The organism is Marichromatium sp. PS1 (assembly GCF_041155115.1).
Lineage (GTDB): Bacteria > Pseudomonadota > Gammaproteobacteria > Chromatiales > Chromatiaceae > Marichromatium > Marichromatium gracile.
Genome location: NZ_BAAFHB010000002.1, coordinates 1,303,447 through 1,416,238, shown reverse-complemented (window position 1 = coordinate 1,416,238; position 112,792 = coordinate 1,303,447). Strand labels below are relative to the sequence as shown.

General features: G+C 67.2%; 111 protein-coding genes, 1 tRNA gene and 1 riboswitch (2 of these 113 running past the window's edge). Of the genes, 37 read left to right on the top strand and 75 right to left on the bottom strand.

Features of this window, described 5'->3' with window-relative positions:
• The 7 genes from fmt to ACAM26_RS07760 all read left to right on the top strand — a co-directional run.
• Positions 1-648, top strand: partial view of a methionyl-tRNA formyltransferase gene (gene fmt, locus ACAM26_RS07790; protein ID WP_123142348.1) — the 3' portion only. Its footprint begins 291 nt before the window's first position; 648 of the gene's 939 nt are visible here — the last part of the coding sequence; its start codon lies beyond the left edge, outside the window; the stop codon is at positions 646-648.
• Positions 641-1,984, top strand: coding sequence for a 16S rRNA (cytosine(967)-C(5))-methyltransferase RsmB (gene rsmB, locus ACAM26_RS07785; RefSeq protein ID WP_369613382.1), 1,344 nt, complete (start codon positions 641-643; stop codon positions 1,982-1,984). The genes fmt and rsmB overlap by 8 nt, the downstream gene beginning before the upstream one ends.
• Positions 1,981-2,556, top strand: a complete 576-nt coding sequence (locus ACAM26_RS07780; RefSeq protein WP_062273961.1) for a DUF4390 domain-containing protein — start codon at positions 1,981-1,983, stop codon at positions 2,554-2,556. The genes rsmB and ACAM26_RS07780 overlap by 4 nt, the downstream gene beginning before the upstream one ends.
• Positions 2,538-4,745 (top strand): ATP-binding protein, encoded by a 2,208-nt coding sequence (locus ACAM26_RS07775; RefSeq protein ID WP_123139859.1) that lies wholly within the window; start codon positions 2,538-2,540, stop codon positions 4,743-4,745. The genes ACAM26_RS07780 and ACAM26_RS07775 overlap by 19 nt, the downstream gene beginning before the upstream one ends.
• On the top strand, positions 4,742-6,109 hold the full coding sequence (locus tag ACAM26_RS07770) for a sigma-54 dependent transcriptional regulator (protein WP_062273965.1): 1,368 nt from the start codon (positions 4,742-4,744) through the stop codon (positions 6,107-6,109). Before ACAM26_RS07775 ends, ACAM26_RS07770 begins: the two co-directional genes overlap by 4 nt.
• Before the next feature lie 211 nt (positions 6,110-6,320).
• Positions 6,321-7,694, top strand: coding sequence for a Trk system potassium transporter TrkA (gene trkA / locus ACAM26_RS07765; RefSeq protein ID WP_123139860.1), 1,374 nt, complete (start codon positions 6,321-6,323; stop codon positions 7,692-7,694).
• 7 nt (positions 7,695-7,701) lie between these two features.
• Entirely contained in the window at positions 7,702-9,153 is a 1,452-nt protein-coding gene (locus tag ACAM26_RS07760) for a TrkH family potassium uptake protein (RefSeq protein WP_369613484.1), read from the top strand.
• Between the two features lie 3 nt (positions 9,154-9,156).
• Here the strand turns inward: ACAM26_RS07760 and ACAM26_RS07755 are convergent, their stop codons facing one another.
• On the bottom strand, positions 9,157-11,739 hold the full coding sequence (locus ACAM26_RS07755; RefSeq protein ID WP_369613381.1) for a PAS domain S-box protein: 2,583 nt from the start codon (positions 11,737-11,739) through the stop codon (positions 9,157-9,159).
• A 338-nt stretch (positions 11,740-12,077) separates the two neighbouring features.
• Between ACAM26_RS07755 and ACAM26_RS07750 the strand changes: the two genes are divergently transcribed.
• The 3 genes from ACAM26_RS07750 to ACAM26_RS07740 are packed head-to-tail and all read left to right on the top strand — an operon-like array spanning position 12,078 to position 17,098.
• The gene (locus ACAM26_RS07750) at positions 12,078-13,724 is read left to right on the top strand and encodes a methyl-accepting chemotaxis protein (protein ID WP_369613380.1); all 1,647 of its coding nucleotides are present in this window, start codon (positions 12,078-12,080) and stop codon (positions 13,722-13,724) included.
• A gap of 53 nt (positions 13,725-13,777) precedes the next feature.
• A complete protein-coding gene (locus ACAM26_RS07745) occupies positions 13,778-14,218 on the top strand; it encodes a response regulator (protein WP_123142351.1) in 441 nt (146 codons plus the stop codon).
• A gap of 6 nt (positions 14,219-14,224) precedes the next feature.
• Positions 14,225-17,098, top strand: coding sequence for an EAL domain-containing protein (locus ACAM26_RS07740; RefSeq protein WP_369613379.1), 2,874 nt, complete (start codon positions 14,225-14,227; stop codon positions 17,096-17,098).
• 15 nt (positions 17,099-17,113) lie between these two features.
• Here the strand turns inward: ACAM26_RS07740 and mobB are convergent, their stop codons facing one another.
• On the bottom strand, positions 17,114-17,647 hold the full coding sequence (gene mobB / locus ACAM26_RS07735; protein WP_369613378.1) for a molybdopterin-guanine dinucleotide biosynthesis protein B: 534 nt from the start codon (positions 17,645-17,647) through the stop codon (positions 17,114-17,116).
• 165 nt (positions 17,648-17,812) lie between these two features.
• On the opposite strand from mobB, the gene ettA reads away from it, so the two are divergent.
• The 3 genes from ettA to ACAM26_RS07720 all read left to right on the top strand — a co-directional run bounded on the left by ettA (position 17,813) and on the right by ACAM26_RS07720 (position 21,137).
• Positions 17,813-19,480, top strand: a complete 1,668-nt coding sequence (ettA, locus tag ACAM26_RS07730) for an energy-dependent translational throttle protein EttA (protein ID WP_369613377.1) — start codon at positions 17,813-17,815, stop codon at positions 19,478-19,480.
• Between the two features lie 98 nt (positions 19,481-19,578).
• Positions 19,579-20,457, top strand: coding sequence for an ATP-binding protein (locus ACAM26_RS07725; RefSeq protein WP_369613376.1), 879 nt, complete (start codon positions 19,579-19,581; stop codon positions 20,455-20,457).
• A gap of 68 nt (positions 20,458-20,525) precedes the next feature.
• The gene (locus tag ACAM26_RS07720) at positions 20,526-21,137 is read left to right on the top strand and encodes a hypothetical protein (RefSeq protein ID WP_123142382.1); all 612 of its coding nucleotides are present in this window, start codon (positions 20,526-20,528) and stop codon (positions 21,135-21,137) included.
• A gap of 46 nt (positions 21,138-21,183) precedes the next feature.
• Here ACAM26_RS07720 and ACAM26_RS07715 read toward each other — a convergent pair whose 3' ends face one another.
• The 3 genes from ACAM26_RS07715 to ACAM26_RS07705 are packed head-to-tail and all read right to left on the bottom strand — an operon-like array spanning position 21,184 to position 23,879.
• A complete protein-coding gene (locus ACAM26_RS07715) occupies positions 21,184-22,194 on the bottom strand; it encodes a S49 family peptidase (RefSeq protein WP_123142381.1) in 1,011 nt (336 codons plus the stop codon).
• A gap of 21 nt (positions 22,195-22,215) precedes the next feature.
• The gene (locus ACAM26_RS07710) at positions 22,216-22,881 is read right to left on the bottom strand and encodes an HAD-IA family hydrolase (protein WP_132230379.1); all 666 of its coding nucleotides are present in this window, start codon (positions 22,879-22,881) and stop codon (positions 22,216-22,218) included.
• Positions 22,878-23,879, bottom strand: a complete 1,002-nt coding sequence (locus tag ACAM26_RS07705; RefSeq protein ID WP_190288044.1) for an RluA family pseudouridine synthase — start codon at positions 23,877-23,879, stop codon at positions 22,878-22,880. Before ACAM26_RS07705 ends, ACAM26_RS07710 begins: the two co-directional genes overlap by 4 nt.
• A 582-nt stretch (positions 23,880-24,461) precedes the next feature.
• Here ACAM26_RS07705 and rne point away from each other — a divergent pair.
• From rne to ACAM26_RS07685, 4 genes are all read left to right on the top strand, one after another.
• Positions 24,462-27,587 (top strand): ribonuclease E, encoded by a 3,126-nt coding sequence (rne, locus tag ACAM26_RS07700; RefSeq protein WP_369613375.1) that lies wholly within the window; start codon positions 24,462-24,464, stop codon positions 27,585-27,587.
• A 145-nt stretch (positions 27,588-27,732) separates the two neighbouring features.
• On the top strand, positions 27,733-28,962 hold the full coding sequence (locus ACAM26_RS07695; RefSeq protein ID WP_369613374.1) for a sulfotransferase: 1,230 nt from the start codon (positions 27,733-27,735) through the stop codon (positions 28,960-28,962).
• A complete protein-coding gene (locus tag ACAM26_RS07690) occupies positions 28,956-30,122 on the top strand; it encodes a glycosyltransferase (protein WP_369613373.1) in 1,167 nt (388 codons plus the stop codon). The genes ACAM26_RS07695 and ACAM26_RS07690 overlap by 7 nt, the downstream gene beginning before the upstream one ends.
• The gene (locus tag ACAM26_RS07685; RefSeq protein ID WP_255419376.1) at positions 30,094-30,879 is read left to right on the top strand and encodes a DUF2334 domain-containing protein; all 786 of its coding nucleotides are present in this window, start codon (positions 30,094-30,096) and stop codon (positions 30,877-30,879) included. Before ACAM26_RS07690 ends, ACAM26_RS07685 begins: the two co-directional genes overlap by 29 nt.
• On the opposite strand, the gene ACAM26_RS07680 is transcribed toward ACAM26_RS07685, so the two are convergent.
• Both ACAM26_RS07680 and ACAM26_RS07675 read right to left on the bottom strand, forming a co-directional pair.
• Complete coding sequence (locus ACAM26_RS07680; RefSeq protein WP_123139875.1) at positions 30,860-31,348, bottom strand: low molecular weight protein-tyrosine-phosphatase; 489 nt, start codon at positions 31,346-31,348, stop codon at positions 30,860-30,862. The genes ACAM26_RS07685 and ACAM26_RS07680 overlap by 20 nt on opposite strands.
• A 62-nt stretch (positions 31,349-31,410) precedes the next feature.
• Positions 31,411-31,794 (bottom strand): hypothetical protein, encoded by a 384-nt coding sequence (locus tag ACAM26_RS07675; RefSeq protein ID WP_369613372.1) that lies wholly within the window; start codon positions 31,792-31,794, stop codon positions 31,411-31,413.
• A 164-nt stretch (positions 31,795-31,958) separates the two neighbouring features.
• On the opposite strand from ACAM26_RS07675, the gene ACAM26_RS07670 reads away from it, so the two are divergent.
• The gene (locus ACAM26_RS07670; protein ID WP_005224395.1) at positions 31,959-32,279 is read left to right on the top strand and encodes a hypothetical protein; all 321 of its coding nucleotides are present in this window, start codon (positions 31,959-31,961) and stop codon (positions 32,277-32,279) included.
• Between the two features lie 10 nt (positions 32,280-32,289).
• On the opposite strand, the gene kdsB is transcribed toward ACAM26_RS07670, so the two are convergent.
• From kdsB to ACAM26_RS07640, 6 genes are all read right to left on the bottom strand, one after another.
• Positions 32,290-33,060, bottom strand: coding sequence for a 3-deoxy-manno-octulosonate cytidylyltransferase (gene kdsB, locus ACAM26_RS07665; RefSeq protein WP_123139877.1), 771 nt, complete (start codon positions 33,058-33,060; stop codon positions 32,290-32,292).
• Positions 33,053-34,045 carry a tetraacyldisaccharide 4'-kinase gene (gene lpxK, locus ACAM26_RS07660; RefSeq protein WP_369613371.1) on the bottom strand — a complete coding sequence of 331 codons (993 nt, stop codon included), beginning with the start codon at positions 34,043-34,045 and terminating at the stop codon, positions 33,053-33,055. The genes kdsB and lpxK overlap by 8 nt, the downstream gene beginning before the upstream one ends.
• Entirely contained in the window at positions 34,045-35,826 is a 1,782-nt protein-coding gene (msbA, locus tag ACAM26_RS07655; RefSeq protein WP_123139879.1) for a lipid A export permease/ATP-binding protein MsbA, read from the bottom strand. Before msbA ends, lpxK begins: the two co-directional genes overlap by 1 nt.
• Complete coding sequence (locus ACAM26_RS07650; RefSeq protein ID WP_369613370.1) at positions 35,823-36,251, bottom strand: ExbD/TolR family protein; 429 nt, start codon at positions 36,249-36,251, stop codon at positions 35,823-35,825. The genes msbA and ACAM26_RS07650 overlap by 4 nt, the downstream gene beginning before the upstream one ends.
• Positions 36,248-36,877, bottom strand: coding sequence for a MotA/TolQ/ExbB proton channel family protein (locus ACAM26_RS07645; RefSeq protein ID WP_123139881.1), 630 nt, complete (start codon positions 36,875-36,877; stop codon positions 36,248-36,250). The genes ACAM26_RS07650 and ACAM26_RS07645 overlap by 4 nt, the downstream gene beginning before the upstream one ends.
• A gap of 229 nt (positions 36,878-37,106) precedes the next feature.
• The gene (locus ACAM26_RS07640; protein WP_369613369.1) at positions 37,107-39,527 is read right to left on the bottom strand and encodes a DNA internalization-related competence protein ComEC/Rec2; all 2,421 of its coding nucleotides are present in this window, start codon (positions 39,525-39,527) and stop codon (positions 37,107-37,109) included.
• 123 nt (positions 39,528-39,650) lie between these two features.
• Here ACAM26_RS07640 and ACAM26_RS07635 point away from each other — a divergent pair, with 123 nt between their 5' ends.
• Complete coding sequence (locus ACAM26_RS07635) at positions 39,651-40,187, top strand: DUF2062 domain-containing protein (protein ID WP_123139882.1); 537 nt, start codon at positions 39,651-39,653, stop codon at positions 40,185-40,187.
• Here the strand turns inward: ACAM26_RS07635 and lolD are convergent.
• Both lolD and ACAM26_RS07625 read right to left on the bottom strand, forming a co-directional pair.
• Positions 40,124-40,840 carry a lipoprotein-releasing ABC transporter ATP-binding protein LolD gene (lolD, locus tag ACAM26_RS07630; RefSeq protein WP_123139883.1) on the bottom strand — a complete coding sequence of 239 codons (717 nt, stop codon included), beginning with the start codon at positions 40,838-40,840 and terminating at the stop codon, positions 40,124-40,126. The two genes, ACAM26_RS07635 and lolD, sit on opposite strands and share 64 nt — an antisense overlap.
• On the bottom strand, positions 40,833-42,083 hold the full coding sequence (locus ACAM26_RS07625) for a lipoprotein-releasing ABC transporter permease subunit (RefSeq protein WP_123142372.1): 1,251 nt from the start codon (positions 42,081-42,083) through the stop codon (positions 40,833-40,835). The genes lolD and ACAM26_RS07625 overlap by 8 nt, the downstream gene beginning before the upstream one ends.
• Before the next feature lie 489 nt (positions 42,084-42,572).
• Here ACAM26_RS07625 and ACAM26_RS07620 point away from each other — a divergent pair, with 489 nt between their 5' ends.
• Positions 42,573-43,631 (top strand): agmatine/peptidylarginine deiminase, encoded by a 1,059-nt coding sequence (locus ACAM26_RS07620; RefSeq protein WP_123139906.1) that lies wholly within the window; start codon positions 42,573-42,575, stop codon positions 43,629-43,631.
• 10 nt (positions 43,632-43,641) lie between these two features.
• On the opposite strand, the gene ACAM26_RS07615 is transcribed toward ACAM26_RS07620, so the two are convergent.
• Complete coding sequence (locus ACAM26_RS07615; protein ID WP_223806068.1) at positions 43,642-44,265, bottom strand: putative molybdenum carrier protein; 624 nt, start codon at positions 44,263-44,265, stop codon at positions 43,642-43,644.
• A 93-nt stretch (positions 44,266-44,358) separates the two neighbouring features.
• Here ACAM26_RS07615 and ACAM26_RS07610 point away from each other — a divergent pair, with 93 nt between their 5' ends.
• A complete protein-coding gene (locus ACAM26_RS07610; protein WP_369613368.1) occupies positions 44,359-44,748 on the top strand; it encodes a VOC family protein in 390 nt (129 codons plus the stop codon).
• Here ACAM26_RS07610 and ACAM26_RS07605 read toward each other — a convergent pair.
• From ACAM26_RS07605 to cmoA, 3 genes are read right to left on the bottom strand one after another with little or no spacing between them, the layout of a single operon-like run.
• On the bottom strand, positions 44,706-45,395 hold the full coding sequence (locus tag ACAM26_RS07605) for a helix-turn-helix domain-containing protein (RefSeq protein ID WP_369613367.1): 690 nt from the start codon (positions 45,393-45,395) through the stop codon (positions 44,706-44,708). The genes ACAM26_RS07610 and ACAM26_RS07605 overlap by 43 nt on opposite strands.
• Positions 45,396-45,445: 50 nt before the next feature.
• Complete coding sequence (gene cmoB, locus ACAM26_RS07600; RefSeq protein WP_132230363.1) at positions 45,446-46,426, bottom strand: tRNA 5-methoxyuridine(34)/uridine 5-oxyacetic acid(34) synthase CmoB; 981 nt, start codon at positions 46,424-46,426, stop codon at positions 45,446-45,448.
• Complete coding sequence (gene cmoA / locus ACAM26_RS07595; protein WP_062277039.1) at positions 46,417-47,148, bottom strand: carboxy-S-adenosyl-L-methionine synthase CmoA; 732 nt, start codon at positions 47,146-47,148, stop codon at positions 46,417-46,419. The genes cmoB and cmoA overlap by 10 nt, the downstream gene beginning before the upstream one ends.
• A gap of 118 nt (positions 47,149-47,266) precedes the next feature.
• On the opposite strand from cmoA, the gene ppk1 reads away from it, so the two are divergent.
• Both ppk1 and ACAM26_RS07585 read left to right on the top strand, forming a co-directional pair.
• Positions 47,267-49,498, top strand: coding sequence for a polyphosphate kinase 1 (gene ppk1, locus ACAM26_RS07590; RefSeq protein WP_369613366.1), 2,232 nt, complete (start codon positions 47,267-47,269; stop codon positions 49,496-49,498).
• Between the two features lie 135 nt (positions 49,499-49,633).
• Positions 49,634-51,337: an FAD-dependent oxidoreductase gene (locus ACAM26_RS07585; protein ID WP_369613365.1), complete on the top strand. Its 1,704-nt coding sequence runs from the start codon at positions 49,634-49,636 to the stop codon at positions 51,335-51,337.
• A gap of 273 nt (positions 51,338-51,610) precedes the next feature.
• Here ACAM26_RS07585 and ACAM26_RS07580 read toward each other — a convergent pair whose 3' ends face one another.
• From ACAM26_RS07580 to ACAM26_RS07550, 7 genes are all read right to left on the bottom strand, one after another.
• On the bottom strand, positions 51,611-51,898 hold the full coding sequence (locus ACAM26_RS07580; protein ID WP_062274160.1) for an encapsulin-associated ferritin-like protein: 288 nt from the start codon (positions 51,896-51,898) through the stop codon (positions 51,611-51,613).
• 165 nt (positions 51,899-52,063) lie between these two features.
• On the bottom strand, positions 52,064-52,819 hold the full coding sequence (gene phoU / locus ACAM26_RS07575) for a phosphate signaling complex protein PhoU (RefSeq protein WP_369613364.1): 756 nt from the start codon (positions 52,817-52,819) through the stop codon (positions 52,064-52,066).
• Between the two features lie 97 nt (positions 52,820-52,916).
• On the bottom strand, positions 52,917-53,780 hold the full coding sequence (gene pstB / locus ACAM26_RS07570; protein ID WP_062274156.1) for a phosphate ABC transporter ATP-binding protein PstB: 864 nt from the start codon (positions 53,778-53,780) through the stop codon (positions 52,917-52,919).
• Positions 53,781-53,822: 42 nt separating this feature from the next.
• Positions 53,823-55,130 carry a phosphate ABC transporter permease PstA gene (gene pstA, locus ACAM26_RS07565; protein ID WP_123139893.1) on the bottom strand — a complete coding sequence of 436 codons (1,308 nt, stop codon included), beginning with the start codon at positions 55,128-55,130 and terminating at the stop codon, positions 53,823-53,825.
• On the bottom strand, positions 55,123-56,514 hold the full coding sequence (pstC, locus tag ACAM26_RS07560) for a phosphate ABC transporter permease subunit PstC (protein WP_132230351.1): 1,392 nt from the start codon (positions 56,512-56,514) through the stop codon (positions 55,123-55,125). Before pstC ends, pstA begins: the two co-directional genes overlap by 8 nt.
• 97 nt (positions 56,515-56,611) lie before the next feature.
• Positions 56,612-57,649 carry a PstS family phosphate ABC transporter substrate-binding protein gene (locus ACAM26_RS07555; protein WP_132230349.1) on the bottom strand — a complete coding sequence of 346 codons (1,038 nt, stop codon included), beginning with the start codon at positions 57,647-57,649 and terminating at the stop codon, positions 56,612-56,614.
• Between the two features lie 98 nt (positions 57,650-57,747).
• Positions 57,748-58,140 (bottom strand): hypothetical protein, encoded by a 393-nt coding sequence (locus ACAM26_RS07550; protein WP_123142364.1) that lies wholly within the window; start codon positions 58,138-58,140, stop codon positions 57,748-57,750.
• 547 nt (positions 58,141-58,687) lie between these two features.
• On the opposite strand from ACAM26_RS07550, the gene ACAM26_RS07545 reads away from it, so the two are divergent.
• Positions 58,688-59,923 (top strand): glycosyltransferase, encoded by a 1,236-nt coding sequence (locus ACAM26_RS07545; protein ID WP_123139897.1) that lies wholly within the window; start codon positions 58,688-58,690, stop codon positions 59,921-59,923.
• Positions 59,924-59,925: 2 nt separating this feature from the next.
• Here the strand turns inward: ACAM26_RS07545 and ACAM26_RS07540 are convergent, their stop codons facing one another.
• From ACAM26_RS07540 to apbC, 4 genes are all read right to left on the bottom strand, one after another.
• The gene (locus ACAM26_RS07540; RefSeq protein ID WP_062274146.1) at positions 59,926-60,159 is read right to left on the bottom strand and encodes a hypothetical protein; all 234 of its coding nucleotides are present in this window, start codon (positions 60,157-60,159) and stop codon (positions 59,926-59,928) included.
• A 133-nt stretch (positions 60,160-60,292) separates the two neighbouring features.
• Positions 60,293-61,060: a queuosine precursor transporter gene (locus ACAM26_RS07535; RefSeq protein WP_062274144.1), complete on the bottom strand. Its 768-nt coding sequence runs from the start codon at positions 61,058-61,060 to the stop codon at positions 60,293-60,295.
• Between the two features lie 43 nt (positions 61,061-61,103).
• The gene (gene dcd / locus ACAM26_RS07530) at positions 61,104-61,670 is read right to left on the bottom strand and encodes a dCTP deaminase (RefSeq protein ID WP_062274142.1); all 567 of its coding nucleotides are present in this window, start codon (positions 61,668-61,670) and stop codon (positions 61,104-61,106) included.
• A gap of 432 nt (positions 61,671-62,102) precedes the next feature.
• Entirely contained in the window at positions 62,103-63,194 is a 1,092-nt protein-coding gene (gene apbC / locus ACAM26_RS07525; RefSeq protein WP_123141642.1) for an iron-sulfur cluster carrier protein ApbC, read from the bottom strand.
• A 586-nt stretch (positions 63,195-63,780) separates the two neighbouring features.
• On the opposite strand from apbC, the gene metG reads away from it, so the two are divergent.
• The 11 genes from metG (at position 63,781) to ACAM26_RS07470 (ending at position 76,597) form a co-directional block, all read left to right on the top strand.
• Positions 63,781-65,832: a methionine--tRNA ligase gene (gene metG, locus ACAM26_RS07520; RefSeq protein WP_123141643.1), complete on the top strand. Its 2,052-nt coding sequence runs from the start codon at positions 63,781-63,783 to the stop codon at positions 65,830-65,832.
• 296 nt (positions 65,833-66,128) lie between these two features.
• Positions 66,129-66,710, top strand: coding sequence for an electron transport complex subunit RsxA (gene rsxA / locus ACAM26_RS07515; protein ID WP_062274135.1), 582 nt, complete (start codon positions 66,129-66,131; stop codon positions 66,708-66,710).
• An 18-nt stretch (positions 66,711-66,728) separates the two neighbouring features.
• Positions 66,729-67,280, top strand: coding sequence for an electron transport complex subunit RsxB (gene rsxB / locus ACAM26_RS07510; protein WP_005224363.1), 552 nt, complete (start codon positions 66,729-66,731; stop codon positions 67,278-67,280).
• A 16-nt stretch (positions 67,281-67,296) separates the two neighbouring features.
• Complete coding sequence (rsxC, locus tag ACAM26_RS07505) at positions 67,297-68,892, top strand: electron transport complex subunit RsxC (RefSeq protein WP_369613363.1); 1,596 nt, start codon at positions 67,297-67,299, stop codon at positions 68,890-68,892.
• Positions 68,893-68,949: 57 nt separating this feature from the next.
• Positions 68,950-69,996 carry an electron transport complex subunit RsxD gene (gene rsxD / locus ACAM26_RS07500; protein WP_123141645.1) on the top strand — a complete coding sequence of 349 codons (1,047 nt, stop codon included), beginning with the start codon at positions 68,950-68,952 and terminating at the stop codon, positions 69,994-69,996.
• Complete coding sequence (gene rsxG, locus ACAM26_RS07495) at positions 69,993-70,664, top strand: electron transport complex subunit RsxG (RefSeq protein WP_369613362.1); 672 nt, start codon at positions 69,993-69,995, stop codon at positions 70,662-70,664. The genes rsxD and rsxG overlap by 4 nt, the downstream gene beginning before the upstream one ends.
• Positions 70,664-71,368, top strand: coding sequence for an electron transport complex subunit E (locus ACAM26_RS07490; protein WP_369613361.1), 705 nt, complete (start codon positions 70,664-70,666; stop codon positions 71,366-71,368). The genes rsxG and ACAM26_RS07490 overlap by 1 nt, the downstream gene beginning before the upstream one ends.
• Positions 71,369-71,737: 369 nt before the next feature.
• A riboswitch (FMN riboswitch) is annotated at positions 71,738-71,886 on the top strand.
• Positions 71,887-71,985: 99 nt separating this feature from the next.
• Entirely contained in the window at positions 71,986-72,690 is a 705-nt protein-coding gene (ribB, locus tag ACAM26_RS07485; protein ID WP_123141648.1) for a 3,4-dihydroxy-2-butanone-4-phosphate synthase, read from the top strand.
• Positions 72,691-72,907: 217 nt separating this feature from the next.
• Positions 72,908-74,098: an LbtU family siderophore porin gene (locus tag ACAM26_RS07480; protein WP_123141649.1), complete on the top strand. Its 1,191-nt coding sequence runs from the start codon at positions 72,908-72,910 to the stop codon at positions 74,096-74,098.
• Between the two features lie 112 nt (positions 74,099-74,210).
• Positions 74,211-75,188, top strand: a complete 978-nt coding sequence (dmeF, locus tag ACAM26_RS07475) for a CDF family Co(II)/Ni(II) efflux transporter DmeF (protein WP_369613360.1) — start codon at positions 74,211-74,213, stop codon at positions 75,186-75,188.
• A gap of 149 nt (positions 75,189-75,337) precedes the next feature.
• Entirely contained in the window at positions 75,338-76,597 is a 1,260-nt protein-coding gene (locus ACAM26_RS07470; protein WP_369613359.1) for an NAD(P)/FAD-dependent oxidoreductase, read from the top strand.
• Between the two features lie 13 nt (positions 76,598-76,610).
• Here the strand turns inward: ACAM26_RS07470 and ACAM26_RS07465 are convergent, their stop codons facing one another.
• Positions 76,611-77,198, bottom strand: coding sequence for a YfbR-like 5'-deoxynucleotidase (locus tag ACAM26_RS07465; protein WP_123141652.1), 588 nt, complete (start codon positions 77,196-77,198; stop codon positions 76,611-76,613).
• A 405-nt stretch (positions 77,199-77,603) separates the two neighbouring features.
• Between ACAM26_RS07465 and ACAM26_RS07460 the strand changes: the two genes are divergently transcribed.
• Positions 77,604-77,849: a DUF2835 domain-containing protein gene (locus tag ACAM26_RS07460; RefSeq protein WP_123142357.1), complete on the top strand. Its 246-nt coding sequence runs from the start codon at positions 77,604-77,606 to the stop codon at positions 77,847-77,849.
• A gap of 57 nt (positions 77,850-77,906) precedes the next feature.
• Positions 77,907-79,268 (top strand): DEAD/DEAH box helicase, encoded by a 1,362-nt coding sequence (locus ACAM26_RS07455; protein ID WP_123141654.1) that lies wholly within the window; start codon positions 77,907-77,909, stop codon positions 79,266-79,268.
• An 18-nt stretch (positions 79,269-79,286) separates the two neighbouring features.
• On the opposite strand, the gene ACAM26_RS07450 is transcribed toward ACAM26_RS07455, so the two are convergent.
• From ACAM26_RS07450 to tuf (ACAM26_RS07235), 44 genes are all read right to left on the bottom strand, one after another.
• Entirely contained in the window at positions 79,287-80,033 is a 747-nt protein-coding gene (locus ACAM26_RS07450; RefSeq protein ID WP_123142356.1) for a tellurite resistance TerB family protein, read from the bottom strand.
• An 80-nt stretch (positions 80,034-80,113) separates the two neighbouring features.
• On the bottom strand, positions 80,114-80,854 hold the full coding sequence (locus tag ACAM26_RS07445) for an S-adenosyl-l-methionine hydroxide adenosyltransferase family protein (RefSeq protein ID WP_369613358.1): 741 nt from the start codon (positions 80,852-80,854) through the stop codon (positions 80,114-80,116).
• A 91-nt stretch (positions 80,855-80,945) separates the two neighbouring features.
• Positions 80,946-81,332, bottom strand: a complete 387-nt coding sequence (gene rplQ, locus ACAM26_RS07440) for a 50S ribosomal protein L17 (RefSeq protein WP_005224349.1) — start codon at positions 81,330-81,332, stop codon at positions 80,946-80,948.
• Positions 81,333-81,388: 56 nt separating this feature from the next.
• Positions 81,389-82,399, bottom strand: coding sequence for a DNA-directed RNA polymerase subunit alpha (gene rpoA, locus ACAM26_RS07435; protein ID WP_062274109.1), 1,011 nt, complete (start codon positions 82,397-82,399; stop codon positions 81,389-81,391).
• A gap of 21 nt (positions 82,400-82,420) precedes the next feature.
• The gene (rpsD, locus tag ACAM26_RS07430) at positions 82,421-83,041 is read right to left on the bottom strand and encodes a 30S ribosomal protein S4 (RefSeq protein ID WP_005224347.1); all 621 of its coding nucleotides are present in this window, start codon (positions 83,039-83,041) and stop codon (positions 82,421-82,423) included.
• A 19-nt stretch (positions 83,042-83,060) separates the two neighbouring features.
• Positions 83,061-83,450 (bottom strand): 30S ribosomal protein S11, encoded by a 390-nt coding sequence (gene rpsK, locus ACAM26_RS07425; RefSeq protein ID WP_005224346.1) that lies wholly within the window; start codon positions 83,448-83,450, stop codon positions 83,061-83,063.
• 36 nt (positions 83,451-83,486) lie between these two features.
• A complete protein-coding gene (rpsM, locus tag ACAM26_RS07420) occupies positions 83,487-83,843 on the bottom strand; it encodes a 30S ribosomal protein S13 (RefSeq protein ID WP_062274107.1) in 357 nt (118 codons plus the stop codon).
• 83 nt (positions 83,844-83,926) lie between these two features.
• A complete protein-coding gene (rpmJ, locus tag ACAM26_RS07415) occupies positions 83,927-84,040 on the bottom strand; it encodes a 50S ribosomal protein L36 (protein ID WP_005224344.1) in 114 nt (37 codons plus the stop codon).
• A 28-nt stretch (positions 84,041-84,068) separates the two neighbouring features.
• Positions 84,069-85,421 carry a preprotein translocase subunit SecY gene (secY, locus tag ACAM26_RS07410; RefSeq protein ID WP_123141656.1) on the bottom strand — a complete coding sequence of 451 codons (1,353 nt, stop codon included), beginning with the start codon at positions 85,419-85,421 and terminating at the stop codon, positions 84,069-84,071.
• 19 nt (positions 85,422-85,440) lie between these two features.
• Entirely contained in the window at positions 85,441-85,875 is a 435-nt protein-coding gene (gene rplO / locus ACAM26_RS07405) for a 50S ribosomal protein L15 (RefSeq protein ID WP_123141657.1), read from the bottom strand.
• Between the two features lies 1 nt (position 85,876).
• Positions 85,877-86,068 carry a 50S ribosomal protein L30 gene (rpmD, locus tag ACAM26_RS07400; RefSeq protein WP_005224341.1) on the bottom strand — a complete coding sequence of 64 codons (192 nt, stop codon included), beginning with the start codon at positions 86,066-86,068 and terminating at the stop codon, positions 85,877-85,879.
• A gap of 3 nt (positions 86,069-86,071) precedes the next feature.
• The gene (rpsE, locus tag ACAM26_RS07395; RefSeq protein WP_005224340.1) at positions 86,072-86,578 is read right to left on the bottom strand and encodes a 30S ribosomal protein S5; all 507 of its coding nucleotides are present in this window, start codon (positions 86,576-86,578) and stop codon (positions 86,072-86,074) included.
• Positions 86,579-86,588: 10 nt separating this feature from the next.
• A complete protein-coding gene (rplR, locus tag ACAM26_RS07390) occupies positions 86,589-86,945 on the bottom strand; it encodes a 50S ribosomal protein L18 (RefSeq protein WP_123141658.1) in 357 nt (118 codons plus the stop codon).
• 12 nt (positions 86,946-86,957) lie between these two features.
• Entirely contained in the window at positions 86,958-87,491 is a 534-nt protein-coding gene (gene rplF, locus ACAM26_RS07385; protein WP_123141659.1) for a 50S ribosomal protein L6, read from the bottom strand.
• Positions 87,492-87,505: 14 nt separating this feature from the next.
• Positions 87,506-87,901 (bottom strand): 30S ribosomal protein S8, encoded by a 396-nt coding sequence (gene rpsH, locus ACAM26_RS07380; protein WP_062274101.1) that lies wholly within the window; start codon positions 87,899-87,901, stop codon positions 87,506-87,508.
• A 98-nt stretch (positions 87,902-87,999) separates the two neighbouring features.
• A complete protein-coding gene (rpsN, locus tag ACAM26_RS07375) occupies positions 88,000-88,305 on the bottom strand; it encodes a 30S ribosomal protein S14 (protein WP_005224336.1) in 306 nt (101 codons plus the stop codon).
• A 10-nt stretch (positions 88,306-88,315) separates the two neighbouring features.
• On the bottom strand, positions 88,316-88,858 hold the full coding sequence (rplE, locus tag ACAM26_RS07370) for a 50S ribosomal protein L5 (protein WP_062274099.1): 543 nt from the start codon (positions 88,856-88,858) through the stop codon (positions 88,316-88,318).
• Positions 88,859-88,872: 14 nt separating this feature from the next.
• The gene (gene rplX, locus ACAM26_RS07365) at positions 88,873-89,190 is read right to left on the bottom strand and encodes a 50S ribosomal protein L24 (protein WP_062274096.1); all 318 of its coding nucleotides are present in this window, start codon (positions 89,188-89,190) and stop codon (positions 88,873-88,875) included.
• A gap of 12 nt (positions 89,191-89,202) precedes the next feature.
• Positions 89,203-89,571, bottom strand: coding sequence for a 50S ribosomal protein L14 (gene rplN, locus ACAM26_RS07360; RefSeq protein WP_005224333.1), 369 nt, complete (start codon positions 89,569-89,571; stop codon positions 89,203-89,205).
• A gap of 114 nt (positions 89,572-89,685) precedes the next feature.
• Entirely contained in the window at positions 89,686-89,946 is a 261-nt protein-coding gene (gene rpsQ / locus ACAM26_RS07355; protein WP_062274094.1) for a 30S ribosomal protein S17, read from the bottom strand.
• Positions 89,943-90,140, bottom strand: a complete 198-nt coding sequence (gene rpmC, locus ACAM26_RS07350; RefSeq protein WP_005224331.1) for a 50S ribosomal protein L29 — start codon at positions 90,138-90,140, stop codon at positions 89,943-89,945. Before rpmC ends, rpsQ begins: the two co-directional genes overlap by 4 nt.
• A complete protein-coding gene (rplP, locus tag ACAM26_RS07345; protein ID WP_123141660.1) occupies positions 90,140-90,553 on the bottom strand; it encodes a 50S ribosomal protein L16 in 414 nt (137 codons plus the stop codon). Before rplP ends, rpmC begins: the two co-directional genes overlap by 1 nt.
• A gap of 3 nt (positions 90,554-90,556) precedes the next feature.
• A complete protein-coding gene (gene rpsC / locus ACAM26_RS07340; protein WP_005224329.1) occupies positions 90,557-91,234 on the bottom strand; it encodes a 30S ribosomal protein S3 in 678 nt (225 codons plus the stop codon).
• A 19-nt stretch (positions 91,235-91,253) separates the two neighbouring features.
• Positions 91,254-91,586: a 50S ribosomal protein L22 gene (gene rplV / locus ACAM26_RS07335; RefSeq protein WP_005224328.1), complete on the bottom strand. Its 333-nt coding sequence runs from the start codon at positions 91,584-91,586 to the stop codon at positions 91,254-91,256.
• A 13-nt stretch (positions 91,587-91,599) separates the two neighbouring features.
• Positions 91,600-91,878 (bottom strand): 30S ribosomal protein S19, encoded by a 279-nt coding sequence (gene rpsS / locus ACAM26_RS07330; protein ID WP_025275092.1) that lies wholly within the window; start codon positions 91,876-91,878, stop codon positions 91,600-91,602.
• A 19-nt stretch (positions 91,879-91,897) separates the two neighbouring features.
• Positions 91,898-92,725 (bottom strand): 50S ribosomal protein L2, encoded by an 828-nt coding sequence (rplB, locus tag ACAM26_RS07325; RefSeq protein WP_062274092.1) that lies wholly within the window; start codon positions 92,723-92,725, stop codon positions 91,898-91,900.
• Between the two features lie 32 nt (positions 92,726-92,757).
• Positions 92,758-93,051, bottom strand: coding sequence for a 50S ribosomal protein L23 (gene rplW, locus ACAM26_RS07320; RefSeq protein WP_062274090.1), 294 nt, complete (start codon positions 93,049-93,051; stop codon positions 92,758-92,760).
• Positions 93,048-93,659: a 50S ribosomal protein L4 gene (gene rplD, locus ACAM26_RS07315; RefSeq protein WP_062274088.1), complete on the bottom strand. Its 612-nt coding sequence runs from the start codon at positions 93,657-93,659 to the stop codon at positions 93,048-93,050. Before rplD ends, rplW begins: the two co-directional genes overlap by 4 nt.
• A gap of 4 nt (positions 93,660-93,663) precedes the next feature.
• Positions 93,664-94,314: a 50S ribosomal protein L3 gene (gene rplC, locus ACAM26_RS07310; RefSeq protein ID WP_005224323.1), complete on the bottom strand. Its 651-nt coding sequence runs from the start codon at positions 94,312-94,314 to the stop codon at positions 93,664-93,666.
• Positions 94,315-94,324: 10 nt separating this feature from the next.
• Entirely contained in the window at positions 94,325-94,636 is a 312-nt protein-coding gene (gene rpsJ, locus ACAM26_RS07305; RefSeq protein WP_005224322.1) for a 30S ribosomal protein S10, read from the bottom strand.
• A gap of 4 nt (positions 94,637-94,640) precedes the next feature.
• A complete protein-coding gene (gene tuf, locus ACAM26_RS07300; RefSeq protein WP_369613357.1) occupies positions 94,641-95,831 on the bottom strand; it encodes an elongation factor Tu in 1,191 nt (396 codons plus the stop codon).
• Positions 95,832-95,856: 25 nt separating this feature from the next.
• Positions 95,857-97,950, bottom strand: coding sequence for an elongation factor G (gene fusA, locus ACAM26_RS07295; protein ID WP_123141716.1), 2,094 nt, complete (start codon positions 97,948-97,950; stop codon positions 95,857-95,859).
• Positions 97,951-97,991: 41 nt separating this feature from the next.
• Positions 97,992-98,462, bottom strand: coding sequence for a 30S ribosomal protein S7 (rpsG, locus tag ACAM26_RS07290; RefSeq protein WP_062276815.1), 471 nt, complete (start codon positions 98,460-98,462; stop codon positions 97,992-97,994).
• 30 nt (positions 98,463-98,492) lie between these two features.
• Entirely contained in the window at positions 98,493-98,867 is a 375-nt protein-coding gene (gene rpsL / locus ACAM26_RS07285) for a 30S ribosomal protein S12 (RefSeq protein ID WP_005224646.1), read from the bottom strand.
• A 284-nt stretch (positions 98,868-99,151) separates the two neighbouring features.
• Entirely contained in the window at positions 99,152-103,672 is a 4,521-nt protein-coding gene (rpoC, locus tag ACAM26_RS07280) for a DNA-directed RNA polymerase subunit beta' (protein WP_123141717.1), read from the bottom strand.
• Positions 103,673-103,835: 163 nt separating this feature from the next.
• Positions 103,836-108,008, bottom strand: a complete 4,173-nt coding sequence (rpoB, locus tag ACAM26_RS07275; RefSeq protein ID WP_123141718.1) for a DNA-directed RNA polymerase subunit beta — start codon at positions 108,006-108,008, stop codon at positions 103,836-103,838.
• A gap of 231 nt (positions 108,009-108,239) precedes the next feature.
• Positions 108,240-108,617 (bottom strand): 50S ribosomal protein L7/L12, encoded by a 378-nt coding sequence (rplL, locus tag ACAM26_RS07270; protein ID WP_005224649.1) that lies wholly within the window; start codon positions 108,615-108,617, stop codon positions 108,240-108,242.
• A 58-nt stretch (positions 108,618-108,675) separates the two neighbouring features.
• A complete protein-coding gene (gene rplJ, locus ACAM26_RS07265; protein ID WP_123141719.1) occupies positions 108,676-109,203 on the bottom strand; it encodes a 50S ribosomal protein L10 in 528 nt (175 codons plus the stop codon).
• Between the two features lie 301 nt (positions 109,204-109,504).
• Complete coding sequence (rplA, locus tag ACAM26_RS07260) at positions 109,505-110,197, bottom strand: 50S ribosomal protein L1 (RefSeq protein ID WP_123141720.1); 693 nt, start codon at positions 110,195-110,197, stop codon at positions 109,505-109,507.
• Complete coding sequence (gene rplK, locus ACAM26_RS07255) at positions 110,197-110,631, bottom strand: 50S ribosomal protein L11 (protein ID WP_062276829.1); 435 nt, start codon at positions 110,629-110,631, stop codon at positions 110,197-110,199. Before rplK ends, rplA begins: the two co-directional genes overlap by 1 nt.
• A 151-nt stretch (positions 110,632-110,782) precedes the next feature.
• On the bottom strand, positions 110,783-111,316 hold the full coding sequence (gene nusG / locus ACAM26_RS07250) for a transcription termination/antitermination protein NusG (protein WP_062276832.1): 534 nt from the start codon (positions 111,314-111,316) through the stop codon (positions 110,783-110,785).
• 2 nt (positions 111,317-111,318) lie between these two features.
• Positions 111,319-111,696: a preprotein translocase subunit SecE gene (gene secE / locus ACAM26_RS07245; protein ID WP_123141721.1), complete on the bottom strand. Its 378-nt coding sequence runs from the start codon at positions 111,694-111,696 to the stop codon at positions 111,319-111,321.
• 32 nt (positions 111,697-111,728) lie between these two features.
• A tRNA-Trp gene (locus ACAM26_RS07240) sits at positions 111,729-111,804 on the bottom strand.
• Positions 111,805-111,861: 57 nt separating this feature from the next.
• Positions 111,862-112,792 carry the 3' portion of an elongation factor Tu gene (tuf, locus tag ACAM26_RS07235; RefSeq protein WP_200189273.1) on the bottom strand. 260 nt of this gene lie beyond the right edge of the window, so 931 of the gene's 1,191 nt are visible here — the last part of the coding sequence; its start codon lies beyond the right edge, outside the window; it ends in the stop codon at positions 111,862-111,864.

Here is a 112,792-nt window from a genome sequence, read left to right as displayed (position 1 = left end):
GCGGTGCTCGATGCGCCGCGCCTGGGCTGCGTCAATGTCCACGCCTCGCTGCTGCCGCGCTGGCGCGGCGCAGCGCCGATCCAGCGCGCGGTGCTCGCCGGCGACCCCACCAGTGGGGTCTGCATCATGCAGATGGAAGCCGGACTCGACACCGGCCCGGTCTACCATCGGCTCGAGACCACGCTCGCCGCCGACGAGACCGGCGGCAGCCTCCACGACCGGCTCGCCGAACTCGGCGCGCGCGCCCTGGTCGAGGCCCTGCCCGGGATCGCCGACGGCAGCCGCCCGGCGGAGACCCAGGACGATGCCGCCGCGACCTATGCCCACAAGCTCACCAAGGACGAGGCGCTGATCGACTGGAGCGCCCCGGCCGTGGCGATCGAGCGTCAGGTCCGCGCCTTCGATCCCTGGCCGGTCGCCCATACCCGGCTCGATGACGAGCAGCTCAGGGTCTGGGGCGCCCGCGCGCTGGATGAGGCCACCACCGCCGAACCCGGTCGCGTCGTCGGCGCCGACAAGCACGGCATCCGTGTCGCCACCGGCGAGGGTCTGCTCTGCATCACCCGGCTCCAGCCCTCCGGCAAGCGCCCGATGGAGGCCGCCGCCTTCATCAACGCCCGCAATCTCGAGGGTGTCCTGCTTGGCTGATCCCCGCTCCGCCCCCCGTCCCGACGGCAGCGGCGCCGCCGCGCGCGCCACCGCAGCGCGCGCGCTGCACCAGGTCCGTGATCGCGGTCAGTCGCTCACCCGGGTGCTGCAACGGCTGCGACTGCCGGACCAGGCCGCCGATCGCGCCCTGGTCCAGGAGATGACCTATGGCGCACTGCGCACCCTGCCACGGCTCGAGGCACTCGCCGGGCAGCTGCTGCATCGTCCGCTGCCCAAGCGCGAGGCCGAGCTCCAGGCGCTGATCCTGATCGGGCTCTATCAGCTCACCGCGATGAAGACCCCGCCGCACGCCGCGGTCGCGGCCACGGTCGAGGCCACCCGCCAACTCTCGCGACCGGGCAAGGCCGGGCTGGTCAACGCCCTGCTGCGCCGCTTCCTGCGCGAACGCGAGAGCCTGCTCGCGGCGATCGAGCACGACCCCCGGGTGCGCTGGCCGGTGCCCGAGTGGCTACGCGAGCAGCTGCGCCGCGATTGGCCCGACGACTGGGAGCAAATCATCACCGCCAGCGACACCCGCGCGCCGATGACCCTGCGGGTCAACCCGCTGCGCGGCACCCGCGCCGACTATCTCGCCGAACTCGCCGCCGAAGGGGTCGATGCCGCACCCGTCGCCGGCTGTCCACACGGCCTGACCCTCGCCCACGCGCGCCCGACCGAACGTCTGCCGGGCTTCGCCGAGGGGCGGGTGTCGGTACAGGACGCCGGCGCCCAGCTCGCCGCCGAGCTGCTCGAGGCCGCGCCCGGGATGCGGGTGCTCGACGCCTGCACCGCGCCCGGGGGCAAGAGCGCAGCGATCCTCGAGCGCGCCGGCGGCGAACTGACGCTGACCGCGCTCGACGTCGACGGCGAGCGGCTGCAGTCGGTCGCCACGCTGCTCGACCGACTCGGACTGCGCGCGACCCTGGTCGAGGCCGACGCCGCCCGCCCCGAGGGCGACTGGGCCGCGACCGGCTTCGAGCGCATCCTGCTCGACGTGCCCTGCTCGGCCACCGGGGTGATCCGCCGCCATCCCGACATCAAGTGGCTGCGGCGCGCCGAGGACATCGCCGCGCTCTGCGACCAGCAGCGCGCCATCCTCGAGGCGATCTGGCCGCTGCTCGCCCCCGGCGGCCGGCTGCTCTACGCCACCTGCTCGCTGCTCGGCGACGAGAACCATCGCCAGATCGCCGCCTTCCTCGAGCGTCACCCCGAGGTCCGCGAGTGTCCGCTGCCCGGTGCCCCCGGCGTCGCCCGACCCCATGGTCGACAGCTGCTGCCCAGCAGCGGCGGCAGTGACGGCTTCTATTACGCCCTGCTCGAGAAACCGGCCTCATGAGGGCACGGCGCCTGCGTACCCCATCGACGGCTCTGGTCCTCGGTCTCCTGCTCGCCTGGGTCTCGCTGGCGATCGCCGGCGATGACTTCCGGGTACAGCGTCTCGACACCCGACTCGACGACGACCGCGGCTACCGTCTCAGCGCCGAGATCGACTACGGCTTCAGCGCCGAGGCGCTCGAGGCGCTCGACAACGGCGTACCGCTGACGGTGTTGATCCACATCCAGGTCCGCCGCAGCGGCGCCTGGCTGTGGGAGGACAGCCTCGCCGACCTCCAGCTGCGCCGCGTCATCCGCTACAAGCCGCTCTCCGAGCGCTATCAGGTCTACACCCTGCCCGACACCGAGGGGCGCAGCTTCGTCTCGCGCGAGGCGGCGCTGCGCGCGCTCGGCGAACTCATCGACCTGCGGCTGCTCGGCGCCGCGCGACTCGCTCCCGACAGCGACTACGAGGTGCAGCTGCGCACCACCCTGGAGATCGAGGCGTTACCGCTGCCGCTGCGCCCGATGGCCTACCTCAAACCGGCCTGGAAACTCTCGAGCGGGTGGACCAAATGGCCACTGCAACCGTGAGTCGACTGCGCGGACTCGGGCTCGGCACCCTGCCGGTGGCGATCCTGATCGCCGCGCTGTTCGTGGTGCTGGTGCTGATGCGCGACTCGGTGGCCAACTCCGAGGCGCTCAGCCGGGCCTTCGTACCGCTGCTCTTCGTGGTGCTCGCCGGGCTCGGGATGCTGGCGCTGCTGGTCGGCTTCAACGTCGTCCGCCTGGTCCGGCGCTATCGCCAGCAGGCCGCCGGGTCGCGGCTGACGGCACGGATCGTGGCGCTGTTCGCGGTGCTCTCGCTGCTGCCGGTGGGCACCGTCTACTACTTCTCCCTGGGCTTCCTGCTGCGCGGCATCGACAGCTGGTTCGACGTCGAGATCGGCCAGGCGATGGAAGACGCCCTGGTGCTCAACCAGGCCTCGCTCGACCTCAACCAGCGGGTACTGAGCAAATACACCGAACAGCTGCTGGTGAGCATCGAGGATCGCTCCTCGACGGCGATCGCGCTGAGCCTCGACAGCCTGCGCCGCCAGGCCGGGGCGATCGAGCTGACCGTCTACGGCGGCAACGGCCAGGTGCTGGCCAACGCCAGCGAGGACCCGACCAAGCTGGTGCCCAACCACGCCGAGCGCGAGATCCAGCAGAGCGTGCGCGCGGGCAACAACTACGTCGGACTCGACTCGGTGCCGGGCGCCGATCTGGTGGTGCGGGTGCTGGTCAACGACCCGCTCGGGCGACCGATGCAGATGCAGGCGATCTTCCCCACCTCGGCGCGTATCGGTGAGCTCTCCGATCAGCTCGAGGCGGCCTACAACCGCTATACCGAGCTGGCCTATCTGCGCAACTCGCTCAAGTTGAGCTTCTCGCTGACGCTCTCGCTGGTGCTGCTGTTCAGCCTGATGGCGGCGCTGATCGTCGCCTTCCACACCGCGCGGCGACTGGTCGCCCCGGTGGCCGACATCGCCCGCGCCAGCCGCGCCATCGCCGAGGGCGACTACGGCCAGCAGATCCCGCTGCCACGTCACGACGACGAGCTGGCCTTCCTGGTCGCCTCGTTCAACGCCATGTCGCGGCGCATCGCCCGCGCCCGCGACGCGGCCGAGCGCAGCCAGCAGGCCGTCGAGACCCAGCGCAACTATCTCGAGACGGTGCTCGGTCGGCTCTCCTCCGGGGTCGCGGCGCTCGATGCCGAGCACCGCCTGCGCACCGCCAACCCGGCCGCACGCGCGATCCTCGACCTCGAGATCGCCGAGGCCTCGGCGGTAGATCTCGACCAGATCGCCGCATACCATCCCTGGCTCAGCCCCTGGACCGAGACCGTGCGCCAACAGGTCGCGAGCGGCCAGGCCTGGCGCGCCGAGGTACAGCTGCAGCGCCAGGAGGGCAGCCAGACGTTGATGTGTCGCGGCAGCCCACTGCCCGGCGGCGACGACGAGGCCCCCGGGCACGTGGTGGTGTTCGACGACATCACCTCGCTGATCACCGCCCAGCGCGAGGCGGCCTGGGGCGAGGTGGCGCGGCGTCTGGCGCACGAGATCAAGAACCCGCTGACCCCGATCCAGCTCTCCGCCGAGCGGCTGCGCCACAAGCTGCTGCGCAAGGCCGAGGAGGCCGACGCCCGGGTCATCGACCGCGCCACCCACACCATCATCCAGCAGGTCGAGGCGATGAAGGCGATGGTCAACGACTTCTCGGACTACGCCCGCTCGCCGCAGCTGCGCCCCGAGCCGCTGGTGTTCGACCGTCTGGTGCGCGAGGTGCTGGACCTCTATCGCAGCGCCGGGGCCGGCGCACTGCAGGTCGCGCTCGGCGCCGACGAGCACCAGATCAACGGTGATGCGCTGCGCCTGCGCCAGGTACTGCACAACCTGATCAAGAACGCCCAGGAGGCGCTCGAAGGCAACCCCGATGGCCGCATCCGCGTCGCCACCGGGGTGCGCGAGACGGGCGAGCAGCATGGCGTCTGGCTCGAGATCAGCGACAACGGTCCCGGCTTCGAGCCTCACCTGATGGAGCGGCTGTTCGAGCCCTATGTCACCACCAAGGCCAAGGGCACCGGCCTGGGGCTGGCGATCGTCAAGAGGATAATCGAGGAACACGGCGGTATCATCGTCGTCGAAAACACCGGTTCCGGCGCTCGGATCGAGATCCGACTGCCCGTCTGGCAGCCCCCCGGCCGGGACGCTCAAGCGCGAGGAACACACACAGAGACATGAGTGCAACCCATATCTTGGTCGTGGACGACGAGCCCGACATCCGCGGCCTGGTCCAGGACATTCTCGAGGACGAGGGCTACACCGTGGCCGGCGCCGAGAATGGCGAGGCGGCCCGGCATGCGCTGCGCGACCGTCGTCCCGACCTGATCCTGCTCGACATCTGGATGCCCGACCTCGACGGCATCACCCTGCTCAAGGAGTGGGCCGAGGAGGACAGCCTGCCCTGCCCGGTGATCATGATGTCCGGGCACGGCACCGTCGAGACCGCCGTCGAGGCCACCCGGCTCGGCGCCTACGACTTCCTCGAGAAGCCGCTGTCGATGGCCAAGCTGCTGCTCACCGTCGAGCGCGCGCTCGAGGCCGACAAGCTCCATCAGGAGAACATCGGGCTCAAGCGCCGCACCCCGCTGGTCCACGAGCCGGTCGGGCGCAGCGCGGCGATGCTGCGGCTGCGCGAACAGGTCAAGCGCATCGCCCAGCACGACACCTGGGTGCTGATCACCGGCGACGCCGGCAGCGGTCGCGAGACCTTCGCCCGCTATCTGCACTCGCAGAGCGCGCGACGCGAGCGCCCCTTCGTCGACCTCAGCGTCTCCACCCTGGCCGGCGGCAACGCCGCACGCGAGCTGTTCGGCACCGAGGAGGGCGAGCACATCCACTACGGCAGCCTGGAGAAGGCCGCCGGCGGCACCCTGTTGCTCGACGAGGTCGCCGACATGGAGCTCGACGCCCAGGCCAAGCTCCTCGGCGCGCTCGACAGCGGCTCCTTCCTGCGCATCGGCGGCAGCGAACCGGTGCGCATCGACGTGCGCATCATCGCCGTCACCCAGCGCAACCTCGAGGAAGAGGTCCAGGCCGGGCGCTTCCGCGAGGACCTCTTCTATCATCTCAACGTGGTGCCGCTGCACGTCCCGCCGCTGCGCGAGCACGCCGAGGACGTCCCCGACCTGCTCAACTTCTATCTCGACTACTTCGCCACCCACGAGAAACTGCCCTATCGGCGCTTCAGCGTCGGCGCGCAGAACTTCCTGCGCAACTACACCTGGCCGGGCAACGTGCGCGAGCTGAAGAATCTGGTGCAGCGGGTGCTGATCCTCGGCGCCGGCGACGAGATCAGCCAGAAGGAGGTCGAGAGCGCGCTCGGCGCGCCGCCACCGGTACAGGCCCAGGCGCTCGAGGGGCTGGTCTCCTTCGACCAGCCGCTGCGTCAGGCGCGCGAGCAGTTCGAGAAGGCCTATCTCGACTACCAGCTCGAGAAGCACGGCGGCAACGTCAGCAAGATGGCCAAGGAGGCGGGGATGGAGCGCACCCATCTCTATCGCAAGCTGCGCTCGCTCGGCATCGAGATCAAGGAACGGCGATGAGGATCGAGCAGCCAGCGGCCAGCGACCAGCCACCAGCTGCCAGCCACCAGTGCTCGGCCACCAGCCGCGGGGCGGCGGCGCGCGCGCCACGGCGCCCGGGACCGACAGACCGCTGGAAGCTGGCGACGGGAGGCTGGCCACTGGCGACTGACCGCTGGTGGCTGGCAGCTGGCCGCTGGCCGCTGGCGCCCGACCGAGGGCCGAGCGCGGCATGAAGATCATCATCCTCGGCGCCGGCCAGGTCGGCACCTCGGTGGCGGCGAACCTGGTCAGCGAGGCCAACGACATCACCGTGGTCGATCACAACCCGGCGCTGCTGCGCGAGCTGCAGGACCGCTTCGACCTGCGTACCGTCTACGGTCACGGCGCCCACCCCGACGTGCTCGCACGCGCCGGCGCCGAGGACGCCGACATGATCATCGCGGTGACCAACAGCGACGAGACCAACATGGTCGCCTGTCAGGTCGCCTACACCCTGTTCCACACCCCGACCAAGATCGCCCGGGTGCGCGCCCAGAGCTTCCTCGACCAGCCGCGACTGTTCGGCACCGACGCGCTGCCGATCGATGTCGCGATCAGCCCCGAGGCGCTGGTCACCGACTACATCATCCGTCTGATCGAGAACCCCGGCACCCTGCAGGTGCTCGACTTCGCCGGCGGGCGCATCCGTCTGGTGGCGGTCAAGGCCTATTACGGCGGCCCGCTGGTCGGTCAGGAGCTGCGCACCCTGCACCAGCGCATGCCCAACATCGAGGCGCGGGTGGCGGCGATCTATCGCCAGGACCGCGCCATCCAGCCCGAGGGCGACACCGTCATCGAGGTCGACGACGAGGTCTTCTTCGTCGCCGCCCCCGAACACATCCGCGCGGTGATGGGCGAGCTGCGCCGGCTCGACAAGACCTACCGACGGATGATCATCGCCGGCGGCGGCAACATCGGCACGCGGCTGGCCGGCGCGCTCGAGCGCAGCTTCCGGGTGAAGATCATCGAGCGTGACCTGAAGCGCTGCAAGCACATCGCCGAGGACCTGGAGAAGACCATCGTGCTCCACGGCGACGCCGCCGACCAGGACCTGCTGCTCGAGGAGAACATCGAGAGCACCGACGTGTTCTGCGCGGTGACCGACGACGACGAGGCCAACATCCTCTCGGCGATGCTCGCCAAGCGCCTCGGCGCGCGCAAGGTGATGGCGCTGATCAACCGCCCCTCCTATGTCGACCTGGTGCAGTCGGGAGCGATCGATGTCGCCATCTCGCCGCAGCAGGCGACCATCGGCAGCCTGCTCAAGCACGTGCGCCGCGGCGACGTGGTGATGGTGCACTCGCTGCGCCGCGGGGCGGCCGAGGCGATCGAGGCCATCGCCCACGGCGACGAGACCTCGAGCAAGGTGATCGGACGCTCCATCGCCGAGATCCGTCTGCCCAAGGGGGCGAGCATCGGCGCACTGGTGCGCGGCGACCAGGTGCTGATCGCCCACCACGACACCCGGATCCAGTCCGAGGACCACGTCATCCTCTTCCTCCAGGACAAGCGCCGCATCCCCGAGGTCGAGCGTCTGTTCCAGGTCGGCGTCACCTTCCTCTAGCGCCATGATGAAGTTCGCTGCGGTACAGAAGGTGCTGGGCCTGCTGCTGGCGGTGTTCAGCTTCGCCATGCTGCCACCGGTGGTCGTGGAGCTGATCTATGCCGACGGTGAGGCCTGGCCCTTCCTGGTCGCCTTCGCCATCCTGCTCAGCGCCGGACTGCTGATCTTCCTCCCGGTGATGCGGTATCAGGCGGTGCTGCGGCTGCGCGACGGCTTCCTGGTGGTGGTGCTGTTCTGGACCACCCTGGGGCTGGCCGGTGCCCTGCCCTTCCTGCTCGCCCCCGACCCGGTACTGTCGCCGACCGATGCGGTGTTCGAGTCGATCTCGGGGCTGACCACCACCGGCGCAACCGTGATCGTCGGACTCGACGACCTGCCCAAGTCGATCCTCTTCTATCGCCAGCAGCTGCAGTGGCTCGGCGGTATGGGGATCATCGTGCTCGCCGTCGCGGTGCTGCCGATGCTCGGCATCGGCGGCATGCAGCTCTATCGCGCCGAGATGCCGGGACCGATGAAGGACTCCAAGCTCACCCCGCGCATCACCGAGACGGCCAAGGCGCTGTGGTACATCTATCTGTGGATGACGGTGGCCTGCGCACTGGCCTACTGGAGCGCGGGCATGACCCTGTTCGATGCCATCGGTCACGCCTTCTCGACTGTGGCCATCGGCGGCTTCTCGACCCATGACCTCAGCATGGGTCACTTCGACAGCACCCTGATCGAGATGATCGCGGTGGTGTTCATGCTGCTGGCGGGGATGAACTTCGCGCTGCACTTCGTGGCGGTACACCGCCACAGCCTCGGGGTCTATCTCCACGACAGCGAGTGGCGCTTCTATCTGCTGATCATGGTGACGGTGACCGCCATCGCCACGGTCGCACTCTATCGCACCGACACCTTCATCACCTGGGACGACGCCTTCACCAAGGGGTTGTTCCAGGCCGTCTCGATCGGCACCACCACCGGCTTCGCCACCGCCGAGTTCTATTTCTGGCCGCCCTTCCTGCAGATCCTGCTGCTGTTCACCAGCTTCGTCGGCGGCTGCGCCGGCTCCACCGGCGGCGGCATCAAGGTCATCCGCTTCCTGCTGCTGATCAAGCAGGGCGTGCGCGAGATCGGTCGCCTGATCCACCCCAACGCGCAGATCCCGGTGCGCATCGGCGGCAAGAGCATCGATCACCGGGTGGTCGATGCCGTATGGGGCTTCTTCTCGCTCTATGTCGCCTGCTTCGTGCTGATGTATCTGATGCTGGCGGCCACCGGACTCGACCTGTTGACCTCCTTCTCGGCGGTCGCCGCCTGTATCAACAACCTCGGTCCAGGGCTGGCCATGGTCGGCCCGCACTTCGCCGACATCTACGACCCGGCCAAGTGGATCCTCTGCTTTGCCATGCTGCTCGGCCGGCTCGAGATCTTCACCCTGCTGGTGCTGCTCACCCCCACCTTCTGGCAGCGCTGAGGCTCAACCGGCGGTGCGCAGCTCGAGTCCGGCGAGGGTGAAGCAGAAGCGCGCCCCCTGCCCGGGCCCCGGTGATTCGGCCCAGATCCGCCCGCCGTGGACCTCGACGATGCGCTGCACCAGGGCCAGACCGATGCCGGTGCCGTCGCCCTCGAGGTCGAGGCGCTCGAACAGCCCGAAGACCTTGTGCAGATGGCGCGGATCGATCCCCTTGCCGTTGTCGGCAACGACCACCACCAGCGCGTCGTCCAATCTCTCGAGTCCGATCTCGATACGCGGCGCCGACTGATCGCCCATGAACTTGACCGCATTGTCGATCAGGTTGAGGAAGACCTCGGTCAGGCGTGGGCGATCCCCCAGGATCCATGCCGGCGCATCGCTCACCGTCACCTCGACGCCGCGCTCGACGATGCGTCCGGCGACCAGCTCGAGCACCTCATCGACCACATCGCGCAGACTGAACTCGGTCGGGTCGTTGACCAGCCGACCGATGCGCGACAACTCCAGCAACTCATCGAGCAAGCGCGTCATCCGCTCCGAGGCATTGCGCACGAACCCCAGGTCCTTGGCGATGCGCGCCTCGTCGCCGGCGGCGATGTCGCGCTCGAGAAAGCCGAGGAAGGTGCGGATGGTCACCAGCGGGCTCTTGAGGTCGTGCGAGACGGTATAGGTGAAGCGGGTCAACTCGTCGGTGCGCTGACGCAGCTCGGCCTCGCGCTCGGTGCGCTCGGTGACATCGACCGCAACCCCGATCACCGACACCCCGCTGTCGGTACCGGGATCGCGCACCGGGTTGAAGTAGGTCTCGAACACCTGTCGACCGAGTGCGGCGGTGAACTGTACCTTGTCGCCGCCGATCGCCTGGGCGATGTGCGTCTCGACCCCGGTGTCGGCACCGAGAAAACCGGCCACCGACTGCCCGACCAGGGCGCCGGGCTCGAGCCCCAGCGACTCCAGGCCGCTGCCCTCGCAGAGCCGGAAGACGCCGTCGGCGTCGAACTCGAAGATCATCACCGGGGTATTGCTCACCACCGAGCGGAAGCGCGCCTCGCTCAGGCGCAGCGCCCGCTCGGCCTCCTTGAGTTCGGTGATGTCACGGATGATCTCGAGCGCGCCGAACACCCGTCCCTCGGCATCGCGCAGTGGCGCCGCCTTACCCCAGACATGGGCCCCGCGTCCGCCGAAGACCCGCGGCAGATAGACCTGGGTCAGCAGTACGTCGCCGTCACGATGGACATAGTCGTAGCAACGCAGGATGTCCTCGCGCGCCTCGGGCGGGGCGAAGACCAGATCGATCAGCATCGGTCGCGACTCACCATAGAAGGCCGTCGCATAGGCGCGCCCTCCCTTGCCCAGCACCTGCTCCCTGGGTACCCCCGACATCTGCTCGATGGCCCGGTTCCAGATGGTCACCACGCCTTCGGCATCGATCGCGAAGAGCGCATCGGGCAAGGTGTCGATCAGGGTGTCGAGATATTCCTGCGACTCCTCGAGTGCGCGCCTCGCGGCCACCCGCTCGGTGATATCGCGCCCGATGCAGCTGTAGTAAGGCTCGCCATCGACGACGAAATGACTGGCGAGGATCTCCACCGGGAAGCGAGAACCATCACCACGCTGATGGATGGTCTCGAGTCGAATCGACGACTCCTCGAGCAATCGAGCGAACACCTCCTGCAGTCGCTGCGGCGGGAACAGCGGATCGATGTCCGGCACCGACATGGTCAACAGCCGCTCGCGGCTCAGGCCGAGCGTCTCATGCATGCTTTCATTGACATAGACGAAGCGCGCCTCGGCATCGAGCAGGAAGACCTCATCCCCCGAGCGCTCCAGGGCGAAGTGCGCCAGTCGCCGCTGACGCTCCGCCTGCTGACGCGCACTGAGATCGCGCAGCATACCGGCCACCAGTTCGGGCGCCCCGATCGGGCTGGGCAGGGCGAAGATGGTCGCGTCGGCGAGGAACTCGCTGCCATCGAGTCGGCGCTGGCGCAGCTCGCCACGCCAGCCACCGGCGAGCGCCTCGGGCAGCAGTGCCTCGAGCACCGCGAGGCCGTCCTCCGGCCAGAACTGCCCCCCGGCGCGACCGATCATGTCGCGCGACTCCGGGTCACAGCCGAACAGTAGATGGGCGGCGCGATTGGCATAGATCACCTCCAGCCGCTCGAGTCTGGCGACCACGATGGCATCGGAGGCCGAGTCTGCGACCGACTCGAGCAGCTGAGACCGGCTGACACCTTCACCAACCTCGGGCGACGGCATTGGCGGTAGCGGCTCGAACATCAGGGTGCAGCAGCGCATCCGGCCCGCCTCATCGAGCACCGGCACCAGGTGTGCGCGCAACCACCGCTCACCGGCCCCACCGCAACGCAACCGCAGCTTGCCGCGCCAGGGGCGCGGCGCACTCAGCAGCTCCCAGGACGGCGGTGGGTCGAGCAGGACATCGAGCGTCTGACCGAGCAGCGCCGCCACCGACAGACCGAGCGAGGCACTCCAGTCGGCATCGACCTGACAGATCCGTCCCGCCTCGTCGACCACCACCGCACCGACGCCGTCATCCATGCAACATGCCGAACTGGGTTCATTATCCATTCCATCCACCTCGCTGGAGACAACAGGCCGGGGGTGACACACCCCGGCCACTGGGGTGTCGACGCCGGCGCTGACGGGACAGCTGCAAGTCGGCCAAGGGGGGTGCACAGGGCCGGAGGATTTCGGTGAAGCCGTCGACATCCGCCGATGATTTCCCGAACGGGAACGATTGATTAAGGCATCACCTGCGTCCATTCCTAAGGCAGGGCACGAGACGGCGACGGTGTCGACGGACAGGTCGGCCGACGACCACGGCACCTTGCAACGATTACCCCGCCAGTGATTCCTTCACTGACGACAAAGCATAGCAACGCACGCAAGACGACAGAGGTACAGGCATGAAGCTGATGCGGTCACTCACCATCAAGCAGCGTCTATTGATGCTCTCGGCCCTGGTGCTGTTCGGGATCATCGCCGGGGTCGCGCTGGCACTGTTCGAGGTGAGGTCGATCCTGGTGCAGGAGAAGTTCACCCAGGTCCAGAAACTGGTCGAGACCGCGCATAGCGTCGTCAAGCACTACCAGGGACTCGTCGAGGCCGGTGAACTCCCCCGCGCAGAGGCCGAACGCAGCGCGCTCGAGGCCCTGCGCACGATGCGCTATGACGGTAACAACTATTTCTGGGTACGTGATCGCCGCGGCTTCATGCTGATGCACCCGATCAAACCCGAGCTGGTCGGCAACGACGGACGCCAGCAGACCGACGCCAACGGCAAGCGCTTCGTCGCCGAGCTGCTTGAGCAGGTCGAGCGCGATGGCCGCGGCTCGGTGCACTATGTCTGGCCCAAGCCGGGCGCGGAGCATCCCGAACCCAAACTCACCTTCGCCCAGCGCGAGCCGACCTGGGGCTGGATCGTCTCCAGCGGGATCTACATCGACGACGTCGACACCGCCTTCTGGCGTCACGCCACGCTGATGGGGGGGCTGGGCACGGCCATGCTGCTCCTGGTCATGGCCTTGATCGCGCTGACCTCGCGCTCGATCACCGTTCCGATCGGCGAGGCGGCGCGGGCGATGCACCGGATCGCCAAGGGCGATGGCGACCTCACCCAGCGCCTCGACACCAGTGGGCGCGACGAGATCACCGACATGGCGGCGGGCTTCAACGAGTTCGCCGACAAGACCGAGCGCACCATCGGCGCGGTCGCCCGCGCCACCGAACAGATCGCCGCCGCCGCCGAGCAGCTCTCGACCATCACCCAATCGAACAACGACGGCATCGAACGCCAGCGTGGCGCGATCCAACAGGTGGCCACCGCGGTCACCGAGATGACCGCCACCATCAAGGAGATCGCCAAGAGCGCCGAGGACGCAGCAGCCTCGGCCTTCAGCGCCGACGACAGCGCCCGCCAGGGTGGCGAGACGGTCGACAAGGTGCAGGCGTCCAACCAGACGCTCACCCAAGAGATCGCCCAGGCCGCCGATGCGGTACGCCGCTTCAGCGAGGAGAGCGTCTCGATCGGCGGCGTGCTCGACGTGATCCGCGCCATCGCCGAGCAGACCAACCTGCTCGCACTCAACGCCGCGATCGAGGCGGCACGCGCCGGCGAACAGGGACGCGGCTTCGCCGTGGTCGCAGACGAGGTCCACACCCTCGCCAGCCGTACCCAGGCCTCGACCACCGAGATCCAACAGATGATCCAGAACCTGCGGGCGGTCGCTCAGGAGGCGGTCACCGCCATCGATCGCGGCGAGCATCTCACCCGCGAGACCCTGGAGCAGGCCGGCCAGGCGCACGAGGCGATCGCCGAGATCGGCGGCGCCATCACCACCATCCGCGACATGAACACCCATGTCGCCAGCGCCGCCGAGGAGCAGGCGGCGGCGGCCTCCGAGATCGATCACAGCGTGATCAAGATCTCCGACTTCTCGGAAGAGTCGGCCGACAACGCCCAGCACACCGCCGCCGCCAGCCAGGAGCTGGCACAGCTGAGCGAGACGCTGCGCCAGCTCATCGGCCAGTTCAAGTTCGGCGCGGGCGGCTGAGCGGTACTACAGTAGCGGCGCGACCGAGCCGGCGCACCGCAACGGAGGAGGCCATGCAAGAACAGACACTCTCGGTGCTGCTGGTCGAGGACGATCCGGCACACGCCGAGATCACCCGACGCGGACTCGAGTCCAATGCACTACCGGCGCGGTTGGAACATGTCGAGGACGGTCAGGCCGCGCTCGACTACCTGTTCCGTCAGGGCCGCTTCAGCGACCCCGAGAGCAGCCCACGTCCCGACCTCATCCTCCTCGATCTGCGTCTGCCCAAGGTCGAGGGGCTCGAGGTACTGCGTCGGATCAAGGCCGACGATCAGCTCCGGCGCATCCCGGTCGTGGTCCTGACCACCTCGGCGGCCGACCCCGATGTCCAGGGCGCCTATTCCAACCAGGCCAGCAGTTATCTGGTGAAGCCGGCCGACTACGATGCCTTCGCCCGGCTGTTCGACTCGCTCGGGCACTACTGGCTGGCCTGGAACCGCTATCCCGGTTGACATCCTATGCCCCCAACACCGATCTCCGTGCTGATCGTCGAGGACGACCCGGCGCATGCCGAGGCGGTCGCGCGCGCGCTCGAGGACAGCGAGCAGTTCGCCGATCCACGCGTGGCCCAGACCCTGGCCGAGGCCCTGCAGGCGATCGCGCAACAGCCACCGGATGCGGTGGTCGCCGACCTCAACCTGGTCGACGGCAAGGCCTACGAACTGCTCCCCGGCGCGGTGCAAGACATCCGCTATCCGGTGCTGGTGATGACCAGTCAGGGCGACGAGCAGATGGCGGTACAGGCGATGAAGGCCGGCGCACTCGACTATGTGGTCAAGTCACCCGAGACCTTCACCCAGATGCCCCGCCTGCTCGAACGGGCGCTGCGTGAATACGGCCACATCACCGAGCGCGCCCGCGCCCAGGAGGCACTGCGCGCCTCGGAGCGGCGCATGACCGATATCATCAACTTCCTCCCCGACGCCACCTTCGCCATCGACACCCAGGGCCGGGTGATCGTCTGGAACCTCGCCGTCGAGCGCATGACCGGGATCGCCAGTCAGCAGATCATCGGCCAGGGCGACCAGGCCTATGCCAAGGCCTTCTACGGCGAGCGCCGCGCGCTGCTGGTCGACCTCATCCTCGCCCCCGACGACCACCACCCCGAGCACTATCAAAACCTCCAGCGCCTGGAGGGCGACCAGCTCACCGCCGAGGTCTTCAACACCCATATCGGCCAGGGTCAGGGGATCTATCTGCGCTCGGTGGCCTCGCCGCTGCGCGACGGCGCGGGCGTCATCGTCGGTGCCATCGAGTCGGTGCGCGACATCACCGAACCCAAGCGCGCGCAACAGGAACTGCTGCGCGCCTATGGCGAGAGCCGCGCCATCACCGAGGCGGTACGCGACACCCTCTACATGGTCGATCTCGAGGGCCGGCTGCTGTGGTGGAACAAGCGCGTCGAGGCCGAGACCGGATATACGGCCGAGGCCCTGCGCCAACTGCCGATCGAGCGGCTGTTCGTCGACACCGACGCCCCCAGGCTCAGACGCGCCATCCAGGCCGCGCTCGAACAGGGCTATTGCGAAATCGAGGGACGCACCCGAACCGTCAATGGGATTCGCAGCTATCGCTACAACGGCGTCCCGGTGCGCGACAAGCAGGGAGCGGTGATCGGTATCGCCGGCGTCGGCCAGGACATCACCGAGCGGCTGCGCGATCAGGAGCGGCTAAGGCTGTCCGCCGCGGTGCTCGACAACACCCATGAGGGGATCATGGTCTCGAACGCCAGAGGCGATCGGCTGATCGCGGTCAACCAGGCGTTCACCGAGATCAGCGGCTATCACGAGGATGAGGCGCTGGGGCATGCCCCGAACCTGTTGAAATCAGGCCGACACGAACGTCAGTTCTACCAGGCGATGTGGGCCTCGATCCTGCAGACCGGACACTGGCAGGGCGAGATCTGGAACCGTCGGCGCAACGGCGAGATCTTTCCCGCCTGGCTCACCATCAGCCGGGTGCGTGACGAGCGCGGCGCCACCACCAACTATGTCGGCATCTTCTCCGACATCAGTCAGGTCAAGCAGTCCGAGGCCCGGCTCGAACACCTCGCCCACTATGACGCGCTCACCGACCTGCCCAACCGGCTGCTGCTGCTCTCGCGCCTGGAACACGCCATCCACCGCGCCGAGCGCGAGCGCAGCAAGGTCGCGGTGCTGTTCATCGACCTTGACCGCTTCAAGAACGTCAACGACAGCCTCGGCCACCCGGTCGGCGACGAACTGCTGCAGGCCGTCGCCGCGCGGATGCGCGCGCGCATCCGCGCCGAGGACACCCTGGCGCGGCTCGGCGGCGACGAGTTCGTGCTGTTGCTCGAGTCGATCGAGCGCCCCGACGAGGCCGGCAACCTCGCCCAGCAGATCATCGATCTGATGGCCGAGCCCTTCCGTCTCTCCGGCGGACGCGAGATCTATCTCGGCGCCAGCATCGGCATCAGCCTCTACCCGGAAAACGGCACCGATACCACCCAACTGCTGCGCAACGCCGACACCGTGATGTACCAGGCCAAGGCGCAGGGGCGCAATACCTACCGCTACTACACCGAGTCGCTCACCCGCGCCGCCAACGCGCGACTCTCGCTCGAATCACGCCTCAGGCGCGCGCTCGAGCGCGAGGAGCTGGTACTGCACTACCAGCCCCAGGTCGACATGCACACCACCCGGCTCACCGGGATCGAGGCGCTGGTGCGCTGGGAGACCCCGGACGGCGAGCTGATCCCGCCCGACCGTTTCATCCCCCTGGCCGAGGAGACCGGGCTGATCATCCCGCTCGGCGCCTGGGTACTGGCCACCGCCTGTCGCCAGCTCCAGGACTGGATCGACGCCGGCGCCCCGCCGCTGACCCTGGCGGTCAACATCTCCAGTCACCAGTTCGCCCAGCCCGACCTGGCGCTCCATGTCGATCGCGAGCTGACCGCCTCCGGTCTCTCCCCCGAACGCCTCGAGCTGGAGCTCACCGAGAGCACCATCATGCAGCACAACCGACGCGGGATGGAGATCCTCGAGGCGTTGCGCGCGCTCGGCATCGCACTCTCGATCGACGACTTCGGCACCGGTTACTCGTCGCTGGCCTATCTCAAGCGGCTGCCGATCGACAAGCTCAAGATCGACAAGAGCTTCGTCCAGGGCATCCCCGAGGACCGCAACGATGCCGAGATCGCCGCGACCATCATCGCCATGGCACGCAACCTCAACCTGCGGGTGCTCGCCGAGGGCGTCGAGACCGAGGCCCAGCGCGACTTCCTGCGTCAGGCCGGCTGCGACGCCTACCAGGGCTATCTGTTCAGCCGTCCACTGCCGACCGCCGAGTTCGCGCGTCAGTACCTGCGCTGACCCGACCTGCCCCGTTCACCGCTCCCCCAGCCCGGCCAACCACTCGAGCACGAACTCGGCGATTGCCTCCGGGTCGTCGAGCGCGAGCCGGGGCGGCGCCGGGGCCGGCAGTGAAGGCCGGTCGCTAGCCACGGCGATGATCGCCGGGTCCTCGGGATAGAGCGGCGCGAGTCCGAGCGCGCTGCGATGGACCTCGATCTTGGCATAGTCGGCATGCTTGAAACCCTCGACCAGCACCAGGTCGAGACCGCTCGGATCGAGCCGCGCGAGCAGGGTGTCGAGATCGGGATCGGCGTCCGCCTCCGGAGTCTCGACCATCAGCGCCCAGCGCCGGCGCGAGGCCACCAGCACCTGCTCGGCGCCGGCCGCGCGCAGCTCGAAGCTGTCCTTGCCGGGATGATCGACCTCGAAGCGGTGATGAGCGTGCTTGAGACAGCCCACCCGCAGCCCGCGAGCGCGCAGCAGCGGCAACAGCCGACACAGCAGGGTGGTCTTGCCGCTGCCGCTGGGGGCGACGAAGCCGAGTACCGGCAGGGTTGCTACTGCCATCGCGTTCACTCCTCGGGACAGCGGTCGCGAGCGGTCGTCTGCGCTTGGACTTTTCCCGGGTGCCAGCGCAGAATGAGTGCCTCGTCCGGGGCGCAACACCTCGGCCCGGGCGCCCCACCGCGCCCGGACCATCACCCGACTCTCGACAACGACCGCAAGGACCTCATGGCTCAGTACATTTACACGATGAACCGGGTCGGCAAGATCGTGCCGCCCAAGCGTACCATCCTGCGTGACATCTCCCTGTCCTTCTTCCCCGGCGCCAAGATCGGCGTGCTCGGCCTCAACGGCGCGGGCAAATCGACCCTGCTCAAGATCATGGCCGGGCTCGACACCGAGATCGAGGGCGAGGCGCGTCCGCAGCCGGGGATCAAGGTCGGCTATCTGCCCCAGGAACCCCAGCTCGACCCCGACAAGGACGTGCGCGGCAACGTCGAGGAGGCGCTCGCCCACATCAAGCAGGCGAGCGAGCGTCTCGAGGCGGTCTATGCCGCCTATGCCGAGCCCGACGCCGACTTCGACGCCCTCGCCCAGGAGCAGGCCGAGCTCGAGAACCTGCTCGAGGCCAGCGGCGGTCACAACCTCGACCACACCCTCGAGGTCGCCGCCGAGGCGCTGCGCCTGCCGCCTTGGGATGCCGACGTCACCAAGCTCTCCGGCGGCGAGCGCCGCCGCGTGGCGCTGTGCCGGCTGTTGCTGTCGAGCCCCGACATGCTGCTGCTCGACGAGCCGACCAACCACCTCGACGCCGAGTCGATCGCCTGGCTCGAGCGCTTCCTCCACGACTACCCCGGCACCGTGGTCGCGGTCACCCACGACCGCTACTTCCTCGACAACGTCGCCGGCTGGATCCTCGAGCTCGACCGCGGTCACGGCATCCCCTGGGAGGGCAACTACTCGAGCTGGCTGGAGCAGAAGGAGAAGCGTCTGGAGCTCGAGCAGAAGCAGGAGCAGGCGCGCATCAAGACCATGAAGCAGGAGCTCGAGTGGGTGCGCAGCAACCCCAAGGGCCGTCACGCCAAGAGCAAGGCGCGTCTGGCCCGCTTCGAGGAGCTGCAGTCGCAGGAGTTCCAGTCGCGCAACGAGACCAACGAGATCTACATCCCGCCGGGCCCGCGTCTCGGCGACCTGGTGGTCGAGGCCGAGGGCCTGCGCAAGGGCTACGGCGACCGGCTGCTCTACGAGAACCTCTCGTTCAACCTGCCCAAGGGCGGCATCGTCGGTGTGATCGGTCCCAACGGCGCGGGCAAGACCACGCTGTTTCGCATCCTCACCGGCCAGGAACAGGCCGACTCGGGCACCCTGCGCGTCGGCGAGACGGTCGACATCGCCTGCGTCGACCAGAGCCGCGACACCCTCGGCGACAGCAAGACGGTGTGGGAGGAGATCTCCAACGGCGCCGACAACATCGTCGTCGGTCGCTACGAGATGCCCTCACGCGCCTACTGCAGCCGCTTCAACTTCAAGGGCTCCGACCAGCAAAAGCGCATCGGCGACCTCTCCGGCGGTGAGCGCAATCGCGTCCACCTGGCCAAGCTGCTCAAGCGCGGCGGCAACCTGTTGCTGCTCGACGAACCGACCAACGACCTCGACGTCGAGACCCTGCGCGCGCTCGAAGAGGCACTGCTCACCTTCCCCGGCTGCGCCGTGGTGATCAGCCACGACCGCTGGTTCCTCGACCGTATCGCCACCCACATCCTCGCCTTCGAGGGTGACTCGCAGGTGACCTGGTTCGAGGGCAACTACGCCGACTACGAGGCCGACCGTCACCGCCGACTCGGCACCGACGCCGACCAGCCTCACCGCATCAAGTACCGCAAGCTCTCGGCCTGACCCGCCCCGGCGCCGCCACAACGGCGCCGGTCGTCCGGGCAGATCCGACCCCGGGCGCCCGCCCACCCGGGCGGGCGTCGCACACCCCAGGAATGCCCATGTCCGAACTCGAACACCTCTTCGCCCGTGCCGAGACCCTGATCGATCGTCTCGAGCGGGTGCTCGTCCCCCACACCCCGACACCCGACTGGTCGGCCCACGCCTACCTCTGGCGCCGGCGCGGCGACCACGGCGGCGAGTTGCAGGCATTGCCCGCGCCGCACCGGCTCGCGCTCGACGACCTGCTCTGCCTGGAGCGGCAGAAGCAGGAGATCCTGCGCAACACCGAGCAGTTCCTCGCCGGGCGCAGCGCCAACAATGTGCTGCTGTGGGGCTCGCGCGGCACCGGCAAGTCATCGCTGGTCAAGGCCGTGTTCAACGCCCTGCGCGAACAGGGCCTGCGGCTGATCGAGGTCGACCGCGACGACCTGCTGCAGCTGCCCGACATCCTCGCGCTGATCCGCGATCGCCCCGAGCGCTTCATCCTGTTCTGCGACGACCTTTCCTTCGAGCCCGGCGAGTCGAGCTACAAGGCGCTCAAGGCCGCGCTCGACGGCTCGATCGCCGCCACCCCCGAGAACCTGCTGATCTACGCCACCTCCAACCGCCGCCACCTGCTGCCCGAGTTCCACTCCGAGAACCGCGAGGCGCGGGTGGTCGACGGCGAGCTGCACCAGGGCGAATCGGTCGAGGAGAAGATCTCGCTGTCCGATCGCTTCGGACTGTGGGTCTCCTTCCACCCCTTCAGCCAGACGCAATACCTGGCGGTGGTGCGCCACTGGCTGGAACGGTTGGAGCACGCTGGGTTGAACGAGGACTGGCCCGAGATCGAACGCGCCGCACTGCAATGGGCGCTGCGCCGCGGCTCGCGCAGCGGGCGCACCGCCTGGCAGTTCGCGCGCGACTGGGCCGGGCGGGTGCGAACGGGCGAGGTCTGACGGAGGGCTGCCGACGACACGGGTTCGGTGGATAATCGGATGGCGAAACACGCCATGGAGACCATCGCATGAAACAAACCAGCCCGCTGTACGCCGCCCTCCTCGCCCTCGGCCTGCCCCTGACGGCGAGTGCCGCCGCCGACCCGGTGATCGAGCAGATCGAGGCGGCCGAGACGGCCTACGAGGACGGCGCCCTGCGCGGGGCCATCGGTCACCTCGAGGCGGCCATCGCCGAGGTCCAGGAGAAGATCAGCGCGGGCCTGCTCGAACTGCTGCCCGAGCCGCTCTCGGGCTGGCAGGCCGATGAGGCGGTGGCCGAGTCCGGCGGCATGGCGAGCATGATCACCGGTACCCACCTGAGCCGTCGCTACTATCGCGAGGACGGCAGCGACCTGACGCTCAGCCTGATGGCCGACTCGCCGATGATGCCGATGCTGACCATGGCGCTGTCGATGCCGATGATGATGCAGGGCAACCCCGAGCTCAAACCCTATGCCCTCGCCGGCCATCGCGGCATGGTCGAACACGCCTCCGGCACGCGCGACTACGAGATCACCCTGATGGTCGGCAGTCGGCTGGTGGTCCAGGCCCAGGGGACGGGGCTGGATGACAAGGGCGCGCTCGAGGACTATCTCAAGCAGCTCGACTTCGATGCGATCGAGGAGGCGCTGGGCAACTGATCGCGGTCTGCCCCGGCGATGCGCGGTGCGCGTCGCCGGGGTGGTCTCAGCGCAGCACCCCGGCGTCGAGCCCGCCGAACAGGGCGCCGAGCGCCCCGGCCATGCCGCCACCGAGCCGCTCGGCGAAGGAGTCGAGCAGGTCGCGCTTCTGGGTGTAGTCGACCACGGTCTCGGTGCCGAGCTGCTCGCGCGCCACCGTCCCGGCGCTCGCCAGACCATCGATCAGGCCCAGCTCGAGCGCTTGCTCGCCACTCCAGAACAGCCCGCTGAAGAGTTCGTCGCCGCCCTGGAGACGATCGCCACGGCCTTCCCGGACCTCGGCGATGAACTGCTGGTGCAGGGTATCGAGCACCCCCTGGATGAAGACGCGCTGCGACTCGGGCAGCGGCGAGAAGGGATCGAGAATACCCTTGTTGGCGCCGGCGGTGAGCAGCCGGCGCTCGATGCCGAGGTCGGCGAGCAGGCGATCGAGCCCGAAGCTGCCGATGCGTACCCCGATCGAGCCGACCAGGCTGGCCTTGTCGGCATAGATGGCATCGGCGCCGACGGCGATGTAATAGCCCCCCGAGGCGCAGAGATCGGCGGCCACTGCGTACACCGGCAGGTCGTCGCCATCATGGGCCTCGCGATATTTCGCCTTGAGCCGAGCGATCTCGTCGTTGATGTAACCGGCCTGCACCGGACTGCCGCCGGGGCTGTTGATACGCAGGATCACCCCCTCGACCTTGTCGTTGTCGAAGGCCTTGCGCAGCGCCCCGACCACCCGATCGGCGCTGGCGTCACTGTCGGCGGCGATCACCCCGTCGACCTCGATCAGCGCCGCGTGCGGCTCGGTCAGCTCCATGCGCCGATCCCAGTCGCGCACCGAGGCGGCCACCACCAGCCCCACCAGATAGAGCAGGATCAACAGCTTGAGCACCAGCCCCCAGCGCCGCGCGCGGCGGCGCTCACGCATGTAGTCGAGCGCCAGATGGTTGATCAGCGCCCGCTCCCAGCCGGGCTGGTCGGGGTCGGGCATCGGCGGCTTGCGCCAGCGTTTCCAGAATCGCCACTGCATGGTCTCGGTCTCCGTCCTGCTTCAGATCTCGGTCATCGCACGCGCGGCCAGCCACTCCGGGATCGCGCTCACCGCGTCCAGACAGTCCAGCGGCTGGTGCGCGCGCAGTCGCTCCGGGGGGTGAACCCCGTAGCTCACGGCCAACCCCGCCACCCCGGCGTTGCGCGCCATCTGCATGTCGAACTCGGTATCACCGATCATCAGCGTCTCGGCGGCACTGGCGCCGAGCTCGTCCATCAGCTCCAGGAGCATCTGCGGGTGGGGCTTGGAGAAGGTCTCGTCGGCGCAACGGGTGGCATGGAAGAAACCGCCCAGCCCGGTCTCGCGCAGCGCCTTGTCGAGCCCGGCGCGACTCTTGCCGGTGGCCACCGCCAGCCGACAGCCGCGCTCGGTCAGCGTCGAGAGCACCTCGGCGGCGCCCGCGAACAACGCCGAGGCGTTCGGCGTGGCACCGAGGAAGCGACGCCGATAGGCGAGGATCAGCGCCTCATAGACCTCGGGCTCAGCCCCCGGCAGCAACTCCCGCGTGCCCCGCTCCAGGCTCAGCCCGATGATCTCGCGCGCCGCCTCGCGCGGCGGCGGCTCCAGGCCCAGCTCGACGAAGGCACGCTGCATGCAATCGACGATATGGGCCTCGGAATCCATCAGGGTGCCGTCCCAGTCGAACACGATCAGCTCGAAACTCACGCGGTCTCCTCCAGTGCGTCCAGCAGCCGCTGCAGCGTCTCCGGCAGCGGCGCCTCGACGTGCAGCGGCCGACTCATGTATTCGGCGCGAAAGCTCAGCGCCGCGGCGTGCAGGAACAATCGATCGAGCCCGAGCGCCCTGAGTTCCCGGTTCCAGTCATCGTCACCGTATTTGGGGTCGCCGGCGAGCGGCGCGCCGAGATGGGCGGCATGGACGCGGATCTGATGGGTGCGGCCGGTGACCAGGGTGGCCTCGACCAGGGTCGCCACCCGCGACCCGGCGCGCAAGCGCCGCAGCCGGCGGAAGCGGGTGCGCGAGGCCTTGCCCTCGACCGGATCGACGCTGACCATGCGCTCGCCGCCGCGCAGCACGTTCTTGCGCAGCGGCGCGTCGACGGTCATCTCGGCGCGCGGCAGCTCGCCGCCGATCAACGCCAGATAGCGCTTCTCGATGCCATCCTCGCGCATCATCCGGTGCAGCTCGCGCAGCGCGCTGCGCCGCTTGGTCACCACCAGGCAACCGGAGGTGTCGCGATCGAGCCGGTGCACCAGCTCGAGCTCGCGCCCGGGATGGAGCTGGCGCAGCGATTCGATCAGCCCGAAGCTCAGTCCGCTGCCGCCGTGCACCGCCAGCCCCGAGGGCTTGTCGATCACCAGCAGCCGGTTGTCCTCGTAGAGCACCGCGCCCTCGAGCCGCGCCAGCCAGCCCTCGGGCGCGCGCGCCGGGGCGCGCTGCTCGGGCAGACGCAGCGGCGGGATGCGCACCATGTCCCCGGCGCGCAGCCGATGGCTGGCCTTGACCCGCCCCTTGTTCACCCGCACCTCTCCACGACGGAGTATGCGATAGAGATGGCTGCGCGGAACGCCCTTGATGAAACGGAGCAGGAAGTTATCGATACGCTGTCCGTCGGACTCGGCATCGACGCGGACCAGACGCGGCCCGGTATCCGCACCGCCCTTGGCGGACGCGGGATCTGGATGGGAATCTGGTGGACTCAAAGGGGATAGCCTTGCCTTGTTGGCTCAATTGATGCTAATAGTCTTCGCTGCTACCATGAATCGCTTGCGCTGGCCTGTGGAATATCGATCATTCCGGGAGCGGCGAGCGCAGCCGAAGGTTGGTCCGCGCCCACTCGAAACCGGCCGGGACGACGCCTTCGCGCCGGAAGCCGTCTTTCGACATCTTAGCCACGCCTGCCCGAGGGCAGCATTGGGTATCGCGCGCGGACTCGAGCAGCGAGCAATCGCGCATTCTACACCCTCTGCGTTCCGCGCGCCGTGCGCCAAGGCAGGCCAACGCATCCGGCACCACCCTCGCCGCTCCGAACACCTCCCCCTCCGCATGGACGGGGACAAGAACCCGCGGGCGCCCGCCAGCGCCCGTCAACGATAGTTCATGCGCGCGTGCCCGTTCCGGGTCCCGTCTGGAGGCGACCGAACGGACAGTGCTGATGCCGTCGGATCCTTGCTCACCGTGGGACGAACGGCAACGCGCCGAGCCGCCCCCAGGTCAGCCACCGGGGGTCCGCGGCGAACCGTCCCCCATGACGGGACACGCGCCGTGGTGAGAGAAGGAACAACATGAAAAGAATGCTGATCAACGCAACTCAGCCGGAAGAGTTGCGCGTCGCGACCGTCGACGGTCAACTGCTCTACAACCTCGACATCGAATCCCCCGGCCGGGAACTGAAGAAGGCCAACATCTACAAGGGCACCATCACCCGCGTCGAGCCCAGCCTCGAGGCCGCCTTCGTCGACTATGGCGCCGAGCGCCACGGCTTCCTCCCCCTCAAAGAGATCGCCCGCGCCTATTTCGAGCCCGACTCGGTCAAGCCCGGCTCGCGCATCAACATCAAGGAGGCGGTACGCGAGGGCCGCGAGGTGGTGGTGCAGATCGACAAGGAGGAGCGCGGCAACAAGGGCGCGGCGCTCACCACCTTCATCTCGCTGGCCGGGCGCTATCTGGTGCTGATGCCCAACAACCCGCGCGCCGGCGGGGTGTCGCGCCGCATCGAGGGCCAGGACCGCAGCGAGCTGCGCGACGCCATGAGCCAGCTCGAGATCCCCGAGGACATGGGGCTGATCGTGCGCACCGCCGGCGTCGGCAAGAGCGTCGAGGAACTGCAGTGGGATCTCGACTACCTGCTGCAGCTGTGGAAGGCGATCGAGACCTCTGGCGAGCAGCGCAAGGCGCCCTTCCTGATCTATCAGGAGAGCGATGTCATCATCCGCTCGATCCGCGACTATCTGCGCGCCGACATCGGCGAGATCGTCATCGACGACGCCGCCGTCTACGAACGCGCCGAGACCTTCATCCGTCAGGTGATGCCGCAGAACATCAAGAAACTGCGCCGCTACGACGACGAGGTGCCGCTGTTCACCCGCTACCAGATCGAGACCCAGATCGAGTCGGCCTTCCAGCGTGAGGTGCGTCTGCCCTCGGGCGGCTCGATCGTGATCGACCACGGCGAGGCGCTCACCGCCATCGACATCAACTCGGCGCGCGCCACCAAGGGCGCCGACATCGAGGAGACGGCGCTCAACACCAACCTCGAGGCGGCCGACGAGATCGCTCGCCAGCTGCGCCTGCGCGACCTCGGCGGCTTGTTCGTGATCGACTTCATCGACATGACCCCGCCGAAGAACCAGCGCGAGGTCGAGAACCGGCTGCGCGAGGCGCTCAAGCAGGACCGCGCCCGCGTCCAGGTGGCGCGGATCTCGCGCTTCGGGCTGCTGGAGATGTCGCGCCAGCGACTGCGTCCCTCGCTCGGCGAATCGAGCCAGCAGGTCTGCCCGCGCTGCAAGGGTCAGGGCACCATCCGCGGGGTCGACTCGCTGGGCCTGTCGATCCTGCGGATAATCGAAGAGGAGGCGATGAAGGACAACACCCAGCGCATCCTCGCCCACCTGCCGGTCAGCGTCGCCACCTTCCTGCTCAACGAGAAACGCCGCACCATCGTCGACATCGAGCAGCGCCAGGAGGTCGAGATCCTGCTGGTCCCGAACGAACACCTGCTCACCCCCGACTACCAGATCGAGCGCATCCGCACCCAGGATGTCACCAAGCAGGACGAGGGCCGACAGAGCTACGAGATCGCCGCGGCCCCGCCCGAGCCGGAGGCCGAGTCGCGCTATACCCGACTGACCGCGCCACCGCGTATCGAGGAGCCGGCGGTCAAGCAGGTCACCCCCGCCACCCCGGTGCCGCAGCAGCGCCCGAACCCGCAGCGGACGACGCCCAAGACCCCGGCCGGACTTCAGGAGCCCGAGCGCAGCGAGCCCGAGAGCCTGATCAAACGGATCTGGACCGGGTTGTTTGCACCGCGCCAGATCGAGGCCCCGGCGAGCCCCCAGAGCGAATCTCAACACCACTCCGAGCGTGGCCACGCCAAGCCCCGCGGCGAGGGCGAGGGTGGCAAGTCCCGCGAGCGCAAGCGCAGCACCCCTCCGGAGGGGCGCGGCGGCGAAGGCGAGGAGAGCGGCCGCAGCGCGCGCAACGGCGAGGGCCGCAGCCGACGCAGCAGCACACGCAATCGTCCCCGCCGCAACGAGAACGGCGGTCGCGCCGCCAAGGGCAAGGGTGACGACGAGCGCACGCGCGAGCCGCAACAACCCCAGGGTGGTGAATCCAACAAGCCGCAGCGCAGCGATGCCGACGAGGCCCAGGAACAGTCCAGACGCAGCACCGAGGCGAGAACGGAGCGGTCGGCACCGGAGACGGCCAAGGGCAACGGCGAGAACACGACGCCACAACAGGATGGTGCCGGCGAACGACCGCGCTCGACCCGGCGGCGACGCGGCGGACGCAACCGCCGCCGCAGCACCCCCACCAACGGCGGCAACGAGCAGCCCAACGGCAACGACCGCGAACGCGCACCGACCCAGTCACGCGTCGAGCACAATGCAGCGACGGAGACAGAGGCACCGGCCACCGAGACCCGGCACAAGCCACAGGCGCTCCTGCCCGCGCCCCAGACAGGTGCCGAGGCCAAGCAGTCGGACAGCGACAGACAGTCCGCGAGGGCGAAGTCGGAGCCGTCCCAGGGCCAATCGAGCGCCGCAGCGCCCAAGCCGGAGACTGCCAAGGACAAGTCGACCGCCGCGTCAGCCAAGCCTGAAGCGGGCAAGGACAAGCCGACTGCCGAGACAGCCAAGCCGGAGTCGGGCAAGGACAAGCCGACTGCCGAGACAGCCAAGCCTGAACCGGGCAAGGACAGGCCGGCTGCCGAGACAGCCAAGCCTGAACCGGGCAAGGACAGGCCGGTCGCCGAGACAGCCAAGCCTGAACCGGGCAAGGACAAGCCGACTGCCGAGACAGCCAAGCCTGAACCGGGCAAGGACAAGCCGACTGCCGAGACAGCCAAGCCTGAACCGGGCAAGGACAAGCCGACTGCCGAGGCGCCCAGCGCTGAGACCGCGGCGCCCAGGCCGAAGCCCGCCGGGGAGCAACCCGCGGCGACCTCGAAACCCGAGAGCGGCGAGCACAAGAGCGCCACGGTGAGCAGGTCCGAACCGACCCGCGAGGCGCAGTCTCACTCAGAGACCGCGACGAGTGCGCCCACACCGCCCCCGGAGTCGCGACCACAGACGCCCCCCGCGGCGCCCAAACCCGCCACCGAGGCGCCAGCGGCAGCGCCGGAACGCGCCCCGCGACCCGCGGCCACCGTCGAGAGCGAGAAACGGATCACGCAGGAAGACGGCGACTGAGGTCGCGATCGTCACCTCGTGCGTGCTAGGGTCCGCCCTGCTGCGGTTACCCTGAACCCGTGCGGGTCGTCATCGGCGACCCGCACGCATGCACCACCGGAGCCCGCAGGCGCACTCGTGGCGGCGCCCGGGCTGAGGACGGACGATGTTCAGACTCTTCATCTCCAGCCAGCTGCACCTCCTCGGGCTCGCCCTGCGCGCCCTCCTCCCCAGGCGCGGCGCCGGCCGGGCGGGTTATCTCCGCCCCCTGCTGATGCTCGGCTTCGTGCCGCTGTTCGCCCTGGTCCAGCTGATCCACTGGCTCGGGCTGGCGCTCGACGAGCTGCTCTACCCCGACTATCGCCGGGTCCAGGTCCGCGAGCCGCTGTTCATCCTCGGCGTACCGCGCAGCGGCACCACCCATCTCCACCGGGTGCTGGCCGAGGATCCCGGTGTCACCACCTTCACCACCTGGGAGTGTCTGTTCGCGCTCTCGATCACCGCCCGCCGCTTCTGGCTCGGCCTCGGCCGACTCGACGCCCGGCTCGGCGCCCCGCTCGCCCGGCTGTTGCGCCGGATCGAGCGCCACGCCTTCGGCGCCCTGGACGCGGTCCACAGCATGCGCCTCGATGACCCCGAGGAGGACTACTTCGCACTGCTGCCAGCGCTCGCCTGCTTCATCCTCATCCTCCCCTTCCCCGACTCGAGCCGGCTGTGGCGGATGGGCAGCTTCGACCGCGACATGCCCGAGCCGCTGCGCAGCCAGCTCCTCGAGCACCATCATCGCTGTCTGCAGCGCCATCTCTACGTCCACGGCACGGACAAGCGACTGCTGTCGAAGAACGCCGCCTTCGCCCCGCTCGCCGGGGCGCTGCGCGCGCGCTATCCCGACGCCCGCTTCGTGGTCTGTCTGCGCGCCCCGCAGGAGACCCTGCCCTCGCAACTGAGCTCGATCGCCGGCGGCGCCAAGCTGTTCGGCGTCGGCGCGGTCGAGCCCGCGTTCGCGCGACGCATGATCGAGCAGCTCGGCTTCTACTACCACAACCTCGAACAGACCCTCGCCGACGTCCCGGTCGAACGCTGCGCCTGGGTGACCATGGCGCAGCTGCGCGGGCAGCTCGGCCCGAGCATCGAGACCATCTACAACCAGCTCGGACTCACGCTCGACGCCGACTACCGCGCCCGCCTCCAGCAGCGTCAGCGCCATGCCCGACGCTATCGCAGCGCGCACCAGTACAGCCTCGCGCAGTTCGGACTCGACGCCGAGCGTATCGAACACGAGCTCGGCGCCTGCTATCGTCGTCTGTGTGCGCGTGCCATCGATGATCGGGACGCGCCGCCATCCGCCGCACCCCCGGCACCCACGCGAACCACGGAAACCGCGTTGCCATGTTGAGCACCTCGTGCCCAGACCAGCTCACCGCGCAGTCCGACCCGATCGACGCCTCGGGGCTACGCGTGGCCATCCTCTCCGACGCCGCCCCCGAGCGTAACGGGGTCGGCGCCTACTATCGCGACCTCGCCGATCATCTGCGCGCCGCCGGCGCCCGGGTCGAGTTGATCGCGCCACGCTATCGCCGCGGCAGCTGGCACGGCGGACTGACCTTCCCGCTCCCCGGCGACCCGACCCAGAGGCTGCTGCTGCCTTCCTGGCCGCTGGTCAGCGGCCGACTGCGCCGGCTGCGTCCCAACGCCATCGTCGTCCCCACCCCCGGCCCCTTCGGCATGCTCGGCATGCACCTGGCCGGGCGGCGCGATATCGCCCTGGTGGTCGGCTTCCACACCCACTTCGAGGCGCTCACCGACCTCTTCCCCGAGTGGAGCGGCCTGCGCGCGCGCGTGGCCCACGCCTATCTCGGCACCTGCCACCGCATGCTGTTCCGCCGCAGCCAGCTGGTGCTCGCCAACTCCCACGAGATGGTCGAGGTGGCACGACGCATCGGCGCCGACCGCGCCGCGCTGATGGCCACGCCGATCGCCAAGCGCTTTCTCGACTGCCCGCCGCGACCGGTCGCACCCCGACTCGGGCGGGTCCTGTTCGCCGGTCGACTGGCCCCGGAGAAGAACCTCGAGAGTATCGTCGAGGCCGCACAACGACTCCCCGAGATCGAATTCCTGGTCGCCGGCGACGGGCCGCTGCGCCCCTGGCTCGAGCAACGCTGCGCCGAGCATCCCAACCTCAGACATCTCGGCTGGGTGCGGCGCGGCCAGATCATGGCCCTGCTCGATTCGGTCGACGCCCTGGTGCTGCCCTCCCGGGTCGAGTCCTTCGGCACCATCGCGCTCGAGGCGATGGCGCGCGCGCGCACCGTGGTGGTTTCCTCGGCATGCGGTATCCTCAGTTGGGAGCTGCTCGGACGCGGGCTGCACGCGATCGGCGAGGACGAGACGCTCGCCGAGGCACTGGCGCGGGTCCGCGCGCTCGACCCGGCACTGCGCGAGCGCAAGGCGCACCTGGCACGCGCGGCGGCGATCGAGATCAACCGCCGCAACCTTCAACACTGGCTATCGGTACTCTCGGGCGATCATGGACACAGCGTCGACATGCGCGACTGACGACACCACCCCCAGGACCCTGGTCTCGGTGCATGATGTGATGCCCGAGACCCTGCCTCGGGTCGAGCGGTTGCTCGCCCTGCTCGAGGCCGAGCGGGTCTATCCGGTCACCCTGCTGGTGATCCCCGGCGGCGCCTGGGATCGCACCGCCCTCGCGCGGCTACGCCAGTGGCAGCGACGCGGCCACGAGCTGGCCGGACACGGCTGGCACCATCGGGTCGAGCGCTACGGCGGCTGGTATCACCGCCTGCACGCGCGCCTCATCTCGCGTGACGTCGCCGAGCACCTGGCGCTCGATGCCGAGGGCATCGGCGCGCTGGTCAACCGCTGTCACGCCTGGTTCGGCGATCAGGGGCTGGACGCGCCCGAACTCTATGTGCCGCCGGCCTGGGCGATGGGCCGGATCGCGCGCTCGGCGCTCGCCGAGCTGCCCTTCGAGCGCTACGAGTACCTCTCCGGGGTGCTCTCGGCCGAGAGCGGACTGTTCGCGCCGGTGCCGATGCTCGGCTACGAGGCCGACACCGCGGCGCGCGCCCGCGCGGTCCGGCTGTGGAACCGCATCAACCGCAGCCGCGCGCGCGCCCGGGGATGGCTGCGCATCGGCATCCACCCACGGGATCTCGAACTGCGTCTGGCCGAATCGCTGCGCCAGGACCTGCGACGCTACCGTCATCACAGCCGCTATGCCGCGCTCACCGAGCGCCGCCCGGACCACGACGAAGGCGACGGCGCCGGGGTCACAGAAAACGTGCGTTGAGATCCTCGAGCAGACCGCGCGCGGCCGCCTCGACCATGTCGAAGACCTGATCGAAGCCGCGCCGACCGCCGTAGTAGGGATCGGGCACCTCGCGCTGCGAATAGTCCGGGGCGAAGTCCATCAACAGCCCCAGGCGCGACTCCAGCCCGGGCGGGCAGAGCGCGGCGAGATGCGCGTAGTTGTCCTGATCCATCGCCAGCACATAGTCGAAGCGCTCGAAGTCATCGGCGCCGACACACCGAGCGCGCAGGTCGCGGATATCGATGCCACGGGCGCGCGCCGTGTCGCTGGCGCGCTGATCCGGGCGCGCGCCGACGTGATAGGCATGGGTGCCGGCCGAGTCGATCTCGACGAGCTGTTCGAGCCCACGGGCGCGCAGCAGTTGACGAAAGACGCCGTGGGCGGTCGGCGAACGACAGATATTGCCCATGCAGACGAACAGAACCCTGGCCTTGATCTCGTGTTTCACCTCGCTACTCCCTCTATCGCTGGCTGACACCGTCCCGATCATAGCAGCGCCCGACGCCGGACTCAGTCGCCGGCACGCTCGCGTCTGAGCCGCTGCGCCTCGCGCTGGCGTGCCTGGGCGGCGCTCTGGCGCTCGAGCCGCAACCGCCAGCCGCCGCTGTCGCGCGCCGGCGCGTCAAGGGACGGGGAAGCGGCGCGCGACTCACGCCGCAGCGACTGCCAGGCGCGCCGCTCGTCCTGGCGCTGCTCGAGCAGCCGCGTGCCCGTCTGCCGGGTCGGCGCCGGGCGGCGACCGGCGGGTGCGCGGGCAGCGCCCTCGAGTCGCAACCAACCGCCGGCACCAGCAGCCTCCGCGGCTCCGACCGCGGCGGCATCGCCCCCGACCACGGGCATGGCGAGCGTCCAGATGAAGACGGTGACGAAGGTACGGATGATCGGTGCACTCATGGTCTCGACCTCCAGCGGCCTGTCCGCGTGATTGACCCGCAAGGTCAGGTGCTGGAGTCCGCGACTGGAAAGCTCAACCCGGTGGCGCCATCATCGAGCACAGGGACAGACGCGGCACGGAGGCCGAGACGACGGCGACAGGCTACACCCACCCGGGAGGCGCGATGCACACCAGACCCACGACCCCACAGGGCAGGCACGACCGCGAGGCGCTGCTGCACCAGGTCCGCACACTGCTCGGGCGCCGCTGTCGGCTGCGCGGCGCCTCCTGGCGACTGATCGACCTGCTCCCCGGCGAGGAGTTGCTGATCCTCGAGTCGGACGACGAGCACGCCGCCGAGATCCAGGCCGACCAGTACGGCCGGCCGCGCCAGCGACGCAATACCCTGCTGCAGGTACCGCTGTTCGACCGTCACCGCTGCCCCTCGGCACCGCTGCGCGAACTGCTCGACACCCTCACCCCGACCCTCGCACGGCGCCACTGAGGGCGACGCGTCAGTCGTCGGCGCTCATCCACGCCTCGGCACGCCCCAGGTCCTCGCGGGTATCGACCCCGGGGCCGGGGGTGCGCTCGGCGATGCCGACATGGATACGCTCGCCGTGCCACAGCACGCGCAGCTGTTCGAGCGACTCGGCGACCTCGAGCGGTGCCGGCGGCCAGGCGAGATAGCGCTCGAGGAACCCGGCGCGATAGGCGTAGAGCCCGATGTGACGGAGGAAGGTCACCGACTCGGGCAGGCTCGCGCGGCTGCCGAGGAACTCGTCGCGATGCCAGGGCAGCGGCGCGCGCGAGAAGTAGAGCGCGAAGCCCTCGACATCGGTCACCACCTTGACCACGTGCGGATCGAACAGCGCCTCGACCCGCCGGATCGGCGAGGCCAGGGTCGCCATCCCCGCCCCAGCGCACCCGGCCAGGTCGCTCGCCACCTGGTCGATCAGCGCCGCCGGCATGCAGGGCTCATCGCCCTGCAGGTTGACCACCACGGTGTCGGCCTCCCAACCACGCGCGGCGATCACCTCGGCTACCCGCTCGGTGCCGCTGCGGTGCTCCGTCGCGGTCAGCTGGGTCGCGGCACCGAGTCCGGCGCAGGCATCGAGGATGCGCGCGTCATCACTCGCCACCACCACCTCGTCGGCGCCGCTGGCGCAGGCCCGCGCCACCACGTGCCGGATCATCGGCTCCCCGGCGATCTCCAGCAGCGGCTTGCCCGGCAGCCTGGAGGAACCGTAACGCGCCGGAATCACCACCTTGAAACCCTTAGCCATGCCTCTTCACCCTTGCCAGTCGAGTCAACAGCCCCGCCAGCGAGTCGGCATCGAACTCGGCCTCGACAGGGACATACCAGTGATCACCGCCACCAAACCGGGCGCACTTGACCGCGTCCTTCTCGGTCATCAGCACCGGCCCCGCGGGCCAGGCCGCGACCTCGGCGGCGGTGAAGTCGTGATGATCGGGATAGGGGCGCGGGTCGAGCACCAGACCGTGCGTCTCGAGCATGGCGAAGAAACGATCGGGATTGCCGATCCCCGCCACCGCACACACCCGCCGGTCCCGGAAGGCCGCCAACGGACGGCTGCGCCCGGACCCATCGAGCGCCAGCGCCGCGCCCGGCACCAGTCGCATCCGCCCCGCCCCCGGCGGCGCCTCACCGCCGTTATGGAGCACCAGGTCGACCGCCTCGAGCCGGCGCGGCGGCTCGCGCAGCGGCCCGGCCGGCAGACAGCGGCGGTTGCCCAGCCCACGGCGACCATCGACCACGGCGATCTCGATATCGCGCGCCAGACGGTAGTGCTGCAGCCCGTCGTCGGTGAGCAACAGGTCGCAGTCGCAGCGATCGAGCGCGAAGCGCCCCGCCGCCACCCGATCGGCGCCGACCACCACCGGACAGCCGGCGTGGCGCGCGAGCAGCAGCGGCTCGTCGCCGACCTCCTCGGGGGCATCGCTCGGCGCGACCCGGCGCACCCCGTCCTCGCGCCGGCCATAGCCGCGGGTGAGGACTGCCGGTCGCCAGCCGTGCTCGCGCAGCAGTCGGGCCAGGGCGATCACCGCCGGGGTCTTGCCGGTGCCGCCGACGCTGAGGTTGCCGACCACCACCACCGGCACCGACAACCGTGTGCTCGCCAGCCAGCCGCGCCGAAAACCCAGCCGCCGCAGCATGGCGAGCGCGCAATAGAGCGCGCCGAGGGGCGCGAGCAACACGCCGAGCCAGTGCCGGGCGTACCAGACGCGGGCCGGATCGATCCAGCGCATCAGTCCTCGACCGCGAGACCGTCGTGGAACTGCAGCCGGTGCAGCCGCGCGTAATAGCCGTTGCGCTCGAGCAGCGCCTGATGGCTGCCCTGCTCGACGATCCGTCCGGCATCGAGCACGAGGATGCGGTCGGCGCGCTCGATGGTCGAGAGACGATGAGCGATCATCAGCGTGGTGCGCTCCTCCATCAGCTCCTGGAGCGCGGCCTGGATATGGCGCTCGGCCTCGGTGTCGAGCGCCGAGGTCGCCTCGTCGAGGATGAGGATGGGGGCGTCCTTGAGCATCGCGCGGGCGATCGCCAGACGCTGGCGCTGACCGCCCGAGAGCAGCACGCCGCGATCCCCCACCACGGTGTCGAAGCCCTGCGGCAGGGCGCGGATGAACTCCAGCGCGTGCGCGCTCTCGGCGACCTGTTCGAGCCGCTCGCGGCTCGGCGGCTCGGGCTGGCCATAGGCGATGTTGTTGGCGATGGTGTCGTTGAACAGCACCACGTCCTGGGTGACCAGCGAGATCTGACGGCGCAACGAGCCCAGGGTGAGGTCGCGGATCGGCGTGCCGTCGATCAGGATCTCGCCCTCGCTGGGGTCGTAGAAGCGTGGCAACAGGCTGGCGATGGTGCTCTTGCCGCTGCCCGAGCGCCCCACCAGGGCGATCTTCTCGCCCGGGGCGACGATCAGCTCCAGCTCGCGGATCGCCGGCGGCTTGTCCGGGCTGTAGCGATGGGTGACGCCGCGATACTCGATCCGTCCGGCGGCCCGCTCGACCTCGCCGCGCCCGCGGTCGTCCTCCTCCTCGGCGTCGAGCAGCTCGAACAGGCTCTCGGCGGCGATGATGCCGCGCTGCAGATGGGCGTTGACCGAGGTCAGACGCTTGACCGGCGGCAGCAGCAGTGCCATGGCGACGATGAAGGACATGAAGGTGCCGACCGAGATGTTGTCCTGCAGCCCCTGCATGGTCGAGAGATAGACGATCACCGCGATCGCCATCGCCGAGATCAGCTGCACCAGCGGCACGCTCGCCGCCTCGGTGGCGATCATCTTCATCTGCAGCGAACGGGTCTTCTCGTTGATCGCGCCGAAGTGACGCGCCTCGCGCGCCTGACCGCCGAAGGCCTTGACCACCCGATGGCCGTCGATCACCTCCTGGGCGACATGGGTGAGCTCGCCGACACGGTCCTGGATGCGCTTGCTGTGACGGCGAAAGCGCTTGGTCGCGTACTTGATGGCGCCGGCCATCAACGGCCCGATGAGCAGGAAGATCACCGACAGCTCGGCGTCGAGATAGAGCATGTAGGCCATCAGCCCGAGCACGGTGAAGCCGTCGCGCACCAGGGTGGTGACCGCCGAGGTCGCGGCGGTGGCGACGTTCTCGACGTTGTAGGTGAGCTTGGCGAGCAGATGGCCCGAGCCGGTGTTGTCGAAATAGCGCGTCGGTGCGCGCAGCAGGTGCTCGAACATCTCCTGGCGGAGATCGGCCACCACCCGCCGTCCGACCCAGCTCAGACAGTAGTTGTTGACGAAGCCGGCGATACCGCGCCCGAGAAAGAGCGCGACCAGCAGCAGGGGCATCATCTGCACCACGGTCTCGTCGCGCTCGACGAAGCTGCCGTCGATCAGCGGCTGCATCATCGCCGCGAACAGCGGCTCGGTGATCGCAAAGGCGAGCATGCCGACGATGGAGACGGAGAACATCCGCCAGTAGGGGCGGACGTAGCCGAGCAGGCGGCGATAGATGGCGCTCGCCGCAGCGGGCGCCGGGGATGGTGTCTGCGGGTCGCTCATGGCGCCTCCCCGTTGCGGGTCGCGGCGAAGGCGACCTGATTGAGTCCTTGGCGCGCGGTGGCATCAAGCGCGGTCATCACCGCCTGGTGCGGGGTGCGGGCATCGGCCTGGATCAGCACCGGCGCGCTGTCGCGCCCGGCGAGCGCGGCGGCGATCGCGCGACCCAGGGTCGCGGCGTCGGCACCGAGCACCCGTCGCTCGCCGATGAAGAAGACCCCCTCGGCGTCGATCACGATGATCAGGGTCTCGGGCGGCTCCTCGGCTGGCGCCGCCACCCCCTCGGCCTCGGGCAGCTGCACCCGCAGCCGCGCCTCGTCCTTGAAGCTGGTCGAGACCATGAAGAAGATCAGCAGCAGGAAGACCACGTCGATCAAGGGCGTCAGGTTGATGTCGATCGGGGTCTTGCGCTGGGGTCGGAGGTTCATGCCCCGGCCTCCACGGTATCCTCGCGCTCGCCCTTGATCACCTCGATCAGACGCAGCGACAACTCCTCCATGTCGACCACCAGACGCGAGACGCGGTTGTCGTAGAAGCGATGGAACATCAGCGTCGGGATCGCCACCGAGAGCCCGGCGGCGGTGGTGATCAGCGCCTCGGAGATGCCCCCGGCGAGCACCCCGGGATTGCCCACGCCGGCCTCCATGATCACCGCGAAGACATCGATCATGCCCAGCACGGTGCCGAGCAGGCCGAGCAGCGGGGTCACCGCGGCGATGGTGCCCAGGGTGTTGAGGAAACGCTCCAGCTCGACGACCACCTGGCGACCGGTCTCGGCGATCGCCTCCTTCATCACCTCGCGCGAGTGCATCCGATTGGCCAGACCGGCGGCGAGCATCCGCCCCAGCGGCGAGCCGTAGCGGATCTCCTCGATCTGGGTGTCGGAGAGTTGACCGAGGCGGTAGAGCTGCCAGATCCGCGCCAGCAGCCCCGGCGGCATGATGCGGGCACGGCGCAGCATCCAGGCGCGTTCGATGACGATCGCGGTGGCGACCACGGAGCTGGCGATGATCGGCACCATCAACCAGCCGCCGGCGTACATCAGATCTAGCAAGGGCGAACTCCTCGGCGCGGACTGTGACTGAAGGCCTCGCCCCAAATGGGCCGAGACTGACCCTTCATGATACTCGAAGCCCTCGACCTCCAGCCATCGGGGCATCGGTCGCCGATACGAACCGCAAAGACCCAAAGGAGACAAAGGATTTAAGTGCGAGCGCTCTGTTGAGGCGCGATCACGAATCACTGCAAGCGCAACACTCCCTTCCCTTGGCGCTCTTTGCGGTTCAATCCGTCCGGCTGATGGCCGGCGCTCGCTCCCGACAGGTCGGCGCGGTGAGCGGGGCCGGCAGCGGCACGAACCAGGCCGAGAGGGTACGGGCGCGACCGCAGGCCCAGGGGCAGCGCGGGGCGCAGCCGGCTGCGGGGCGGTGGCGCCAGAGCCGGTCGTGGCGGGCGCGCCAACCCGGCTCGATCGACAGGCCCTCGGCATCGAGACGCAGTGTCAGCGCGCCCTCGTGCGCCGTCCCTCGCGTCTCGATGTCACGCGCGATGAGGCGCGCGCACACCGTCTCGGCAGGGAAGCCGTAGTGATTGGCATAGCCCGATGCGACCAGCGCCAGCTCGGGGTCAACCGCATCGAGCAACGCCGCGCTCGACGAGCTGGCGCTGCCGTGATGGGCGAGCACCAGCACGCGACTGCGCAGGGCCGCGCCATGGCGCGCGACGAGTTGGCGCTCGACCGCGGCGCCGATGTCGCCGGTGAGCAGCACCGAGACATCCCCGACCTCGATGCGCAGCACGCAGGAGGCATCGTTGCCCGAGCCCCCCCCGGTCACTGGGTATAGGAAGCGAAAGCGCACCCCCGACCACGACCAGCCCTGCCCCGCCCGACAGCGCCCGACGCCGTCGAGGCCAAGCGCAGCCGGCTCGCCCGAATCGACGCGCCTGACCTCCACGCCGCGGCGCAGTCCCGCCAGCCCGCCGGCATGGTCACGGTCGGCATGGCTGATCACCAGCCGGTCGACCCGCTCGACGCCCTGGGCGCGCAACAGCGGCACCAGCACCGCGCTGCCGGTCTCGAAGCCACTGGCGAACCCTGGGCCGGTGTCATAGACCAGGGTGTGCTCATGGGTGCGCGCCACCACCGCCAGCCCCTGACCGACATCGACCAGGGTCAGCCACAATGCGCCCGGCGGTGGCGGCTGCGGGCGCACCAGCGCCAGCGCCGCCAGCCCCACCAGACCCAGCCAGCGCCCCGGCAGTCCGCGCGGGGCGAGCAGCAGCGCGACGCCCAGGATCGCGGCCAGCCACACCCAGGGCGGACGCGCCGCCAGCGCGAAGGCCGCCCACGGCTGATCGGCGATCCAGCCGAGACCAGCGAGTCCCTGCTCGAGCAGCCAGGCGACGGCATGCAGCGGCGCCGCCAGCCCGGGCAGCAGACTCAACACCGCGGCGACCAGCAACAGCGGCAGCAGCAGCGAGAACAGCGCCACCGCCACCAGGTTGACCAGGGGCGCGACCAGCGAGGCACGGGCGAACAGCAACAACAGCAAGGGCAACAGCCCGATGCTCACCGCCCATTGCACCTGCCCCCAGCGCCGCCACGGCGAGCGGCTCGGCAGGCGTCCGGTGAGCGCCAGCAGGATCGCCGCGACCGCGCCGAAAGAGAGCCAGAACCCGACCCCGAGCGGCGCCAGCGGATCGAGCGCGACCACCCCGGCGAGCGCCAGTACAACCCCCTGCCAGGGACGCAATGGCCGCCGCCAGAACAGCGCGCCGAGTACCACCGCGAGCATGATCAGCGCGCGCTGAGTGGAGATCGCGAAACCGGCGAGCGCCGCATAACCGAGCGCCGCGCCCGCTGCGAACAGTGCAGCGGCGCGGGGCGCGGCGAGCCACAGGCTCAAGCGCCGACTGCGCGACCACAGCAGGCGTGCCAGCCAGAATACCGCGGTTGCGATCACCGCCACATGCAGCCCGGAGATCGCCAGCAGGTGATTGGTGCCGGTGCGGGTGAGCACCTCCCAGTCGCGCGGCGTGAGGGCATCGCGCAACCCCAGGGTGAGCGCCTGCACCGCACCGAGCGCCGGGCGCTCGCCGAGTGTTGCGGCGAGATGATCGGCGAGGCGCTGACGCAACCGCGCCAGCCGATAGCCAGACGGAGCGGGATCGAGCAGCCGCGGCGGCTCGCCGGCGCGCAGATTGCCAGTCGCCACCACCCGTCGCGCGAACAGCCAGCGCTCGTAGTCGAATCCGCCCGGGTTGGCATAGCCGTGCACGGGCTTGAGCCGGACCGGCAACCGCCAGCGTTGACCGGGACTGAGCAGCGGGGCGTCACGATACCAGGACAGGCTGACCCGGCCAGTGAACTCGACCGACTCGCCGGCAGCGGAGGCGTGCTCGATCAGGAAGGTGAAGCGGGTGGCGCCGCCGCGCCGCACCGGCAGCGCATCGACCCGCCCCTCGACGACCAGGGGGACGCGCACCAGCTCATCGGGAAACGGCTGGCAGAGCGGCACGGAGAGCGGCCACAGCGACCAGCAGAAACCGAGCAGCGCGACACCGGCCAGACGAACCAGGGGGCGGCGCCACCCCGGCGACAGCACCAGCGCCGCCACCACCAACCAGCCCGGCGGCGGCAGCACCGGCAGCGGCAGCGCCGCCAGGACACCGAGGACGAAGGCGAGCGCTGCGGCGATCAGCACCAGCGGGCGGCGACCGGGTAGACAATCCGCACACCACGCCACCCGTCTGGCCTATACTTGGCGCCTGCGTCGGCACCTGAGACCAGTCGGACTCTCCGTGTGAAGAAATCGCTGAAACGGGTCATGCCGGACCCCCGGAAGATCCTGGAAAATCGGCAGCTCGGTATCTTCGGAAAGCTACTGCAGGATCCTAACCTCTGGCATCTCAACCGACGTTCGGTCTCGGGCGCCGTCGCGGTCGGCCTGTTCGTGATGTACCTGCCGCCGCTCGGTCATCTGTTCATGGCAGCGGGGCTGGCGATCGCCACCCGGGTCAACCTGCCAATCTCGCTGACCCTGATCTGGATCTCCAACCCGATCACCATCCCGCCGATGTTCTACGGCGCCTATGCGCTCGGCTGCTGGCTGCTCGACCAGCCGGTGGTCGGCTTCGACATGCACTTCTGGATCGACTGGCGCAACTGGCTGGCGGTACTCGCGCCGCTGCTGCTCGGCTCGCTGGTCTGCGCCACGCTGTGCTCGGTGAGTGGTTATTTCGCCATCCAGACGCTGTGGCGCTGGAAGCTGATACGCGAGATCCAGCGTCGACGTGCTCGCTACCGGGCAGCGACCTCCGCCGCTGCCGGGACCAGCGCGCCCTCGTCGAGCCGCCAGCGCTGATCCATCCGCGCGGCGAGTTCGGGGTCGTGGGTGACGATCACCAGCGCGGTGCCGATGTCGCGGTTGAGTTCGAGCATCAGCTCGTAGACGGCGGCGGCGGTGTTGCGGTCAAGGTTCCCGGTCGGCTCGTCGGCAAGCAGACAATCGGGCTCGGTGACCAGGGCGCGGGCCACCGCCGCGCGCTGACGCTCGCCGCCGGAGAGTTCGGCCGGACGATGGGCACCACGATGCGCCAACCCAACCTGGGCGAGCAGGTTGAGCGCACGCTCGCGCGCCAGGCGCGGACGCATACCGCCGATCAGCAGCGGCATGGCGACGTTCTCGAGCGCGGTGAACTCGGGCAACAGGTGGTGGAACTGGTAGACGAAGCCGAGATGACGGTTGCGCAATCGCCCCACCCGCGCCTCGGAGAGCCCGACGATGTCCTGACCGCGCCAGCACACCCGACCGGCGCTCGGCCGGTCGAGTCCGCCGAGACACTGCAGCAGGGTGCTCTTGCCCGAGCCCGAGGCGCCGACGATGGCCACCCGCTCACCGGCGCCGACGCGGAAGTCGACCCCGCGCAGCACCTCGATCTCGGCGGGTCCCTGGCGGAAGGTCTTGGTCAGGGCGGCGGTCTCGAGCACCGCCTCCGGTGTCCGTGGATCACTCATAGCGCAGCGCCTCCGCCGGGTCGGTCCGTGCCGCGCGCCAGGCCGGATAGAGGGTGGCCAGCACCGACATCGCGAAGGCCGCGCCGCCCACCCGCAGCACGTCGACGAGCTGAACGTCCGAGGGCAGCGCGCTGATGTAGTAGATCGAGGGATCGAGGAAGTGCACCCCGAACACGCCCTCGATCCAGGCCACCACCGGCTCGACGTTGAGCGCCAGCACCACACCGGCGACCACCCCGACCAGGGTGCCGATCAATCCGATCGCGGTGCCCTGCACCATGAACACCCCCATCACCCGCGCCGGCGAGGCACCGAGGGTGCGCAGCACCGCGATATCGGACTGCTTGTCGGTGACCACCATCACCAGGGTCGAGACGATGTTGAAGGCGGCCACGGCGACGATCAGAAAGAGGATGATGCTCATCATCCGTTTCTCCATCGCCAGCGCGCTGAAGAAGTTGCTGTGCACCTGGGTCCAGTCGACGACGCGATAGGCGCCGCCGAGATCGTAGGCGATCTCGCGCACCAGCCGCGGCGCGGCCCACATGTCGGTGAGCTTGAGTCGCACCCCGGAGACGTTGTCGCCGAGTCCGAGCAGGCGCGCGCCGTCACGCATGTGGATGAAGGCGGCGTTGCGATCGTAGTCGGCCATTCCCACCGAGAACACCCCGCTCACCGTGAAGCGCTTGAGCCGCGGCATCACCCCGGCGGGGGTGGAACTCACCTGCGGGGTGACCACGGTGACCTTGTCGCCCGGCGCGACCCCCAGATAACCGGCGAGATCGCGCCCGAGGACGATGTTGAACGCACCGTCGACGAGGTCGTCGACCGAGCCCGAGACCATGTCACGACGCAGCTCGGCGACCTGATCCTCCTCGCGCGGCAGGATCCCCCGCACCATCGCCCCGCTCACCCGCGAGCCGTTGGTGAGCATCCCCTGGACCTCGACGAAGGGTGCGGCGCCGACCACATCGGGATGCGCGCGCACCTGCTCGAGCAGCGGCTGCCAATCGCCGAGGCCGCCACCGAAGGGATCGCTCAGGGTCGCATGCGAGGCCATGCCGAGGATGCGCTGCTGGATCTCCTTGTGGAAGCCGTTCATCACCGACAGCACCACGATCAGGGCGATGATGCCGAGCGCGATGCCCGCCATCGAGATCCCCGAGATGAAGGAGATGAAGTGGTTGCGACGGCGCGCACGCGTGTAGCGCAGACCGATGTAGAGTGACAGGGGATGAAACATGGGGATGGATTAAACCACAAAGCCCGCGACGACGTAGGAACAGCAGCGGCCAGCGGCCAGCGGCCAGCGGCCAGCGGCCAGCGGCCAGCGGCCAGCGGCCAGCGGCCAGCGGCCAGCGGCCAGGAGATTGAACCGCAAAGCCGCAAAGCACGCGAAGGGATTCAAGCTGCCAGCCATCAGCGGCCAGCCGCCAGTGGATGGTCGGCCTCGACGATAGCGCCACTCCCCATTCGCTGTCAGCGACCGGTTGGCGTGCGTTTCCGACCAACACTCGAAGACAGGCAGCCACTGGCGGCTGGAGGCTGATGGCTGGAAGCTCTTCTCTCCTTTGCGTGCTTTGCGGTTCAAACTTCCCGCGGCTGGCGGCTGGCGAGCCGGGATTTACAAGCGGGCGTCGAATCCACACAATCTTTGCAAACACCGGCCGCACCGGATCACGTGCCACAGCGGCCCTCTCGCCCGTCGCCGGGAGTGCGCGACGCGGCATCGCTGAACACAGCCGAGACACCGACCATGCGCCGACTGCCTGCTGAATGGGAACCCCAGAGCGGGGTCATGCTCACCTGGCCTCACGACGAGACCGACTGGGTGGATCAACTCACGGCGGTCGAGACGCTCTATGCGGAGCTGGCGGCGCGGATCAGTGCCTTCGAGCCGGTGCTGATCGTCTGTCGCGACCCGGACCACGCCACCGCCGTGCGCGCCCGCTGCGAGCAGGCCGGCGCCGAGACCGAGCGGCTGCGCCTGGCCACCGCGCCGAGCAACGACACCTGGGCGCGCGATCACGGCCCGATCACCGTGATCACCGGGCGCGGCCGCCCCTTGCTGCTCGACTTCCGCTTCAACGGCTGGGGCGGCAAGTACCCCGCCGGACTCGACAACCGCATCACCCGCGCGGTCGCCGACCAGGGCACCTTCGGCGACTGCGAGCTGGAGAAGTGCGAACTGGTGGTCGAGGGCGGCGCGCTCGAGACCGACGGCCGGGGCACCCTGCTCGCCGTCAGCCGCACCCTGCTCGACCCCCACCGCAACCCCGACCACCAGCGCGCCGACATCGAACAGGCGCTGGCGATCCGGCTCGGCATCCGTCATTTCCTCTGGCTCGAGCACGGCGCGATCAGCGGCGACGACACCGACGGTCACATCGACACCCTGGTGCGCTTCTGCGCCCCCGATACCCTCTGCTACGCGCGCAGCAACGACCCCGAGGACATCGACTACCCCGAACTCTCCGCCATGGAGCGCGAACTCCAGGCACTGCGCGACCCCGAGGGCCGCCCCTACCGGTTGGTACCGCTGCCGAGCCCGCGCCCGGTCTACGACGAGGACGACGAGCGACTGCCCGCCGGCTACGCCAATTTCCTGGTGATCAACGGCGCGGTGCTGGTCCCGGTCTACGATGATCCGGCCGATGCCGAGGCGCTGGCCGTGCTCGGCGAGTGCTTCCCCGACCGCGAGGTGATCCCGATCGACGCCCGCCCGCTGATCCGCCAGGGCGGCAGCCTGCACTGCATCACCATGCAACTGCCCGAGGGCGTGTTCGACTGATTGCCCGACCTCAGCGCCCGGCGGCATGCTCGAGGGCTGTGCGCCAGGCGGCGAACAGGTCCGCGAGCCAGGCCCGGGCCGCGCACTCGATGCCGGGCGCACCGGACTCGCGCGGTCCGGCGCAGTTGAGCACCCGCACCCCCTCGCCCACCAACCAGTCGAGCACCGGCGCGATCGCCGGCTCGCCCTCCAGGTCACACACCAGCAGCGCCCGTCCCTGCTCGCGCGCCAGCCGCAGCGTCAGCGCGGTGCCGCCGCTCGGCGCGCCGCGACAAAGGATCAGGGTCGCGTCGCTGTCGCGCACGTTCCAGGCGGTGCGCTCGGGATAGTCCGCGCTCGGGGTCTCGCGCAGCGGATAACGCGCGGCGATCACGCCGTCCTCGGCGCGGCGCCCGCGCGGACACCAGCCACCGCAGCTCAGCCCCAACGCCAGCGCGGCATCGAGCGCGGCGCGATCGACCCCGCTCTGGCCGCCGGAGACCACCCGGGGCGCGGCGGCGAGCGCCTGGACCAGCTCGCGATCGCGCCGCGCGAAATAGCTGTCCTCCTCGCCCTGCTCCTTGCGCCTGAGTTGTTCGGGGAAACGGCTCATCGGCACCACCTCGATCGGGAACACCTCAAGGATTCGCGCCAAGTGTCGACAGGAACCTTGGCGCATTCGTTCAAGCCTGGACACCCCACACGATGATCCACTGACCGCGCCATCGTCACCAGGGAGATCGCCACCATGCGCTTTGCATACACCATCCTCTACGTCGAGGACGTCGCCCGCAGCCTCGCCTTCTTCCACGACGCCTTCGGGTTCGACTCCGGCTTCGTCGACGAGGGCGGCGACTATGGCGAACTCGACACCGGCGAAACCCGGCTCGCCTTCTCCTCGCGGGCACTGATGCGCCAGCTCGGCAAGATGCCGGGCACCCCGGAGCCGAACGCGCCGGTGTTCGAGATCGCCATCGAGACCACCGACGTCGCCGCGACCCTGGAGCGCGCGTGCACCGCCGGGGCCGTGGTGGTCCAGGAACCGCGAGAGGAGTCCTGGGGGCAGACGACGGCCTATGCCCGGACCCCCGACGGCTATCTGGTCGAACTCTGCTCGCCGGTCGCCATGCCGTCGTAGCCCGGCTGCCCGAGTTGCCAACGCAGCTCGGGGGCACGCGCCAGCCGTGCCGGCGAGAGCCCGAACCAGCGACGACACGCCCGGCTCAGATGCGCCTGGTCGGCAAACCCGGCGCACAACGCCACCTCGGCCAGCGGCCGCTCGCCGTCGAGCATCCGCCCGGCGCGGCGGATGCGCGCGAGCTGATGCCAGAAGACCGGCGGGCGGCCACTGCGCTCGCCGACGAGCCGCTGCAGGCTGCGCAGGCTCAGGCCGCACTGCCGCGCGCTCTGGGCGAGCGGACGCGGCGCATCGGCGAGACAGGCGAGCGCCTCGGCGAGCGCGGGATCGCGGCACGCATGCGCCGCGAGCGCCGCCTCCACCGCCATGCGATCGGCGGGGTCGCGTCCGGCCACCGCACCGAGCAAGGCGCCCTGATCGAGCCGGACATCGGGATGCAGTCGATAGCCGACCATGCGCGTCCCGGCACACGCCAGACGCGGCAGGTGTGCGCGATCGAACAGCGGCGTCACCATCCAGCGCGGCGCGAACCCTCGCGCCTGGACGCAGATCAGGTCGCGACACCCGTCCGGCAGTACCGCCATCGGGACACCGTGAGCAGCGAAATCATGACGCCACTGCGCCGTCACCACCTCGGGGATCGACATCCTCGTCCTCCATGAGAACCAACGACCCCAGCGAGCCGAAGGCAGCATCGTCAAGCGGCGCGGCGCGCCACCAGCACCGCGCGCACCGGCGCCGGGTGGCCCTCCCGGGTCAGGGTCGGATCGTCCGGGTCGAGTTGGTCCGGGAGCGACTGGAAGTGCATCCAGTCGGTGGCGCGCTGCTCCTCGATCGTGGTCGGACTGACGTCGGCGACGCGGATGTGGTCGAAGCCACAGCGCGCCACCCACACCCGCAGCGCGGCCACCGTGGGGATGAACCAGACGTTGCGCATCGCCGCATAGCGCCCCGGCGGCACCAGCACCTGCTGATCCTCCCCTTCGAGCACCAGGGTCTCGAGCACCAGCTCGCCCCCCGGACGCAGCAGCCGGCGCAGATCGACCAGGTGATCGATCGGCGAGCGACGATGGTAGAGCACCCCCATCGAGAACAGGGTGTCGAAACCGGTCAGGTGCGCGGGCAGGTGCTCGATGCCGAGCGGCAGCACGCTCAGCCGCTCGCTGCCGAGATAGCGGTTGATCGCCTGGAACTGCATCACGAACAGCTGGGTGGGGTCGATCCCCAGCACCAGCCGGGCACCGGCGCCGAGCATCCGCCAGCCGTGATAACCGTTGCCGCAACCGACATCGAGCACCAGCCGACCCTCGAGCGGCGAGATGGCATCGACCAGCCGATCCCACTTCCAGTCCGAACGCCACTCGGTGTCGATGTGCAGACCGTGCAGGCTGTAGGGGCCCTTGCGCCACGGATGAAGGGCCATCAACGCCTCGCGCAGTGCGGCGCGCTGCTCGGGCATGAGGGTCGCGCCATCGAGCCCGACGCGGGCGGCGTCCAGCAGCGTCTCGCCCGGCGGCAGCTCGGGGAGTTGCGCCAGCGCCGCCTCCCAGCGCGGCAGATCGCCGTGGGCAGCGCGCCCGAGACGCTGCGCGACCCGCTCGGCCAGCGCAGTGCGCCAGGGCGCCAGCGGGGTCTCGGCGAGATGATCGAGAAAGGGGGCGAAGGGGGTCAGGTCCATGCGGCCCAGGCGACGAAGTTGAGATGTTGATAGAGTCGGGTGACGCGGGCGAAGCCGACCTCGCGCAAGCGCTGCTCGTGGGTCTCGGCGCGTTCCGGCACCAGCACCCGCTCGAGCGCGGCACGCTTGCCGGCGATCGCCAGCTCGCTGTAGCCGTTGGCGCGCTTGAAGTCCTCGTGCAGTGCGGTGACGAAGGCGGCCTCGGCGGCATCGTCGAGGCGCACCTTCTCGGCCAGCACCAGCACCCCGCCCGGGACCATCCCGGCACGGATACGCGCGAGCAGCCCGGCGCGCTCCTCTGGCGGCAGGAACTGCAGGGTGAGGTTGAGCGCCACCACCGAGGCGTCGACGATCTCGACCTCGCGCACGTCGGCACAGCACACCCTGACCCGCTCGCCCCCGGGCACCTCGGCGAGCCGGCGCGCGAGTCCGTCGACCATCGCCCGGGCATTGTCGACGGCGACGATCCCGACCCCGGACGGGGTACGGGCGAGCATCGCCAGACTGACCGCGCCGAGCGAACAGCCGAGGTCGTAGCAACGGGTGCCGGGCCGCGCCACGCGCCGCGCCACCAGCCCGCAGAGCGCGACCAGATCGGCATAGCCGGGCACCGAGCGGCGCACCATGTCGGGGAAGACACGGGCGACATCGGCATTGAATTCAAAGGGAGCGACCGGCATCTCTGCGCGGTCGAAGAGGTCGTCGGGATCGCTGTGCTGCATGGCGCGATTGTATACCCGAATGTCGGCGCAGGGGGCTGTAACCCAACGGTCATGGACTTTCGCGATAAAATGGGGGATTGGATTCCATGATTCACGTCGCATCGCCAGGGAACACGCAATGAGCACCAGCGCAGATCCGCAGGCCGTCGAGGCCGAGATCCCGATCGAGACGATCGGCGAGCCGCCACCGGCGATCCACGAAGAGGTCGATCTCGACGATCCCGCCCTGTATCTCAATCGCGAGTTCACCTGGCTGTCGTTCAACCGCCGGGTGCTGCACGAGGCCGAGGACCCACGTACCCCGCTGCTCGAGCGCGTCAAGTTCCTGGCAATTGCCAGCAACAACCTCGACGAGTTCTTCATGAAGCGCATCGGCGGGCTCAAGCAGCAGATCGCCGCCGGTGTACACACCCCCAGCATCGACGGGCGCACCCCGAGCGAGCAGCTGCGGGAGTGTCAGGCGGCGGTGCGCGCCTTCGAGGCAGACATCAAGCGCATCCACGACACCCTGATGACGGAGCTGGCCGGACACGACATCCGCATCGTGCGTTACGACGCGCTCGCCGCGGACACCCGCGAGCGGCTTCGCGAACACTTCCGCGCCAACATCTTCCCGATGCTCACGCCGCTGGCGGTGGACCCGGCCCACCCCTTCCCGTTCATCTCCAACCTCACCCTCAACCTGCTGGTGACGCTGCGCTTCCCCGGCGGCGGCGAGGTCTACATGGCGCGGGTCAAGGTGCCGGTGAGCAAGGACGTCTCCAAGCGACTGATCGCGATCGACGCCAGCACCACCTTCGTCACCCTCGAAGACCTCATCGTCAACAACCTCGACATGCTCTTCCCGGGCATGGAGATCGACTCCTGCGCGCTGTTCCGGGTCACTCGCAACGCCATCGTCGAGCCCGACGCCGAGGCCGCCAACGACCTGCTGGAGATGATCGAGACCGAGCTGCGCGAGCGTCACTTCGCCCCCATCGTGCGGCTCGAGATCGACCCCGGCATGCAACCGATCCAGCGCGGCATGCTCGCCGCCGAGCTGGGGCTCGACGAGGTCGCCGACGTCTTCGAGATCGAGGGCATGATGGCGCTGCGCGACCTCTTCGAGATCGCCGCGCTCGACCGCCCCGAACTCCACGATCGCCCGCACCGTCCGGTCGACCACCCGCTGCTCGCCAACGATCGGCGCAACATCTTCCACATCATCCGCGAGAACGGGCCGATCCTGCTCCAGCACCCCTATCAGCCCTTCAGCACCTCGGTCGAGCGCTTCCTGCGCACCGCCGCCGAGGACCCCAAGGTGCTGGCGATCAAGATGACCCTCTATCGCACCTCCGCCGGGGCCATCCTCGACTCGCTGATCAAGGCCGCGCGCAACGGCAAGCAGGTGGCGGTGCTGGTCGAGCTCAAGGCACGCTTCGACGAGGCGGCCAACATCCAGTGGGCACGCCGACTCGAGGGCGAGGGCATCCACGTCAACTATGGCGTCATGGGGCTCAAGACCCACAGCAAGCTGATCTTCGTGGTCCGTCGCGACTACTCGCAGCTGCGTCGCTACTACCATGTCGGCACCGGCAACTATCACCCCGGCACCGCCAAGCTCTATACCGATCTGGGCATGCTCGGCTGTGACGAGGAGATCGGCCAGGATCTCACCGAGCTGTTCAACTATCTCACCGGCTACTCGCCACCGCCGAGCTACCGCAAGATCCTCGCCGCGCCCTATACCCTCAAGCGCGTGCTCGTCGACAAGATCAACCGCGAGATCCGCCACCACCAGCGTGCCGGCAACGGGCTGATCCAGATGAAGATGAACGCGCTGGAGGATCCCGAGATCACCCGCGCACTCTACAAGGCCAGCCGCGCCGGGGTGCAGGTCGACCTGATCATCCGCGACACCTGCCGCTTCCGCCCCGGGCTGCCGGGCGTCAGCGAACGCGCGCGGGTGGTCTCGATCGTCGGGCGTTTTCTCGAACACGCGCGCATCATCTACTTCCACAACGACGGCGAGGAGGAGTACTTCATCGGCTCGGCCGACATGATGCGCCGCAACCTCGACAGCCGGGTCGAGGTCCACGCCCCGGTCGACGATCCCGAGCTGCGCCAGGAGCTGCGGCTGATCCTCGACGTCCAGCTCGCCGACTCGCGCACCGCCTGGGACATGGACGCCAACGGCAACTACACCCAGCGCACGCCACCCGACGACAACACCAAGGGGGCGCAGGAGATCCTCGCCGGGGTCGCCGAGAAGCGCCTCGCCGCCGCCGCCAAGCACAAGGAGAAGAAGGTGCGCTCACGCCTGCTCAGTCACTTCCAGTGGCGACTCAGGGACAAGAATCTGATGACCTGAGTCAGCCCGCCGTCGGGTCAGCGGGAACCGATTGCGATTCGTCACGTCGATCCCGGTGACCTGCGGGCACACTCCCCCGCCTCTCGCGCACCGACGCGAACGCGTTCCACCACCTACCTTCCGAAGGATCCGACAATGCCCTCGCAACCGCTCAAGATCGTGGTCATCGGCGGCTCGGCCGCCGGCCCTAAGGCCGCGGCCAAGGCCCGCCGTCTCGACGAGCACGCCGCCATCACCCTGATCCAGAAGGAGGCCGACCTCTCGATGGCCTCCTGCGGCTTCCCCTACTATGTCGGCGGGGTCTTCGACGACCGCAACCAGCTCATCTGCACCCCGGCGGGGATCGTCCGCGATCCCAACTTCTTCCAGAAGGCCAAGGCGATCGAGGCGCTGGTCGAGACCGAGGCGACGCACATCGACCGCGCCGCCAAGACCGTCACCTGCACCCACCTGCCGAGCGGCGAGAGCCGCACCCTCTCCTACGACCGGCTGGTGATCGCCACCGGCGCCACCCCGCTGCGCCCGCCGGTGCCGGGGACCGAGCTCGAGGGCATCCATACCCTGCAGTCGCTCGGTGACGCCGATGCGCTGCGCGCCATCCGCGATGCCGGCAAGGTGCGCAAGGCGGTGATCGTCGGCGGTGGGCTGATCGGCTTCGAGGTCTGCGAGGCGCTGCACCTGGCCGGGATCCAGACCACGGTGATCGAGAAGACCGACTCGATCCTGCCCTTCCTCGATCGCCAGTTCGCCCACCTGGTCGAGAACGAGGTGCGCCGCCAGGGCGCCGACATCATCACCGGCAATGGCGTGGCCGCCTTCCTCGGCAAGGACGGCAAGCTCGCCGGGGTCAAGCTCGACAACGGCACCGAGCTGCCCTGCGAGCTGGCGGTGGTCGCCGTCGGGGTGCGCCCCAACGTCGCCCTGGCCGAGGCCGCGGGACTGGAGATCGGCGCGCTCGGCGGCATCAGGGTCAACGCGCAGATGCAGACCTCCGACCCCGACATCTACGCCGCCGGCGACTGTGTCGAGTGCCGTTCGCTGATCACCGGCGAGGCGGTGCGCGCGCCCTACGGCGACCTGGCCAACCTCCAGGGTCGGGTGATCGGCCAGAACCTGATCGAGCCCGGCAGCGCCAGCTTCCCCGGCATCACCCACACCGGTATCTGCAAGGTGTTCGACTACACCATCGGCTTCACCGGACTCAACGCCGAGCAGGCCCGCGCCAGTGGCATCACCGACATCGAGACGGTGACCATCTCCGGGCTCGACATCCCCGGCTACATGGGCGGCAAGGTGCTGATCAGCCAGATGGTGGCCGAGCGCGCCAGCGGTCGCATCCTCGGCTTCCAGTGCATCGGTCCGGGGGATGCGAGCAAGCGCGTGGCGACCGTGGCGATGGCCATCCGCGGCGGACTCGGTATCGAGGAGCTGGCCAACGCCGACCTGCCCTATGCCCCGCCCTACTCGCTCGCGCTCGATCATGTGATCGTCTCGGCACACGTGCTCGAGAACAAGCTCAAGGGGCTCATGCAGGGGATCTCGGCCGCCGAGGTCAAGCAGCGTGTCGACAGCGGTGCCGAGTGCTTCATCATCGACACCCGCACCCCGCAGGAGTACGAGGAGGAGCGCCTCGGCATCGGCGAGCACCTGATCCCGGTTGGCGCGCTGCGCTCACGGCTCGACGAGCTGCCCGCGGACAAGTCGCAGGAGATCATCCTCTACTGCAAGGTCTCGATGCGTGGCTACGAGGCCGCCGCGGCGCTCAAGGCCAACGGCTTCCGCAACGTCAAGGTGCTCGAGGGCGGCGTCCTCGCCTGGCCCTATCCGCGCGAGAAGTAGCGCGCAGCCGTCAGCCGTCAATGGAGGGTAGGCGCGCGGATGGCGCGCTGACGGCGGTGAGGGCGCCACCGGCAACGGGCGAGTACAGGCTCGGCCGGCATTCGCTCGCGACCTCTTCATGTCGGTGGAAATGGCCCTGGGACACGCCCTACGCCAACGCAAGGGCGAATATGAAAACGCCCCTGGCGTGATCGCCAGGGGCGTCTTCGTTGAACCAGTCGGCACCAAGGCGCCTCGCCGGCTCGATGCTCCCGACCACTGGCCGGGACCGGGTCAGTGGTGGGCGATCTGCTTCTCGGTGAACAGATAGTCCTTGAGTTCCTTGTCGAAGGTCGGATCGCGGCGACGGATCCACTCCAGCACCATGGCCGCGTGCTCCTTCTCCTCGTCGCGATTGTGGGCAAGGATCGCCCGCAGCTCGTCGTCCTTGCAGGCGTCGACACGCTGGTTGTACCAGTCGACCGCCTCCAGCTCCTCCATCAGCGAGACGATGGCCCGGTGCATGTCGCGGGTCTCGTCGGTCAGCTCATCGATGGGCTCGTGATAGCCTTCACTCGACATGAATGCTTACTCCCCTGTTTCGCAGTGAGTGCAGTGGTCGGACGGCGCGTCGACACCGCCGGCGCGTCCCGGCCCGCCCACCATTGTCTGGGTGGCAGATGGCAAAAACAATGGTGTCACTGAGCAAAACCGACATCGCCTGATCCGGCACAATCAGGCGGCCTGCTACAGCATCCGATGACGCAAGGTCTCGATCAGGATCTCGCGATTGCGAAAGCGCACGTCCTGACCCTCGGCGACGTAGATCACCTGCTCGGCAACGTTGGCGGCATGGTTGCCGATACGTTCGAGCGCGTGGGCGCAGGTGAGCACGCAGACGGTCTGGCGCGCGCTCAACCCCTCCTGCCCCTCGTCGCCGAGCAGCGCGCGCACCGCGCGCGAGGCCTCGTAGAGCGCCGGCTCGCGCTCGAAGACATCGAGCGCAACGCGCACATCGAAGCGAGCAACCCCATTGATACTGTGCTCGAACATGCAGCAGGCGCAGGCGTCGAGCGCGCCCAGCGCCTCGCGCAGCCTGGCGCTGAGCAGCTCCTCACCACGCCCGAGGGCATCGAGTTCGATCGTCTGACGGGCGATGCGGGCGGCCTTGTCGCCGGCGCGCTCGACGTCGCCGGCGATCTTCGAGAGCGCCAGCACGATACGCAGATCGATCGCCGTGGGCTGACGCCGCGCGATCACCCGGAACACCTCCTCGTCGGCGTCGAGCGCGAGGAAGTCGATCTGCGGCTCGCGATCGAGCACCCGGAAGGCGTGATTCTCCTCGTGCGAGACCAGCGCCGAGACCGCCGCCTGGATCTGCTCGACCACGTGCTCGCCCATCTCGAGGATGATGCCGCGCAGCTTGGCCAGCTCCTGGTCATAGCGGCTGACGGTATGGCCGCGGGCGAGGTCCGCGGGGGCCTGGGTGGTCGGCTCTGTCATCTGGGGCCTCATGGTGGTGCGAGCGGACGGGGGAAGCGATCCCGGCGCCCACGCGGACACCGGGGCGAGGGGCTGGATGCGTCCCTGCCCTGCCGGATCAGCCGAAGCGCCCGGTGATGTAGTCCTCGGTCAAGCGGTGCTGGGGGTTGGTGAAGATCTGATTGGTCTCGCCGACCTCGATCAGGTCGCCGAGGTGGAAGTAGGCGGTGCGCTGGGAGACGCGCGCGGCCTGCTGCATCGAGTGGGTGACGATGGCGATCGAGTAGTTGGCGCGCAGCTCGTCGATCAGCTCCTCGATGATCGCCGTGGCGATGGGATCGAGCGCCGAGCAGGGCTCGTCCATCAGGATCACCTCGGGGGAGACGGCGATGGTGCGGGCGATGCACAGACGCTGCTGCTGACCGCCGGAGAGCCCGGTGCCGGGGGCATCGAGCCGGTCCTTGACCTCGTCCCACAGCCCGGCCTTGCGCAGACTGGTCTCGACCAGGGCATCGAGTTCGGTCTTGTTGTTGGTCAGGCCGTGGATGCGCGGCCCGTAGGCGACGTTCTCGTAGATCGACTTGGGAAAGGGGTTGGGCTTCTGAAAGACCATGCCGACGCGCGCGCGCAGCGGCACCGGGTCGAGCGCGCGATCGTAGATCTCCTCACCGTCGAGCTGGATCGAGCCGCTGACCCGACAGCCGTCGATGGTGTCGTTCATGCGGTTGAGACAGCGCAGGAAGGTCGACTTGCCGCAACCCGAGGGACCGATCATCGAGAGCACCTCGTTGCGTCCCAGGTCGAGGCTGACGCCGTGGATGGCACGCTTGTCACCGTACCACACCTCGACGTCGCGACAGCGCATGCGCGCATCGGGCACGCTGTAATCGCCGACGGTCTCGCGCGATTCTTGCGAGCGCGCCAGCTCGCCCGAGCGCATCGCGGTGGTGCTCCGTTGGATCTCTTCTACCGTGGTAATCATAGCGGGTCTAGCCTCGGGGAAAACTCAGGACAGGGCACCGGCTCACCAGCGCCGCTCGAACCGGCGACGCAGCAACACCGCGGCGAGGTTCATCAGGATCAGGAAGGCGAGCAGCACCATGATCGCGGCCGAGGTGCGCTCGACGAAGCCGCGCTCCGGGCTGTCGGCCCAGAGGAAGATCTGCACCGGCAGCACGGTCGCCGGATCGGTGAACCCGGCGGGCACGTCGACGATGAAGGCGATCATGCCGATCATCAGCAGCGGCGCGGTCTCGCCGAGCGCCTGGGCCATGCCGATGATGGCGCCGGTGAGCATGCCCGGCAGCGCCAGCGGCAGCACGTGATGGAACTGGGTCTGCAGCGGCGAGGCACCGACGCCGAGCGCGGCCTCGCGGATCGAGGGCGGCACCGACTTCAGCGCCGCGCGGCTGGAGATGATGATCGTCGGCAGGGTCATCAGGGTCAGCACCAGCGCCGCCACCAGCGGGGTCGAGCGCGGCACCCCGAAGATGCCGATGAACACCGCCAACCCGAGCAGACCGAAGACGATCGAGGGCACCGCCGCGAGGTTGTTGATGTTGACCTCGATCACATCGGTCCAGCGGTTCTTCGGCGCGAACTCCTCGAGATAGATGGCCGCGCCCACGCCGATCGGGAAGGACAGCAGCAGCGTCAACGCCAGGGTGTAGAAGGACCCGGCAAGCGCCCCGGCGATGCCGGCAAGCTCGGGCTCGCGCGAGGTGCCATTGGTGAAGAAGATGGTGTTGAAGCGCTTGGCGATGCGTCCCTCGGCCTCCAGCCGCTCGATCCAGCCGAGGGTGCGATCCTTGACCCGACGCTCGGACTCGGGCAGGTCGCGATCGATATAGCCCTTGACCACCATGTCGATGTCGTCGTCGGCGAGCAGCCAGACCTCGGCGGTGGTGCCGATCAGCGCCGGATCGGCGAGTACCCGGTCACGCAGCAGCTGCGGCGCGCCGACGCTCACCATCTGATAGAGCGCGCGCTTGTCGCGCCGGGCCGTGACCTCGGGGAAGTGCTCGCGCAGCGCAGCGCGGATGATGCCGAGATAGTTGGCGCGGGCGATGACCTCGGCCGAGCCGCTGCCCTCGGGGTCGATCTGCGCGCGCTCGAGCGCGACCGGCAGCTTGATATAGGTCTGCTGGAAGGCGGTATGGCCCTTGGCGATGATGTCGGTGAACAGCAGCGCCACGAACAGCAGGCCCAGGGCCACCGCCGCAGCGCCGAGACGACGGAAGCGGCGCTCCTTGGCGCGGCGACGCTTGAGGCTGGCGTTGACGGCATCGATGGTGCGCTGGTTCGGCGCGCTCGCCGGGGTCTGATCAGTCATATTGCTCACGGTATTTGCGCACGATGTGAAGGGCGACGACGTTGAGCACCAGGGTCACGGCGAACAGCGTCAGACCGAGGGCGAAGGCAGCAAGCGTCTTGGCGCTGTCGAACTCCTGGTCGCCGGTGAGCAGGGTGACGATCTGCACCGTGACCGTGGTGACGCTGTCGAGCGGATTGGCGGTGAGATTGGCTGCCAGCCCCGCGGCCATCACCACGATCATGGTCTCGCCGATGGCGCGCGAGACGGCGAGCAGGACGCCGCCGACGATGCCCGGCAGCGCCGCCGGGATGATCACCCGCTTGATGGTCTCGGACTCGGTCGCGCCGAGCGCGTAGGAGCCGTCGCGCAGCGACTGCGGCACCGCGTTGATCACGTCTTCGGAGAGCGAGGAGACGAAGGGGATGATCATCACCCCCATCACCAACCCGGCGGCGAGCGCGCTCTCGGAGGCGACATCGAGCCCGACCGACTGGCCCAGCTCGCGGATGAAGGGGGCGACGGTGAGCGCGGCGAAGAAGCCGTAGACCACCGTGGGAATCCCGGCCAGCACCTCCAGCACCGGCTTGGCCACGGCGCGCAGACGTCGTGGCGCGTATTCGGAGAGATAGATCGCCGAGAGCAGTCCGATGGGGACGGCGACCAGCATGGCGATCGCCGAGACCATCAGCGTCCCGGTGAACAGCGGCACCGCGCCGAAGGCCCCGCTGGCGCCGACCTGATCGGCACGCAGCGCCGTCTGCGGGCTCCACAGGGTGCCGAGGAAGAACTCCAGCGGCGAGACCATGGAGAAGAAGCGCAGCGACTCGAACAGCACCGAGAGCACGATCCCCAGGGTGGTGAGGATGGCAATCGAGGAGAACAACACCATGATCGCCATCACCATGGTCTCGACCTGGTTGCGCGCCTTGAACCCTGGATGCGTGCGTCCCCAGGCGACCCAGCCGCCGGTCAGCGCCAGGGCCAGCACCGCGGTCCACATCGACCACTGTCCCAGCTGGTCGAGTCGGGCGTACTGATCGGCGGCGGCCTGCAACTCCGGGGTGATCTCGGTCGAGAGCATCGCCCCCGAGGCGAGATTCCTGATGTCGTTGACCAGCAGCCCGAGCCGTCCCTCGGAGAGCCCGGCGGTCATCTCCTCGGGCAGCTGCGCCTGCAGCAGCATCAGCACCAGCTGGTCCTGCAGACCGACCCACAGCGCCAGCAGCAACAGCGCCGGCAGCCCCGCCCAGAGCGCGGCATAGAGACCGTAGTAGGCGGGCAGCGAATGCAGGCGGTGAACCTGCGACGGACCACCGGCGCCGATGACTGCGCGGCGACGTCCGAGATGATAGGCCGCGGTCATGACCGCGAGCAGCACGAGGAGAAGGATCCAGTCTTGCATTGGGTTCCCGGCAGGCTAGACGAACGACGATCAGCGCCCCGCGGGGCGCCGATTCAGGACGGGCGACCATCCCTGGTCGCGATGCTCAGGACTCGACTCAGGGCCGGGACATCGGCGCGAACGACTGAGCGGCGCTGGCAACCTCGGCGCGCATGGCGTCGGGCAGCGGGATCAGGCCCTTGTCGACCAGATAACCCTCGGGGCCCCAGGCCTGCTCGCCGGTGAACTCGGCGACGAACTCCTCGATGCCGGGGATGGTGCCGACGTGCGCGTTCTTGACGTAGAAAAAGAGCGAACGCGAGACCGGGTAGTCGCCATCGGCGATGCTCTCGAAGGTCGGCTCGACGCCGTCGACCTTGGAGCCCTGCACCTGGTCGGCGTTCTGGTCGAGGAAGCTGAAGCCGAAGATGCCGATCGCATCGGGGTTGGCGACCAGCTTCTGCACGATCAGGTTGTCGTTCTCGCCGGCCTCGACATAGGCGCCGTCCTCACGGATGCCGTGACAGACCGCCTTGTACTTGGACTTGTCCTCTTTCTTCATCGCCTTGATGAAGTCGTAGGTCTTGCAGCCGCCCTCCATCGCCAACTCGACGAAGGCGTCACGGGTCCCGGAGGTCGGGGGCGGACCCAGCACCTCGATGGCGACCTCGGGCAGATCCGGGTTGACCTCGTTCCAGGTCTGGTAGGGGTTGGGGATCAGCTCGCCGGCCTCGTTGGGCACGTCCTTGGCCAGGGCCAGCCAGATGTCGCGCAGCGACAGATCGAACTGATCGGCCTCGCGGGAGTTGGCCAGGGCGATACCGTCGTAGCCGATCTTGACCTCGGTGATGTCCTCGACGCCGGCCTCCTGGCAGCGCTCGAACTCAGAGGCCTTCATCCGCCGCGAGGCGTTGGTGATGTCGGGGTGATCGACGCCGACACCGGCGCAGAACAGCTTCAGCCCGCCCCCGGAACCGGTCGACTCGACCTTGGGGGTGGCAAAGTCGGTATTGCGACCGAAGGTCTCGGCCACCGCGGTCGAGAAGGGGAACACGGTCGAGGACCCGACGATATAGATGGAGTCGCGGGCCATGGCCTGTGACGACAGGGAGGCCGCGGCAAGGGTGACGGCCGCGGCGACGAGCGTCTTGTTCATGGAAAGCTCCCAGTGGGCGTTGAATGGCAGCGCCGTATTGTGGTCGGCGGCGATGCACGTTCCATGAACGCGATATGACCATTTCGTGACGACCGAACTCAGCCGTCAGATTGCTGACCCTTTTGAAGAGTGCGCAGCAGGCGCAGCGCGGCGTTGAAGAAGTCCTGTCTGGGATCAGCCTCGCAATAGGCCTGTACCCGCGCCAGCGCCGCATCCAGCGCGGCGCCATGCAGCACGTCACCGCCGGTGGCAAGGTTCAGCCCCGAGATCAGCCCGGCGAACCACTCGCGATAGTGCAGATACTCGGGGTCGGCCAGCGCCGTCGGTGCCGCAGCCCCGGGCGCCACCGCCAGGAACTCACCACAGGGCTTGACCCCATAGCCCCAGAGCGCCGCCGAGGGCGCCTGCCCCCAAGCCGCCGAGGCCCCCAGTGCCAGGACCAACATCAAGACAATGGCGCCCGAGGCGCCGGTACGGGATCGATCGTGCATGAGTTCGGTTTCCTTGTACGAGTGAACGAGCACCCGGCGCGGGACGCACCGGGCAAGGCCTGGATTGAAGCGCAAAGCGCCCCGCGAGGTGAAGGCATTCGACCAGCGACCAGCGACCAGCGACCAGCGACCAGCGACCAGCGACCAGCGACCAGCGACCAGCGACCAGCGACCAGCGACCAGGAGATTGAACCGCAAAGCCGCAAAGGGCGCGAAGGAGAGAAGAGCCTCCAGCGATCAGCCTCCAGTCGCCAGTGGTCGCCTGTCTTCGGAAACGCACGCCAACCGGTGGCCGACAGTGAATGGAGCGTGGCGCTATCGTCGAGGCCGCCCTTCCACTGGCGGCTGGCCGCTGATCGCTGGCAGCTTGAATCCCTTCGCGCCCTTCGCGGCTTTGCGGTTCAAACTTCCTGGCGGCTGGCGGCTGGCGGCTGGCGACTGGCGGCTGATATCGCTCGCCCATGCCCTGGCGGTTCGATCCGGCTGGCGACTGGCGATCCCCTGAGGCTATGATTGCGCGGTTTGTCGGCTGCCCAGCGGAATCGCCATGCGCGTCTTGATGATCTCGGATGTCTATTTTCCCCGCGTCACCGGTGTCTCGACCTCGATCCAGACCTTTGCGCGCGAATTCGTCGATCAGGGGCACGCGGTCACCCTGATCGCCCCCGAATACGCACAACCAGGGGACGACGACGAGCCCTTCGAGATCCTGCGCATCCCTTCGCGCTATCTGCCGATCGACCCCGAGGATCGGATCCTGCGCCCACGCAAGCTGCGGCGTCATCACGACCACCTGGCCGCGGCCGGGTTCGACCTGGTGCACATCCAGACCCCCTTCCTCGCCCACTATCTCGGGCTCGGGCTGGCGCGACGGCTCGGCGTGCCGGTGATCGAGAGCTATCACACCTTCTTCGAGCAGTATCTGCACCACTACGTGCCCTGGCTGCCCTCGGCATGGATGCGCTGGGCCGCGCGTCGCTTCTCCGCCGCCCAGTGCAACGACGTCGACGCCATCGCCGTGCCCTCGCGGGCGATGCTCGAGGTGCTCGAGCGCTATGGCGTGTACACCCCGGCGCGGGTGATCCCCACCGGGATCGAGCTCGGCCAGTTCAGTCGCGGCGATGGCGCGCGTTTTCGCGCACGTCACGGCATCGCCGCCGATCGTCCGGTGCTGGTTCACGTCAGCCGTCTGGCCTTCGAGAAGAACATCGACTTCGTGCTGCGCGTGCTGGCACGGATCAAGACGCGCATCCCCGAGGTGTTGCTGGTGGTGGTCGGCGAGGGTCCGGCGCGCGCCGAACTCGAGGCCCAGGCACGCGAGCTGGGGCTGGCCGAGAACACCCTGTTCACCGGCTATCTCGACCGCGACGGCAGCCTCGAGGACTGCTATCGCGCCGGTGAGGCCTTCGTCTTCGCCTCGCGCACCGAGACCCAGGGGCTGGTACTGCTCGAGGCGATGGCGCTCGGCGTCCCCGTGGTCTCGACCGCGGTGATGGGGACGGCGGAGGTACTCGCCGGGGCCGACGACAAGGGCGCGCTGATCGTCCCGGAGGACGAGCAGGTCTTCGCCGATCAGGCGGCACGGATCCTCAGCGACACCGGGTTGCGCACGCGTCTGGCGCGCGGCGCCGAGGCACACGCCCAGTCGTGGTCGGCGCCGGCGCTGGCCGAGCGGATGCTGGGGTTCTATGCGGAGGTCTGCGGGGGCGGTTGCGACGGACGTGGGCAACAATCGTCCGACATGGCGGGGCGTGGGACGCCCGAGGGGCAGTTCGGCGGCTGAGGTCAGGCCATCACGTCGATCAGGCTGCCGATCATCTCGTCACCGGCCGCGACCACCTTGCTCGAGGCCTCGACCTGACGCAGGTTCTGCGTCTGCTCGACCAGCGGTTCGGTCAGCTCGCGGGTCGAGCCCTGACCATTGAGGGTCTGCGCGCTGGCGATCTCGGCGGCGTTCTGACGCACCCCCTCGGTGCCGACACGGATCCCCTGCAGCCCTTGGTTGATACCTGAGATCATCTCGTCCTCCGTTCTCGGCCTGTTCGATCCGGACGACTATCGCGCCGCCCTGCCCGCCCCGGAAAACCGGGCCTCACCAGTCACCATAGCCGAGGCGAACGACGCACGGGGGCCGGTCTGTGCATTGTGCACATCAGTTCTCGATTCCGGCGGCACGGGCACGCAGGGTCTCGGCGCGGGCCGCGCCGAGATAGCGCTCGATCAGCGCGCGCACCAGATAGATCACCGGGGTGAGCGCCACCGCGACCACGAACTTGTAGAGATAGTTGACCGTGCCCACCGCCAGGAACAGCTCCAGCGACCAACGCTGCGGCCCGAGCACGAAGGCGATGTAGAGCACCACGAAGCTGTCGATGAGCTGCGAGACCAGGGTCGAGCCGGTGGCCCGCGCCCACACCCAGCGCGGCCCGGTGGCGCGACGGATGCGGTGAAAGATCGTCACGTCGATCAGCTGACCGATCAGGAAGGCGATCACCGAACCGGCGATGATCCACATCCCCTGGCCGAAGATCACCGCAAAGGCCGCCTGCATGTCCGGCACCCCGCGCGCGGACTGGATGCCCACCCACCACTCGGCCGGGGCGAGCAGGATCGCCAGATAGGCGAAGACGAAGGTGTAGAGGATCAGCCCGACGGTGAGATAGGAGAGCAGCCGCACCCCGCGCCGACCGAAATACTCGTTGATGATGTCGGTCATCACGAACACCACCGGCCACAGCAGCACCCCGGCGGTGAAGTTGAGCGAGCCGCTCTGGCCGAACAGCTCCCAGTCGAGCGGCGCGATCCCCAGGGTCGGCTCCAGGGCGAAGATCTTCACCCCGAGCAACTCGGCGATCAGCGCATTGCAGACGAAGAAGCCGCCGAGGACGACGAACAGCTTGGTCGATCGGTCGAAGGTCATGGGCGGGTTCCTCCCTGCGGGGCACACCACCCGCCCATGTCGGTCAGGACTTGGGCAGGGTCACCCCGCGTTGGCCCTGATACTTGCCGCCACGGTCCCTGTAGGAGGTCTCGCAGACCTCGTCGGACTCCAGGAAGAGGATCTGCGCCACACCCTCGTTGGCATAGATCTTCGCCGGCAGCGGCGTGGTGTTGGAGAACTCGAGCGTCACATGGCCCTCCCACTCGGGTTCGAGCGGGGTGACGTTGACGATGATCCCACAGCGCGCATAGGTGCTCTTGCCCAGACAGATGGTGAGCACGTTGCGGGGGATCTTGAAGTATTCCACCGTCCGCGCCAACGCAAAGGAGTTCGGCGGGATGATGCAGACATCGGACTTGAGGTCGACGAAGCTGTTGGAGTCGAACGCCTTGGGATCGACCACCGCCGAGTTGATGTTGGTGAAGATCTTGAACTCGTCGGCGCAACGGACGTCATAGCCGTAGCTCGAGGTCCCGTAGGAGATCATGCGCCCCCCCTCGCCCTCGCGCACCTGCCCGGGCTCGAAGGGATCGATCATCCCGTGCTCGACGGCCATGCGCCGAATCCAGCGATCTGATTTGATGGCCATCGCGGCATCCTCGTACGTGAAAAAACCGGTTACTTTAACCTGTTAGCGCACGTCAAGGAAGCATGGATAGAACCGCGAAGACGCGAAGAACACAAAGCAAGCGAATGGCCAGCGGCCAGCGGCCAGCGGCCAGCGGCCAGCGGCCAGCGGCCAGGAGATTGAACCGCAAAGCCGCAAAGCACGCAAAGGGGTTCAAGCTGCCAGCCATCAGCGGCCAGCCGCCAGTGGAGGGACTGACCTCGACGATAGCGTCCCCCATTCACTGCCGGCTATCGGTTGGCGTGCGTTTCCGACCAACACTCGAAGACAGGCAGCCACTGGCGGCTGGAGGCTGATCACTGGAGGCTCTTCCCTTCTTCGCGCTCTTTGTGTCTTTGCGGTTCAACCGTTCCGACTGGCAGCTGGTCGCTGACCGCTGGCGACCCTCGAGCCTCAGTTGTTCTCGATCACGATGCGCGGGAACTTGGCCGCATAGTCCTTTGCCTGCAGCGAGAGCTTGGCGGCGGTCTTGCGGGCGATCTCGCGATAGATCTCGGCCGAGCGCGACTCGGGGGCAGCGACCACTGTCGGCTTGCCGCCATCGGCCTGCTCGCGGATGGCGATGTCGAGCGGCAGCGCACCGAGCAGGTCGACGCCGTACTGCTCGGACATCGCCTGCCCGCCGCCCTCGCCGAAGATGTGCTCCTCATGACCGCACTTGGAGCAGATATGCATGCTCATGTTCTCGACGATACCGAGCACCGGCACCTCGACCTTCTGGAACATCTTCAGCCCCTTGCGCGCATCAAGGAGGGCGATGTCCTGCGGCGTGGTGACGATCAGCGCGCCCGAGACCGGCACCTTCTGCGCCAGGGTCAGCTGGGTGTCGCCGGTGCCCGGCGGCAGGTCGATCACCAGATAGTCGAGCGCCGACCAGTTGGTGTCCTTGAGCAGCTGCTCGAGGGCCTGGGTGACCATCGGGCCACGCCAGATCATCGGCGTCTCCTCGTCGATCAGAAAACCGATCGACATCGCCTGCAGACCATAGCGCTGCATCGGCTCCAGGGTGTTGCCGTCGCGCGACTCGGGCTGACCGGTGATGCCGAGCATGCGCGGCTGCGAGGGACCGTAGATGTCGGCATCGAGCAGCCCGACCTTGGCGCCCTCGGCGGCGAGCGCCAGCGCCAGGTTGACCGCGGTGGTCGACTTGCCGACACCGCCCTTGCCCGAGGCCACGGCGATGATGTTCTTGACGTTGTCGATCGGCTTGAGCGACTTCTGCACCGCGTGCGCCTTGATCTCGGTGACGACCTCGACCTCGGCCTGCTCAACCCCGGGCAACGCGACGACGCGCTCGCGCACCGCCTCGGCGATCTGCGCGCGCACCCCATCGGCGGGGAAACCGAGCGAGATGGCGATGCCGACCCGCCCCCCGTCGATGGTGATGTCACGCACGGCTTGGGCGGTCACCAGATCTTGGCCCAGGTGCGGCTCCTGGTAGGACTTGATGGCGTTCTCGATGGCTTCTCTGGTGGGTTCGGACATGCGGTACTCCGTGTGAGGACAGGTCCGCGCGCCGGAGGATGCGGGGCGGGCGCGCGGAGGATCCGTCGGCGACGACGCCGCGCGGGCTTGACGCCAGTGTTGGTATCAGAAAGCGCTAATTCAAGCGCAAAGCCGCGCGGCGGGGCAAGGGGATCCATCAGCTGCCAGCCTCCAGCCTCCAGCCTCCAGCCTCCAGCCTCCAGCCTCCAGCCTCCAGCCTCCAGTGGGGAAGCTTGGCATCGGCGGGCGGCGGCTGGTGGCTGATTGCGAGCTGCCAGCGCCCAGCGCTCAGCCTCCAGAGGGGAAGCTTGGCGCCGATGGCTGACGACTGGTGGCTGACGACTGACGGCTGATTGCAAGCTTCCAGCCCCCAGCTCTCAGCCTCCAGTGGGAAAACTTGGCGCCGGCGGCTGACGGCCGGCGGCTGACAGCTGGTGACTGGCGGCTGGCGGCTGGCGGCTGGCGGCTGGTCGCTGGTCGCTGGTCGCTGGAAGCTGACCGCCGACGCCACCATGGCCGCTATCGCGCCAGTCGTGGAATAATAGCGGGCATTCACCCCCCGTTCCCGAATCATCCGAGCCCATTCATGAGCACGACCCGCGACATCCTGATCACCAGCGCCCTCCCCTATGCCAACGGCCCGATCCATCTCGGGCATCTGGTGGAGTACATCCAGACCGACATCTGGGCGCGCTTTCAGAAGATGCGCGGGCACAACTGCTGGTACGTCTGCGCCGATGATGCCCACGGCACCCCGATCATGCTGCGCGCACGCCAGGAGGGGATCGAGCCCGAGGCGCTGATCGCGCGCATCAGCGCCGAGCACCAGGCCGACTTCGCCGCCTTCCGCGTCGGCTTCGACAACTATCACTCGACCCACTCCGAGGAGAACCGGCACTACGCCGGGCTGATCTACGCCCGCAACCGCGACGCCGGCCATATCGAGCGGCGCACCATCACCCAGGCCTATGACCCGGTCGAGCAGATGTTCCTGCCCGATCGCTTCATCAAGGGCGAGTGTCCCAAGTGCGGCGCCGCCGACCAGTACGGCGACAACTGCGAGGCCTGCGGCGCGAGCTACTCGCCCAACGAGCTGAAGAACCCGCGCTCGGCCGTCTCTGGCGCGGTGCCCGAGCAGCGCGAGTCCGATCACTACTTCTTCAAGCTCGGCGACTTCGAGGAGATGCTCAAGGGCTGGACCCGTGGCGGCGGGCTGCAGACCCAGGTGGCCAACAAGCTCGACGAGTGGTTCGAGGCCGGGCTGCAGTCCTGGGACATCTCGCGCGACGCCCCCTACTTCGGCTTCGAGATCCCCGATCATCCGGGCAAGTTCTTCTACGTCTGGCTCGACGCCCCGATCGGCTACATGGCCAGCTTCCGGAACCTCTGCGACCGGCTCGGCGCCAGCCAGCCCGGGCTCGACTTCGAACGCTTCTGGGGCAGCGACTCCGAGGCCGAGCTCTATCACTTCATCGGCAAGGACATCGTCTACTTCCACGCCCTGTTCTGGCCGGCGATGCTCCACGGCGCCGGGTTCCGCACCCCCGACGCGGTGTTCGCCCACGGCTTCCTCACCGTCGACGGACAGAAGATGTCGAAGTCGCGCGGCACCTTCATCAAGGCGCGCACCTATCTCGACCATCTCGACCCCGAGTATCTGCGCTACTACTTCGCCGCCAAGCTCGGCGCCGGGGTCGACGACATCGACCTCAACCTCGAGGACTTCACCGCGCGGGTCAACGCCGATCTGGTCGGCAAGGTGGTCAACATCGCCAGCCGTTGCGCCGGTTTCATCACCAAGCGCTTCGACGGCAGGCTCGCCGACACCCTGGCCGCGCCCGAGCTGTTTGCCGAGTTCGCCGCCGCCGGCGAGCGCATCGCCGCCGCCTACGAGGGGCGCGAATACGCCCGCGCGGTGCGCGAGATCATGGCCCTGGCCGATCGCGCCAACCAGTACATCGACGAGCAGGCGCCCTGGGTGGTCGCCAAGCAGGACGGGCGCGAGCAGGAGCTGCACGGCATCTGCTCGATGGGGATCAACCTGTTCCGGCTGCTGATCGGCTATCTGCGCCCGATCCTGCCCGGCACCGCCGCCGACGCCGAGGCCTTCCTCCAGGTCGAGCCGCTGACCTGGTCGGTGCTCGCAACCCCCCTGCTCGGCCATGAGATCGCCCGCTTCAAGCCGTTGATGCAGCGCATCGAGCCGGCCCAGGTCGAGGCCATGATCGAGGCATCGAAGGAGGATCTGGCGGCCACCGCGCAACAGCAACCGGCGCCGGCCAACCCGCACCTCGAGGCCGATCCGATCGCCGAGACCATCGACTTCGAGACCTTCGCCAAGCTCGACCTGCGCATCGCCCGCATCGCCGCGGCCGAGCAGGTCGAGGGCGCGAAGAAGCTGCTGCGCCTGACCCTCGATCTCGGTGGCGAGACCCGCAACGTCTTCGCCGGCATCCGCGCCGCCTACGACCCGGCCGACCTCGAGGGCCGGCTGACGGTGATGGTCGCCAACCTCGCCCCGCGCAAGATGCGCTTCGGCGTCTCCGAGGGCATGGTGCTCGCCGCCGGCCCCGGCGGCAGCGACCTCTTCATCCTCTCGCCAGACAGCGGCGCCGAGCCGGGGATGCGGGTGAAGTGATCGCGGGCCGGGGCCGCGCCCCCGGTGTGATCGGGAACCTGCGGGCGCCACCGGTTGACGAATGCGGTGGAGTCCACCCGCGCCAATCCCCACAATCCACGCGGTGACAGCCCGAACCCGAGGGGTTCAGACTGGATGCAGCACCCCGCATCCCGGCCGGGGCCGTGCACTCGGCCACGGCGGTTGTCGCGGTTCATGCGGGCGCGTATTCTTAGAGAATTTCGCCCGCCTCGTCGGTGCCTCTCGCGCGCGAGCGCGTCATCGACCCCGAGTCTCAATTCCGATACGAAGACGGCATGACTGAATACGCGCTCATCCTGGTCGGGACGGTCCTGGTCAACAACTTCGTTCTGGTCAAGTTCCTTGGCCTGTGCCCCTTCATGGGGGTGTCGAAGAAGCTCGAGACGGCCGCCGGCATGGGTCTGGCCACCACCTTCGTGCTGACCCTCTCCTCGATCAGCTCCTGGCTGGTCAACGAGTATCTGCTGGTGCCGCTCGGCATCGAGTATCTGCGCACCATCGCCTTCATCCTGGTGATCGCCGTGGTGGTGCAGTTCACCGAAACGGTGATGCACAAGACCAGCCCGGTGCTCTATCAGGTGCTCGGGATCTTCCTGCCGTTGATCACCACCAACTGCGCCGTGCTCGGCGTCGCGCTGCTCAACCTGCAGGCCGATCACACCCTGGTCGAGGCCACCCTCTACGGCTTCGGCGCCGCGCTCGGCTTCTCGCTGGTGCTGACCCTGTTCGCGGCGATCCGCGAGCGGGTGGCCGTCGCCGACGTCCCCGAACCCTTCCAGGGCAGCGCCATCGCCCTGGTCACCGCCGGCCTGATGTCGCTCGCCTTCATGGGCTTCGCCGGCCTGGTCGCGAACTGATTTGAACGCCCGAGAGCCATGCTGACCGCCATCCTCGCCTTCGCCGCACTCTCCGCCGTGTTCGGGCTGCTGCTCGGCTACTCGGCGATCCGCTTCCACATCGAGGGCGACCCGATCGCCGACCAGATCGACGCCCTGCTGCCGCAGACCCAGTGCGGCCAGTGCGGCCACCCCGGTTGCCGTCCCTATGCCGAGGCCGTCGCCCGCGGCGAGGACGACATCAACAAGTGCACCCCGGGCGGCGAGGCCACCGTACAGGCGCTGGCCGATCTGCTCGGTCGCGACCCGGTGGCGCTCGACGCCGAGGAGAAGCTGCCGGCGGTCGCCCACATCGACCCGCAGAACTGCATCGGCTGCACCAAGTGCCTGCAGGCCTGCCCGGTCGACGCCATCGTCGGTGCGGCCAAGCAGCTCCATGCCGTGCTCGACGAGGCCTGCACCGGCTGCGAGCTGTGCCTCGCGCCCTGCCCGGTCGACTGCATCAGCATGGTGCCGGTGGCCACCGATATCCGCTCCTGGCGCTGGCCCTATCCGCAGCAACAGGACGACTCCCGGCGCGCGGCCGCCTGATCCACGAGGAGCCGACATGGCAGCCAACCCCGTACCCTCCAGCGAGCGTCGTCTGTGGACCTTCCACGGCGGCATCCACATCGCCGACGAGAAGGCGTTGTCGAACGCCAGCGAGATCGCCGTCGCGCCCGTCCCGAAGCAGCTGGTGATCCCGCTGCAGCAGCACATCGGCGCCTCGGCGCGGGTGCTCGTCGCAGTCGGCGATCGCGTCCTCAAGGGCCAGTGCATCGCCGCCGCCGATGGCTATGTCAGCGCCCCGGTGCACGCCTCGAGTTCGGGCACCGTGATCGCCATCAAGGAGCGACCGGTGCCGCACCCCTCGGGACTCTCGGCGCTCTGCGCGGTGATCGAGACCGATGGCGAGGATGCCTGGGCCGAATTGCCCGAACCCATGACCCACTATGCCCAGCTCGATCCGGCCGAGGTGCGCGAGCGCATCCGCTGGGCCGGGGTGGTAGGCATGGGTGGGGCCTCCTTCCCCACCGGGGTCAAGCTCAACCCCGGTCCGGACCGGCGCATCGACACCCTGGTGATCAACGGCGCCGAGTGCGAGCCCTACATCACCTGTGATGATCGCCTGATGCGCGAGCGCGCCAGCCGCATCCTCGAGGGCGTGCGCATCATGCGCCACCTGCTCGGCGGCCCCGAGGTGCTGATCGGCATCGAGGACAACAAGCCCGAGGCGATCGCGGCGATGCGCTTCGCCCTCGGCGAGAGCGACCTGCGTGCCAGCGCCGAGGTGGTGGCCATCCCCACGCTCTACCCGAGCGGCGGCGAGAAGCAGCTCATCCGCATCCTCACCGGCAAGGAGGTGCCGAGCCACGGCATCCCGGCGCAGATCGGCATCGTCTGCCAGAACGTCGGCACCGCGCACGCGGTGGCCGAGGCGGTGCTCGACGGACGCCCGCTGATCTCGCGCGTGGTCACCGTCACCGGGCGCGCGATCACCGCGCCGCGCAATCTCGAGGCGCGCATCGGCACCCCGGCGACCGACCTCATCGCCTGCTGCGACGGTTATCGCGAACAGCCGCGCAAGCTCGTCTGTGGCGGCCCGATGATGGGCTTCGAGCTGGGAGAGCAAGGGGTTCCGGTGACCAAGCCGGTCAACTGTCTGCTCGCGCTCACCGCCGCCGAGGCCCCGGATCCCGGCCCGGCGCTGGCCTGCATCCGCTGCGGGCGCTGCGCCGACGCCTGCCCGGCCAACCTGCTGCCCCAGCAGCTCTACTGGTTCGCCCGCGCCAAGGACTTCGACCACGCCCAGGACTACAACCTGTTCGACTGCATCGAGTGCGGCTGCTGCGCCCAGGTCTGTCCCAGCCACATCCCGCTGGTGCAGTACTACCGCTATGCCAAGACCGAGGTGTGGGCGCGCGAGCAGGAAAAGCGCAAGGCCGAGGAGGCACGCCAGCGCCACGAGGCCAAGCAGGCCCGTCTCGAGCGCCAGGAGCGCGAACGTCAGGCGCGGATGCGCCAGAAGAAGGAGGCGCTCGCCGCCAAGGCCAAGGCCGAGAGCGGCACCAGCAGCGAGGCCAAGCAGGCGGCGATCGCCGCGGCGCGCGCCCGCGCCGCAGCCAAGCAGCAGGGCGCCGGCGAACCGACCAAAGGCGCCTGAGCGCCGCCGACGGCGCCCCACCGATCCCGCAACCCCTTTCGAGCTTCGTGAATCCGCATGACTAGCACACTGATCTCCTCCCCCCACGTCCCTCGGGTCAACCGGGTCGATCGCGTCATGCTCCAGGTGCTGCTCGCGCTGGTGCCCGGGGTGCTGGCGATGACCTGGTTCTTCGGCTGGGGCGTGCTCGTCAACGTCACCCTCGCGGTCGGTTTCGCGGTGATCGCCGAGGCGCTGGTGCTGCTGCTGCGCCGTCGTCCGGTGCTGCCGGCGCTGGGCGATCTCAGCGCGGTGGTCACCGCGGTGCTGTTCGCCATCTCGGTGCCGCCGACCCTGCCCTGGTGGATGACGCTGCTGGGGATGTTGTTCGCCATCGTGCTGGTCAAGCAGCTCTACGGCGGGCTCGGCTACAACCCCTTCAACCCGGCCATGGCCGCCTATGTCTTCCTGCTGGTCTCCTACCCGGTGGCGATGACCAGCTGGCTCGCCCCCGAACTGCTCTCGGGGATCGACCTGTCGTTCGGCGACTCGCTGGCGATGATCCTCCATCAGGTGCTGCCCGCCGGGGTCGACTGGGACGCGGTGACCGCCGCGACCCCGCTCGACGAGATGCGCACCCAGCTCGACGAGCAGCTGACCATCGCCGAGATCCGTGACCAGAGCGCGCTCTGGGGCGTGTTCGGCGGTCGTGGCTGGGAGTGGGTCAACGCCGCCTTTCTGCTTGGCGGTGCCTATCTGCTGTGGCGTCGCACCATCACCTGGCACATCCCGGTGTCGATGCTCGCCGGGTTGCTCTCGCTGGCCACCCTGTTCTGGCTGATCGATCCGCAGACCCACCCCTTCCCGGCCTTCCATCTGTTCAGCGGCGCGGCCATCCTCGGCGCCTTCTTCATCGCCACCGACCCGGTCACCGCCACCACCACCCGCCGCGGCCAGCTGATCTATGGCGCCTGCATCGGCGCCACGGTGTTCGTGATCCGCACCTGGGGCGGCTACCCCGATGCGGTCGCCTTCGCGGTGCTGTTGATGAACATCGCCGCCCCCACCATCGACTACTACACCCAGCCACGCGTCTTCGGACACGGTAGAGAACGCGCCCGATGAAGATCAGACCTATCCTGCTCGCCGCCTTCGTACTCAGCGCCTTCGCGGTCAGTGGTGTCGCCCTGGTGGTGATCACCCAGGCGGTCATGGACGATCGCATTGCCGAGAACCAGCGCCAGGCCATGGAGCGCAAGCTCGCGGCCATCCTCCCCGCCGGTCGCGCCGACAACGACCCGCTCACCGACACCATCGAGGTCAGCGCCCGCGAACTGCTCGGCGCCGACACCACCCGCGTCTACCGGGTGCGCCAAGGTGACGAGCCGGTCGCGGTGATCCTCGAACCGGTGGTCCCCGACGGCTATGCCGGCCCCATCCGCCTGCTGGTCTCGGTGCTCACCGACGGCACCGTCGGCGGTGTACGGGTGCTCTCGCACCACGAGACCCCCGGGCTCGGCGACAAGATTGAGGAGGCCAAGTCCGACTGGGTCTACGGCTTTGCCGGCACCTCGCTCGGCGACCCGCCGATCGAGCGCTGGGGGGTGAAACGCGATGGCGGCGACTTCGACCAGTTCACCGGCGCAACCATCACCCCGCGCGCCATCGTCAAGGCGGTCAAGAACACCCTGATCTATGTCGATCAGCAGGGCGCACGTCTCTATCAGGAGGCATCCTCCCAGCCCCAGACCGCGAACCGACCCGCCACCGCAACCGACCAGGAGGCCTCCTGATGGCGAAGGACCAGGGCTATCTGCCGCTCGTCACCGAGGGCCTGTGGCACAACAACCAGGCGTTGGTCGCCCTGCTCGGGCTCTGCCCGTTGCTGGCGACCACCACCAGCGCGACCAATGGTCTCGGCATGGGGCTGGCGACCACCGCGGTACTGGTGCTCTCCAACGTCACCATCTCGCTGATCCGCAATCTGGTGCGCCCCGAGGTACGACTGCCGGTGTTCGTGCTGGTGATCGCCTCCTTCGTCACCGCCGTCGAGCTGACCATCCAGGCGCACTTCTACGAGCTCTATCTGGTGCTCGGGTTGTTCATCCCGCTGATCGTCACCAACTGCGCGATCATCGGCCGCGCCGAGGCCTTCGCCTCGAAAAACCGCGTCGACCGCGCCCTGGTCGACGGTCTGGCGATGGGGGTGGGCTTCACCCTGGTGCTGATGGCGCTCGGCGCGCTGCGCGAGCTGGCCGGTCAAGGCACCCTCTTCTACCAGGCCCACCTGTTGCTCGGCGAGGCGGCGCGCGGGCTCACCATGACCCTCGGCGACGACTTCCAGGGCGCGCTGATCGCCATCCTGCCGCCCGGTGCCTTCATCGGTCTGGGGCTGCTGATCGCGCTCAAGAACCTGATCGACAAGTGGGCGGGCCTGTTTGCCCGCTGGCGCGCCCGGCACACGGCGCCGGCAGCGGCCGAACCGAGTCTGGGCTGAGGCAGCGCACGGCCCGATTGCCAAAGCGCGGCATAGCCCCCATAGTATTCAGGGGAATAGGATCCATCCTTTCCCCGGGTGCCGGTCTGCTCCGGCACCGCAACGATGCAGGGAGGCATCGTCCAGACGGCCCATCAGGGTCGGCTATCACGATGGACCGACGGGGCAAGGTCCCCGTTCAGCGTTGCGGCGAGGGCCTCCGGCCATCGATCGCCGCCAGCCATGCAACCATTGAGTGAACGATCGCGCGCGGGATCCTAGGATTCCGCACTCAGCACCTTGGGAAGCGACGCCTCCGGCCGTCTCGGCCAGTACCGTCGCCGCCGGGGCCCGCGCCATGCGGCCCCGGCTCGATCAGACTCAAGGCGCACCTATTCTCGGGGCAGGGTGAAATTCCCGACCGGCGGTGACTCCGCAACAGCGGACAGCCCGCGAGCGCCTGCCGTGACACGGCAGGGTCAGCAGACCCGGTGAGACTCCGGGGCCGACGGTTAGAGTCCGGATGACAGAGGATAGGGTCGCGACCCGGTCCGTCCCCTCGCGGGGGCGCGACCGCGCTGTGCCCGCTCCCCTTCACTGCCCTGATTCAGATCACTCGAACGTCGTTTCAGCGAGCCATGAATCAGATTCAAGCCTTTCCCCTACTCAACCGTTTCGGTGATCCCGAAACGCGTGTCGCCAACGCCATCGCCGCCCTGCGCGCAGGCTCCGGCGTCCTGCTCGTCGACGACGAAGACCGCGAGAACGAGGGCGACCTCATCTTCCCGGCCGAGACCATCGAGCCGGCACAGATGGCGCTGCTCATCCGCGAGTGCAGCGGCATCGTCTGTCTCTGTCTCGAGGAGGCGCGGCTGCGCCAGCTCGAGCTGCCGATGATGGTCGAGGACAACACCAGTCGTAACGGCACCGCCTTCACCGTCACCATCGAGGCCCGCGAGGGCGTGACCACCGGCGTGTCGGCGGCCGATCGCGTCACCACCATCCGTACCGCGATCGCCCCGAACGCCCGCCCCGAGGACCTCGCGCGTCCCGGTCATGTGTTCCCGCTGCGCGCCCGACCCGGCGGCGTGCTGGCGAGACGCGGTCACACCGAGGGCACCGTCGACCTGATGCGTCTGGCCGGCTTCACCCCCGCCGGCGTGCTCTGCGAGCTGACCAACCCCGACGGCACCATGGCACGACTGCCGGAGATCGTCGACTTCGCACTGCGTCACCAGATGCCGGTGCTGACCATCGAGGATCTGGTCGCCTACCGTCAGCGCACCGAATCGGCTCCATCGATCGACCAGCTGGATGCCGCACTGGCCCGCGAGTCGGCCTGACCCCTCTCCGTCGCGGCGCCCCCACGCCGCGACTGCTCCAACCCCACCGTACGATCGAGACCGCCCCGCAACACCGGGGCGGGTCTTTGACAATCGCCATCTTGCCAATGTATAAACGAAAACGATTTGCGTTTGTGCATTCTCCGCGCATCGAACGCCGATCATGCTTTGCTTTGCGCCTTTCCGTTCGTGATTGTTTCTCAGGGGAAATAACAAGATGTCAGTTCGTACACTCTCGGCCGCGGTCGCACTCGCGATCGCCGGTCAGGTCCCGGCCTATGCCGATACGCTCGAGCAGCGGGTCGCGCGCCTGGAGCAGCAGAATCAGGCCCAGGCGAAACTGATCGCCGAGCAGCAGGCCGCCCTTGAGGGTACACCCGAGCGGGTCAAGAAACTCGAGACCGCACTCGAGGAGCGACGCACGGAACAGAACTGGGGGACCGGCTGGTTCCAGCGCATCGAGATCGCCGGCCTGATCGAGGTCGAGGCCAACCACACCAGCCCCTATGTCGGCAGCGACGAGAGCGACATCGTGCTGGCGACCTTCGAGCTCGGCATCTCGGCACAGGTCAACGACTGGGTCGAGGCCAATGCCTCGCTGCTCTACGAGGAGGATGACACCGATCTCGAGGTCGACAACGCCTATATCACCATTGCCAACCTCGAGCACAGCCCGCTGTTTCTCACCGCCGGTCAGTTCTACGTGCCCTTCGGCGCCTACGAGACCAACCTGGTCTCCGATCCGCTGACCCTGGAGATCGGCGAGGCGCGCGAGACCGCGCTCCAGGTCGGCTTCGTCCACGGCGACTTCAACGGCAGCGTCTACGCCTTCAACGGCGACCGCAAGATCGATGGCGAGAACGAGATCGGCAGCTGGGGCGCCAACCTCGGCTTCGCCCAGGCCTTCGATGATCGCGCCTGGAGCCTCGGCCTCGGCTACATCAGCGACCTCGGCGACTCCGACACCCTGCAGGACACCATTGCCGACAATCGCGCCGGGCTGGTGGATGCCAGCGAGCGTACCGGCGGGTGGACCGCCAATGCCTCGGCCACCTTCGGTCCCTTCAACCTGATCGGTGAGTACCTCGCCGCCACCGAAGAGTTCGAGGTCGACAGCCTGAGCTTCGAGGGCGAGGGTGCCAAGCCCAGCGCCTGGAACATCGAGGCCGGCTATACCTTCGAGGTGATGGGCAAGGAGGTGGTCGCCGCCGCGGCCTATCAGGGCACCACCGAGGCCGTCGCGCTGGAGCTACCCGAGGAGCGCTGGCTGGTCGGCGTCTCGGTCGGCGTGTTCGACAACACCGCCGTGTCGCTGGAATGGTCGCACGACACCGACTACGATCGTGCCGAGGGCGGCACCGGCGAGTCCGGCAACACCATCCTGGCCAAGCTCGCCGTCGAGTTCTGAGCCAGGACGAAGACCGCACCGCCTCGCCGTCGGGGGGCGGCGGGTGCGGCGCGGGACCCGGGGCTGGTCGAGCCGGTCCCGACGATGGCAACCCGCAGGAGTCGCCCCCGAGATGCACATCCATACCCTCGAACGCTGGCAACACCACCACGACTTCGCGGTCCACAACGACCGTGGCGAGCGCAACACCTATTACGTGTTGCTGCTGACCGCCGTGGTGATGGTGATCGAGATCCTCGCCGGCACCGTCTATGGCTCGATGGCCCTGCTCGCCGACGGCTGGCACATGGGCACCCATGTCGCCGCCTTCCTCATCGCCATCCTCGCCTATCGCTATGCCGCGCGGCACGCCCACGACCCCGCTCACAGCTTCGGCACCGGCAAGGTCAACGTGCTCGGCGGCTTCGCCAGCGCCATCGCACTCGGCACCGTGGCGCTGATGATGCTGATCGAGTCGGTGCAACGACTGATCGACCCGCAGACCATCCACTTCAACGAGTCGATCCTGGTCGCCCTGCTCGGGCTCGCGGTCAACCTCGCCAGCGCCCTGCTGCTCAAGGACGCGCACCACCACCATCATCACGGTCATGACCACGGCCACCATCACGATCACGACGACCATGAGCACGAGCACGACCATGGCCACGACCACAACCTGCGCGCGGCCTATGTACACGTCATCGCCGATGCCATGACCTCGCTGCTGGCGATCGCCGCGCTGCTCGCCGGCAAGCTGCTCGGCTGGCACTGGCTCGACCCGGTGATGGGCATGGTCGGCGCCATCATCATTGCCGTCTGGGCCTATGGACTGCTGCGCGAGAGCGCACCGATCCTGATCGACGCAAGCATCGAGGCACCCTACCGCGAGGCGATCCGCGCAGCGATCGAGGCCGATGCCGACAATCGCGTCGCCGACATCCATGTCTGGCGGATCGGCGCCAATCACTATGCCGCCATCCTCTCGCTGGTGACCCACGAGCCACGACCGGTGGAGCACTACAAGCGCCTGCTCGCCGACTTCGACCGCATCGCCCACCTCACCATCGAGGTCAACGCCTGCGCCGGACCCTCCTGCCTGACACAGCGCTGACGAGAGCCCCACGCGGCCGACGCGCGCGACGCTGGAACTCGACGACGATCGCCACAACCTGAGATCCAGAGTCACCCACATTCACGCGCCGCGCCGCCCCGCCCGAGACGGCGCACTCCGGTCGCGGCGCAATCAGATCGAGGCACCCCATGGACGCAGACGTCATCGTCATCGGCGCCGGACTCTCCGGTCTCGCCTGCGCCATCCATCTTCGCAAGGCCGGGATCGAGCCCCTGGTGCTCGAGGCCGGCGACCAGGTCGGTGGCCGCGTCGCCACCGAGCGCCGCGACGGCTTCCTGCTCGACCGCGGCTTCCAGGTCCTGCAGACCTGGTACCCCGAGGCCCGGCGCATGCTCGACTATCAGGCTCTCGACCTGCGCCCCTTCTATCCAGGCGCATTGAGCTGGTTCGACGGTCGGCTGCACCGCGTCAGCGATATCTGGCGACGCCCGCTGCGCCTGCCCCAGATGCTCGTCTCGCCGGTCGGCACCGCCGCCGACAAGTTACGGCTGCTGCGACTCCGTCACCAGGCACTCGCCGGCGATCTCGCCGCACTCTACGCCCGCCCCGAGACCAGCGCTGCGGCGCGACTCGAGGCACTCGGCTTCTCGCCACGGATCCGCGAGCGCTTCTTCCTGCCGTTCTTCTCCGGGGTCTTCTTCGACCCGGAGCTCGCGGTCTCGAGCCGGGCCTTCGAGTTCGTCTTTCGCGCCTTTGCGCTCGGCGACACCGCGCTACCCGCGGGGGGGATGGCACAGATCCCACGCCAGCTCGCCACCCGGCTGCCGAACGGGACCATCCGACTCGGCAGCCGGGTCGAGCGGATCGAGCGCGATCGCGTACTGCTCGAATCGGGACAGCGACTACGCGCCCGCGCCGTGGTGATCGCCACCGACGTCAACGCCGCCGCGCATCTGCTCGACGAGCCCCAGCGCCCGATGCGCGCCACCACCTGCTTCCACTTCGCCGCGCCGCAGCCACCGCTCGAGGGCAACGCGCTGGTGATCAATGGCAGCGGCCACGGGGTGGTCAACAGCCTGCTGTGCCCGAGCAACCTCTCCGAGCACTATGCCCCGCCCGAACGCGCCCTGGTGACGGTCAACTGTCTCGGTGCGGCCCATAACCCGGACACCCTGGAGACACAGATCAGACAGGAGCTGGCGGACTGGTTCGGAGAGGCCGTCGGCGGCTGGGAGCGACTCGCGGTCCATCGCATCCCTCAAGCGTTGCCGCTCCAGCAGCCACCGGTACAGTCGCTGCGAACGGCCCCGCAACGGGGCGAGCGAGTCTGGGTGTGCGGAGAGATGGCGGGGCCGACCTCGATCCACTGGGCGCTGAGCAGTGGCCGGCTCGCCGCCGAGGCGGTGGTCGGCAGCGTCCGGCCGCGCGCGGTGCGTCAGCACGTCTGAACGCGCACGCCGCTCACTCGAACAGCAAACGGTTGTCGGTACCGGCGCAGCCGGCCATCTCGGCATAGAGACGCTCGGCCTGGGTCCAGTCGAGCGCAGGGAAGACCGCCCGCGCCTCGGCGAGCTTGTCGCGCAGCGCCGTCTCGCTCTTGTCGGCGACCGCTGCGGCATGGGCACCGATGCCCTCCTCGCGGATGAACAGACAGGCATCCATCAGATCGGCGAGCTTGACGATGAAGGCCAGCGGCGTGTGGCGCAACGCCTGCTTGCGCGCGATCACCTCAGGGGCGATCTCGCGCTCGATCCGTTCCAGCGGATCGGCGCGACCGGCGACCTCGGCCACGCGACGCTTCAGCGGCGAGGGCATATCGCCCATCAACAACTCCGGGGCATCGTGGAGCAAGGCATATTCCAGGGCCTGCAGCCGCACCTCGGGGCCGGGGTCCTCGGGCATCACCCGCGAGAGCAGCTCGCGGGTGATCATCGCGACCAGATAGTGGTGCTCGGCAAGCGTCTGGTTGCGCGCGCAGCGTACCGAGTGCCAGCGGGTGACATGACCGGAGCGGGCGATGTCACGCATGTTGAGCTTGAGGTCCTGCATCACGGCCATCCATCGGACAGGGGGCATCCCATGCTGACCGAGTCGAGCGACGGGCGCAACGGCGTCAGAAACCGGTGACCGCGGCCTCGATCCCCTGGGTCCACCCCAGGCCCATCAAGGACACCAACACCATACCCGCGGCCATTGAACCACCCAGGAACGCACGCATCTCTCATCTCTCCTTCGGGGACTGCCCCCATGACGTTCGACCGATTCTCTCCCCGTCGACGACGGGCGGGATGCCGCCGCGAATCGCGGCCGACATCCATATCAATAGAGATAACGTCTCTCATTCTTTTTTCAATGAGCGCGGTATCCGGCACGACCGGGTCGCGGCCGGACAGGAGCCGACGGTACGGCTACAATGTGCCGATCACCGCGCCACGGCGCGCTCCAGACCCAACGATGCAACGCTACTACTTCACCCTCGACATCCCGGCCAGCGAGTATCTGCGCTACTACAGCGGCGCTGCGGCACGGGTACTGGTCAAGGTCCACGACGGTCGCACCCTGTCACTGCCGGCGGTGAACCTGCGTCGCTTCGTCACCAACGCGGGGATTCGAGGCGCCTTCTGTCTCACCGTCGACGACGATCAGCGCTTCGTCTCCCTCGAACGCCAGGACCGCGCCACGCCCGGCGTGCGCGCCTGAACCGCCGCCGTCCAGATCCAGCCCTTCCCGGGCATGTCAGAACATCAGGTTTCCCCCATGAACACGAATTTCTCCGACTATCCGCTCGATCCCTCGCTGCTGCGTGGCATCGAGCAGGCAGGCTATGCGCAGCCGACCCCGGTCCAGGAGGCGGTGCTCGAGCCCGCCCTCGATGGTCGCGACCTGATGGTGTGCGCCGCCACCGGCTCGGGCAAGACCGCCGCCTTCCTGCTGCCGATGATGCAGCACATGCTCGAGACCCCCAAGGCCGACGGCGGCACCCGGGCGCTGATCCTGGTACCGACCCGCGAGCTGGCGCGTCAGGTACGCGAGCACTTCATGCGCATCGGCGGTCACACCCGCCTCGGCGTCGACGTCATCACCGGCGGTGACTCGCGCGCCCACCAGATCGCGTCCCTGCGCAGGAACCCGGAGTTCCTGATCGCGACCCCGGGACGGTTTCGCGAGATGCTCGAGCACAATCGCACCGAGCTCGACGACCTCGAGTTCCTGGTGCTCGACGAGGCCGACCGGATGCTCGAGATGGGGTTCGTCGAGGACGTCGTGACCATCATCCAGAACAGCAACCCGGAGCGTCAGTCGCTGCTGTTCTCCGCCACCCTGGAGCGACGCGGACTGGAGCGGATCACCGCAATCCTGCTCGACGACCCGCTGCGATTGACCCTCGACGCGGTCCGCGAGGCCCATCCCGACATCCGTCACCAGTGCCTGCTCAGCGACGAGGTCGCGCACAAGCGCGAGCAGCTGCGCTGGCTACTCGCCAACGAGACCTTCGAGAAGGCGCTGGTGTTCGTCAACAGCCGCGACCTGGCCACCGAGCTCGGCGGCTGGCTCGGCGCCCAGGGTGAGCGCGTCGCCGTGCTCCACGGCGAGCTTGAGCAGCGCGAGCGCAACCGGGTGATGGGACTGCTCCACCAGGGCAAGGTGCGGGTGCTGGTGGCCACCGATCTGGCCGCGCGCGGGATCGACGTCCCCGGGGTGGAGCGGGTGTTCAACCTCGAGGTCCCACGCAACGGCGAGGACTATCTGCATCGCACTGGGCGCACCGGACGTGCCGGTGAGCAGGGCGTCGCCGTGAACCTGGTCGGCCCGACCGAATGGAACCGCATGGAGAGCATCAGCCGCTTCCTCGGACTCGCGCTCGAGTGGCGCGCGATCGACGGGCTGGAGGCACGCTTCAAGGGACCGGCGGCGAAGAAACGGCGCAAGACCCCGGCCAGCCGGGTCAAGGCCAAGAAGACAACGGCACGCGCCGCCACCAAGGACAAGGACAAGCAGCGTCACCGCGACCGCAAGAACATCGGCAAGCGCCGCGCCCCCTCGGGCAAGGCCGTCGAGGCCGGTCACGCCCCACTGAGCCGCAAACGCCGCGACGAGGGCGGGACGGAGGAGCGCTGAGTCGAACCCGGCGCGCCCTCAGCCGGCGACCCCGAGGGCGCGCTGAAGCTGAGCGGTGACCTCGGGGGTCAGGCCGGTGCGTGCGGCCAGGCCGTCGAGATAGGCGCGCTCCTCCGGGGTATCGACCTCGATCGCCAGCAGCGAGGCGGCATAGACCTCGGCGGCCGTCTCCCGGTCCGGGATCTCGGCGGCGAAGGCGTCGAGGTCGAGCGGGCGCACCAGTTCATCGGCGAGCCATTGACGCACCTGCGCCTCGAGTCCGCTCGCCGCGGCCTGGTCGACGATCCGCTGCATCTCGTCGACCCCGATCTGACCGTCGGACTTCGCGGCATTGATCATCGCCCGCACCAGCAACCGCGCCTTGTCGTCACGCGCGGCATCAGCCCGCACCGGCTCGGGCAGCGCCGCTGGTGGTACCGGCACCGGGGCAGCGCCCTGCCCCTCGGCGCTGGCGTTGGTCAGCGCCTTGTAGGCCACCCCGGCGAGCATCGCCAGGGCACCGCCGGTGAGCGCACCACGCACGGCATCGCCACCGCCACCGAGCACCGAGCCGAGCGCAGCCCCCAGCCCACCGGCCTGGAGCGGGTTGTCGGCAGCCTGACCGAGCACCCCGCGCGCACCATCGAGCAGCGCGCTCAGACCACCCCCGCCACCCTCGCCGGGCGTGGTGGAGAGCTGCCCCAGCCCCTGGCTGAGACGCTGCGCTCCACTGCCGGAGAGGTTGTTCTGTAACAGTGAACCGAGTAGATCACCGAAGCCTGCCATGCCTTGACTCCCACCGAGTTGGGCGCGACGCACGCCGCGCACGGATGCCATCACTCTAGCACCTGGAACGCGTCGCACCGTCACCCCGGCATGATGAATGGCCCGACCGGATCACCGGGAACCAGCCCCAGGGCACCATCGGCGCGCCCCTGATTGACCGCGATCTCGACCAGCCCGAGTGCATTCTCGTACCAGAAGGCCTCACCCGGCTCGACCACACAGAAGGTTCGCGCCCAGGGCAACAGACGCTCGCCGACACGCAGGGATTGCGCATGGCCGACCGGTCGCAGACCGGTCATCAGGTTGCCATAGTGGTCGGCATAGAGGACCCGATCGAGCGTCTTCGACCAGTCATGCCCCACGGGTCGATCGAGCCGGGTGGCGCCGACGTCCTCGCCCCGACACAGTCGCGCGGCCACCGGCAGGAACCAGTCACGCCCATGGAAGGTCGCGCTGCGCCGCGACGGCAGCCAGCCGATTCGCCAGCACTGCCCCGCTCCGGCCATCAGGTGCGGCGCGAGCAGACCATTATCGGGGGCAACGAACCAGTCCTCGCCGACGCGCGCGATGACACCGTCACGCGCCCCACCGACGCCGGGATCGACCACGCAGAGATAAAGGGTACGCGGGGGCATGTCGCGCGCTAGCGCCGGCAGCAGATAAGCAGCGAGATCGGGACGGAAGGGTGGCAGGTCGTGGACCAGGTCGATCACCGCATGATCGGGCAGGCTGGCGTCGAGTGCGGCCTGCATCTGCCCGAGATAGGGACCAGCACCGAAATCGGTGACCAGGGCGATGCGTTCGATGACCGGAACTTCCATCAGGATGGACCTCGTGCAGCACATTCGAGACGAAAAAAAACCGGGCAAATGCCCGGTTTTTTTCATGCGGCAACGCCGGAGACGTCGGAACTCAGTCCTCGTCCTCGACCTCGGTCTGCACCGGACGGTCGACCAGCTCGACGTAGGCCATGGGGGCCGCGTCGCTGGAGCGATAACCACACTTGAGGATGCGCAGGTAGCCGCCGGGACGACCCTGGTAACGCGGACCGAGCTCGGCGAACAGCTTGCCGACGGCGTCCTTGTCGCGCAGACGCGCAAAGGCCTGACGGCGCGCATGCACCGAGTCTTCCTTCGCCAGGGTGATCAGCGGCTCGGCGACCCGACGCAGCTCTTTGGCCTTGGGCACGGTCGTCTTGATCAGCTCGTGCTCGAACAGCGAGGCCGCCATATTGCGAAACATCGCCTCGCGGTGCGAGCTGGTGCGATTCAGATGCCTTCCGGCTTTGCGGTGACGCATGATCCTTTTCCCGAATATCTTGTGATCGAGTGTTGTGTTCTAGAACCTGAGAGCGCTCAGCGGACGCTCAGTTCGGCGATGTTTTCAGGCGGCCAGTTCTCGAGCCGCATCCCCAGCGAGAGACCGCGCGTTGCAAGCACGTCCTTGATCTCCGTGAGCGACTTCTTGCCGAGATTCGGGGTCTTGAGCAGCTCCACCTCGGTACGCTGGATCAGATCGCCGATCAGGTAGATGTTCTCGGCCTTCAGGCAGTTCGCCGAACGCACCGTCAGCTCCAGGTCGTCGACCGGGCGCAGCAGGATCGGGTCGTAGGGCGACTCATCGCGCTGCTCGACGGACTGGCTGTCCGCGGCACCCGTGCCCTCGAGCACGACGAAGCTCGAGAGCTGGTCGCGCAGGATGGTCGCGGCGCGCTGGATCGACTCCTTGGGATCGATCGTGCCGTTGGTCTCCAGGTCGATCACCAGACGATCGAGATCGGTGCGCTGCTCGACACGAGCCGACTGCACCTCGATCGCGACACGACGCACCGGGCTGTAGGAGGCGTCGAGCGGCAGCTTGCCGATCGGACGATCCTCGCCTTCTTCGCCCTCGCGCGCGGTGGCCGGCTCGTAGCCACGACCACGACGCACGGTCAGGGTCATGCTCAGCTCACCCTCGGTGAGGTTGGCGATCACCAACTCGGGGTTGGCGATGGTGGCCGAGTGATCGAGCTCGATGTCGGCGGCGGTCACCGGACCGGGGCCGGACTTGCTCAGGGTGAAGGTCGCCTCGTCCTTGCCGTCGAGCGAGATCGCAAGCTGCTTGAGGTTGAGCAGGATCTCGAGGACGTCTTCCTGCACGCCCTCCATGGTGGTGTACTCATGGAGGACGCCCTGGATCTCGACCTCGGTGACGGCATAGCCATCCATCGAGGAGAGCAGGATGCGCCGCAGCGCATTACCCAGGGTGTGCCCGAAACCACGCTCCAGGGGCTCTAGAGAAACCTTGGCGTGGTTCGGGCTGCCATCGACCAGGTCGACCTTGACGATGCGTGGTTTCAGAAATTCGCCAATAGCGTCAGTCATTAGTGCCCCTCTGGAAGCGCCTTACTTGGAGTACAGCTCGACGATCAGCGATTCATTGATGTCCGCCGGCAGATCGGAACGATCGGGAACACGCTTGAAGACGCCTTTCATGGCCTTGGTGTCGACTTCGACCCAGTCGGAGAAGCCGTACTGCTCGGCCAGCGACAGCGCGTTCTGCACGCGCACCTGCTTGCGAGCGGCTTCACGGACCTCGATCTCGTCATCGACGCCGACCTGGAAGGAGGCGATGTTGACGATACGGCCGTTGACCAGGATGGCCTTGTGGCTGACCAGCTGACGTGCCTCGGCGCGGGTGGCGCCAAAGCCCATGCGATAGACGACGTTGTCGAGACGACGCTCGAGCAGCTGGAGCAGGTTCTCACCGGTTGCACCCTTGGTGCCGGCGGCCTTCTTGTAGTAGTTACGGAACTGCTTCTCGAGCACGCCGTAGATACGACGCACCTTCTGCTTCTCACGCAGCTGCAGACCATAGTCGGAGAGGCGCCGACGACGGTCGGTGGTCTGTCCGGGCTGCTTCTCGAGGTTGCACTTGGTGTCCAGAGCGCGCGCGCGGCTCTTCAAGGAGAGATCGGTCCCCTCGCGACGCGCCAGCTTGCAGGTTGGGCCTGTGTAACGTGCCATGTCTCTTCCTGTTGATCTGTCAGACGCGCCGCTTCTTGGGCGGACGGCAGCCGTTGTGCGGGATCGGGGTCACATCGGTGATGCTGGTGATCTTGAAACCCGCGTTGTTGAGTGCGCGCACGGCGGACTCACGACCCGGCCCCGGCCCCTTGACGTTCACGTCCAGGTTGCGCAGGCCATATTCCTTGGCGGCCTGACCGGCACGATCGGCGGCAACCTGAGCCGCGAAGGGCGTGCTCTTGCGCGAACCGCGGAAGCCCGAACCACCGGCGGTGGCCCAGGCCAAGGCGTTGCCCTGACGATCGGTGATCGTGATGATGGTGTTGTTGAAGGAGGCGTGGACGTGCGCAATGCCGTCTGCAACCTGCTTCTTGACCTTTTTCTTGGTGCTGCGAATCGGTTTAGCCATTCGACGTAATCCAGCTAATCTGCTGCGCCTGAGCGCTTAGCGTTTGATCGGACGACGCGGCCCCTTGCGGGTCCGTGCGTTGGTGCGCGTGCGCTGACCACGCAGGGGCAGGCCGCGACGGTGACGGATGCCGCGGTTGCAGCCGAGGTCCATCAGGCGCTTGATGTTCATCGACACTTCACGACGCAGATCGCCCTCGACGGAGAACTTGGCGACCTCGCCACGCAGCTTCTCGACCTCTTCCTCGGTGAGGCTCTGGATCTTGGTGTCACGCGGAATGCCTGCCGCGTCGCAGATCTCGCCCGCGCGGGTGCGGCCGATGCCGTAGATCGCGGTCAACGCGATCACGGCGTGCTTTTTGTCGGGAATGTTGACGCCGGCGATACGGGCCATAGCTACGAACCCCTCAGTCCTAAATGCTCAGCGGGTAAACCGCGCAGTATAACAAATTGCTTACTGTAGTCAACGGGATCCCGTCAACCCTGGCGCTGCTTGTGACGGGGGTCGGAACAGATGACCCGCACCGTTCCATTCCGCTTGATCACCTTGCAGTTTCTGCACAACTTCTTGACCGATGCACGCACTTTCATTCTTGTCTCCTAAGAGTCGGGGCCTTCTTCAGCGCAACATGCCGGCGCCGGGTGACTTCAGGTTGGCCTTCTTCATCAGGCCCTCATACTGATGCGACATCAGGTGAGCCTGAATCTGCGCCATGAAGTCCATGACCACGACCACTACGATTAACAGTGAGGTGCCGCCAAAATAGAACGGCACGTTGTAACCCACGATCAGGAACTCAGGCAGCAAGCAGACAGCGGTGATGTAGATCGCGCCTGCTGCCGTCAACCGGGTCATGACGGTATCGATATAGCGCGCCGTCTGCTCCCCCGGACGGATCCCCGGAATGAAAGCCCCAGAGCGCTTGAGGTTGTCGGCCGTCTCCTTCGCATTGAACACCAGCGCGGTGTAGAAGAAGCAGAAGAAGATGATCGCCGTCGCGTAAAAGAGCACGTAGACCGGCTCACCGGGCGAGAGCTTCGCGGTGATATCGGCCAGCCAACGCAAATCCTCGTTGCTGCCGAACCACTGTCCCAGCGTCCCCGGGAAGAGGATGATGCTGGAGGCGAAGATCGGCGGGATGACGCCGGCCATGTTGAGCTTGAGCGGCAGGTGCGTGCTCTGCGCCTGCATCATTCGCCGCCCCTGCTGGCGACGCGCATAGTTGACGGTGATCCGTCGCTGCCCGCGCTCGACGAACACCACGAAGGCGGTGACCGCCAGCGCCAGGGCAAACAGCGCAAGGACCGCCAGCGAGTTCATTTCGCCGGTGCGCGCCAGCTCCAGGGTGCCGCCGAGCGCCGAGGGCAGACCGGCGACGATACCCGCGAAGATGATCAGCGAGATCCCGTTGCCGATGCCGCGCTCGGTGATCTGCTCACCCAGCCACATCAGGAACATGGTTCCGGTCACCAGCGACACGGTCGCGGTGAACACGAACCCGGCACCGGCGTGAGAGACCAGCGCCGAGCCGCCGGCAGTCTGCCCCTGCAGCGCCATCGAGATACCGACGGCCTGGAAGGTCGCGAGCACCACGGTGCCGTAGCGGGTGTACTGGGTGATCTTGCGCCGCCCCGACTCCCCTTCCTTCTTCAGCTGCTCGAGCTTCGGCAGTACCGCCGTCATCAGCTGCATAATGATGGAGGCGGAGATGTAAGGCATGATGCCCAGCGCGAACAGACTGGCGCGCTCCAGGGCGCCTCCCGAGAACATGTTGAACATGTCCAGGATCGACCCCTGGTTCTGGTCGAACAGGATGGCCAAGGCCTCGGGGTTGACGCCCGGGACCGGGATGAAGGTACCGATACGATAGACGAGCAGCGCGCCGAGCACGAACAACAGGCGCTGACGCAATTCCGTCAACCGCCCCATGCCGCCGAGCGCACTTCCCATGGATCCGACGTTCTTGGCCATCTGCTACGCGCCTTCCCGATTAGTCCTCGACCTTGCCGCCCGCCGCTTCGATCGCCGCGCGTGCGCCCTTGGTCACGCCCAGGCCACGTACGGTGACAGCCCGCGAGATCTCGCCCGAGGCGATGACCTTGACCGACTTGATGCGGTTGTTCAGTACCCCGGCCGCGACCAGCGCGGCGAGGTCGACAGTGTCGCCCTCGATCAGGGCCAGCTCGTTCAAGCGCACCTCGGCCTGGACCAGTGCCTTGCGCGACCGGAAACCGACCTTCGGCAGACGACGCTGCAGCGGCATCTGACCGCCTTCGAAACCGACCTTGTGGAAACCGCCGGAACGCGACTTCTGACCCTTGTGGCCGCGGCCACAGGTCTTGCCGAGTCCGCTGCCGATCCCGCGACCGACGCGCTTGGCGGCCTTGCGGCTACCCTCATCGGGCTTCAGCTCATTGAGTCGCATCTCAAGACTCCTCCACGACCTTAACCATGTAGGACACGGTGTTGACCATGCCGCGGGTGCAAGGGGTGTCCTCGACCTCGACGACCTGGTGCATGCGCCGCAGGCCGAGGCCGCGGACGCAGGCCTGGTGACGCTCGAGGCGTCCGTGGACGCTGCGCACCAGCTTGACCTTCATCATCTTCTTGTCAGCCATCGCTTACCCCAGAATCTCTTCGACGGTCTTGCCGCGCTTGGCAGCGACGAGCTCGGCGTCGTTCATCTTGCGCAGGCCTTCGATGGTCGCCTGGACGACGTTGATCGGGTTGTTGGTGCCGATGCACTTGGCCAGCACGTTCTGCACCCCGAGCACCTCGAAGACGGCACGCATCGCGCCGCCGGCGATGATACCGGTACCCTCGGAGGCCGGCTGCATGAACACGCGGGCCGCGCCGTGACGCCCCTGCAGCGGGTACTGCAGCGTGGTGCCATTGAGCTTGACGTCGATCATGTTCTTGCGGGCATTCTCCATCGCCTTCTGGATCGCCACCGGCACCTCACGTGCCTTGCCGCGACCGAAGCCGACCCGACCCTTGCCGTCGCCGACCACGGTCAGCGCCGCAAAGCCGAACTGACGTCCGCCCTTGACCACTTTGGCGACCCGATTGACGGTCACCAGCTTTTCCAGAAGCTCGTCGCCTTCTGTCTTTGGATTGAAGTTCGCCATGGTCGAGTCCTTAGAATTTCAGTCCGTGTTCACGGGCGGCATCGGCGAGCGCCTTGACACGGCCGTGATAGCGGAAGCCGGAACGATCGAAGGCGACCGATTCCACACCAGCGGAGCGCGCGCGCTCGGCGATCGCCTGGCCGATGACGGCCGCGGCTGCGACGTTGCCCTTGTGGCCCTCGAGCGCCTGACGCAGGTCCTTGTCGAGGGTCGAGGCGCTGGCCACGACCTTGTCGCCCTCGGGGGCGATGACCTGGGCGTAGATGTGCCGGGGCGTACGGTGCACGCACAGACGGAAGACACTGAGCTCCCGGATCTTGGCACGAGCCCGCGCCGCGCGGCGCAGACGAGCTTGTTTCTTATCCATTGCCTAGACCCCTTATTTCTTCTTGGCTTCCTTACGCAGGACGTTCTCGTCCGCGTAACGCACGCCCTTGCCCTTGTAGGGTTCCGGCGGACGGAACCCACGGATCTTCGCCGCGACCTGGCCGACCTGCTGCTTGTCGGCACCGCTGACGACGATCTCGGTCTGACTCGGGGTCTCGATGGTGATGCCCTCAGGCACCGGAAAATCGATCGGGTGCGAGAAGCCGAGATTGAGGTTGAGCACACTGCCCTTGGCCTGGGCGCGATAACCCACGCCGACCAGGGTCAGCTTGCGGCTGAAGCCGGTGCCACAACCCACAACCATGTTGTTGATCAGCGCCCGGGTGGTGCCGGCCATCGCCCAGTCCTTCTCATGCCCTTCGGCACGAGCGACCAGCAGCTGACCGTTTTCCTCACAGACGCGGACCGCCGGATGCACGGTCCACTCCATCGAACCCTTGGGACCGGAGACCTTGACGTCCTGGCCCTGGAGCTCGACTTTAACCCCATTGGGGATAGCGACCGGCGCTTTTGCAACGCGAGACATAGTTCCGACCTCCCTTAGGCGACGTAGGCGATGATCTCGCCGCCGTGACCCGACTTGCGGGCCTCGCGGTCGGTCATCAGACCCTTGGAGGTGGAGACGATCGCAACACCGAGACCGGCCCAGACCTGGGGCAGCTCGTCCTTGCTGCGATAGATGCGCAGACCGGGGCGCGAAACGCGCTTGAGGTACTCGATCACGGGCTTGCCGCGATAGTACTTGAGCCTGAGAACCAGCTGGGGCTTGCCCTCGTTCTCTTCGACCTGCGCGTCGGCGATGTAGCCCTCTTCCTTCAGCAGGTTCGCGATCGCGATCTTCTGCTTGGAGGACGGCATCATGATGGTGAACTTGCCGCGCTGCTGGCCGTTACGGATACGCGTCAGCATATCCGCAATCGGATCCGACATACTCATTGGCTTCTCCTCGGGTCAATCCATCGTTGCCGATGTGATACCCATTGGGGGGACTTGGTTTTCAGGATGCTCGGGCCGGAAGGCCCGAGGGGGGAATTCTACCAGCTTGCCTTGACGACGCCAGGGACATCGCCACGCATCACCGCCTCGCGCAGCTTGTTGCGCGAGAGACCGAACTTGCGATACACGGCATGCGGACGGCCACTGACGCGGCAGCGACGCTGCTGACGCGAGGGGCTGGCGTCGCGCGGGAGCTTCTGCAGCTTCAGCACGGCTTCGTCGATCTGCTCGGGAGTCGCGTTACGGTCGTTGATCACCGCCTTGAGCTCGGCGCGCTTGGCGCTGAACTGGGCTGCGACCTGGGCGCGCTTGCGATCACGCGCGATCATGCTCTTTTTCGCCATGGTCTCTACCTCAGGTACGGAAGGGGAAGTTGAACGCCTCGAGCAGAGCCCGTCCTTCTTCGTCCGTCCGAGCCGACGTGGTGATGGTGATGTCGAGCCCGCGCAGTGCATCGATCTTGTCGTAATCGATCTCGGGGAACATGATCTGCTCGCGCACGCCCATCGAGTAGTTGCCACGACCGTCGAACGCCTTCGGGCTGAGCCCACGGAAGTCGCGGATACGCGGGATGGAGACGCTGATCAGGCGATCGAGGAACTCGTACATGCGCTCGCGACGCAGGGTCACCTTGCAGCCGATCGGCCAGCCTTCGCGGATCTTGAAGCCTGCGACCGACTTGCGGGCGTAGGTGACGATCGGCTGCTGACCGGCGATGGCACGCATGTCGGCGACGGCGTTATCCATGACCTTCTTGTCGGCCACGGCCTCGCCAACGCCCATGTTCAGCGTGATCTTTTCGATGCGCGGCACCTGCATCACGCTCTTGAAGCCGAAACGCTCCTTGAGCTGACCGACGATGCGCTGTTCGTATTCTGTCTGTAGTCTGGTGGACATCTCGCTTCCTTCGGTCAGACGTCGACGACTTCGCCGTTCGACTTGAACACGCGAACCTTGCGACCGTCTTCCAGGATCTTGAAACCGACGCGGTCCGGCCCGCCCTTCTGCGGGTTGTAGAGCGCCACGTTCGAGACGTGCATCGGCATCGGCTTGTCGACGATACCACCAGGCTCGCCGGCTTGCGGGTTCGGCTTCTGGTGCTTGCGCGCGATGTTCACGTTCTCAACGATGACGTGCTCAGCGTCGACGACGCGCAGCACAGTACCACGTTTACCCTTGTCTTTGCCGGTAATGACGGTGACGTCATCACCCTTCTTGATCTTTTGCATGCCGTCGTCTCCTTACAGCACTTCGGGCGCCAGCGAGATGATCTTCATGAAGCGCTCGCCACGCAGTTCACGCGTGACAGGGCCGAAGATGCGGGTGCCGATGGGCTGGAGCTGGTTGTTCAGTAGCACGGCGGCATTGCCGTCGAAGCGGATCAGGGAGCCGTCGGGACGACGCACGCCCTTGCGGGTGCGAACGACAACGGCGTTGAACACGTCGCCCTTCTTGACCTTGCCGCGCGGGATTGCGTCCTTGACCGTGACCTTGATGACATCGCCGATGCCCGCGTAGCGCCGATGCGATCCGCCAAGCACTTTGATGCATTGCACGCTCCGGGCGCCGCTGTTGTCAGCGACGCTGAGATTGGTCTGCATCTGAATCATGTTGTTTACCTACGCCTATTGCTGATTCCGGGCTAAACCGGCTGCTGAGCGAATCGCGAGACGGACGAGCGACAAAACGAGCGAACGTCCGGGACATTGTCGAAGCGCGTCGCCTCAGCGCGCCTTTTCGATGACCTCGAGCAGACGCCACGTCTTGGTCTTGGAGAGCGGCCGGCACTGCTCGACACGGACGAGATCACCCTGGTTACAGATGTTCTCTTCATCGTGGGCATGAATCTTGGTCGAACGACGCATGAACTTGCCATAGAGCGGATGCTTGACGCGACGCTCGATGAGCACCGTCACGGTCTTGTCCATCGCGCTGCTGATGACGCGCCCTTCCTGGATGCGGTTGCTGTTGTTCTCGTCGCTCATGCTTGCTTGCCCGCCATTTCCGCCATCACCGTCTTGATCCGGGCGATATCCCGGCGCACGGCCTTCATCTGCGAGGGTTTGGACAGCTGACCGGTGCCCTGCTGCATGCGCAGGTTGAACTGCTCGCGCAACAGGTCCATCAACCGCGCCTGCAGCTCGTCGAGGCTGCTCTGTCGGAGTTCGTTAGCCTTCATCACAGGATCGTCCGCTTCTCAAAGGTGGTCTGCACGGGCAGCTTGGCAGCGGCGAGCTTGAAGGCCTCACGTGCCAGCTCTTCGCTGACGCCCTCGATTTCGTAGAGCACCCGGCCGGGCTGGATCGGCGCGACCCAGTACTCGACGTTACCCTTACCTTTACCCATTCGAACCTCGAGAGGCTTCTTGGAGATCGGCTTGTCAGGGAAGACGCGAATCCACAGCTTACCGCCACGCTTGACGCGACGGGTGATGGTACGACGGGCCGCCTCGATCTGACGCGCGGTCACCCGGCCACGACTCACGGCCTTGAGACCGAACTCGCCGAAGCTGACCTGGTTGCCGCTCTGAGCGAGACCACGGTTGCGGCCCTTGTGTTGCTTTCGGAACTTGGTGCGTTTCGGTTGCAGCATGACTTAACCCTTTCTTCCGGCGCTCTTGGATGCCGGCTCCTCAGGGACCTGGTCGCCGAACACCTCGCCCTTGAAGATCCACACCTTGACGCCGATGACGCCATAGGTGGTGCGCGCCTCGGCGAAGCCGTAATCGATGTCGGCACGCAGAGTGTGCAGCGGTACACGACCCTCACGGGCCCACTCGCTGCGGGCGATCTCGGCGCCGTTCAAACGGCCCGCGACGTTGACCTTGATGCCCTCGGCACCCAGACGCATGGTGTTCTGCAGCGCACGCTTCATCGCGCGACGGAACATGATGCGACGCTCGAGCTGCTGGGCAATACCCTCGGCAACGAGCTGGGCGTCGAGCTCAGGCTTGCGGATCTCCTCGATGCTGATGTGCACCGGGATCCCCATCATCTTCGAGACCTGCACGCGCAGCTTGTCGATGTCCTCACCCTTCTTACCGATCACCACGCCAGGACGCGCGGTGTGGATGGTGATGTGGGCGTTCTTCGCCGGACGATCGATCTGGATGCGGCTCACCGATGCCTTTGCAAGCTTCTTGCGCAGGAAATCGCGCACCTGCAGGTCGGTGTTGAGCAGGTCGGCATAGTCTTTCGAACTTGCATACCACTTGGAAGTCCAGTCCTTGACGATGCCAAGTCGGATGCCGTTCGGATTAACTTTCTGTCCCATACTGGTCCCCTGAAATTCCTTACGCTTCCGACACCGTCAAGCTGATATGGCTGGTACGCTTCATGATGCGGTTGGCGCGGCCCTTGGCACGCGCGCGAATCCGCTTCATGGTCGGACCCTCGTTGACCTGGATCGCAGCGACCTTCAGCTCGTCGATGTCAGCGCCTTCATTGTGTTCGGCGTTGGCGATCGCGGACTCCAGGACCTTCTTGATGATCTCGGCGCCCTTCTTGTTGCTGAAGGCCAGGGTGTTCAGGGCCTCCTCGACGCGCTGACCGCGGATCAGATCGGCGACCAGCCGGGCCTTCTGGGCAGAGACCCGTGCGTATTTCAATGTTGCTTCGGCTCGCATTGCGGGTCTCCGACTAGCGCTTCTTCGCCTTGCGATCGGCGGCGTGCCCACGGAAGGTGCGCGTCAGCGCAAACTCGCCGAGCTTGTGGCCGATCATGTTTTCATTGACGAGCACCGGCACGTGCTGACGCCCGTTATGGACTGCGATGGTCAGCCCAACCATTTCCGGCAACACCATGGAGCGACGCGACCAGGTCTTGATAGGCCGTTTACTGTTCTGGGCGACCGCTTCTTCCACCTTCTTGATCAGGTGGTGGTCCACAAAGGGTCCTTTTCGAATCGAACGTGGCACTTGCTCAACCTCGCCTTATTTACTTGCGGCCGCGACGACGCACAATCATGCCATCGGTCCGCTTATTCTTGCGCGTTTTATGGCCCTTAGTCGGCACACCCCAGGGGGTGACCGGGTGACGACCACCGGAAGTCCGGCCTTCACCACCGCCGTGCGGATGGTCGACCGGGTTCATGACGACACCACGCACCGTGGGACGCACGCCACGCCAGCGGGTCGCGCCGGCCTTGCCGAGCTTCCGCAGGCTGTTCTCGGAGTTGCCGACCTCGCCGATCACCGCGCGGCAATCAGCATGCACCTTGCGCATCTCACCGGAGCGCAGACGCACGGTGGCCATCGCGCCTTCACGCGCGACGAGTTGGGCCGATGCACCGGCCGAACGGGCGATCTGGGCGCCCTTGCCCGGACGCATCTCGATGCAGTGCACCAAGGTACCGACCGGGATATTGCGCAGCGGCATGCAGTTGCCGACGCTGATCGGAGCGGCCTCACCGGCCTGCACACGATCGCCTGCGCTCAGCCCCTTCGGGGCGATGATGTAGGCACGCTCACCATCGGCGTACTTCAGCAGCGCCAGGTGAGCCGTGCGGTTCGGGTCGTACTCGAGCCGCTCGACCACGGCCGGTACGCCTTCCTTGTTACGCTTGAAATCAACAACACGGTAACGCTGCTTGTGACCGCCACCCTGGTGGCGCACGGTGATGCGTCCGAAGTTGTTGCGTCCGCCGTTCTTCGTCTTTTTCTCGATCAGAGGCGCGTAGGGGGCGCCCTTGTGCAGTTCGGGGGACTGCACCTTCACGACAAAGCGGCGCCCGGCGGACGTCGGTTTGGTCTTTACGATTGCCATCTTGGTCTATCCGTTGCTGTCCGCCGCTGCGCTCACGCGCCGCCGCCGAAATCGATATCCTGACCAGCTTCCAGGCGCACATAGGCCTTGCGCCAGTCCTGACGCTTGCCCAGGCGCTGACCGAAACGCTTGGTCTTACCCTTGACGTTGAGGATCTGCACGCTGTCGACCTTGACCTCGAACAGCAGCTCGACGGCCTGGCTCACCTCACGCTTGGTCGCGTCGGTCGCGACCCGGAACACGACCTGGCCGGACTCGGCGGCACGGGTCGACTTCTCGGAGACGATCGGCGCGAGCAGCACCTTCATCAGACGCTCTTTGTTCATGCCAGGCGCTCCTCGAGTTTCTTGATTGCCGCTTCGGTCGCGAGCACGTTCTCGAAGGCGATCATGCTCACCGGATCGACCTCCTGAGCCGCCATCACGTCAACACCGTTGAGGTTGCGCGCGGCCAGGAACAGGTTCGGGTCGAGACCGTCGGTGAGGATCAGCACGTCCTTCAGGCCCTGGCCCTCGAGCAGTGCGATCAGCTCCTTGGTCTTGGGCGCCTCGAGCGCGAGCTCGGAGACCACCACCAGACGCTCGGTGCGCACCAGCTCGGAGAGGATCGAGCGCACGGCACCGCGATACATCTTGCGGTTGACCTTCTGGCTGTAGTCGCGCGGCTGCGCGGCGAAGGTCACGCCACCGGAGCGCCACAGCGGGCTGCGGCTGGTACCGGCACGGGCACGCCCGGTGCCCTTCTGACGCCAGGGCTTGGCCCCGCCGCCGGAGACGGCAGAACGGTTCTTCTGGGCCTTGGTGCCGGCGCGCGCGCCGGCCAGGTAGGCGGTGACCACCTGGTGAATCAGACCGGGCTTGAAGTCGGCCCCGAAAACGGTGTCCGAGACCTGCACGCTGGCACCGCCGTTGTCATTTCGAATGGCGAGTTCCATGGACTTAACCCTTGTTCTTCTGCTTCACGGACGGCAGCACGACCACGCGACCACCAGCCGGACCGGGCACGCCGCCACGGACCAACAGCAGGTTGCGCTCGGCATCGACACGCACCACCTCGAGACCCTGCTGGCAACGGTTGGCGGCACCGAGGTGACCGGCCATCTTCTTGCCCTTGAACACACGGCCCGGGGTCTGGTTCTGACCGATGGAACCCGGCGCGCGGTGCGACAGCGAGTTGCCGTGGGTCGCATCCTGACCACGGAAGTGGTGGCGGCGGATGGTGCCGGCGAAGCCGCGACCCTTGGTCACGCCACGCACGTCGACCTTCTGGCCGGCCTCGAACATGGAGACCGAGATCTCCTGACCGACTTCGATGTCGGCACCTTCTTCGCCCTCGAGACGGAACTCGCGCAGCACCTCACCGGCCTCGATACCGGCCTTGGCGAAGTGCCCAGCCATCGGCTTGGTCACGCGCGAGGCGCGACGCGATCCGAAGGCAACCTGGATGGCGCGGTAGCCATCGGTCTCGGCGGACTTGACTTGGCTCACACGGTTGGGCTGGACCTCGATCACGGTGACCGGGATGCTCTCCCCGTCCTCGTTGAACAGCCGGGTCATGCCAGCCTTACGCCCGATAACTCCGATCGTCATCGTTTCGTCCTCAGCTCAGCTTGATCTGGACGTCGACGCCCGCGGCCAGATCCAATTTCATCAGCGCATCGACCGTCTTGTCGGTCGGATCGACGATGTCCATCAGGCGCTTGTGGGTGCGCAGCTCGTACTGGTCACGCGCGTCCTTGTTGACGTGCGGGGAGACCAGGACCGTGAAGCGCTCCTTCTTGGAAGGCAGCGGAACCGGACCACGAACCTGAGCGCCGGTACGCTTGGCGGTATCGACGATCTCGCGTGCGGACTGATCGATCAGACGATGATCGAACGCCTTCAGTCGAATACGAATTCTTTGGCTGCTCATATCCTTACTCGATGATCTTGGAGACCACGCCGGCGCCGACGGTACGACCACCCTCGCGAACAGCGAAGCGCAGGCCCTCTTCCATCGCGATCGGCGCGATCAGCTGGACGGTCATCTTGACGTTGTCGCCAGGCATGACCATCTCGATGCCCTCGGGCAGCTCGCAGGCACCAGTCACGTCGGTGGTGCGGAAGTAGAACTGCGGACGATAGCCGTTGAAGAAGGGGGTGTGACGACCGCCCTCTTCCTTGCTCAGCACGTACACCTCGGCCTCGAAGTTGGTGTGCGGGGTGATGCTGCCGGGCTTGGCCAGCACCTGGCCACGCTCGACGTCCTCACGCTTGGTGCCGCGCAGCAGCACGCCGACGTTGTCACCGGCCTCGCCCTGGTCGAGCAGCTTGCGGAACATCTCCACGCCGGTGCAGGTGGTCTTGGTGGTGTCCTTGATGCCGACGATCTCGACCTCTTCACCGACCTTGATCACGCCACGCTCGACACGACCGGTCACCACGGTACCGCGACCCGAGATCGAGAACACGTCCTCGATCGGCATCAGGAAGGCGCCGTCGATGGCACGCTCGGGCTCGGGGATGTAGCTGTCGAGCGCCTCGACCAGCTTGTCGATGGACGGACCACCGATCTCCGAGGTGTCGCCCTCGAGGGCGAGCTTGGCCGAACCGGTCACGATCGGGGTGTCATCACCCGGGAAGTCGTAGCTCGAGAGCAGCTCGCGCACTTCCATCTCGACAAGCTCGAGGAGCTCGGCGTCGTCGACCATGTCGGCCTTGTTCAGGTAGACGATGATGTAGGGCACGCCGACCTGACGGGAGAGCAGGATGTGCTCGCGGGTCTGGGGCATCGGGCCGTCAGCGGCCGACACCACCAGGATCGCGCCGTCCATCTGCGCCGCACCGGTGATCATGTTCTTCACGTAGTCGGCGTGGCCGGGGCAGTCGACGTGTGCGTAGTGACGCGTATCGGACTCGTACTCGACGTGCGCGGTGGCGATGGTGATACCACGCTCACGCTCTTCCGGGGCGTTGTCGATCTGGTCGTAGGCACGTGCCTCACCACCAAACTTGCGCGCCTGGTGCGTGGTGATCGCAGCCGTCAGCGTGGTCTTGCCGTGGTCGACGTGGCCGATGGTGCCAACGTTGACGTGCGGCTTGCTACGTTCGAATTTTTCTTTGGACATCCCGCTCTACCCTTAACAATCGTTACTATTTCTTGGAGACCGCTTCGGCAATGCTGGCGGGCACCTCGTTGTACTTGGAGAACTCCATGCTGTAGGTCGCACGACCCTGGGTCGCCGAGCGCAGATCGGTTGCGTAACCGAACATCTCGGACAGCGGGACCTCGGCACGGATGACCTTGCCGGAAGGCGCATCCTCCATCCCCTGAATCATGCCGCGACGGCTGTTCAGGTCGCCCATGACGTCGCCCATGTTCTCCTCGGGGGTCACCACCTCGACCTTCATGATCGGCTCGAGCAGCACCGGCTTGGCCTTGGCGGCACCTTCCTTGATGGCCATCGAGCCGGCGATCTTGAACGCCATCTCGCTCGAGTCGACCTCGTGGTAGGAACCGTCGTAAAGGGTGACCTTGACGTCGACCATGGGGAAGCCGGCGATGATGCCGTTCTTCATGGCCTCCTGGATACCTTTGTCGACCGAAGGGATGTATTCCTTCGGTACCACACCACCGACGATGGCGTTGACGAACTCGTAACCGGCACCGGCCTCCTGCGGCTCGATGCGGATGTGCACGTGACCGAACTGACCGCGACCACCGGACTGACGGGCGAACTTGGTCTCCTGCTCGACGGTGGCGCGGATGGTCTCGCGGTAGCTGACCTGAGGCGCGCCGACGTTGGCCTCGACCTTGAACTCGCGACGCATGCGATCGACGATGATCTCCAGGTGCAGCTCACCCATGCCGGAGATGATGGTCTGACCCGACTCCTCGTCGGTGTGGACACGGAACGAAGGATCTTCCTGCGCCAGCTTCTGCAGCGCGAGACCCATCTTTTCCTGGTCGGTCTTGGTCTTGGGCTCGACCGCGACCGAGATCACCGGCTCGGGGAACTCCATGCGCTCCAGGGTGATGACCTGGTCGAGATCGCACAGGGTGTCACCGGTGGTGACGTCCTTCAGACCGACCGCCGCGGCGATGTCGCCGGCGCGGACTTCCTTGATCTCCTGGCGGTCGTTGGCGTGCATCTGCAGGATACGGCCGACACGCTCCTTCTTGCTCTTGACCGGGTTGTACACGGTGTCACCGGACTTGATGACGCCCGAGTAGACGCGGAAGAAGGTCAGGGTACCGACGAAGGGGTCGGTCGCGATCTTGAACGCCAGCGCGGCGAAGGGCGCGTCGTCGTTCGACGCGCGGGTCGCCTCGCTCTCGTCCTTGTCGTCGAGGATGCCGCGGATGGCGGGCACGTCGACCGGCGAAGGCATGTAGTCGAGCACGGCGTCGAGCATCGCCTGCACACCCTTGTTCTTGAACGCCGAGCCGCACATCATCGGCACGATCTCGTTGTTCAGGGTACGCGTGCGCAGTGCGGCCTTGATCTCGTCCTCGCTGAGCGCTTCGCCCTCGAGGTACTTATCCATCAGCTCTTCGTTGGCCTCGGCCGCAGCCTCGACCATCTTCTCGCGCCACTCGTCGCAGAGCTCGACCAGATCCTCGGGGATGTCGCGGGCCTCGTACTCCATGCCGCGGCTGGCTTCGTCCCAGTAGATCGCTTTCATGCGCACCAGATCGACGACGCCCTGGAAGTCTTCCTCGGCACCGATCGGGATCTGGATCGGCACCGGGTTGGCGCCGAGACGATCCTTCACCTGACCGACGACGCGCAGGAAGTTCGCGCCCATGCGGTCCATCTTGTTGACGAAGGCGAGACGCGGCACGCCGTACTTGTCGGCCTGGCGCCACACGGTCTCGGACTGGGGCTCGACGCCACCGACGGCACAGAACACGGCGCAGGCACCATCGAGCACACGCAGCGAACGCTCGACTTCGATGGTGAAGTCGACGTGCCCGGGGGTGTCGATGATGTTGACGCGATGCTCAGGGCGGTCACGGTCCATGCCGGACCAGAAGCAGGTGGTCGCCGCGGAGGTGATGGTGATACCACGCTCCTGCTCCTGCTCCATCCAGTCCATGGTGGCGGCACCATCATGCACCTCACCAATCTTGTGAGAGATCCCGGTGTAGAACAGGATGCGCTCTGTGGTGGTGGTCTTCCCGGCATCGATATGCGCCATGATGCCAAGGTTGCGATACCGCTCGATTGGGGTGCTACGTGCCACGACTGAATCCGCCCTGATTGATCAAAAAATGCTTTGCGAAACTACCAGCGGTAGTGCGAGAAGGCCTTGTTGGCCTCGGCCATGCGGTGCGTGTCTTCTTTCTTCTTGACCGCAGAACCACGCGACTCGGCGGCGTCCATCAGTTCACCGGCCAGACGCTGCGCCATGGACTTCTCGGAGCGCTTGCGCGCAGCATCGATCAGCCAACGCATTGCCAGCGAGTTACGACGGGTGGGACGCACCTCGACCGGCACCTGATAGGTCGCACCACCGACGCGGCGGGACTTGACCTCGACCGCGGGGCGAACATTCTCCATCGCCTGCTCGAGCAGCTCGATGGGCTCGGCGCCCTTCTTCTCGGCGATCTGGTCGAGCGCGTTGTAAATGATGCGCTCGGCGACGGACTTCTTCCCGTCTTCCATCATCATGTTGATGAACTTGGTCAACAGCTCGCTTCCGTGCTTGGGATCCGGCAGGATCTGGCGACGTGCGGCAACGCGTCTTCTCGGCATGATCTACTCCGACCTAAATTGGATACTGACTCAGCTCTTCGGGCGCTTGGCGCCGTACTTGGAACGACCCTGACGCCGCTTCTCGACACCCGAGGTATCCAGCGTGCCGCGCACGGTGTGGTAACGAACACCCGGCAAGTCCTTGACACGACCACCGCGGATCAGCACCACCGAGTGCTCCTGCAGGTTGTGGCCTTCACCACCGATGTAGGAAGCCACCTCGTAGCCGTTGGTCAGACGCACACGTGCAACCTTACGCAGTGCGGAGTTCGGCTTCTTCGGGGTGGTGGTGTACACACGAGTGCAGACACCACGACGCTGCGGACAAGCCTCGAGGGCCGGCACATTGCTCTTCGCCACGTTCCGCTTGCGGGGCTTCCGCACGAGTTGGTTGATCGTTGCCATGCAATCAGTCTCCAGGGGCGCCCTCGCGCCAAATTCAGGGAGTCAAACGACGCCTGCACGGCAGCAGGCCGCATTGCAGCCAGTACGTCCGCACGGATTCGATCGATTGACTCGGGGACCGGGCAGATTTGCCCAGACCAAGGAACCGGACCAAGAAAATAAGGCCAGCCAACCCTTTGGCTGGCTAGCTGAGACAGAGCAGTATAGGGAGTGACCCTAAACGTGTCAACCTCCCTAACTGCCCGATCTTTCTTGGAATGAAACGCCTTTCGGCATGCCGCGGATCAGTCGGCCGCGGAGGTATTGAGCGCCTTCTTCAGTGCCTCTTCCAACTCCTCCGCATCCATCTCGACCTTGCCGCCAGCGGCCTGCAGGTCGAGTTGACGCTGACGTCGGCGCTCGAGATGCGACGACAGGCCGGTGCCGGCGGGGATCAGACGACCGACGATGACGTTCTCCTTGAGGCCGGCGAGGTGGTCGACCGAACCACGCACCGCCGCTTCGGTCAGCACTCGGGTGGTCTCCTGGAAGGAGGCCGCCGAGATGAACGACTCGGTGGCGAGCGAGGCCTTGGTGATACCCAGCAGCAGCGGCTCGAAGAGCGCCGGCTGCTTGTCCTCGGCCATCATCCGCTTGTTCTCGTCGAGCACGGCGGTGTACTCCACCTGCTCGCCACGCAGCAGACGGGTGTCGCCCGGGGCGGTGATCTCGACCTTGCGCAGCATCTGGCGAACGATCACCTCGATGTGCTTGTCGTTGATCTTCACGCCCTGCAGCCGGTAGACGTCCTGGATCTCCTTGACCAGATACTCGGCCAGCGCGGTCACGCCCTTCAGACGCAGGATGTCGTGCAGCGCCAGCTCGCCGTCGGCGATCACCTCGCCACGCTCGACACGCTCGCCCTCGAACACGTTGACGTTACGCCACTTCGGGATCAGCTCCTCGACCGTCTCACCGTCATCGGTGGTGATGATCAGGCGCTGCTTGCCCTTGGTGTCCTTGCCGAAGCCGATGGTCCCGCTGGCCTCGGCGAGCAATGCCGGCTCCTTCGGCTTGCGCGCCTCGAACAGGTCGGCCACGCGCGGCAGACCACCGGTGATGTCACGCGTCTTACTCGACTCCTGCGGGATACGCGCAAGCACGTCGCCGACCCCGACCATGGCGCCGTCGTCGACGCTGACGATCGCGCCCGAGGGCAGGAAGTAGCGCGCCGGCAGGTCGGTACCCGCGATGTTGAGCTCGTTGCCCTGCTCGTCGAGCAGCTTGACCATCGGGCGCAGGTCCTTGCCGGTAGCCGGACGCTGCTTGGGATCGATGACCACGCGCGAGGTCAGACCGGTGACATCATCGGTCTGGGCCTGCACCGTCACGCCCTCGATGAAGTCGGCGAAGGCGAGCTTACCGGCCACCTCGGTGATGACCGGGTGGGTGTGCGGGTCCCAGGTCGCGACCACGTCACCGGGGTTGACCTGCTGGCCGTCGGCCACGCCCAGGGTGGCGCCATAAGGCACCTTGTAGCGCTCCTTCTCCATGCCGCGCTCGTCGACCACGGTCAGCTCGCCGGAGCGCGACACCGCCACCAGGTTGCCCGAGTGGTGCTCGACGGTCTTGATGTTGTGCAGTCGCACCGAACCGCCGTTCTTGATGTCGATGCTGTTGACCGCCGCCGCACGCGAGGCCGCACCACCGATGTGGAAGGTGCGCATGGTGAGCTGGGTACCCGGCTCACCGATCGACTGCGCCGCGATGACGCCGACGGCCTCGCCGATGTTGACCCGATGGCCACGCGCCAGGTCGCGACCATAGCACTGGGCGCAGACGCCGAGGCGCGACTCACAGGTGATCGGAGAGCGCACCCGCACCTGGTCGATGCCCTTCTCCTCGAAGCGCTCGACCCAGCGTTCGTCGAGCAGGGTACCCGCGGGGCAGACCAGCTCGTCGGTCCCCGGGCGGTAGACGTCGACCGCTGCGACACGACCGAGGATGCGCTCGCGCAACGGCTCGACCACGTCGCCGCCCTCGATGATCGGGGCCATCAGCAGGCCCTGATCGGTGCCGCAGTCCTGCTCGAGCACCACCATGTCCTGGGCGACGTCGACCAGACGACGAGTCAGGTAACCCGAGTTGGCGGTCTTCAGCGCGGTATCGGCCAGACCCTTACGCGCGCCGTGGGTCGAGATGAAGTACTGGATGACGTTCAGACCCTCGCGGAAGTTCGCGGTGATCGGGGTCTCGATGATCGAGCCGTCCGGCTTGGCCATCAGACCACGCATACCGGCGAGCTGACGGATCTGCGCCGCCGAGCCACGTGCGCCGGAGTCGGCCATCATGAAGATCGAGTTGAACGAGTCCTGACGACGCTGCTCGGCCAGACGCTGATCGAGCGCGGCCAGGGCGCTCTTGACCCGACCCCGCACCTCGACCGAGTCGACCTGATCGAGATCGCCGAAGGCGTCGAGTTCGGCGCGCGCACCGCTGAGCAGTGCATCGAACTCGCCGACGAAGGACTTGGCATCGAGTTCACCGGACTCGAGACGAGCACCGAGTTCGGCGGCCGCACCCTGCAGCCGGTCGAACAGCCGGCGCGCGGCCAGATGCTGCTCGGCGTCGTCGGCCACCAGCTCGTAGACCGCCTGGCGGTACTCACCGAGGAAGCGCAGCGCCTCATAGGCCGGGCGGGTCTCCGCGACCGAGCCACCGAGCTTGCTCATCATCGACTTGGCGACCCGGTCGTTGGTGTGCGACCAGATGTCGACGACCTTGTTGTAGCGCTCGCCGTTGGTGACCAGACCCGAGGAGTACTGGTCCTGGATCTCCTTGACCTCCTTCTCGGCGCCGGCCAGGATCTCCGTCTTCTCCTCCGGCACCTCCATGTCCTCGAGACCGATCGAGGCACCGGCGCGGGTGGCCATGCGGAAGCCCAGATACATGATCTGGTCGGCGAAGACCACGGTGTCCTTGAGACCGAGACGGCGATAGCAGACGTTGATCAGACGCGAGATCTGCTTCTTGCCCATCGGCCGATCGACCAGATCGAAGGGCAGCCCGGTGGGGACGATGGCGAACACCAGGGCGCGGCCCAGGGTGGTCTCCTTGATCGAGGTCTGCTCGCGACGATTGCCGTCCTGGTCCTGGATCACCTCGTGGATGCGTACCCGACAGCGCGCGTGGAGGTCTGCCTGCCCGGTCTCGTAGGCGCGACGCGCCTCGTCGATGTCGGCAAACAGGCTGCCCTCGCCCTTGGCGCCGATGCGCTCACGGGTCATGTAGTAGAGCCCGAGCACCACGTCCTGCGAGGGCACGATGATCGGCTCGCCGTTGGCCGGCGAGAGGATGTTGTTCGAGGCCATCATCAACGCCCGCGCCTCGAGCTGAGCCTCGAGCGAGAGCGGCACGTGCACGGCCATCTGGTCGCCGTCGAAGTCGGCGTTGAAGGCGGTACAGACCAGCGGGTGGAGCTGGATCGCCTTGCCCTCGATCAGCACCGGCTCGAAGGCCTGGATGCCGAGACGGTGCAGGGTCGGGGCGCGGTTGAGCATCACCGGGTGCTCGCGGATGACCTCCTCGAGGATGTCCCACACCTCGGGGGTGCCGCGCTCGACCATCTTCTTGGCGGCCTTGATGGTGGCGGCCAGCCCGCGCAACTGCAGCTTGCTGAAGATGAACGGCTTGAACAGCTCCAGGGCCATGCGCTTGGGCAGACCGCACTGGTGCAGCTTGAGATAGGGGCCGACGACGATGACCGAACGGCCGGAGTAGTCGACACGCTTACCGAGCAGGTTCTGGCGGAAGCGGCCCTGCTTGCCCTTGATCATGTCGGCGAGCGACTTCAGCGGGCGCTTGTTGGTGCCGGTGATGGCGCGACCGCGACGACCGTTGTCGAGCAGCGCGTCGACCGACTCCTGGAGCATGCGCTTCTCGTTGCGCACGATGATGTCGGGCGCGACCAGATCGAGCAGACGCTTGAGGCGGTTGTTGCGGTTGATGACGCGACGATAGAGATCGTTGAGATCCGAGGTCGCGAAGCGGCCACCGTCGAGCGGCACCAGCGGGCGCAGCTCCGGGGGCAGCACCGGCAGCACGGTGAGGATCATCCACTCGGCACGGTTGCCCGATTCGAGCAGCGACTCGAGCAGCTTGAGACGCTTGGAGAGCTTCTTGATCTTGGTCTCGGAGTTGGTGCTCTCGATCTCCTCGCGCATCCGCCGCACTTCGGCGGCCATGTCGATGGTGCGCAGCAGCTCGTAGACGGCCTCGGCGCCCATGCGCGCGTCGAACTCGTCACCGTGCGCCTCGAGGGCGTCGAGATACTGCTCGTCGTTGAGCAGCTGGCCGCGTTCGAGATCCTGCACCAGGCCCGGATCGATGACCACGAAGGACTCGAAGTAGAGGATGCGCTCGATGTCGCGCAACGTCATGTCGAGCAGCAGGCCGATGCGCGAGGGCAGCGACTTGAGGAACCAGATGTGCGCCACCGGGCTGGCCAGATCGATGTGGCCCATGCGCTCGCGGCGCACCTTGGCCAGGGTCACCTCGACGCCACACTTCTCGCAGACCACGCCACGGTGCTTGAGGCGCTTGTACTTGCCGCAGATGCACTCGTAGTCGGTGATCGGGCCGAAGATCTTGGCGCAGAACAGCCCGTCGCGCTCCGGCTTGAAGGTGCGATAGTTGATGGTCTCGGGCTTCTTGACCTCGCCGAAGGACCAGGAACGGATCATCTCGGGGGAGGCAAGTCCGATCTTGATCGCGTCGAATTCGAGTGCCTGGCCCTGTTGCTTGATGATTTTCAGTAGATCTTTCAAGACCTTAATCTCCTGCCTGCGATAACCGGCTAAGCGCTAGCCCCACATGCGTCGCGTGCGTGGTGCGTAGGGTGCGGTGAGGCACGAACCGCACGGTCGCCAGATCATTGAAAGGACGCACTCCCCCACTCGGGGGAATGCGTCCCGCGGCTTAATGGCTCGGTTAGTCCTGCTGCAACTCGACGTTGATCGCGAGCGAGCGGATCTCCTTGACCAGCACGTTGAACGACTCGGGCATGCCCGCCTCCATGCGATGGTCTCCGTCGACGATGTTCTTGTACATCTTGGTCCGACCGTTGACGTCGTCCGACTTCACCGTGAGCATCTCCTGCAGGGTGTAGGCGGCACCATAGGCCTCCAATGCCCAGACCTCCATCTCACCGAAGCGCTGACCACCGAACTGGGCCTTGCCGCCGAGCGGCTGCTGGGTGACCAGGCTGTAGGGACCGGTGGAACGGGCGTGCATCTTGTCGTCGACCAGGTGGTTGAGCTTGATCATGTACATGTAGCCGACGGTGACCGGACGCTCGAACTGCTCACCGGAGCGACCATCGAACAGGATGGTCTGACCACTGGGCACGCCCTGCGCGGTGTTGTCACGATCGGCCAGACGCAGCATGGCCTTGATCTCGTCCTCGGTGGCGCCGTCGAACACCGGCGTGGCCAGCGGCACACCCCGGGTGAGGTTGCGGGCGAGTTCGAGGATCTCGTCATCGCTGAACTCGTCGAGCGACTCGCGCTTGCCACTGGTGTTGTAGATCTTGTCGAGCAGCTCGCGCAGCTCGGCGATCTTGGCCTGGGCCTGGAGCATCTTGCCGATCTTCACGCCGAGGCCGTTGGCGGCCCAGCCGAGATGGGTCTCGAGCACCTGACCGACGTTCATGCGCGAAGGCACGCCGAGCGGGTTGAGCACGATGTCGACCGGCTCGCCGTCGGCCGAGAACGGCATGTCCTCGACCGGCACCACCTTGGAGATGACACCCTTGTTACCGTGACGGCCGGCCATCTTGTCACCCGGCTGGATGCGCCGCTTCACCGCCACGTAGACCTTGACCATCTTGAGCACACCGGGGGCGAGGTCGTCGCCGCTGGCGATCTTGCGCTTCTTGGTCTCGTAGCGCTCGCGGAACTCGTCGCGCTGCTGCTTGACCTGGGCGGCGACCGCCTCGAGCTGGGTGGCGATGTCCTCGTCCTGCATGCGGATCTCGAACCAGAGATCACGCGAGCCACGCGACACCAGATCCTGCAGGTAGTCGCTGGTGATCTCGGCGCCAGGACGCAGACCGCCGGGGCCACCGTCGGCGACCTTGCCGACGAGCATGCGCTCGACACGGTGGAAGGTGTCGTTCTCCATGATCCGCTGCTGGTCGGCGAAGTCCTTGCGCACGCGGTCGAGTTCCATCTCCTCGATCTGCTGGGCACGCTTGTCCTTCTCCACCCCGTCGCGGGTGAACACCTGGACGTCGACCACGGTGCCGTTCATGCCCGAGGGCAGACGCAGCGAGGTGTCCTTCACGTCCGAGGCCTTCTCGCCGAAGATCGCGCGCAGCAGCTTCTCCTCGGGGGTGAGCTGGGTCTCGCCCTTGGGCGTGACCTTGCCGACCAGGATGTCGCCGTCGCGCACCTCGGCGCCGACATAGACGATGCCCGACTCGTCAAGCTTGGAGAGCGCCGCCTCACCGACATTGGGGATATCGCTGGTGATCTCCTCCGGGCCGAGCTTGGTATCGCGCGCCAGACAGGAGAGCTCCTCGATGTGGATGCTGGTGAAGCGATCCTCCTGCACCACCCGCTCGGAGATGAGGATGGAGTCCTCGAAGTTGTAGCCGTTCCAGGGCATGAAGGCCACGCGCAGGTTCTGACCGAGGGCGAGCTCGCCCATGTCGGTAGAGGGCCCGTCGGCGAGCACGTCGCCACGCGTCACCACATCGTTCGGACGTACCAGCGGACGCTGGTTGATGCAGGTGTTCTGGTTGGAACGGGTGTACTTGGTCAGGTTGTAGATGTCGACACCAGGCACGCCGGGCACGGCCTCGTCGTCGTTGACCCGCACCACGATGCGCGCGGCGTCGACCGACTCGATCACACCGCCGCGACGCGCCACCACACAGACCCCGGAGTCCTTGGCCACCACACGCTCGATGCCGGTGCCGACCAGCGGCTTCTCGGCACGCAGCGTCGGCACCGCCTGACGCTGCATGTTCGAGCCCATGAGCGCACGGTTGGCGTCGTCGTGCTCGAGGAAGGGGATCAGCGACGCGGCCACCGACACCACCTGACGCGGCGAGACGTCCATGTAGTTCACCTCTTCGGGTGCCTTCATGGTGAACTCGTTGGCGTGACGGCAGGAGACCAGGGCATCGGTCAGGCGACTCTCTTCATCGAGCGCGGCGTTGGCCTGGGCGATGACGTAGTTGCCCTCCTCGATCGCCGAGAGATAGTGGATCTCGTCGGTGACGCGGCCGTCCTCGACCCGCCGATAGGGGGTCTCGAGGAAGCCGTAGGCGTTGGTGCGGGCATAGACCGCGAGCGAGTTGATCAGACCGATGTTCGGGCCTTCAGGGGTCTCGATCGGGCAGACGCGACCATAGTGGGTCGGGTGCACGTCGCGCACCTCGAAGCCGGCACGCTCGCGGGCCAGACCGCCCGGACCGAGCGCCGAGACACGACGCTTGTGGGTGACCTCGGAGAGCGGGTTGTTCTGGTCCATGAACTGCGAGAGCTGACTGGAGCCGAAGAACTCCTTGATCGCCGCCGAGACCGGCTTGGCGTTGATCAGCTCCTGCGGCATCAGCCCCTCGGACTCGGCCAGCGAGAGACGCTCCTTGACCGCGCGCTCGACACGCACCAGACCAACGCGGAACTGGTTCTCGGCCATCTCGCCGACGCAGCGGATACGACGGTTGCCGAGATGGTCGATGTCGTCGACCGCACCGCGACCGTTGCGCAGTTCGACCAGCACCCGGAGCGCGTCGATGATGTCGGAGCTGTCGCCGTACTTGGCCAGCAGATCCTGGGAGAAGGCATCGGTGCGATCACGGAAGTAATGACCGTCGTAGACCACGCCCGGGCCTTCCTCGTTCTCGCGACCGAGGCGGCGATTGAACTTCATCCGGCCAACGGCCGAGAGGTCGTAGCGATCCGGGGTGAAGAACAGGTTGTGGAACAGGTTCTGGGCGGCCTCCTTGGTCGGCGGCTCGCCCGGGCGCATCATCCGGTAGATCTCGATCTGGGCGTCGAGATCACTGGTGGTGTTGTCGATGCGCAGGGTCTCGGAGATGTAGGGCCCCTGGTCGAGATCGTTGACGAACAGGGTCTCGATGCGCTCGATGCCCTTCTCGAACAGGGTCTGCAGCATCTCCGGGGTAATGATGCTGTTGGCCTCGGCCAGCACCTCACCGGTGTCGGTATCGATCTGGTCACGCGCAAGGATGCGCCCGAGCAGGAAGTCGATCGGCACCTCCAGCTGCTCGACGCCGGCCTTCTGCAGCTCGCGGATGTGGCGCGCGGTGACGCGGCGACCGGACTCGACCAGCACCTCGTCGCCGATCTTGACGTCGAAGCTCACGGTCTCGCCGCGCAGCCGCTCGGGGACCAGATCGAAGGAGATCTGGCGCTTGGCGAGATGGAAGGTATCGGTCTCGAAGAACCGCTCGAGGATCTCCTCGACGGTGTAACCGAGCGCGCGCAGCAGCACCGTCGCCGGCAGCTTGCGGCGACGGTCGATACGCACGAAGACGTTGTCCTTGGGATCGAACTCGAAGTCGAGCCAGGAGCCACGATAGGGGATGACGCGCGCGGAGAACAGCAGCTTGCCCGAGGAGTGGGTCTTGCCCTTGTCGTGGTCGAAGAAGACACCGGGCGAACGGTGCAGCTGCGAGACGATGACACGCTCGGTGCCATTGATGATGAAGGTGCCGGTCTCGGTCATGAGCGGCAGCTCGCCCATGTAGACCTCTTGCTCGCGAACGTCCTTGACGACCTTGGAGCCCGCCGGGGCATCCTTGTCGTAGATTACCAGACGCAGCAGTACGCGCAGCGGCGCGGCGAAGGTGGCGCCGCGCAGATGGCACTCACGCTCATCGAAGACCGGCTCGCCGAGCCGATACTTCACATATTCGAGGACGGCATTGCCGGAATAGCTCTCGATCGGGAAAACGGACTTGAAGGCGGCGTGCAATCCGACGTCCCGCCGCCCCCGCTCGGAGGTATCGGCCTGCAGGAACTCGCGATAGGAGTTGATCTGTGTGGCCAGCAGGAACGGCACGTCCAGGATGCTGGGACGCTTGCCGAAGTCTTTGCGGATGCGCTTTTTTTCGGTGAACGAATAGGCCATTATGCCTTCCCTCGAGGTGCTTACTATGGTCCCTAACGGGGCATGGACTCTGGTGCAGGTTGCGGTCGGCGAGGATCAGCCGCGCAGCCGATCGGGGATCTAGCGCCAACCTCGGCGTCGGAGCCTCGATGCGAGACGCCGCGGGGTTGTTCGGCCCCAACGGGAAAAGGCCGGCGGCTCGTCGCCGCCAGCCCGAACGCTCCGCCGAAGACGTGGCGAGGCAATGCGCCCTTACTTGATTTCGACGCTTGCGCCAGCCTCTTCGAGCTGCTTCTTGGCCTCTTCGGCCTCGTCCTTCGAAACGCCTTCCTTCAGGGTGGTCGGAGCGCCTTCGACGGCCTCCTTCGCTTCCTTCAGGCCAAGACCGGTGAGGCCGCGGACAGCCTTGATGACGGCAACCTTGTTGGAGCCGAACGAGGCGAGCACGACGTCGAACTCGGTCTTCTCTTCAGCGGCGGCAGCATCGCCACCAGCGGCGGCCGGAGCAGCGGCAACGGCGGCAGCGGCGGTCACGCCGAACTTCTCTTCCATCGCTTCGATCAGCTCCACGACCTCGAGCACGGTCATGTTGCCAATCGCTTCGAGGATCTCGTCTTTCGAAACGGCCATGGGGATCTCCTAGGGATGAATACTGTTGATCGAACTGGTTCGGGATCGGAAGCGCCTATCAGGCGGCTTCCTTGGCATCGCGAATCGCGGCAACGGTGCGCACGAGCTTGCCCGGCACCTCGTTGATGGTCGCTGCGAGCTTCTGCACCGGAGCCTTCATGGTAGCCATGAGCATGCTGACGGCCTGATCGTAGGTCGGCATCTTCGCGAGATTACCGAGCTCCGAGGCAGGCAGCAGCTTGCCGCCCAGGGCGATGAGACGCACCTGGAACTTGTCATGGTCCTTGGCGAAGGCCTCGGCGACACGTGCGGCCGAGCCCGGATCTTCCTGCGAGAATGCAAGGATCAGCGGGCCGGTGAGACCCTCCTGCATGCACGCGAAGTCCGTGCCTTCCAGCGCGCGACGCGCCAGGGTATTCTTGACCACGCGAACATAGACGCCGGCCTTGCGTGCTTCCACGCGCAGCTGGGTCAGCTGATCGACGGTCAAGCCCCGGTACTCGGCACCGATGGCCGAGTAAGCGCTCTTGGCGACTTCCGCGACTTCGGCGACGATCGCTTCTTTCTGGGCGAAATTCAGCGCCACTTCGTCACCTCCTGACTATATAAACCCCGGTTCATCCGGGGCGCATGCCATGGATGTGCATCCTGCGACTCCACGACATACAGAGAGCGTGCACCGTCATCAGTCATTGACTTGATTCTGGAGCACCGTCTGCGCAGGCGGGACACCCCCCATTGAGTCATCCATGCGCACACTCCGATGCGCCGAGGAAGACACCTGCGGTCTTTGACGGTCCCCGACCGTGAGATCGGGGCCCCAAAGATGTTCGAACCACGAAGGCGTTGCCTTCGCGCCCCGGGCGCCAGGCCCGGGGACGTCGCACTCAGATCAGGCCCGAGTGGTCGACGGTCAGGCCCGGCCCCATGGTGGTGGAGACCGTCACCTGCTGCATGTAGACGCCCTTGGCGCTTGCCGGCTTGGCCTTGACCAGGTTGGTCAACAGCGCCTCGAGGTTCTCGCGCAGCTGCGCCGGCTCGAAGTCGGCCTTGCCGATCGGGCAGTGGATGATGCCCGCCTTGTCGGTGCGATAGCGCACCTGACCGGCCTTAGCATTGCGCACGGCCTCGGCGACGTCGGCGGTCACGGTGCCGACCTTCGGGTTCGGCATCAGGCCGCGGGGACCGAGCACCTTACCGAGCTGGCCGACGATGCGCATCGCATCCGGGGAGGCGATGACCACGTCGAAGTCCAGGTTGCCGGCCTTGACCTCTTCGGCCAGATCCTCGAAACCGACCTTGTCGGCACCGGCTTCCTTGGCGGCCTCGGCGTTGGCGCCCTGGGTGAACACGGCCACACGCACGGTCTTGCCGGTGCCGTTGGGCAGCACGGTGGAACCACGCACGACCTGATCCGACTTACGCGGATCGACACCGAGATTGACGGCAACGTCGACGCTCTCGGAGAACTTCACCTGGGAGAGTTCCTTGAGCAGCTCGAAGGCCTCTTCGGGCGCATAGAGCTTGCCTGCCTCGACCCGCTCACGGATCGCGCGCATACGCTTGGTCAGCTTGGCCATCAGTTCACCCCCTCGACGTCGAGACCCATGGCGCGGGCGCTACCGGCGATGGTGCGCACGGCGGCGTCCATGTCGGCGGCGGTCAGGTCCGCCATCTTGGTGGTCGCGATCTGCTCGAGCTGCTCGCGGGTCACCACGCCGACCTTGGCGGTGTTGGGCGTCGCGCTGCCCTTGCTGATGCCAGCTGCCTTCTTCAGCAGGATGGCCGCAGGCGGCGTCTTGGTGATGAAGGTGAAGCTGCGATCGGAGTAAACGGTGATGACCACCGGGATCGGCAGACCCTTCTCGACGTCCTGCGTCTTGGCGTTGAACGCCTTGCAGAACTCCATGATGTTGACGCCGTGCTGACCGAGTGCCGGGCCGACTGGCGGGCTCGGGTTGGCCTCACCGGCCTTGACCTGCAGCTTGATGTAGGCTGTGATCTTTTTTGCCACAATGATTCTCCAAATGGGTGCAAGCGCCAGGGGTTATGAGACCTTGGCTCCCCATGTCAGACCCCCGGGCGGGGGCTTGTACGAAGGTCGTCACCAATGCAGCAACGACCGGGATGCGCCGCATCGCCGGAGATGACGATGCGGGATGCGATCAACCCTTTTCGACTTGAGAGAACTCGAGATCGACTGGAGTGGCGCGACCGAAGATCAGCACCGAGACCTTGACCCGGCTCTTTTCGTAATCGACATCCTCGACCACACCGTTGAAGTCGGTGAATGGTCCATCGATCACGCGCACGACCTCTCCCGGCTCGTAGATCACCTTCGGACGCGGCTTCTCGCCACCTTCCTCAAGGCGTTGCAGGATGGCCTGGGCCTGGGATTCGGGAATGGGTGCAGGACGATCACCGGTTCCACCGATGAAGCCCATGACCTTGGGAACGCTCTTGACGAGGTGCCAGGTCTCGTCGGTCAACTCCATGTTGACCAGGACGTAACCCGGGAAGAACTTACGCTCACTCTTGCGCTGCTGACCGCCGCGCACCTCGACGACCTCTTCGGTCGGGACCAGGATCATCCCGAACAGGTCCTCGAGACCGGCACGCTTGATGCGATCTTCAAGAGAGCGCTTGACCTGCCCCTCGAACCCCGAGTAAGCGTGGATGACGTACCACCGCTGTGCCATCTTCAGCCCCCTTGACCGGTCAGGAAACGCAGGATTCCCATCAGCATCATATCGAACAGCCAGAGGACGATACCGACGATCAGGACCATGACGATGACCACCAGCGTGGTCTGAATGGTTTCCTGCCGCGAAGGCCAGACGACCTTGCGGACCTCCATGCGCGCATCACCTGCGAACTGCCACAGGGTACGACCACGCTCGGTCTTGAAGACTGCGAACGCCGCGACACCCGAGATGATCAGCAGACCGACGACCGCCAACAGGGTCGAGAGGGGCTTGAGGAGGTAGAAGGCAACGATACCGCCGACCAACAAAAAAGCAGCGGCGACCAGCTTGAGTGTATCCAAGCTGGCGCCACGGGCTTCTGCGCGTGAATTCATGGATTCGCGTGTCGCCTAAGCGATGAGTTGTATGGCAGGCCAGGAGGGACTCGAACCCCCAACCTGCGGTTTTGGAGACCGCTGCTCTGCCAATTGAGCTACTGGCCTAGAAACTAGGTTTTCCGAGTCACGCACCCGGCGGGTGCGTGACCGGAGATCGAGCAATTACTCGATGATCTTGGAGACCACGCCGGCGCCGACGGTACGACCACCCTCGCGAACAGCGAAGCGCAGGCCCTCTTCCATCGCGATCGGCGCGATCAGCTGGACGGTCATCTTGACGTTATCGCCAGGCATGACCATCTCGATACCCTCGGGCAGCTCACAGGCACCAGTCACGTCGGTGGTGCGGAAGTAGAACTGCGGACGATAGCCGTTGAAGAAGGGGGTGTGACGACCGCCCTCTTCCTTGCTCAGCACGTACACCTCGGCCTCGAAGTTGGTGTGCGGGGTGATGCTGCCGGGCTTGGCCAGCACCTGACCACGCTCGACGTCCTCACGCTTGGTGCCGCGCAGCAGCACGCCGACGTTGTCACCGGCTTCGCCCTGGTCGAGCAGCTTGCGGAACATCTCCACGCCGGTGCAGGTGGTCTTGGTGGTGTCCTTGATACCGACGATCTCGACCTCTTCACCGACCTTGATCACGCCACGCTCGACACGACCGGTCACCACGGTACCGCGACCCGAGATCGAGAACACGTCCTCGATCGGCATCAGGAAGGCGCCGTCGACGGCACGCTCGGGCTCGGGGATGTAGCTGTCGAGCGCCTCGACCAGCTTGTCGATGGACGGACCACCGATCTCCGAGGTGTCGCCCTCGAGGGCGAGCTTGGCCGAACCGGTCACGATCGGGGTGTCATCACCCGGGAAGTCGTAGCTCGAGAGCAGCTCGCGCACTTCCATCTCGACGAGCTCAAGGAGCTCGGCGTCGTCGACCATGTCGGCCTTGTTCAGGTAGACGATGATGTAGGGCACGCCGACCTGACGGGAGAGCAGGATGTGCTCGCGGGTCTGGGGCATCGGGCCGTCAGCGGCCGACACCACCAGGATCGCGCCGTCCATCTGCGCCGCACCGGTGATCATGTTCTTCACGTAG

Excerpts from the sequence above, each read along its gene's own strand:
- tuf (WP_369613357.1), bottom strand. The coding sequence starts at position 95,831 with ATGTCCAAAGAAAAATTCGAACGTAGCAAGCCGCACGTCAACGTTGGC.
- rpmJ (WP_005224344.1), bottom strand. The coding sequence starts at position 84,040 with ATGAAAGTGCGTGCATCGGTCAAGAAGTTGTGCAGAAACTGCAAGGTG.
- rsxC (WP_369613363.1), top strand. The coding sequence starts at position 67,297 with ATGGCAGCCAACCCCGTACCCTCCAGCGAGCGTCGTCTGTGGACCTTC.
- ACAM26_RS07540 (WP_062274146.1), bottom strand. The coding sequence starts at position 60,159 with ATGATCTCAGGTATCAACCAAGGGCTGCAGGGGATCCGTGTCGGCACC.
- ACAM26_RS07695 (WP_369613374.1), top strand. The coding sequence starts at position 27,733 with ATGTTCAGACTCTTCATCTCCAGCCAGCTGCACCTCCTCGGGCTCGCC.
- rpsC (WP_005224329.1), bottom strand. The coding sequence starts at position 91,234 with ATGGGACAGAAAGTTAATCCGAACGGCATCCGACTTGGCATCGTCAAG.
- rplB (WP_062274092.1), bottom strand. The coding sequence starts at position 92,725 with ATGGCAATCGTAAAGACCAAACCGACGTCCGCCGGGCGCCGCTTTGTC.
- rplW (WP_062274090.1), bottom strand. The coding sequence starts at position 93,051 with ATGAACAAAGAGCGTCTGATGAAGGTGCTGCTCGCGCCGATCGTCTCC.
- secY (WP_123141656.1), bottom strand. The coding sequence starts at position 85,421 with ATGGCCAAGAACGTCGGATCCATGGGAAGTGCGCTCGGCGGCATGGGG.
- ACAM26_RS07760 (WP_369613484.1), top strand. The coding sequence starts at position 7,702 with ATGAAGTTCGCTGCGGTACAGAAGGTGCTGGGCCTGCTGCTGGCGGTG.
- rplF (WP_123141659.1), bottom strand. The coding sequence starts at position 87,491 with ATGTCTCGCGTTGCAAAAGCGCCGGTCGCTATCCCCAATGGGGTTAAA.
- ACAM26_RS07770 (WP_062273965.1), top strand. The coding sequence starts at position 4,742 with ATGAGTGCAACCCATATCTTGGTCGTGGACGACGAGCCCGACATCCGC.
- secE (WP_123141721.1), bottom strand. The coding sequence starts at position 111,696 with ATGAATTCACGCGCAGAAGCCCGTGGCGCCAGCTTGGATACACTCAAG.
- ettA (WP_369613377.1), top strand. The coding sequence starts at position 17,813 with ATGGCTCAGTACATTTACACGATGAACCGGGTCGGCAAGATCGTGCCG.
- rpsQ (WP_062274094.1), bottom strand. The coding sequence starts at position 89,946 with ATGAGCGACGAGAACAACAGCAACCGCATCCAGGAAGGGCGCGTCATC.
- ACAM26_RS07545 (WP_123139897.1), top strand. The coding sequence starts at position 58,688 with ATGCGCGTCTTGATGATCTCGGATGTCTATTTTCCCCGCGTCACCGGT.
- ACAM26_RS07750 (WP_369613380.1), top strand. The coding sequence starts at position 12,078 with ATGAAGCTGATGCGGTCACTCACCATCAAGCAGCGTCTATTGATGCTC.
- rplD (WP_062274088.1), bottom strand. The coding sequence starts at position 93,659 with ATGGAACTCGCCATTCGAAATGACAACGGCGGTGCCAGCGTGCAGGTC.
- rplE (WP_062274099.1), bottom strand. The coding sequence starts at position 88,858 with ATGTCCACCAGACTACAGACAGAATACGAACAGCGCATCGTCGGTCAG.
- rpsM (WP_062274107.1), bottom strand. The coding sequence starts at position 83,843 with ATGGCCCGTATCGCCGGCGTCAACATTCCCGACAAAAAGCACGCCGTG.
- rpoB (WP_123141718.1), bottom strand. The coding sequence starts at position 108,008 with ATGGCCTATTCGTTCACCGAAAAAAAGCGCATCCGCAAAGACTTCGGC.
- rplC (WP_005224323.1), bottom strand. The coding sequence starts at position 94,314 with ATGACGATCGGAGTTATCGGGCGTAAGGCTGGCATGACCCGGCTGTTC.
- ACAM26_RS07585 (WP_369613365.1), top strand. The coding sequence starts at position 49,634 with ATGCCCTCGCAACCGCTCAAGATCGTGGTCATCGGCGGCTCGGCCGCC.
- rpmC (WP_005224331.1), bottom strand. The coding sequence starts at position 90,140 with ATGAAGGCTAACGAACTCCGACAGAGCAGCCTCGACGAGCTGCAGGCG.
- ACAM26_RS07745 (WP_123142351.1), top strand. The coding sequence starts at position 13,778 with ATGCAAGAACAGACACTCTCGGTGCTGCTGGTCGAGGACGATCCGGCA.
- phoU (WP_369613364.1), bottom strand. The coding sequence starts at position 52,819 with ATGACAGAGCCGACCACCCAGGCCCCCGCGGACCTCGCCCGCGGCCAT.
- rsxA (WP_062274135.1), top strand. The coding sequence starts at position 66,129 with ATGACTGAATACGCGCTCATCCTGGTCGGGACGGTCCTGGTCAACAAC.
- ACAM26_RS07775 (WP_123139859.1), top strand. The coding sequence starts at position 2,538 with ATGGCCACTGCAACCGTGAGTCGACTGCGCGGACTCGGGCTCGGCACC.
- rpsH (WP_062274101.1), bottom strand. The coding sequence starts at position 87,901 with ATGAGTATGTCGGATCCGATTGCGGATATGCTGACGCGTATCCGTAAC.
- ACAM26_RS07635 (WP_123139882.1), top strand. The coding sequence starts at position 39,651 with ATGCCGGACCCCCGGAAGATCCTGGAAAATCGGCAGCTCGGTATCTTC.
- rpsJ (WP_005224322.1), bottom strand. The coding sequence starts at position 94,636 with ATGAGCAGCCAAAGAATTCGTATTCGACTGAAGGCGTTCGATCATCGT.
- rpoA (WP_062274109.1), bottom strand. The coding sequence starts at position 82,399 with ATGACTGACGCTATTGGCGAATTTCTGAAACCACGCATCGTCAAGGTC.
- apbC (WP_123141642.1), bottom strand. The coding sequence starts at position 63,194 with ATGTCCGAACCCACCAGAGAAGCCATCGAGAACGCCATCAAGTCCTAC.
- lolD (WP_123139883.1), bottom strand. The coding sequence starts at position 40,840 with ATGAGTGATCCACGGACACCGGAGGCGGTGCTCGAGACCGCCGCCCTG.
- ACAM26_RS07465 (WP_123141652.1), bottom strand. The coding sequence starts at position 77,198 with ATGCAGGACCTCAAGCTCAACATGCGTGACATCGCCCGCTCCGGTCAT.
- ACAM26_RS07470 (WP_369613359.1), top strand. The coding sequence starts at position 75,338 with ATGGACGCAGACGTCATCGTCATCGGCGCCGGACTCTCCGGTCTCGCC.
- rplO (WP_123141657.1), bottom strand. The coding sequence starts at position 85,875 with ATGCGACTCAATGAGCTGAAGCCCGATGAGGGTAGCCGCAAGGCCGCC.
- ACAM26_RS07755 (WP_369613381.1), bottom strand. The coding sequence starts at position 11,739 with ATGGATAATGAACCCAGTTCGGCATGTTGCATGGATGACGGCGTCGGT.
- ACAM26_RS07460 (WP_123142357.1), top strand. The coding sequence starts at position 77,604 with ATGCAACGCTACTACTTCACCCTCGACATCCCGGCCAGCGAGTATCTG.
- ACAM26_RS07450 (WP_123142356.1), bottom strand. The coding sequence starts at position 80,033 with ATGGCAGGCTTCGGTGATCTACTCGGTTCACTGTTACAGAACAACCTC.
- ACAM26_RS07490 (WP_369613361.1), top strand. The coding sequence starts at position 70,664 with ATGGCGAAGGACCAGGGCTATCTGCCGCTCGTCACCGAGGGCCTGTGG.
- metG (WP_123141643.1), top strand. The coding sequence starts at position 63,781 with ATGAGCACGACCCGCGACATCCTGATCACCAGCGCCCTCCCCTATGCC.
- ACAM26_RS07715 (WP_123142381.1), bottom strand. The coding sequence starts at position 22,194 with ATGCAGTGGCGATTCTGGAAACGCTGGCGCAAGCCGCCGATGCCCGAC.
- mobB (WP_369613378.1), bottom strand. The coding sequence starts at position 17,647 with ATGGCAGTAGCAACCCTGCCGGTACTCGGCTTCGTCGCCCCCAGCGGC.
- rplQ (WP_005224349.1), bottom strand. The coding sequence starts at position 81,332 with ATGCGTCACCGCAAAGCCGGAAGGCATCTGAATCGCACCAGCTCGCAC.
- ACAM26_RS07550 (WP_123142364.1), bottom strand. The coding sequence starts at position 58,140 with ATGCACGATCGATCCCGTACCGGCGCCTCGGGCGCCATTGTCTTGATG.
- ACAM26_RS07690 (WP_369613373.1), top strand. The coding sequence starts at position 28,956 with ATGTTGAGCACCTCGTGCCCAGACCAGCTCACCGCGCAGTCCGACCCG.
- rpsN (WP_005224336.1), bottom strand. The coding sequence starts at position 88,305 with ATGGCGAAAAAGAGCATGATCGCGCGTGATCGCAAGCGCGCCCAGGTC.
- rplV (WP_005224328.1), bottom strand. The coding sequence starts at position 91,586 with ATGCGAGCCGAAGCAACATTGAAATACGCACGGGTCTCTGCCCAGAAG.
- cmoA (WP_062277039.1), bottom strand. The coding sequence starts at position 47,148 with ATGCAGCACAGCGATCCCGACGACCTCTTCGACCGCGCAGAGATGCCG.
- kdsB (WP_123139877.1), bottom strand. The coding sequence starts at position 33,060 with ATGGCTAAGGGTTTCAAGGTGGTGATTCCGGCGCGTTACGGTTCCTCC.
- ACAM26_RS07685 (WP_255419376.1), top strand. The coding sequence starts at position 30,094 with ATGGACACAGCGTCGACATGCGCGACTGACGACACCACCCCCAGGACC.
- rne (WP_369613375.1), top strand. The coding sequence starts at position 24,462 with ATGAAAAGAATGCTGATCAACGCAACTCAGCCGGAAGAGTTGCGCGTC.
- ACAM26_RS07580 (WP_062274160.1), bottom strand. The coding sequence starts at position 51,898 with ATGTCGAGTGAAGGCTATCACGAGCCCATCGATGAGCTGACCGACGAG.
- ppk1 (WP_369613366.1), top strand. The coding sequence starts at position 47,267 with ATGAGCACCAGCGCAGATCCGCAGGCCGTCGAGGCCGAGATCCCGATC.
- trkA (WP_123139860.1), top strand. The coding sequence starts at position 6,321 with ATGAAGATCATCATCCTCGGCGCCGGCCAGGTCGGCACCTCGGTGGCG.
- rsxG (WP_369613362.1), top strand. The coding sequence starts at position 69,993 with ATGAAGATCAGACCTATCCTGCTCGCCGCCTTCGTACTCAGCGCCTTC.
- rplN (WP_005224333.1), bottom strand. The coding sequence starts at position 89,571 with ATGATTCAGATGCAGACCAATCTCAGCGTCGCTGACAACAGCGGCGCC.
- ACAM26_RS07555 (WP_132230349.1), bottom strand. The coding sequence starts at position 57,649 with ATGAACAAGACGCTCGTCGCCGCGGCCGTCACCCTTGCCGCGGCCTCC.
- ACAM26_RS07480 (WP_123141649.1), top strand. The coding sequence starts at position 72,908 with ATGTCAGTTCGTACACTCTCGGCCGCGGTCGCACTCGCGATCGCCGGT.
- rsxD (WP_123141645.1), top strand. The coding sequence starts at position 68,950 with ATGACTAGCACACTGATCTCCTCCCCCCACGTCCCTCGGGTCAACCGG.
- rpsL (WP_005224646.1), bottom strand. The coding sequence starts at position 98,867 with ATGGCAACGATCAACCAACTCGTGCGGAAGCCCCGCAAGCGGAACGTG.
- rplR (WP_123141658.1), bottom strand. The coding sequence starts at position 86,945 with ATGGATAAGAAACAAGCTCGTCTGCGCCGCGCGGCGCGGGCTCGTGCC.
- ACAM26_RS07610 (WP_369613368.1), top strand. The coding sequence starts at position 44,359 with ATGCGCTTTGCATACACCATCCTCTACGTCGAGGACGTCGCCCGCAGC.
- msbA (WP_123139879.1), bottom strand. The coding sequence starts at position 35,826 with ATGAGCGACCCGCAGACACCATCCCCGGCGCCCGCTGCGGCGAGCGCC.
- dmeF (WP_369613360.1), top strand. The coding sequence starts at position 74,211 with ATGCACATCCATACCCTCGAACGCTGGCAACACCACCACGACTTCGCG.
- lpxK (WP_369613371.1), bottom strand. The coding sequence starts at position 34,045 with ATGCGCTGGATCGATCCGGCCCGCGTCTGGTACGCCCGGCACTGGCTC.
- ribB (WP_123141648.1), top strand. The coding sequence starts at position 71,986 with ATGAATCAGATTCAAGCCTTTCCCCTACTCAACCGTTTCGGTGATCCC.
- rpsD (WP_005224347.1), bottom strand. The coding sequence starts at position 83,041 with ATGGCACGTTACACAGGCCCAACCTGCAAGCTGGCGCGTCGCGAGGGG.
- ACAM26_RS07455 (WP_123141654.1), top strand. The coding sequence starts at position 77,907 with ATGAACACGAATTTCTCCGACTATCCGCTCGATCCCTCGCTGCTGCGT.
- ACAM26_RS07535 (WP_062274144.1), bottom strand. The coding sequence starts at position 61,060 with ATGACCTTCGACCGATCGACCAAGCTGTTCGTCGTCCTCGGCGGCTTC.
- ACAM26_RS07780 (WP_062273961.1), top strand. The coding sequence starts at position 1,981 with ATGAGGGCACGGCGCCTGCGTACCCCATCGACGGCTCTGGTCCTCGGT.
- rsxB (WP_005224363.1), top strand. The coding sequence starts at position 66,729 with ATGCTGACCGCCATCCTCGCCTTCGCCGCACTCTCCGCCGTGTTCGGG.
- rplA (WP_123141720.1), bottom strand. The coding sequence starts at position 110,197 with ATGGCCAAGCTGACCAAGCGTATGCGCGCGATCCGTGAGCGGGTCGAG.
- rpsK (WP_005224346.1), bottom strand. The coding sequence starts at position 83,450 with ATGGCTAAACCGATTCGCAGCACCAAGAAAAAGGTCAAGAAGCAGGTT.
- rpsE (WP_005224340.1), bottom strand. The coding sequence starts at position 86,578 with ATGGCGAACTTCAATCCAAAGACAGAAGGCGACGAGCTTCTGGAAAAG.
- pstC (WP_132230351.1), bottom strand. The coding sequence starts at position 56,514 with ATGCAAGACTGGATCCTTCTCCTCGTGCTGCTCGCGGTCATGACCGCG.
- ACAM26_RS07625 (WP_123142372.1), bottom strand. The coding sequence starts at position 42,083 with ATGTTTCATCCCCTGTCACTCTACATCGGTCTGCGCTACACGCGTGCG.
- ACAM26_RS07740 (WP_369613379.1), top strand. The coding sequence starts at position 14,225 with ATGCCCCCAACACCGATCTCCGTGCTGATCGTCGAGGACGACCCGGCG.
- pstA (WP_123139893.1), bottom strand. The coding sequence starts at position 55,130 with ATGACTGATCAGACCCCGGCGAGCGCGCCGAACCAGCGCACCATCGAT.
- rpsG (WP_062276815.1), bottom strand. The coding sequence starts at position 98,462 with ATGCCGAGAAGACGCGTTGCCGCACGTCGCCAGATCCTGCCGGATCCC.
- nusG (WP_062276832.1), bottom strand. The coding sequence starts at position 111,316 with ATGGCACAGCGGTGGTACGTCATCCACGCTTACTCGGGGTTCGAGGGG.
- rpmD (WP_005224341.1), bottom strand. The coding sequence starts at position 86,068 with ATGGCTGACAAGAAGATGATGAAGGTCAAGCTGGTGCGCAGCGTCCAC.
- ACAM26_RS07675 (WP_369613372.1), bottom strand. The coding sequence starts at position 31,794 with ATGAGTGCACCGATCATCCGTACCTTCGTCACCGTCTTCATCTGGACG.
- ACAM26_RS07725 (WP_369613376.1), top strand. The coding sequence starts at position 19,579 with ATGTCCGAACTCGAACACCTCTTCGCCCGTGCCGAGACCCTGATCGAT.
- ACAM26_RS07445 (WP_369613358.1), bottom strand. The coding sequence starts at position 80,854 with ATGGAAGTTCCGGTCATCGAACGCATCGCCCTGGTCACCGATTTCGGT.
- rplP (WP_123141660.1), bottom strand. The coding sequence starts at position 90,553 with ATGCTGCAACCGAAACGCACCAAGTTCCGAAAGCAACACAAGGGCCGC.
- pstB (WP_062274156.1), bottom strand. The coding sequence starts at position 53,780 with ATGATTACCACGGTAGAAGAGATCCAACGGAGCACCACCGCGATGCGC.
- ACAM26_RS07670 (WP_005224395.1), top strand. The coding sequence starts at position 31,959 with ATGCACACCAGACCCACGACCCCACAGGGCAGGCACGACCGCGAGGCG.
- ACAM26_RS07605 (WP_369613367.1), bottom strand. The coding sequence starts at position 45,395 with ATGTCGATCCCCGAGGTGGTGACGGCGCAGTGGCGTCATGATTTCGCT.
- ACAM26_RS07720 (WP_123142382.1), top strand. The coding sequence starts at position 20,526 with ATGAAACAAACCAGCCCGCTGTACGCCGCCCTCCTCGCCCTCGGCCTG.
- ACAM26_RS07650 (WP_369613370.1), bottom strand. The coding sequence starts at position 36,251 with ATGAACCTCCGACCCCAGCGCAAGACCCCGATCGACATCAACCTGACG.
- cmoB (WP_132230363.1), bottom strand. The coding sequence starts at position 46,426 with ATGGACCTGACCCCCTTCGCCCCCTTTCTCGATCATCTCGCCGAGACC.
- dcd (WP_062274142.1), bottom strand. The coding sequence starts at position 61,670 with ATGGCCATCAAATCAGATCGCTGGATTCGGCGCATGGCCGTCGAGCAC.
- rplL (WP_005224649.1), bottom strand. The coding sequence starts at position 108,617 with ATGGCCGTTTCGAAAGACGAGATCCTCGAAGCGATTGGCAACATGACC.
- rplX (WP_062274096.1), bottom strand. The coding sequence starts at position 89,190 with ATGCAAAAGATCAAGAAGGGTGATGACGTCACCGTCATTACCGGCAAA.